98 protein-coding genes, 4 tRNA genes, 9 pseudogenes and 1 CRISPR repeat array (1 of these 112 running past the window's edge) are annotated in these 115343 nt (G+C 65.1%); of the genes and pseudogenes, 14 read left to right on the top strand and 97 right to left on the bottom strand.

The window, feature by feature from the left end; genetic code table 11:
* From galE to NUV99_00425, 27 genes and pseudogenes are all read right to left on the bottom strand, one after another.
* On the bottom strand, positions 1–268 hold the start of the coding sequence (gene galE, locus NUV99_00555) for a UDP-glucose 4-epimerase GalE (protein ID MCR4418640.1). Its footprint begins 728 nt before the window's first position; the window shows 268 of its 996 coding nt (coding positions 1–268); it begins with the start codon at positions 266–268; its stop codon lies off the left edge, out of view.
* Between the two features lie 12 nt (positions 269–280).
* Entirely contained in the window at positions 281–460 is a 180-nt protein-coding gene (locus NUV99_00550) for a sugar phosphate nucleotidyltransferase (GenBank protein MCR4418639.1), read from the bottom strand.
* Positions 461–517: 57 nt separating this feature from the next.
* Positions 518–1714, bottom strand: coding sequence for a D-glycero-beta-D-manno-heptose 1,7-bisphosphate 7-phosphatase (gene gmhB, locus NUV99_00545; GenBank protein ID MCR4418638.1), 1197 nt, complete (start codon positions 1712–1714; stop codon positions 518–520).
* The gene (gene gmhA, locus NUV99_00540; protein MCR4418637.1) at positions 1696–2283 is read right to left on the bottom strand and encodes a D-sedoheptulose 7-phosphate isomerase; all 588 of its coding nucleotides are present in this window, start codon (positions 2281–2283) and stop codon (positions 1696–1698) included. Before gmhA ends, gmhB begins: the two co-directional genes overlap by 19 nt.
* A 16-nt stretch (positions 2284–2299) precedes the next feature.
* Positions 2300–2884, bottom strand: a complete 585-nt coding sequence (locus NUV99_00535) for a class I SAM-dependent methyltransferase (protein MCR4418636.1) — start codon at positions 2882–2884, stop codon at positions 2300–2302.
* A gap of 167 nt (positions 2885–3051) precedes the next feature.
* Positions 3052–4080: a GHMP kinase gene (locus NUV99_00530; GenBank protein ID MCR4418635.1), complete on the bottom strand. Its 1029-nt coding sequence runs from the start codon at positions 4078–4080 to the stop codon at positions 3052–3054.
* Between the two features lie 42 nt (positions 4081–4122).
* Positions 4123–4905, bottom strand: a complete 783-nt coding sequence (locus NUV99_00525) for a WecB/TagA/CpsF family glycosyltransferase (protein ID MCR4418634.1) — start codon at positions 4903–4905, stop codon at positions 4123–4125.
* A 347-nt stretch (positions 4906–5252) separates the two neighbouring features.
* A complete protein-coding gene (locus NUV99_00520; GenBank protein ID MCR4418633.1) occupies positions 5253–6422 on the bottom strand; it encodes a glycosyltransferase family 4 protein in 1170 nt (389 codons plus the stop codon).
* Positions 6415–7698 carry an O-antigen ligase family protein gene (locus NUV99_00515; GenBank protein ID MCR4418632.1) on the bottom strand — a complete coding sequence of 428 codons (1284 nt, stop codon included), beginning with the start codon at positions 7696–7698 and terminating at the stop codon, positions 6415–6417. Before NUV99_00515 ends, NUV99_00520 begins: the two co-directional genes overlap by 8 nt.
* Positions 7699–7975: 277 nt before the next feature.
* Positions 7976–8830 carry a glycosyltransferase gene (locus NUV99_00510; GenBank protein MCR4418631.1) on the bottom strand — a complete coding sequence of 285 codons (855 nt, stop codon included), beginning with the start codon at positions 8828–8830 and terminating at the stop codon, positions 7976–7978.
* A gap of 240 nt (positions 8831–9070) precedes the next feature.
* Positions 9071–10054, bottom strand: coding sequence for a glycosyltransferase (locus tag NUV99_00505; GenBank protein ID MCR4418630.1), 984 nt, complete (start codon positions 10052–10054; stop codon positions 9071–9073).
* Between the two features lie 28 nt (positions 10055–10082).
* Positions 10083–11234: a hypothetical protein gene (locus NUV99_00500; GenBank protein MCR4418629.1), complete on the bottom strand. Its 1152-nt coding sequence runs from the start codon at positions 11232–11234 to the stop codon at positions 10083–10085.
* Positions 11235–11357: 123 nt separating this feature from the next.
* Positions 11358–12446, bottom strand: a complete 1089-nt coding sequence (locus tag NUV99_00495) for a Coenzyme F420 hydrogenase/dehydrogenase, beta subunit C-terminal domain (protein ID MCR4418628.1) — start codon at positions 12444–12446, stop codon at positions 11358–11360.
* 441 nt (positions 12447–12887) lie between these two features.
* Positions 12888–13481, bottom strand: coding sequence for an NAD-dependent epimerase/dehydratase family protein (locus NUV99_00490; GenBank protein MCR4418627.1), 594 nt, complete (start codon positions 13479–13481; stop codon positions 12888–12890).
* Between the two features lie 50 nt (positions 13482–13531).
* The gene (locus NUV99_00485; protein MCR4418626.1) at positions 13532–14860 is read right to left on the bottom strand and encodes a UDP-glucose/GDP-mannose dehydrogenase family protein; all 1329 of its coding nucleotides are present in this window, start codon (positions 14858–14860) and stop codon (positions 13532–13534) included.
* A gap of 231 nt (positions 14861–15091) precedes the next feature.
* Positions 15092–15466, bottom strand: coding sequence for a nucleotidyltransferase domain-containing protein (locus tag NUV99_00480; protein MCR4418625.1), 375 nt, complete (start codon positions 15464–15466; stop codon positions 15092–15094).
* A gap of 270 nt (positions 15467–15736) precedes the next feature.
* Positions 15737–17152, bottom strand: a complete 1416-nt coding sequence (locus tag NUV99_00475; protein MCR4418624.1) for a sugar transferase — start codon at positions 17150–17152, stop codon at positions 15737–15739.
* Positions 17153–17420: 268 nt separating this feature from the next.
* The gene (locus NUV99_00470) at positions 17421–18158 is read right to left on the bottom strand and encodes a hypothetical protein (protein ID MCR4418623.1); all 738 of its coding nucleotides are present in this window, start codon (positions 18156–18158) and stop codon (positions 17421–17423) included.
* A gap of 233 nt (positions 18159–18391) precedes the next feature.
* Positions 18392–18829, bottom strand: coding sequence for a PIN domain-containing protein (locus tag NUV99_00465; GenBank protein ID MCR4418622.1), 438 nt, complete (start codon positions 18827–18829; stop codon positions 18392–18394).
* Positions 18826–19155, bottom strand: a complete 330-nt coding sequence (locus NUV99_00460) for a type II toxin-antitoxin system PrlF family antitoxin (protein MCR4418621.1) — start codon at positions 19153–19155, stop codon at positions 18826–18828. Before NUV99_00460 ends, NUV99_00465 begins: the two co-directional genes overlap by 4 nt.
* Before the next feature lie 485 nt (positions 19156–19640).
* Positions 19641–19910: a type II toxin-antitoxin system RelE/ParE family toxin gene (locus tag NUV99_00455; protein ID MCR4418620.1), complete on the bottom strand. Its 270-nt coding sequence runs from the start codon at positions 19908–19910 to the stop codon at positions 19641–19643.
* Positions 19897–20097, bottom strand: a complete 201-nt coding sequence (locus NUV99_00450) for a hypothetical protein (protein MCR4418619.1) — start codon at positions 20095–20097, stop codon at positions 19897–19899. The genes NUV99_00455 and NUV99_00450 overlap by 14 nt, the downstream gene beginning before the upstream one ends.
* Positions 20098–20165: 68 nt before the next feature.
* Positions 20166–20655 (bottom strand): annotated as a pseudogene (locus NUV99_00445) (sugar transferase).
* 51 nt (positions 20656–20706) lie between these two features.
* Positions 20707–21246: a hypothetical protein gene (locus tag NUV99_00440; GenBank protein MCR4418618.1), complete on the bottom strand. Its 540-nt coding sequence runs from the start codon at positions 21244–21246 to the stop codon at positions 20707–20709.
* Between the two features lies 1 nt (position 21247).
* Positions 21248–22480, bottom strand: coding sequence for an HD domain-containing protein (locus tag NUV99_00435; protein ID MCR4418617.1), 1233 nt, complete (start codon positions 22478–22480; stop codon positions 21248–21250).
* Positions 22481–22675: 195 nt separating this feature from the next.
* The gene (locus tag NUV99_00430) at positions 22676–23059 is read right to left on the bottom strand and encodes a hemolysin XhlA family protein (protein MCR4418616.1); all 384 of its coding nucleotides are present in this window, start codon (positions 23057–23059) and stop codon (positions 22676–22678) included.
* A gap of 64 nt (positions 23060–23123) precedes the next feature.
* Positions 23124–23430, bottom strand: a pseudogene (locus NUV99_00425) (sugar transferase).
* A gap of 840 nt (positions 23431–24270) precedes the next feature.
* On the opposite strand from NUV99_00425, the gene NUV99_00420 reads away from it, so the two are divergent.
* A complete protein-coding gene (locus NUV99_00420; protein ID MCR4418615.1) occupies positions 24271–25905 on the top strand; it encodes a multicopper oxidase in 1635 nt (544 codons plus the stop codon).
* Between the two features lie 214 nt (positions 25906–26119).
* On the opposite strand, the gene NUV99_00415 is transcribed toward NUV99_00420, so the two are convergent.
* Positions 26120–26392 (bottom strand): helix-turn-helix transcriptional regulator, encoded by a 273-nt coding sequence (locus NUV99_00415; GenBank protein ID MCR4418614.1) that lies wholly within the window; start codon positions 26390–26392, stop codon positions 26120–26122.
* Between the two features lie 523 nt (positions 26393–26915).
* On the opposite strand from NUV99_00415, the gene NUV99_00410 reads away from it, so the two are divergent.
* A complete protein-coding gene (locus NUV99_00410; GenBank protein MCR4418613.1) occupies positions 26916–27098 on the top strand; it encodes a helix-turn-helix transcriptional regulator in 183 nt (60 codons plus the stop codon).
* Positions 27099–27630: 532 nt separating this feature from the next.
* Here NUV99_00410 and NUV99_00405 read toward each other — a convergent pair.
* From NUV99_00405 to NUV99_00300, 22 genes are all read right to left on the bottom strand, one after another.
* Positions 27631–27891 (bottom strand): hypothetical protein, encoded by a 261-nt coding sequence (locus NUV99_00405; protein ID MCR4418612.1) that lies wholly within the window; start codon positions 27889–27891, stop codon positions 27631–27633.
* Between the two features lie 1646 nt (positions 27892–29537).
* Positions 29538–35336 carry an AAA family ATPase gene (locus NUV99_00400; GenBank protein MCR4418611.1) on the bottom strand — a complete coding sequence of 1933 codons (5799 nt, stop codon included), beginning with the start codon at positions 35334–35336 and terminating at the stop codon, positions 29538–29540.
* A gap of 445 nt (positions 35337–35781) precedes the next feature.
* Entirely contained in the window at positions 35782–37296 is a 1515-nt protein-coding gene (gene csb2 / locus NUV99_00395) for a type I-U CRISPR-associated protein Csb2 (protein MCR4418610.1), read from the bottom strand.
* A gap of 31 nt (positions 37297–37327) precedes the next feature.
* A CRISPR array of direct repeats spans positions 37328–38596; the repeat unit is 36 nt; unit sequence CTTCAACGGGGCCGCGGCTCGAACCACGGATGCTAC.
* 232 nt (positions 38597–38828) lie between these two features.
* Positions 38829–39839: a type I-U CRISPR-associated RAMP protein Csb1/Cas7u gene (gene cas7u, locus NUV99_00390; protein ID MCR4418609.1), complete on the bottom strand. Its 1011-nt coding sequence runs from the start codon at positions 39837–39839 to the stop codon at positions 38829–38831.
* 17 nt (positions 39840–39856) lie between these two features.
* Positions 39857–42118, bottom strand: coding sequence for a type I-U CRISPR-associated protein Csx17 (gene csx17 / locus NUV99_00385; protein ID MCR4418608.1), 2262 nt, complete (start codon positions 42116–42118; stop codon positions 39857–39859).
* Between the two features lie 5 nt (positions 42119–42123).
* Positions 42124–44565 (bottom strand): CRISPR-associated helicase Cas3', encoded by a 2442-nt coding sequence (cas3, locus tag NUV99_00380; GenBank protein MCR4418607.1) that lies wholly within the window; start codon positions 44563–44565, stop codon positions 42124–42126.
* Positions 44566–44964: 399 nt separating this feature from the next.
* The gene (locus NUV99_00375) at positions 44965–45474 is read right to left on the bottom strand and encodes a hypothetical protein (protein ID MCR4418606.1); all 510 of its coding nucleotides are present in this window, start codon (positions 45472–45474) and stop codon (positions 44965–44967) included.
* Entirely contained in the window at positions 45471–45881 is a 411-nt protein-coding gene (locus NUV99_00370; GenBank protein ID MCR4418605.1) for a nucleotidyltransferase domain-containing protein, read from the bottom strand. Before NUV99_00370 ends, NUV99_00375 begins: the two co-directional genes overlap by 4 nt.
* Before the next feature lie 68 nt (positions 45882–45949).
* Positions 45950–46025 (bottom strand) — tRNA-Val (locus NUV99_00365).
* 1 nt (position 46026) lies between these two features.
* Positions 46027–46101: transfer RNA gene (locus NUV99_00360), tRNA-Glu, on the bottom strand.
* Between the two features lie 5 nt (positions 46102–46106).
* Positions 46107–46181, bottom strand: a tRNA-Ile gene (locus tag NUV99_00355).
* 7 nt (positions 46182–46188) lie between these two features.
* A tRNA-Asn gene (locus NUV99_00350) sits at positions 46189–46263 on the bottom strand.
* A gap of 223 nt (positions 46264–46486) precedes the next feature.
* Positions 46487–47590 (bottom strand): RNA polymerase sigma factor RpoD, encoded by a 1104-nt coding sequence (gene rpoD, locus NUV99_00345; protein MCR4418604.1) that lies wholly within the window; start codon positions 47588–47590, stop codon positions 46487–46489.
* On the bottom strand, positions 47587–49455 hold the full coding sequence (dnaG, locus tag NUV99_00340; protein MCR4418603.1) for a DNA primase: 1869 nt from the start codon (positions 49453–49455) through the stop codon (positions 47587–47589). Before dnaG ends, rpoD begins: the two co-directional genes overlap by 4 nt.
* Before the next feature lie 653 nt (positions 49456–50108).
* Positions 50109–51095: a deoxyguanosinetriphosphate triphosphohydrolase gene (locus NUV99_00335; GenBank protein ID MCR4418602.1), complete on the bottom strand. Its 987-nt coding sequence runs from the start codon at positions 51093–51095 to the stop codon at positions 50109–50111.
* A gap of 185 nt (positions 51096–51280) precedes the next feature.
* The gene (gene ppdK, locus NUV99_00330) at positions 51281–53953 is read right to left on the bottom strand and encodes a pyruvate, phosphate dikinase (GenBank protein ID MCR4418601.1); all 2673 of its coding nucleotides are present in this window, start codon (positions 53951–53953) and stop codon (positions 51281–51283) included.
* Complete coding sequence (locus tag NUV99_00325; protein MCR4418600.1) at positions 53943–54767, bottom strand: kinase/pyrophosphorylase; 825 nt, start codon at positions 54765–54767, stop codon at positions 53943–53945. Before NUV99_00325 ends, ppdK begins: the two co-directional genes overlap by 11 nt.
* A 2-nt stretch (positions 54768–54769) precedes the next feature.
* Complete coding sequence (locus tag NUV99_00320) at positions 54770–55402, bottom strand: helix-turn-helix transcriptional regulator (protein MCR4418599.1); 633 nt, start codon at positions 55400–55402, stop codon at positions 54770–54772.
* Positions 55403–55442: 40 nt separating this feature from the next.
* On the bottom strand, positions 55443–57512 hold the full coding sequence (glyS, locus tag NUV99_00315) for a glycine--tRNA ligase subunit beta (protein ID MCR4418598.1): 2070 nt from the start codon (positions 57510–57512) through the stop codon (positions 55443–55445).
* A gap of 5 nt (positions 57513–57517) precedes the next feature.
* On the bottom strand, positions 57518–58450 hold the full coding sequence (glyQ, locus tag NUV99_00310) for a glycine--tRNA ligase subunit alpha (GenBank protein ID MCR4418597.1): 933 nt from the start codon (positions 58448–58450) through the stop codon (positions 57518–57520).
* Between the two features lie 184 nt (positions 58451–58634).
* On the bottom strand, positions 58635–59108 hold the full coding sequence (locus NUV99_00305) for a putative toxin-antitoxin system toxin component, PIN family (protein ID MCR4418596.1): 474 nt from the start codon (positions 59106–59108) through the stop codon (positions 58635–58637).
* Complete coding sequence (locus NUV99_00300) at positions 59053–59334, bottom strand: type II toxin-antitoxin system Phd/YefM family antitoxin (GenBank protein ID MCR4418595.1); 282 nt, start codon at positions 59332–59334, stop codon at positions 59053–59055. Before NUV99_00300 ends, NUV99_00305 begins: the two co-directional genes overlap by 56 nt.
* 204 nt (positions 59335–59538) lie before the next feature.
* Here NUV99_00300 and NUV99_00295 point away from each other — a divergent pair, with 204 nt between their 5' ends.
* Positions 59539–59706, top strand: coding sequence for a type II toxin-antitoxin system HicB family antitoxin (locus tag NUV99_00295; GenBank protein ID MCR4418594.1), 168 nt, complete (start codon positions 59539–59541; stop codon positions 59704–59706).
* Positions 59707–59825: 119 nt separating this feature from the next.
* On the opposite strand, the gene NUV99_00290 is transcribed toward NUV99_00295, so the two are convergent.
* From NUV99_00290 to NUV99_00260, 7 genes and pseudogenes are all read right to left on the bottom strand, one after another.
* Positions 59826–60218 (bottom strand): DUF4342 domain-containing protein, encoded by a 393-nt coding sequence (locus NUV99_00290; protein MCR4418593.1) that lies wholly within the window; start codon positions 60216–60218, stop codon positions 59826–59828.
* 11 nt (positions 60219–60229) lie between these two features.
* The gene (recO, locus tag NUV99_00285) at positions 60230–60961 is read right to left on the bottom strand and encodes a DNA repair protein RecO (protein MCR4418592.1); all 732 of its coding nucleotides are present in this window, start codon (positions 60959–60961) and stop codon (positions 60230–60232) included.
* Entirely contained in the window at positions 60962–61174 is a 213-nt protein-coding gene (locus NUV99_00280; protein ID MCR4418591.1) for a YqzL family protein, read from the bottom strand.
* Complete coding sequence (gene ybeY / locus NUV99_00275; protein ID MCR4418590.1) at positions 61171–62118, bottom strand: rRNA maturation RNase YbeY; 948 nt, start codon at positions 62116–62118, stop codon at positions 61171–61173. The genes NUV99_00280 and ybeY overlap by 4 nt, the downstream gene beginning before the upstream one ends.
* Positions 62087–64243 carry an HDIG domain-containing protein gene (locus tag NUV99_00270; protein MCR4418589.1) on the bottom strand — a complete coding sequence of 719 codons (2157 nt, stop codon included), beginning with the start codon at positions 64241–64243 and terminating at the stop codon, positions 62087–62089. The genes ybeY and NUV99_00270 overlap by 32 nt, the downstream gene beginning before the upstream one ends.
* Before the next feature lie 13 nt (positions 64244–64256).
* The gene (locus tag NUV99_00265) at positions 64257–65222 is read right to left on the bottom strand and encodes a PhoH family protein (protein ID MCR4418588.1); all 966 of its coding nucleotides are present in this window, start codon (positions 65220–65222) and stop codon (positions 64257–64259) included.
* A 1070-nt stretch (positions 65223–66292) separates the two neighbouring features.
* Positions 66293–67042 (bottom strand): annotated as a pseudogene (locus NUV99_00260) (VWA domain-containing protein).
* A 176-nt stretch (positions 67043–67218) separates the two neighbouring features.
* Here NUV99_00260 and NUV99_00255 point away from each other — a divergent pair.
* Positions 67219–67410: pseudogene (locus NUV99_00255) on the top strand (hypothetical protein).
* A gap of 394 nt (positions 67411–67804) precedes the next feature.
* Here the strand turns inward: NUV99_00255 and NUV99_00250 are convergent.
* Positions 67805–68077 (bottom strand): annotated as a pseudogene (locus NUV99_00250) (VWA domain-containing protein).
* A 53-nt stretch (positions 68078–68130) separates the two neighbouring features.
* On the opposite strand from NUV99_00250, the pseudogene NUV99_00245 reads away from it, so the two are divergent.
* A pseudogene (locus tag NUV99_00245) lies at positions 68131–68278 on the top strand (response regulator).
* A 10-nt stretch (positions 68279–68288) separates the two neighbouring features.
* Here the strand turns inward: NUV99_00245 and NUV99_00240 are convergent.
* From NUV99_00240 to NUV99_00215, 6 genes are all read right to left on the bottom strand, one after another.
* The gene (locus NUV99_00240; GenBank protein ID MCR4418587.1) at positions 68289–70151 is read right to left on the bottom strand and encodes a VWA domain-containing protein; all 1863 of its coding nucleotides are present in this window, start codon (positions 70149–70151) and stop codon (positions 68289–68291) included.
* 411 nt (positions 70152–70562) lie between these two features.
* Entirely contained in the window at positions 70563–71480 is a 918-nt protein-coding gene (locus NUV99_00235) for a DUF58 domain-containing protein (GenBank protein ID MCR4418586.1), read from the bottom strand.
* Positions 71481–71598: 118 nt separating this feature from the next.
* Positions 71599–72558 carry a MoxR family ATPase gene (locus NUV99_00230; protein MCR4418585.1) on the bottom strand — a complete coding sequence of 320 codons (960 nt, stop codon included), beginning with the start codon at positions 72556–72558 and terminating at the stop codon, positions 71599–71601.
* Positions 72559–72726: 168 nt separating this feature from the next.
* Entirely contained in the window at positions 72727–74595 is a 1869-nt protein-coding gene (locus NUV99_00225; GenBank protein MCR4418584.1) for a hypothetical protein, read from the bottom strand.
* Between the two features lie 26 nt (positions 74596–74621).
* Entirely contained in the window at positions 74622–75713 is a 1092-nt protein-coding gene (locus NUV99_00220) for an ABC transporter permease subunit (protein MCR4418583.1), read from the bottom strand.
* On the bottom strand, positions 75710–76633 hold the full coding sequence (locus NUV99_00215) for an ABC transporter ATP-binding protein (protein ID MCR4418582.1): 924 nt from the start codon (positions 76631–76633) through the stop codon (positions 75710–75712). The genes NUV99_00220 and NUV99_00215 overlap by 4 nt, the downstream gene beginning before the upstream one ends.
* Before the next feature lie 1756 nt (positions 76634–78389).
* Between NUV99_00215 and NUV99_00210 the strand changes: the two are divergent.
* Positions 78390–78575, top strand: a pseudogene (locus tag NUV99_00210) (hypothetical protein).
* Between the two features lie 912 nt (positions 78576–79487).
* On the opposite strand, the gene NUV99_00205 reads toward NUV99_00210, so the two are convergent.
* The 6 genes and pseudogenes from NUV99_00205 to NUV99_00180 form a co-directional block, all read right to left on the bottom strand.
* Positions 79488–80336 carry an ABC transporter permease gene (locus NUV99_00205; protein ID MCR4418581.1) on the bottom strand — a complete coding sequence of 283 codons (849 nt, stop codon included), beginning with the start codon at positions 80334–80336 and terminating at the stop codon, positions 79488–79490.
* A pseudogene (locus tag NUV99_00200) lies at positions 80329–81236 on the bottom strand (ABC transporter ATP-binding protein). The gene NUV99_00205 and the pseudogene NUV99_00200 overlap by 8 nt, the downstream one beginning before the upstream one ends.
* Positions 81226–82365 carry a zf-HC2 domain-containing protein gene (locus NUV99_00195; protein ID MCR4418580.1) on the bottom strand — a complete coding sequence of 380 codons (1140 nt, stop codon included), beginning with the start codon at positions 82363–82365 and terminating at the stop codon, positions 81226–81228. Before NUV99_00195 ends, NUV99_00200 begins: the two are co-directional and overlap by 11 nt.
* Positions 82352–82894, bottom strand: coding sequence for a sigma-70 family RNA polymerase sigma factor (locus tag NUV99_00190; GenBank protein ID MCR4418579.1), 543 nt, complete (start codon positions 82892–82894; stop codon positions 82352–82354). The genes NUV99_00195 and NUV99_00190 overlap by 14 nt, the downstream gene beginning before the upstream one ends.
* Before the next feature lie 175 nt (positions 82895–83069).
* On the bottom strand, positions 83070–83276 hold the full coding sequence (locus NUV99_00185) for a hypothetical protein (GenBank protein MCR4418578.1): 207 nt from the start codon (positions 83274–83276) through the stop codon (positions 83070–83072).
* 149 nt (positions 83277–83425) lie between these two features.
* Positions 83426–83821, bottom strand: coding sequence for a nucleotidyltransferase domain-containing protein (locus NUV99_00180; GenBank protein ID MCR4418577.1), 396 nt, complete (start codon positions 83819–83821; stop codon positions 83426–83428).
* A 255-nt stretch (positions 83822–84076) separates the two neighbouring features.
* On the opposite strand from NUV99_00180, the gene NUV99_00175 reads away from it, so the two are divergent.
* Positions 84077–84526, top strand: coding sequence for a GreA/GreB family elongation factor (locus tag NUV99_00175; protein ID MCR4418576.1), 450 nt, complete (start codon positions 84077–84079; stop codon positions 84524–84526).
* Here the strand turns inward: NUV99_00175 and yqfD are convergent.
* The 16 genes from yqfD to NUV99_00095 form a co-directional block, all read right to left on the bottom strand.
* Complete coding sequence (gene yqfD / locus NUV99_00170) at positions 84507–85769, bottom strand: sporulation protein YqfD (protein ID MCR4418575.1); 1263 nt, start codon at positions 85767–85769, stop codon at positions 84507–84509. The genes NUV99_00175 and yqfD overlap by 20 nt on opposite strands.
* 13 nt (positions 85770–85782) lie before the next feature.
* Complete coding sequence (gene yqfC, locus NUV99_00165; GenBank protein MCR4418574.1) at positions 85783–86076, bottom strand: sporulation protein YqfC; 294 nt, start codon at positions 86074–86076, stop codon at positions 85783–85785.
* Positions 86077–86287: 211 nt separating this feature from the next.
* A complete protein-coding gene (gene rpsU / locus NUV99_00160) occupies positions 86288–86464 on the bottom strand; it encodes a 30S ribosomal protein S21 (GenBank protein ID MCR4418573.1) in 177 nt (58 codons plus the stop codon).
* Between the two features lie 322 nt (positions 86465–86786).
* Positions 86787–87128 (bottom strand): histidine triad nucleotide-binding protein, encoded by a 342-nt coding sequence (locus tag NUV99_00155; protein ID MCR4418572.1) that lies wholly within the window; start codon positions 87126–87128, stop codon positions 86787–86789.
* A 111-nt stretch (positions 87129–87239) separates the two neighbouring features.
* Positions 87240–88568 (bottom strand): tRNA (N(6)-L-threonylcarbamoyladenosine(37)-C(2))-methylthiotransferase MtaB, encoded by a 1329-nt coding sequence (mtaB, locus tag NUV99_00150; GenBank protein ID MCR4418571.1) that lies wholly within the window; start codon positions 88566–88568, stop codon positions 87240–87242.
* Entirely contained in the window at positions 88565–89338 is a 774-nt protein-coding gene (locus NUV99_00145; GenBank protein MCR4418570.1) for a 16S rRNA (uracil(1498)-N(3))-methyltransferase, read from the bottom strand. Before NUV99_00145 ends, mtaB begins: the two co-directional genes overlap by 4 nt.
* Before the next feature lie 14 nt (positions 89339–89352).
* Positions 89353–90492, bottom strand: a complete 1140-nt coding sequence (gene dnaJ, locus NUV99_00140) for a molecular chaperone DnaJ (protein MCR4418569.1) — start codon at positions 90490–90492, stop codon at positions 89353–89355.
* A gap of 394 nt (positions 90493–90886) precedes the next feature.
* Positions 90887–92722 carry a molecular chaperone DnaK gene (gene dnaK / locus NUV99_00135; protein MCR4418568.1) on the bottom strand — a complete coding sequence of 612 codons (1836 nt, stop codon included), beginning with the start codon at positions 92720–92722 and terminating at the stop codon, positions 90887–90889.
* Positions 92715–93425, bottom strand: coding sequence for a nucleotide exchange factor GrpE (gene grpE, locus NUV99_00130; GenBank protein MCR4418567.1), 711 nt, complete (start codon positions 93423–93425; stop codon positions 92715–92717). Before grpE ends, dnaK begins: the two co-directional genes overlap by 8 nt.
* A gap of 29 nt (positions 93426–93454) precedes the next feature.
* Positions 93455–94489, bottom strand: a complete 1035-nt coding sequence (gene hrcA, locus NUV99_00125; GenBank protein ID MCR4418566.1) for a heat-inducible transcriptional repressor HrcA — start codon at positions 94487–94489, stop codon at positions 93455–93457.
* Positions 94490–94627: 138 nt separating this feature from the next.
* Positions 94628–95530, bottom strand: a complete 903-nt coding sequence (gene cyoE, locus NUV99_00120; GenBank protein MCR4418565.1) for a heme o synthase — start codon at positions 95528–95530, stop codon at positions 94628–94630.
* 154 nt (positions 95531–95684) lie between these two features.
* Positions 95685–96821 (bottom strand): radical SAM family heme chaperone HemW, encoded by a 1137-nt coding sequence (gene hemW / locus NUV99_00115; GenBank protein ID MCR4418564.1) that lies wholly within the window; start codon positions 96819–96821, stop codon positions 95685–95687.
* 5 nt (positions 96822–96826) lie between these two features.
* Complete coding sequence (gene lepA / locus NUV99_00110; protein ID MCR4418563.1) at positions 96827–98626, bottom strand: translation elongation factor 4; 1800 nt, start codon at positions 98624–98626, stop codon at positions 96827–96829.
* Between the two features lie 342 nt (positions 98627–98968).
* Entirely contained in the window at positions 98969–100531 is a 1563-nt protein-coding gene (gene murJ / locus NUV99_00105; GenBank protein MCR4418562.1) for a murein biosynthesis integral membrane protein MurJ, read from the bottom strand.
* Positions 100532–100575: 44 nt separating this feature from the next.
* Positions 100576–101562, bottom strand: a complete 987-nt coding sequence (locus NUV99_00100; GenBank protein MCR4418561.1) for a stage II sporulation protein P — start codon at positions 101560–101562, stop codon at positions 100576–100578.
* 376 nt (positions 101563–101938) lie between these two features.
* Positions 101939–102268 carry a phage holin family protein gene (locus tag NUV99_00095; GenBank protein MCR4418560.1) on the bottom strand — a complete coding sequence of 110 codons (330 nt, stop codon included), beginning with the start codon at positions 102266–102268 and terminating at the stop codon, positions 101939–101941.
* A 423-nt stretch (positions 102269–102691) separates the two neighbouring features.
* Here NUV99_00095 and NUV99_00090 point away from each other — a divergent pair, with 423 nt between their 5' ends.
* From NUV99_00090 to NUV99_00080, 3 genes are all read left to right on the top strand, one after another.
* A complete protein-coding gene (locus NUV99_00090) occupies positions 102692–104209 on the top strand; it encodes a DUF429 domain-containing protein (GenBank protein ID MCR4418559.1) in 1518 nt (505 codons plus the stop codon).
* Positions 104210–104355: 146 nt separating this feature from the next.
* Positions 104356–104631 (top strand): 30S ribosomal protein S20, encoded by a 276-nt coding sequence (gene rpsT, locus NUV99_00085; protein ID MCR4418558.1) that lies wholly within the window; start codon positions 104356–104358, stop codon positions 104629–104631.
* Between the two features lie 179 nt (positions 104632–104810).
* Positions 104811–105110 carry a hypothetical protein gene (locus NUV99_00080; protein ID MCR4418557.1) on the top strand — a complete coding sequence of 100 codons (300 nt, stop codon included), beginning with the start codon at positions 104811–104813 and terminating at the stop codon, positions 105108–105110.
* Here NUV99_00080 and holA read toward each other — a convergent pair.
* From holA to nadD, 7 genes are all read right to left on the bottom strand, one after another.
* Positions 105107–106153, bottom strand: coding sequence for a DNA polymerase III subunit delta (holA, locus tag NUV99_00075; protein MCR4418556.1), 1047 nt, complete (start codon positions 106151–106153; stop codon positions 105107–105109). The two genes, NUV99_00080 and holA, sit on opposite strands and share 4 nt — an antisense overlap.
* Positions 106150–106818 (bottom strand): GntR family transcriptional regulator, encoded by a 669-nt coding sequence (locus NUV99_00070; protein MCR4418555.1) that lies wholly within the window; start codon positions 106816–106818, stop codon positions 106150–106152. The genes holA and NUV99_00070 overlap by 4 nt, the downstream gene beginning before the upstream one ends.
* Positions 106819–106831: 13 nt before the next feature.
* Positions 106832–107608 (bottom strand): enoyl-CoA hydratase-related protein, encoded by a 777-nt coding sequence (locus tag NUV99_00065; protein MCR4418554.1) that lies wholly within the window; start codon positions 107606–107608, stop codon positions 106832–106834.
* 107 nt (positions 107609–107715) lie between these two features.
* Positions 107716–108318, bottom strand: a complete 603-nt coding sequence (locus NUV99_00060) for a ComEA family DNA-binding protein (protein ID MCR4418553.1) — start codon at positions 108316–108318, stop codon at positions 107716–107718.
* Positions 108319–108328: 10 nt separating this feature from the next.
* Positions 108329–110806 carry a leucine--tRNA ligase gene (gene leuS / locus NUV99_00055; protein MCR4418552.1) on the bottom strand — a complete coding sequence of 826 codons (2478 nt, stop codon included), beginning with the start codon at positions 110804–110806 and terminating at the stop codon, positions 108329–108331.
* Between the two features lie 9 nt (positions 110807–110815).
* Positions 110816–111139, bottom strand: coding sequence for a ribosome silencing factor (rsfS, locus tag NUV99_00050; protein MCR4418551.1), 324 nt, complete (start codon positions 111137–111139; stop codon positions 110816–110818).
* A gap of 68 nt (positions 111140–111207) precedes the next feature.
* Entirely contained in the window at positions 111208–111843 is a 636-nt protein-coding gene (gene nadD / locus NUV99_00045; protein MCR4418550.1) for a nicotinate-nucleotide adenylyltransferase, read from the bottom strand.
* A gap of 205 nt (positions 111844–112048) precedes the next feature.
* Here nadD and NUV99_00040 point away from each other — a divergent pair, with 205 nt between their 5' ends.
* Together NUV99_00040 and NUV99_00035 are read left to right on the top strand one after the other, a co-directional pair.
* On the top strand, positions 112049–112387 hold the full coding sequence (locus NUV99_00040; protein MCR4418549.1) for a helix-turn-helix domain-containing protein: 339 nt from the start codon (positions 112049–112051) through the stop codon (positions 112385–112387).
* On the top strand, positions 112380–112634 hold the full coding sequence (locus tag NUV99_00035) for a type II toxin-antitoxin system RelE/ParE family toxin (GenBank protein MCR4418548.1): 255 nt from the start codon (positions 112380–112382) through the stop codon (positions 112632–112634). Before NUV99_00040 ends, NUV99_00035 begins: the two co-directional genes overlap by 8 nt.
* A 121-nt stretch (positions 112635–112755) precedes the next feature.
* On the opposite strand, the gene NUV99_00030 is transcribed toward NUV99_00035, so the two are convergent.
* The 3 genes and pseudogenes from NUV99_00030 to NUV99_00020 form a co-directional block, all read right to left on the bottom strand.
* Positions 112756–112944 (bottom strand): hypothetical protein, encoded by a 189-nt coding sequence (locus NUV99_00030; GenBank protein MCR4418547.1) that lies wholly within the window; start codon positions 112942–112944, stop codon positions 112756–112758.
* A gap of 3 nt (positions 112945–112947) precedes the next feature.
* Positions 112948–113007 (bottom strand): annotated as a pseudogene (locus NUV99_00025) (hypothetical protein).
* On the bottom strand, positions 112982–113299 hold the full coding sequence (locus tag NUV99_00020) for a TRAP transporter small permease (protein ID MCR4418546.1): 318 nt from the start codon (positions 113297–113299) through the stop codon (positions 112982–112984). Before NUV99_00020 ends, NUV99_00025 begins: the two are co-directional and overlap by 26 nt.
* 464 nt (positions 113300–113763) lie before the next feature.
* Here NUV99_00020 and NUV99_00015 point away from each other — a divergent pair, with 464 nt between their 5' ends.
* Together NUV99_00015 and NUV99_00010 are read left to right on the top strand one after the other, a co-directional pair.
* Positions 113764–114003: an AbrB/MazE/SpoVT family DNA-binding domain-containing protein gene (locus NUV99_00015; GenBank protein ID MCR4418545.1), complete on the top strand. Its 240-nt coding sequence runs from the start codon at positions 113764–113766 to the stop codon at positions 114001–114003.
* A 2-nt stretch (positions 114004–114005) separates the two neighbouring features.
* On the top strand, positions 114006–114428 hold the full coding sequence (locus tag NUV99_00010; protein MCR4418544.1) for a PIN domain-containing protein: 423 nt from the start codon (positions 114006–114008) through the stop codon (positions 114426–114428).
* A 100-nt stretch (positions 114429–114528) separates the two neighbouring features.
* On the opposite strand, the gene NUV99_00005 is transcribed toward NUV99_00010, so the two are convergent.
* Positions 114529–114849, bottom strand: a complete 321-nt coding sequence (locus tag NUV99_00005) for a hypothetical protein (protein MCR4418543.1) — start codon at positions 114847–114849, stop codon at positions 114529–114531.
* Positions 114850–115343: the final 494 nt, after the last annotated feature.

The following is a 115343-nucleotide window of genomic DNA, read 5'->3' as shown; positions in this document are numbered from 1 at the left end:
AGTACAGTGCCGGGTTAGAAACGGACTCGCCCACGAGGCTAAAAGCGGCGAAGTGAAGCACGGCCTCGACCTCCTGCGCCAGCTCCCGCACCAACTCCCGATCGTCGATGTCCCCCCAGACGAACCTCGCACCCGGCAGGAGCCGCGCCACCGCGCGGTGCCCGCGCGAGAGATTGTCGAGCACCGTCACCTCGTAACCTTCCTGGAGGAGCTCCTTCACCGTGTGGCTCCCGATGTAGCCGGCTCCGCCTGTAACCAGAACGCGCATTAAGAAGCCTCCTCAGTGCTTGCAAGTGGCCGGGGGAATGGCAGAGGCTAGCGGGTTGGACAGAGGGGCCACCTGTTCCAACACGCAGGAGATTACGGGCTTATTGCCCACGGGAATGAGCTGCTTGGCCGTGGTGTACGTGAGCGGCCTCAGCCTCGTACCCTTCCCGCCGGCCAGAATTAGGGCTTTCATGAGGTCCCCTCCCCCGTACGCTGCGCCCTACCGCCGCCTCGCAAAAGCAAGCTCAGCCTATTGCCGGCGCAAGGCTTGCCGCACGAAGTCCAAAAGGTTTCCGCCGCTAAAGAGAACCCCTCGAACACCCACTGCGTCAGCGGCCTGAAGATCGCTCTCCTTATCCCCGATCATCAAGCTGCGCGTGGTGTCGATATCCCACTCCGCCAGCGCCTGCTGCAGAAGGCCCGGACCCGGCTTACGGCAGCAGCACGCGCAGCGGTAAGGCCCGATGCCCTCCGTGGGGTGGTGTGGGCAGTAGTAGACGGCGTCCAGGTGGGCGCCCCGCAGCCGCAGCTCTTCGTTTGCCCACTCCGTGAGGCGCAGGAAATCCCCTTCGGTGTAGTAGCCCCGCGCGATGCCGGCCTGATTGGTAACCACTATGACGAGGTAGCCGTGGTCGTTTAACCACTTGACCGCCTCGGGAGCGCCCTCTACCCACTCGAAATCTTCCGGACGGTAGACATAGCCCTTGTCTACGTTCAGCACCCCGTCCCGGTCCAGAAAGACGGCGGGCTTCTTGCGCCAGGCCGGGACTGCTGCCTCCGCTTCGCGCAGGCTCTCCGGGACCCCGATGTCTATGAAGAAGCCGCCGTAGACCCGGCCCGCCAGGCGCCCTGCCTGAGCTAACAAAGGAAAAAGGTCCAGCTCCAGGGAGCAGGGAACCCCGGGCAGCGCCTCGAGAACTTCCCTCCGAAGCGCGTAGACGCCGCCGTTAACCGCCCCCGGGCCGCCGCCCGCCTTCTCGGCGAAGCCCGTTATGCGGTTGCCCTGAACGTAGACCTTGCCGTACCGCCCGGTGTCGGGCAGATAACGGAGCGCTATGGTTGCCGCCGCCGCGGTTGCCTCCAGTAACAGCCCCAGGTCCAGGTAGTTCAGGTCGAAGAGAGTGTCGCCGTTGACCACCAGGAAGGCGTCCTCCAGCCGAGATGCCGCCAGCAACAGGGCACCTCCGGTGCCGGCGGGCCGAGGCTCCACCACATAGTCGATCGCAACGCCGAAGCGGCTCCCGTCACCAAAGTGGTCGATTACTCTCTGGGCCAGGTAGCCCAGGGAGAAAACAAGACGGGTCATCCCGTGGCGCCGCAAGTTCCACACTACGTACTCCAGAAACGGCCTGCCTCCCACGGGCAACAGGGGCTTGGGGGTGCTGCGGGTCAGCTCCCCGAGGCGGGTTCCGGCACCGCCGGCCAGCACTACTGCCTGTCTGAGCACAGGGCTTCCTCGACGAGCTGGCAGATGATGTGCCCGACCAGGATGTGCATTTCCTGGATGCGGGGCGTGCTGGCGGACGGCACGCACAAGCAAAGGTCGCACAGCGGTTTCAACTTTCCCCCGACCGCACCCGTCAGGCCAATCACCTTCATGCCTTTCGCTCTGGCTACTTCCGCGGCGCGCAGGACGTTCGGGCTGTTACCGCTAGTGGAGATGGCTACCAGCACATCACCGGGCTGCCCTAGCGCCGCAACCTGCCGGGCAAAGATCTCTTCGAATCCGTAGTCGTTCCCGAGAGCGGTCAACACCGAAGTGTTCCCGTTAAGGGCCAGCGCCGGAAGGGGCCACCGCTCTTTCAGGAATCGCCCTACCAGCTCGCCAGCGATATGCTGAGCATCGGCAGCCGAACCGCCGTTGCCACAGAAGAGAATTTTGCCGCTACCTGTCACCACTTCGGCTACCACCGCCGCCGCCTCGGCAATAGCGGGTTTCAGACGCTTAAGCCCCTCCGTTACCGCAACGTGTTCGGCCAGGGCCTCTTGAGCCACCGTTATGTCCAATCTAATCATAGAGCGCGCACCCCGCTCAGAGCTGATGTCGGAAGTAACCCAATGTTGTCCCCTTGATCCGCACGATTGGGTAATCTTTTCTCAATTCGTTGAGGTAGTGCCATACGCCAGGCCATGCGGGGGTGTAGTCATGCCACAGAATCACTCCCCTTGGGGAAAGCAACTCAAGAACGCGTTCTGTGTCATTCTTCACATATGAGTAGGAGTGGCTACCATCGATAAACGCAAGATCTACGCTGCGACCATCCAGAGCTCCCCGAAAGTCAAAAGCGGCCGAGTCTCCGAAAAGACGAATCACGTTGCCCACGCCAGGATGGCGCATGAATCGCGGCCTGACCCTGCGTGTGTCGCTGACGTACGTCAGGTCGTCGCGATCTCTCGGTAGCGCGGTTTCAGAAGATCCAAGAGGGAGGTCGAGAGTAAAGACGAGCGCATCCGTTGGCGCGTTAAGGGCCATCTGAAGGGTGGTATTACCGTCGAAGGTGCCGATTTCGAGCAACACCCTTGGCGCCATATATTGAACTAACCCCGCTATCACCAGCAGTTCGTACGGAGCCACATTCCCGTCGCAACATTCGAAGTCGGCGAGCTTAACCTCCACGGCCTCCGGGACCAGCCTTGAGAAATCTTCCTCCGAAACCCGTGCCCGGTCCTCCTGATACCTGCGGTAAAGCTCCCGCGCCCCTAAACGGATAGCTTGGAAGCAGTAGCGAGGCCGTGCCACAGCCCCGCTGGCCGCGATCATGGCTTTCCGGAATTGTTTGCAGGCTAAGCCCACTCCACGGCCCACGTTTGCACCCCCTCCTTGACGAAGCTGAGCTGAACTAGCTGGCCGCCGAGACGTTTTACCGCCTCCTGCACGGCGAATCGACGGCGCGGGTCGCAGAAGAAGAACATAAATCCACCCCCGCCGGCACCGCTGATCTTCCCGCCCAAGGCGCCCGCCTGCCGGGCCTCGTGGTAAACCTCGTCTATCCTGGGGTTGCTGATTCCCTCGGCCATGCGCTTCTTGTTTTCCCAGGCCACGTGCAGCAGTTCCCCGAATTCCCTAAGCCTACCCAGCAGCAGGGCGTTCTTCATTTCGTAGGCCAGTTCTTTAAGCTTGTCCATGGCCTGGACTGCTTCCTCCCTGCCCCGCCGGTAGTTCTCTACCTGCTTCTCGATAATATGGGCGGAAAAGTGCTGGCCCCCCACGTAGGCAAACACCAGACTGTACTCCAGCTCGCAGATGGTTTCCGGCCGCAGCCTCAAGGAGTTCACCACCGTCACCCCATCGTGGAACTCCATAAAACTGAACCCGCCGAAGGCCGCCGCATACTGGTCCTGCTTCCCTCCCTTGATACCCACCTCTACTCTTTCGATGCGGTAGGCCAGCTCGGCGAGCTGATAGTTATCCAGGGGCACGCGCAAGTACTCCGCGATGGCCCGGATCAGGGCCACTGTGATGGCAGAGGAGGACCCCAGGCCGGAACCGGGCGGGGCGTCGTTATGTAGGAAGATCTCCAGGCCCTCGGAGAAGCCGTTGGCCCGGCGGAAGTGGTCCAGTACCCCCTTGGCCAAGTCAAGCTGGCCGTCGTAAACGAAGGGGTCCTCCAGGGCGTAGGAAATACTGGCGTCATAATCCAGGCTCTGCACTTCAAACCGCTTATTCCCGTTGGGCACCAGCGTGGCGCAAGCGTAACGGTTTACGGCGGCACTCAGCACCGCGCCGCCGCGCTCGTCGCAGTACGGCGGCACATCCGTGCCTCCGCCGCCGAAACTGATGCGCAAGGGCGCACGCGCGCGGATGATAGGCACGTCTCTCACCTCCCCGTACGTCTATCCTCGCAGCGAGCACACTCATGCCGCCCCCTGTCTCCGCCTGCCCCGTCTCCGGGTGAGCCATTCCCGTGCTAGTAGCGTTACGAAATACGGATCACGTACCAAGTACCTGTAGGAGAGCCTGCGCGGTTCGCGGAGCAACCTGTACAACCACTCCAGGCCCGCCCTCTGCATCCACGCCGGCGCGCGGCGCACGCGCCCGGCCAGGAAGTCGATCGCCGCGCCAACGGCTATGTTTACCGGGGTCTCGAGCTGTGTCCGGTGCCTCCACAGCCACTTCTCCTGGCGCGGCGCCCCAAAGGCCGCCAGTAGCACGTTGGCGGCTGACTTATTGACCATTGCCACGATCTTTGCACTGGCACCGTCGTCCTCAAGTTCCCGACGGCTAGGCGAATACGTACCTACTATCTGCACACCGGGATACCTCTTCTCGGCCCGCCGCTTGGCGGCCTCGGCCACGCCGGGGCCGGCCCCTAGCAAGAAGAGTCGCAGGCCGAGCTCTGCGGACCTTCGGCACAGCTCCAGGGTCAGGTCGGAACCGGTTACCCTCGCCGGCAACGGGCTGCCCAGGACGCGCGAGGCTACGACGATGGGCATGCCGTCCGCGAGGACCAGGTCCGCAGCCGTAATGATCTCCGATAAGGTTGCGTCGCGACACGCAAGCACTAATACGTCGGTGTTAACGGGCACGACTAGGTGCCAGCCACCACTGCTAACGAAGGCCGCGATTCGCTCCACGCAATCGTCAAGGGTGACCGCGTCGAAGGGAATCCCGTTAATCGAAAAAGAGCGTATGGCCAATGATCCCCACCACCATGGTCTCACGCCCAGGCCGCCGACCAGGCTGCGTAAATGGTTGCCGGGATGGGTATACCCATAACCTTGACCCCTCCCAGCCTCGCCTCCGGGAAGTAACGACGCAGCTCACGGATGGTAAGCGGGTGGACTTCCTCCAGTTCGCCCTTCCGAATGTGCCCTACTCCGACGCGCCCGCAACCCCTCTTGTAGCCATGAACGCGGCGACGGTGTACGCACTCCCCGCCTGGACACCCCTGCCACGGGCAGAATGTCCCCCACCGCCTCGGCAGCGTGGGTGCCACCGCATGTCGCGGGCACGCTCCAGCCGTCACGTGGTCGGCGGCGTCACGTCAGCCGCGCAATCCCTCCCGCGCCGCCTTCTCGAGCTCCGCGATCGTTTCTTCCGCCTCATTGTGGTCGAACTCACGAACCCGCTCATATCCACCTGCCACCAGGCGCTCGCGAAGGCCCGGGTTGCTAAGCACGGTGTAGATCGCTCGGGCCATTTCCGCCTCATCGGTTGGGTCAAAATATGCCGCGGCTTGGCCCGCCACCTCCGGAATCGACGACGTGTTTGATGCCACTACGGGCGTCCCACAGGCCATGGCCTCGAGCAGAGGTAGGCCAAAGCCCTCATACAGGGACGGAAGCACAAAGGCTGCGGCGCCGCGGTACAGAGACACAAGGTCTTCATCAGGGACCGTTCCAACCATATGCACACCTCCTACCACATCCGGGGCAGACTCAGGTGCCCTACCCCACCCACGGCGCCCCACTATTACCAGGTCATACCCATCAACTCCGTATTTGCCCCTGAGGAGCCGGAAGGCATTTATGAGCCGCCGAAGGTTCTTTCGTGGCTCGAGGGTTCCGACGGCGAGAATGTAGCTTCGGCTAATGCCATAGCGCCGAAGAACCCGGGAAATCCCGGTCTGGTCGTCCGGGCGAGCCGCGATGCTAGCGAAGTGAGGCGCGAGGCTTCGATGTATGACGGTAACGCGGTTCTCGTCGATGCCGAAGAGCCGCACGAGATCGTCTTTGGTAGCCCTAGACACCGCTATCGCTTTTCGTAGCTTCCGCGACCTAAGGGCGGCGCTGATGAGGTGGCGGTAGTAGTAGCGCACGCCTGGCGACATCGTCCAGGGGAAGTGCCAAGCTGCAAGGTCGTGAATAGTCGTCGTGAAGGGCGTGGTCTTCAGCAGGGGAATGCCCAATGTAGTGTAGTGTACCAGCACAACGCGGCTGCGACGGATGGCCCAGGGTAACCAAACCTGCTCTGTAAACACGCGGGTGGCGAAGGGACTCACCATGACTGTGTCAAAGCACGGCAATATGTCGCTGAAGTGGCGTACACCCCCCTGGTGCAGGAAAAGTACCAAGGATAAGGAGCTAGGCCTCTCGCTCGCCACGCGGGCGAGGCCCCGCACTAGGTCTATCACATACCGCTCTATACCCGTAACCCTGGGTCCACGCACAAACGTCGCCTCGATACCAATTCGCAACCTTCTCAGCTCACTCACCAAGTGCCCACCTCGCGGTCCCAGAAATTGACTGAGGCCTAGCTCCCGCTCCCCACGTCGCACTGTCGGCGGGTGGCGGTTTACGGTGGCCAACCAGCAGCCTGGGCGAGGGTGGTACAACGAGTCGTACACCAGGTCCCGAGCCGTCAGCCACCTGGCGGTCAGCGCCCGCGCCTCGGCGGCCCACCGGTCTACCGCGCCCGGTCGAAAAGAGCGCAACGGCAGTCCAGAAATAGAGGCTAACGTTGTAGTAATACAATAGGTTGTCGGTCAGCAGGATGATTGCAAACCCAACCGTGATGGCTAGGAGCGCGTGGTTACCGTACCGAGCCATCCTGACGGCGTCCTTGAAGATGAAGAACATGGTCACGCCGAAGAGAAGGATCCCGACGAGACCCGCTTCAAAGAGGATTCGCACGTATTCGCTGTGCGGCACGTACTCCACCCCGACGACTTCGTTAACGTACTGATCCACGCTCCCCGCACCCCACCCGATGAAGGGCGACATGCGCCACCTGTCTACGAGCGCCCGCCACACGACCATCCGCCAGCCCATCGGAACATCCGTGCGTTCAAGCGCCTGAGCCAAGTCTCCTATGGCCAGCTCCGCGAACCGACGCGCTAGCAGGTCTTCGGGAATAACGCGAAGCACCACGAAAGCCAGTGTTAGGCCGCCAAGTACCAGCACCGGGAACCGCCAGCGTGCCTCATGCCGCTCACTCGCCCAGACAATGCCGGCAGCTGCGCAGGCGAGCCATGTAACTCTGCTGCCCGCGAGAATAAGATGGGCGATGATACTCCCTATCAAAGCCAAGTGTACCGCCGGGTGGACGGAACCACGCGAGAACGGTCGACCAAACACGATGGTGACGAGTACGAAGTATAGAAAGAGAGCATAGTTACTTGAGTGATAAAATACCGAGTTTAGGCGCAACCCTTTCTCTAGAACCGCGCCGCCCAACGCTTGCCAATACCCAACACCGAGCGGGATTAACACGGCAACAAGGACCGCCAGGTACGCCCTGCGCACGCCTTGACCCTGAAAGAGTGTGCACGCGGCCACCAGACTGAGCGCAAACGGCGTTATCAGTCGCACTACGGTTCGAAGTCCCCCGCTGGGGTCGGGCGACCAGCAGAGTGTGACCGCGTACCACCCCAAAAAGAGCAGGTAAGGCAGGGCGTAGGGGACGTCCTTCGATAACACCTTAAGGCCCCGGCGCGCCCCAGAAAGCAGAAGGAAGCATGATGCGGCCGCGCCTAGCAGTATGTTTATCATACCCGCCGCGTCGGTCGAAAGGGGTGTGCCAGCGAGCAAACTGCCTCGGCCGCTAGCCAGGCTCAGCATAGGGGCTGCGGACAATACCGCCAACGTAAACCATGCCGGCCGGAAAAATAGCAACGTGACCGCAGTCAGGATACCGACCGCCGCCAGCGCCCCCGCACCTTCTACGGAGGCGGCTAGCCCAACGACGCCCGCTAGCGCGCCCCAGGTGATGGCGGCTGCTACCGGTTCTTCGCGCACGCTCTGGATAACGGAGCCCCTCACAGCACCGTCACCGGCCCTGCATGACACCATCTGCCCAGCCCAAAAACCGACCGGCAAACGTAGCCAATGAAATCCCCGCCTTTCGGAACCGCCCCAGCGCGCAATAGACCGCTACTCCTCCGAGGGGCCGTGCTACAAGGCGTGCCGCCCGCCAAAGAGGGTAGGCGTTTTTGCCAATTACAAAGCCCATCCCACGGGCATAGCGATAGGATCGCCGCGCCAGCTGCGATAACGGAAGGTACTCGAACGGTTCCGGATGGTAGACGGCGATCGTCGGGTCGTACCACAGTTTAAAGCCGAGCTTAATCGCCCGTATCAGGTAGTCAGTCTCCTCACCTGAACCCCAACAAGTCCCGCTCCCTACCCCGAGCCTTTCGTCAAAAGGCCCAACGGCGGAAACCGCCTCCGTACGAAGAAAGATCGTAAAGGACACGCCCGTATACCAAACATTAGAGAGCCCAATCGGACCGGCCGAAGGTGCCCAACGCCCCATGACCGACCTTCCATGTTCGTCTGACGCTCTGCCGCAAAGGCCCGCGGTTCCCTGCTCTAGCTCGAAAAACCCCACCACGCGCTCCAGCAGATCGGGCGGGTACCAGCAGTCATCATCCGGGAAGCCCACGATGTCGCCCGCGATGTGTCCTAGGCCTACGTTACGAGCACGGGAAAGCCCCCTCTCCGCACGCAGATGGTATATAGGCCCTACGCACCCGACGTACGCATCTAAGATGGGTTTCAGGCGCGCGTCCGGATTCTGGTCCACAACGACGAGTTCCCAGTCGCGGTAGCTCTGCCGCACAAGCGAATCCAAAAAGCGCGCGACCTCCCACGTTCTGCAGACTGTTGCTAGTATGAGCGACACCCTCACGGCGACCGTCGCACCCCCACCCCGTCGTCTTGAACACCAGGACCCTCGCCGGAGGCCGCCCTGTGCGCGGAGCTTCCGTGCGGCCCCCATCACTCTGCTCTGTTGACCTGCCGGTCCACAATGCAGCAGCGACGGCGTACTACCAAGGCCGTCGGGCCACCCCAACCAGTGGCACCCCGCCCCACATGCACCGGACTGTAGACGCTGGTGCCTACCAGGGGACCATACCTGGTCTCAGGGTAGCCCTGGAGCCTCTCGCCGACGTAGCCGTGAAACCAACCCAAGTGCACACCCAAGAGCGCGCTTGCACGCCCTCAGCCGCCAAAACCATTGTGGTCCGAGTAGGGCAGCTAGAGCGTACACGGTATGGTGCGCGCGCCACGGGGAGCTAACCGCAGCACGGAAAAGGTAATATCTGCCCAGCCGGAAGTTCCCTAGGTGACAGAGCTGGCGCCCCAGAACGAAGTAGTGGCTGCCCTCAATGCGCTTACGGCCAAGCAAGCGGATTTCGCGGCCGTACTTCGCGAGGATTGCCGCATGCCCGCGCACGACAGCCGCCTCGTCGGTCGAGATCTGCGCTCGGTGCCAGTAATACCTTACCAGGGGAATGGAAACCTTCCTGAAGCGGTACAGCCTTGCAATGCGTATCCAGAGGTCCCAGTCTTGACAGCTTGGCAACGTCTCGTCGAACAGACCGACCCTTTCTAAGCACTCACGCCTGATCACGACCGATGAAGTGGTCCCAACCACGTTGGACCCTAATAGTTGCTTCAATATATTCCCCTCCGGAGCACGGGTACCAACCCGTCTCGCGGGCCCATCGTCGGAAACCCAAACCAGCTCCGTGTACACTGCTCCACAGTCGTGATCTTCGGAGAAGACAGCGAGTTGGTAGGCCAGTTTCTCGGGTAGCCACTCATCGTCGGAGTCCAGGAAAGCTATGAACTCGCCGCGGGCGGCGCGGATGCCCGTATTGCGCGCGGCGGAGCCGCCGAGGTTGTGCTCATGCCGGAGGTAGCGGATGCGCGGGTCGTTGAAGCTCCTGACCACCTCTTCGGTGTTGTCCCTGGAGGCATCGTCCACCACGATGATCTCGAAGTCCTGGTAGGTCTGGTTGAGTACGCTCTTGATCGCCCGGCCCACCAGGTGCGCCCGGTTGTACGTTGGGATGATCACACTTACGGTTGGCGGCTTCCCAGCCGGATAGTTCTGGCCCATTATCTAGCCCCCTAAGCCGTGGCAGCGTCTAAATTGCCAGTTCCGTCTCCAGAAGCCACTGCGGTAGCCGTGTGGCTTCGTACAGTCTGCTGGTCAGAGTAGCCGGATCAGCAGTATTGCGCCTGAAACGCCCCTCGGCGGGGTCATAGCAACGCCTCACCTGCTCCTGTATCCACCACCGGCATTCCCCCACGGGATCCCCTGTTCCCGCTTCCCCGTAAGGCCCGAAGACCGTTAGGACGTACGGGACCTCAAAACCCGTCGGGTTGTAGCCGAATGCGAAGGTATTGCCTTCGAGTTCTGACTTGTACTGCCGCGACTGGGTCCATAGAAGAACGCGACGCAGGGAACGCGAGTTCCAGAAAGGGTGGTGCGGGACCGCTGCCCTCAAGAGGGCTAAACCGTAGAGGCTGAAGGCATGATAGCCCAGGGACATGTCCAAGTACCTAAACAACGTAGGCCGACTGCACGACCCGCTTGCGCGTGAGGCAAAGAGGTAACGAAGATCCTCCACCCGGTCGGGCCATCTTCTAAGGACTGCTCGAATCATGCGCTTTACCCCACTTCCATCTGTAGGGGGCAGTGACCTTACATGCATCCCCAAAAGACCCTTACCGAGGATGTGGAGGTGCCCCTCAACCCTATCCATAAACTTCAGCACGCGAGCCTTGACCTCGGGAGAGCGGGGTCCGGGAAGACGCGCCGCCGTAGCGGCAAACCACACTTGCTGGTTCAGCGTAGAATGCACAGACAGAACCCGCCCGTCGGGCTCTACACTGTGCCACAAACCGTACCGCTCGGAAAACGGGTGTTGTAGGAAGACCTCCTCCGCGACGGCGGCGTACCTATCGTTCTGCAGGACCCGTGTTGCCTCCGCGAGCGCCTCGAAGACCCATGCCTGACCTATGAGCCCGTTCGCCTGATTTGCCTGGTGCTCCCTGAGATTGTAAAACGTAAACCCGTGCGGCCTAGCCTCCCGTGAAACTAAGTACTCCGCCAGCCGCGCTACGACATCTAAGTACTTCTCCTTATTCGTGGCAGAGTAGACCCAGCTGAACAGGATGAGCCAGTGAGCCGAGTTGCGGACGGGCGTTTGAGCAGTCCGCCAGGGTCCATTCGTCCCCGGCTCCACACCGGTAAAGCTTTCGGCAACCCTATAAATGAGCTCACGTAAGGTCACGGCCGACCTTATCGCCTCCCAAGATTGTGAGCTTTTGCGGGCTAGCGTGGGACCCGAACACGCGCCCTACCTACCGATGGAAGCGACCAGTTTCTCCGGCTCTGTCCGAAAAGGCGGCCACGCTCATCTCGCCCTAGAGAGGCGACGGATCGCTTTGCGCATCAGCGTCTTGGTGTCATGCATTAACAGAAGCGTTACTAACCAGGAGTACTTTTCGATTATCTTTATCGGTATCCGCGCGAGCAATGCGGGCGCTTCCGGCCGCGCACAAACGACCGAGTTGAGCAGTAACAATAGGGCGCCAAGGTATGACGCTGCACTAGCCCGCCCCGCAGCGACCTGGCTCTGCGGTACAGCGAAGCCAAGGGCTTTGTGAACTCGGAAGCGCGCCGCTACTGAGTTCTTCTTGTAGGAAACATTTCCTAGGTGAGCCCATGTTGCAAGGTCCTTCGTAACCGCACGTAGGACGATGAACCCCCGGTTCCGCGCATCCAGCAGGAGAGCTTCGGCTTCTGGAGTGCGACACAAGACAAGAGACTCCTTTACCCCCAGCGGGCCCGGGTCGCCCACTGAAAGGTCGGCGTATTCATTAGTAAGGTCCTCACAGAGCGTACACCTTCTGGAAACGAATAGACTATCGGTAAGGCTGAAGAGTGACTTTGGGATGTAGTATTCTTCACCTTTGTGGGTTCTCACCAGAAAGCCGCCGCCGCCTCTGTCCCAGTCCGCGCTGCTCCTCGCACGAAACTCAAGAGAAGCAACCGCGCCCTCACTCACACGCAACTTTCTCAGCCAGAACCTAGTTGCATTAAAGCTGACACGGAAACCGCAGAAGAGCCCGATACACAGTTTGATCCTGTCGCTGATACGGGGGTTCTCCAGGGCTGCCTTCCTTATTCCACGGACTTGGCAGGGCAGGCCTATAACTGCGTATCTGGCCGGTTCTTCGATAACTACCCTGAGGGCGTCGTTCACCGGTATAGGGAGGTACTTTGATTGCGCACAGGCCAAGACCTCGTCGGCGGTTCTGGCAAGCACCAACGCGGGTCTAACCGGTGCGCCCTCTGACATCTTCGCCGCGATCACCGCATCGACTACTCCGCCGTCCAGCAAGTACATGGCGAAGGCGGAGACTACGCCGCCTGAAGCGCCAGCATTTCTGATCTCGGCCTGGGCGGCATGTGCGAGGTAGCACGAGGTGATCGGCCCCAAGGGTGCGGCGCCGTCTACCTGAGAAAAGCGTTCGGCGGATCCTGGCTCCGGTGCAATTCCCGGACAGACGCGAACGCACCGCCCGCAGTGTGTGCATCGGGCGCTATCCACGTAGGGACGATAAGCGCCGGTCGTGGTCCCTAGCATATATACTGCCCCGGTTGGACATATGCCGCTGCACGTACCGCACTCGCAGCAGAGGCCCCGTGCCCATACGTCCCCTATCGTTGGCCCGGCAGATCTGGCCTGCGCCATTTAAGAGAACTCTCCCCACTGAGCCCTTGCAAGGTGCGTAGCCCCTTCGGTCCACCTACGAGCCAGCGCACGAAGGATTCCATACCCGCCTCGAAACCCGTCTTCGGCGAATAACCCAAGAGCCGCTCCGACTTGGCCGTGTCCGCCCAGGTCCGGGGTACATCGCCGGGCTGCTCCGGGAGGTGTTCAACGCTGGCTTTTACCCCGAGCGCCTGCTCCAGGGCCTTGACCATGTCCAGTATAGGTACGGGGCGGCCCGTCCCCATAGAGCGGGATGGGCCGGCCTTGAAGCATCAGCCGGGCAAATTTGTGAATGGCCAGGTCCGGCCGCTGGCGGGGGACGTAAACAGTGAACAGCCGCAGGGCGATGAAGCGGATGCCGTAGGGGTGGCTGTACACGTGGCCCAACAGCTCCCCGGCCACCTTGGTGGCCGCGTAGGGGCTGATGGGGCGCAGGACGTTGTCGTCCTCCCGCCAGGGCAGGTTGGGGTTTACCCCGGACACGCCGGAGGAGGCGAACACGAACTGCCTTACGCCCCAATGCCGCGCCAGCTCCAGGAGGTTCTGGGTCCCGCCCACGTTGACCTCTTGGTGCCCCACCGGGTCCGCAAGGCTAGGCCGCACCCCGGCCTTGGCCGCCAGGTGAACGATCACGTCGTACCCCCCACGTAGGTTGGACCTTAAGGCTGCCAAATCGCGGATGTCCGCACACACCAGCGCATAGTTCGCGTGCTGGAGGTGGGGCTCGACGTCCTTCTCCTTGACGCCAGGGTCGCACAAAGAGCCCCGGCTAAGGCCCGTGATGGCCTTCGACAAATATCTCAACCACGTTAGCAAGCTTCTCCAGGGCTACGTGGGCAGTTCGGGGCCCGCGTACCAACCCCTATGTACTCTAATCCGCAACGAAGAAGTCTCTCCAACGGCAGGCAGTTCCGCCCGTCCACGACTACCCGGGGCGGCTGCATGTAGCTGGCGGCTTCTCCCCAGTCGAAGCGGATAAACTCTGGCCACTCGGTGGCCAATACCACCGCATTGGACCCGGCGATAGCCGCGAGGACAGAAGGCGCGAAGGTAACTTGCGGCGGCAGAACGCTTCTCGCATTTTCCAAGGCCAGTGGGTCGTACACCCGAACTTCGGCCCCTTCGTCCAGGAGCAGGCGGACGATATCGATGGCCGGGGCTTCGCGCACGTCGTCGGTGCCAGGCTTGAATGCCAGGCCAAGGACCGCGACCCGCTTACCCGCCAGATCGCCCAGCCGCTCCCTCAGCTTTCGTATTGGCAGAAGGCGCTGCCGGTTATTGACGCTGATTACCGCCCGAAGTAGCTCAAAGCTATGGCCGTTGGCCGTGGCGAGGAAATCCAAAGCCCGGACGTCCTTGGGGAAGCACGAGCCGCCGTAGCCGATGCCCGCCTGCAGAAAGCTGGGGCCGATGCGTGGGTCGAGGCCAATGGCCCGAGTGACGTCCGCAATGTTCGCGCCCAGCTTCTCGCACAAGTTGGCGATTTCGTTAATGAAACTAATCTTGGTGGCCAGAAAGGCGTTGGCCGCATACTTGATAAGTTCGGCGCTTGTGATATCCGTTATGACCACCGGGGCGTCTATCCCAGTAAAGAGAGAACGTGCCATTTCAATGCTTTCGGGTTCCTCCCCACCTATAACGATTCTGTCAGGATGGAACCAATCATGCACCGCCTGACCTTCCCGCAGGAACTCCGGATTCGACACATAGGAGATCCTCTTATCGCCCCCACTCAAATACTGAGCCACCAGGCGCCGCCCGGTCCCGGGAGGTATGGTGCTCTTCATTACCACCACCCCTGGACCACGAAACTTATCCCTAACCCACTGAACGGCAGCGCGGACCTGCGAAAGGTCGGCCGCCCCATTTGGCTGCGAAGGAGTTCCCACACAGATGACAGCTACCTGCGCGTCCAGAGTGTCTATTTCGTCCGGCGTGGCGAACGAAAGACTGCCTGCTCTGTTCGCCTGCTCCACCAGCTCGGCCAGGCCGGGCTCGTAAAAGGGCACCCTTCCAGCCTGAAACGCAGTCACTTTATGGTGATCAATGTCTATACCGACGACTTTTTTCCCCGTAACGGCCAGAGCCGCGGCCGCTACGGCGCCAACATAACCTAGACCGAGTACAATAACTTCCACCTCTACTCACTGCCCTCCCAAGGCCTAACCCCCTACTGCCCCGTCATGGTTAGCACCGCCAGGCAGGTGCGGGCCACCAGCTTCAGGCCCAGCCACAGGCCCGAGTTGTGCGGTTACGCGAGCTGGCTGCGTCCGGGGCGTGTAGTATCACGGTCACGGCGCCGATGTCTTCAAGGTAACTCAGGTCAGCCCACACCTCGTGACAATACGGGCCGGAGCACGTTTATGAACTTAAGCTTCAGGTCTTCCTTGGTCGGGAGGTTGGGCATATTCCACCACGGGTTGCCTTACGAGAACATCCCACAGGAAGCCGGCGGGGTCCAGCCTATCGAGACTAATTTCCTCCGGCGTATACCCCCTGGCATCGATGGGCGCCATTAGCTTCCCGGCGGCCCTTCCTAAAATGACGGCCCGCTGCCGTAGATCCATACCTTCAAAACTAGGGGAAACGACAATCAGATCTATATCGCTGTCCCCCCGTTCGCTTCCCCTAGCGCACGAACCGAAGAGGTAAACTCTAGAAACTTCGATACCGAGAGAGGATAGGATCCGAAGGTAAGCGCTTATCAGGGTTCCGATTCCAGATGCGCGGTCTGCCTTATCCACTCTATCACCTTCTGCGCTTTCGCAACGTACTCTTTGGCCACCGGACCCGGATATGCGCTCAACGCTTTTGCGATGTCTTCCGGGTATCTTGCCGTTCCGGCCACCGCGTTCCCTACCCCGCTCCCCACCCGGCGTGCCGACGCAACCATTCCGGCTTGCATACTCTGCCGCTGAGGCTTCAGAGGTCATCTTGAGGTACAGCCGTCCCGCCTCCCCCCTGCCTCCAGCCTACCATAAACGGGAAGTACGGGCAACGCGAATGCCGTGCGCTTACTGCCCCGTCATGCCCAGGACGGCCAGGGCGGTACGGGCCACCAGCTTAATATCCAGCCACAGGCTCCAGCGGTCTATGTACTCCAGGTCCATCTTCACCCATTCCTCGAAGCTGGCGTGGTTTCTGGTCGTGGCCTGCCAGATGCACGTGATGCCGGGCTTGACGGAAAGGCGCCGGCGCCAGGCGCCGTCGTACTGCTCCACTTCGTGCGGCAGGGGCGGCCGCGGGCCCACCACGCTCATGTCCCCTTTGAGCACGTTGATGAACTGGGGCAGCTCGTCCAGGCTGGTGCGCCTGAGGACCCGGCCCACGCGGGTGACGCGGGGGTCGTTTTTGATCTTGAACACCGGCCCGTCGGCCTCGTTGGCCGCCAAAAGCTGGGGGAGGAGCTTGTCCGCGTCCTTAACCATGGTGCGGAACTTGTAGAGCTTGAAGCGGCGGCCGTGCAGGCCCACCCGCTCCTGGGCGTAAAAGACCGGGCCGGGGGAGTCGAGCTTGATGGCCAGGGCGATGAGAAGAAAGAGCGGGGAGGTGAGGGCCAGCGCCAGGACGGAGAAGGCCAGGTCGAACAGCCGCTTGGCCGCCAGGGCCAATTCCCTATCCGGGCCGCAGGAGAGGGTGAGCAGGGGCACGCCCTCGAACTCGGCCAGCCGGCCCTTAAAGACCCGGGTGGGCCAGAAGTCCACCGGCAGGCGCACCTGCTTGCCCTCGGCTTCGCACACCTCTATTACCCGGTTGAGCTTGTCCAGGGCGGAGAGCGGCAGGCACACCGCCACTTCGTCCACCACCCGGGAGTGCAGCACCTCTTCCAGGGCTTCCACCGGCCCCAGGCGGGGCAGGCCGTCCACCGCCATTTCCGGGGAGGGGTCGTCGTCCAGGTACCCTACGGCCTCTATGCCCAGCTCCGGGTGCCGCCTTAGCCCCTGCAAAAGCCGCCGGCCCCGGCCGCCGCCCCCCACCAGCAAGAGGTAACGCCGGTTGCGGCCCCGGCGCCGCAGGAAGCTGAAGCCGGCGCGCAGGGCTAGCCGCAGGGCCAGGGTGAGCAAAAGCAGGAAGGAAAGGAAATAGGCCAAGAACAGGCGGCTTACGTCCACCTTGGCCAGCACCAGGAAGGCGGCCAGGCCGGCGCCCAGTAAGAGCCAGGCCCGCAGCACCAAAAGGGCCTCCTCCCGGGCCGCCCACAGCCTCCGGGGGTGGTAAAGCCCGAAGCCGTCCAGCAGCACCACCCAGGCCGCCGGAACGAGCCAGGTTACCCAGAAAAGGTGGGGACCGAGCTGGGCCTGCAGGACGGCCGCCGCCTGCTCCAGGCTGGGGAAGCGGGCGGCCGCGGCCAGGGCGGCGGAAACGAACACCGCGCCCGCCTCCACCACGGCCATGGCGAGGCGCAGCTCGCGCACGCGATGGCGCAGCATGACCGGTTTCTACCTCCTCCCAAGGCGCGCAATGACGGACGACCGGCTGCCGTTACCGGTCGGTTTGGGAATGTTCTTGCTTCGTATCCCCCTTTTTTCTTCTCTCTTCTTTGCCCTGGGTCTCGCTTCCGGGAACCGGGGCAGGAGCGGGAACCATTGCCTCCCTTTGGTATGCACAATTTGCCAGGCGCGCAAGAAATTCCTGCCGGTTTTGGCGGGGGCTGCAAAGTAATTTTGGAGCCGGAACACTTGCGGGCGCCGGTGGGCGCTAGGCCCGGTTTTGGACGACGGCCCGGCACATGACTTCCAGCCCCAGCTCCCGGCACCTCTTCTTGGCCTGCCGGTCGATACTGGCGCTGATTAAAAGCCCCTTGAGGGGGCGGCCCAGTTGGGCCTCGGCAAAGAGCTTCTTGCGGTAGAAGTTTAGTACGTCCCCCGTCTTGACGTGGGACTTGACCTCCACCACCCAGCTCAAATCGTCCGCCAGGTAGAGGTCGAACTCCACTTCCGCCGGCACGCCGTACAGCTCCCCGGCCTCGTCCTGCAGCACCAGACGTTTGGCTTCCCGGAACTTCTGCCCGGAGAAGCGCTCTACCGTCTGGCGCACGATGTCCTCCAGGCCGCGTCCGAGCCTGCCGCTTAAGGCGGAAACTTCCAGGCGCAGGTCCCGCAGATCGGTAATTACCCCCTCCAGGCGACGCTCTAGGGCCTCGAAGCGACGATCTACGGCCTCGAAGCGGCGCTCTACGGCCTCGAAGCGACGATCTACGGCCTCAAAGCGGCGCTCTATGGCCTCAAAGCGACGCTCCATAGCCTCAAAGCGGCGGCGGCTGGCCTCCTCGTGGGCCTCCAATCGCTTCAGAATGGCTGCCAGCTCGTCCTTGGTGGCCAGGGTCTCGGCCATTATACCCATGATTTCGTGCCGGAACTCCGGTCGCCGCCGGAGCAACTCCGGCAGCTTCTGCCGGATTAGCTCCTCGAACTCCTGCGGGTTGGCTGTGCCCACCGCCCTTCACCTCCTTATCTGACCCCTCGGGCGGGCCGGCGACAACGGCTCGCGGCCGCTCTATGCGCAGTATACCACCGCTTCGCGGAGGAAAAAGCCACGCCTATAACGTGACCGCCCCGGCGACCGGGTTGGGTGGGCGGCCTGTTGGGCGTCGCCACCGGCATGAAAAGTGCTCGCGGTCAGACCCGCAGTGCGTAAGTACGCCCCGGCCGGGAAATAGCCGGCCTAATTTAAGGAGGTGTCTCCTGCTGCTGCCCTTCCGGCCCCAGAAGAGTGCGGACGGGCAGCCTGGAAAAGTGTTTCCGATCAAAGGTGCACACCAGAGGCACCCCCCTGGCCACGGCATGCCTGGCCAGGTAGGCATCGATAAAATCAACATTTTGCTCCACATAGTCCTCAAGGGCGGCCAGCACCACTTGCCGCTCCTCCGCCTCGACACCGCTTGCGGTCAGAAAGGCGGACAGAACTTCTCTGATACGCTCCCTGGGAAGGGCGTAAAACGACTCGAGGGTCCACACCAGTTCGGCCACCGTGAGGGGCGATACTAGCAGAAGAAGTTGACCCTCTTCCACCAGGTCCATAATCCTTGCCGCCTTGGCATACAACCGCTCGTCATCCCGCAGCAAGAACCGTAGCACTACATTGGCATCCACCCAAGCCTTCTTCACTTCTCAGTGCCCGCCTGTCGCCGCCGGACCCACGCCTCGCGGGCACCCACTTCCTCCTCTTCAATGCCCGGAAATTGCCTTTCGGTCCGCAGAACCCCCCCTAGGTGCCTAAGGCGGGTGCGTTTACGCAACTCGACCGTTATGCGGCCGTCGTCCGTCACCGCGAAAAGCAAATCGTCCCCGATTTCTGCCCCTACTGCCTTTCTGATGCTTAGAGGTACCTGTACCTGCCCCTTTCCGGTGATACGGGCCGCAGCCCGGATTTCCGCCATGACCGTTCCCCCTTCCTGGCCACTATCATACTCCATAATCGAGCCGGTGGTCAATGACGAAGGTTCTCCCCTATTGCCCCGTCATGCCCAAGACGGCCAGGGCGGTGCGGGCTACGAGCTTGATATCCAGCCACAGGCTCCAGCGGTCTATGTGCGCTGGCGTGGCTCCTGGCCGTGGCCTGCCAGATGCACGGCCTTCCGAGCGCTCTTGCTCGACTATTCTTGCTTCGTATGCCGCCTTTTTCTCCTATTCTGTTCTTCCGGGCGTTCGGGGCGTGTAGTATCACGGCCACGGCGCCGATGCCTTCAAGGTAACTCAGGTCAGCCCACACCTCGTGACAATACGGGCCGTAGTGGTACAGGCGGTAGCGGTAGCCCAAATCGATGCCCTCCGCGTGCTCTAGGAAATAGAAGAGCCCGCGTGCACCGTCTGAGCCATGGCTCCTAGCCGCCTCCGCCGTTCACCCATCTCACGGTAATCTTTATGCATGGGCCGAGCACACCCCCTACTGCCCGGCGATGCTCGAGTTACACCTGCTTTATGGTAGGCTACGATAGGCCTCCCGACGGTGCCGGACATAGTATACCGTTACCTCGCGGGTGTGGGCATTAACCTCGTATATGATGCGGTAGTCGCCGACCCGGAGCCGATAAACGCGCTGTGCGCCGGTCAGTTTAACCGCGCCCGGAGGAAAGGGCGCCGACCGCAACCCCTCAATTGCCGCCAAAACACGTGAAACCAGCGGCGGAGACAACCGCCGCAGATCCTTTTCCGCGGAGGGCTTGAGATAAACGCTATAGTATTCCATCCTCTTTCAGCCGATGTTTGATTTCCTCCAGGGGAACCGAGGCTTCCTCCCGCCGCTCCGCTACTACTGCCAAGTCGTGAAGGTCCTCTAGCAGGCGCCGGTACCGCGCCACCGGAATGATGACCCCCTGCTTTCTACCGGCAGCATCTACTATATACCGTTCTCTTAACCGTTGTGGCCCTTCCAATATGAACTACCTCCCATACGGAATTCAGTTCTATCCTACCACAACAACCCCGGCCAGAGCACGACCTCTTACTGCCCCGTCATGCCCAGGACGGCCAGGGCGGTGCGGGCCACGAGCTTGATATCCAGCCACAGGCTCCAGCGGTCTATGTGTGCTGGCGTGGCTCCTGGCCGTGGCCTGCCAGATGCAGGTGATGCCGGGCTTGACCGACAGCCGCCGGCGCCAGGCGCCGTCGTACTGCTCCACCTCGTGGGGCAGGGGCGGGCGCGGGCCCACCACGCTCATGTCCCCTTTGAGCACGTTGATGAACTGGGGAAGCTCGTCCAGGCTGATGCGCCTGAGGACCCGGCCCACGCGGGTGACGCGGGGGTCGTTTTTAATCTTGAATACCGGCCCGTCGGCCTCGTTGGCGGAGAGCAACTGCGGCAGGAGCTTGTCCGCGTCCTTAACCATGGTGCGGAACTTATAGAGCTTGAAGCGGCGGCCGTGCAGGCCCACCCGCTCCTGGGCGTAGAACACCGGCCCGGGCGTATCGAGCTTGACGGCCAGGGCCAGCACCAGGCGCCTGACCTCCTACGGGCAAAGGGGGAGGGCCGCTTTATCCGGGCTTCATAACAAGCCCTTCTCCTGCAAGGCCTGCCAGGCCGCCCGAACCTCGTCCTCGCTCAAGTGCGGCTTTAGGGCCCGCACCCCCTGCATTACCGTCTCCCAAGCAGGGGCAGAATCCTGCCGCGCCCGCCGGAGCTCTTTGTAAACGTAGTGGGTGGTAGCCAAGCATTCCAGCTCCCGCGCCGACCGGCCACCAAGGAACTCCACCAAGCTATTCACTTGCTTCCTGAGGTCTTCGTCAGCGAAGCTTACGAGGCCCTTGATATCTTCCCGAGCATAGATATGGTAACCGTAACCGTTGGGACCGCCGCGAATGGATACCGCACCTACATCCTCAAGGTAGCTCAGGTCCGCCCAAACCTCCTGGCAGTACGGGCCGTAGTGGTAGAGCCGGTAGCGGTACCCCAAGTCTCGCCCCTTGCCATGCTCCAGGAAGTAAAAGAGCTTCTGCAGTAGAGTGTGGCCCACGGGCAAGCCCCTCTCCGTGCCCGCGCACACTGCCTGGGCTACTGCTCCCAGGCGCCTGAGCCGCTCGCCCATTTCATCCACCTCCTCTTCTTGCCTGCCTCTGTTTCCAGAAGTAATCGCAGAAGCTCTCTACCTCATCCCTGATCGCGGGCTCTGCATAAACACGGCATTTCTCGATTCGCCTCAGATCGCGGACCAGGGAGGATCGATCCTTCAGGGGAACATAGCCGTCCCGGTGACGGACATAGATCGGTGGTCGCTCGTAGGCGTACGGCGCCCTGGTGGCCTCGTCGAAACGGATCTGCTCTTCGCCAAACCGAGCCTTAACCTCCGCCTTGAGCCAGTCGAACCGCTCCAGTTCTACCGGGTCAGGATGATCACTGGTTTCGAAGGCGGCCCGGAAGTGCCGACGCTCAAGGAGACGGCGCGCCGCATCATGATTCCTGTGCGCGTTCAACAAGGACCACACCCGGTGATCATCCCACCCGGCAAAATCTTCTACGTCGCGGGGGTAGGTTCCTCCCTTCAAGGTCGCCGTTAGAAATTCTGCCAGGTGGTAATCTAAAATGCGCCTCGTCTTGTGATAGTACACGTCTAGGAACATGAAGTAACGGGCGAGGAGAAATCCCTCCACGGTGTGGATGCCGCCTTCCTCCAAAACCAGCTCCGGTCCGCCGTCTTCATGGTGCTGCCGCACCATCAGGGTGTTAAGGAGGCGGTGAACGTCAAAGCGACCGTACTGCACCCCCAGGTGGTAGGAGTCCCTGATTAGATAGTCTATGCGGTCGGCACCGAAGTCTCCCGTCAGCAGTTCAGAGACGAAGGCCGCATTCCTATCCTTGGCCGCACCCACGGCAATTTCGGCCACCGTGGTCGCCCCTCCCGGTCCGAGGAAGCCGTCAATGAGGTCGGCTATCTCCGTAGAAGTGATTAGGAGCAAGGTGTAATCTTGGTGCTCCAGACCACCCGGAAAAAGCCCCTCCGCCGCATGGGAGAACGGCGCGTGTCCCAGGTCGTGCAGCAACCCGGCCAACCGGCCCATGCGCCGGTACGCAGCCGCCTCGGCTGGTGACCATCCTAGAACCTTGCCGTATCTGGACAGCAATGTGTCCAGCATCTTGTCCATCACAAAGAGGGTGCCCAGCGAGTGCTCAAAACGAGTATGCATGGCGCTGGGGTAGACTAGGAACGTGGTGCCTAGCTGGTTTACGTTCCGCAGCCGCTGGAAGTAGCGCGTATCGATGATTCGCTGTTCGCAATCGTTCACGGTGATAAAGCCGTAAAGCGGATCACGGTAGTCCTTCACCATTCGAGCCCCCTGTTGACCGGTCAGGCGCGAAATCCCGGGCAGGTGCGGGCCGCCGGTTGTGTATGCGCGAGCAAGGCGAGGCTCCCTTACTGCCCCGTCAGGCTCAACACGGCCAGGGCGGTGCGGGCCACGAGCTTGATATCCAGCCACAGGCTCCAGCGGTCTATGTAGTCGAGGTCTGGCTGGCGGGGTCTACCTGGCCTGGGACAACCAGGCAACTATTGCCACGGCGAGACCTGCTGCGCCGATTACGATCCCGATAAGCCAGTGAATTTCTCCGTGCAACCTGTCTATTTTGTTTTCCAGCTTGCCTATCTTGTCATCCAGCCTAGCACCCATCTGCTCTATCTTGTCATCTATCTTGGCGTCCAACTGCTCTATCTTGGCGTCCACTTTGCCCTCTAACTGCTTTATCTCTCCGCGCAGGCTAGCTTCTATGCTGTCCAGCCGGTGAAGAACGTACTGTATGAAAGGATCAAAGCCCCGGTAGGGACCTCCACCGCCCGGCCCGGGGCTTTCCGCCCCGGCAGCTATCTGCTCCTGCGGCTTCTCGATCTCCTCTCGAGGCATAGCCATCCGGCCTCCCTCCTGGCCTTATCTTACCATAACCGGGAAGTCTGGGCAATGAAACTGTCTGCCCTCACTGCCCTGTCATGCCCAGGACGGCCAGGGCGGTGCGGGCCACGAACTTGATATCCAGCCACAGGCTCCAGCGGTCTATGTGCGCTGGCGTGGTTTCTGGCCGTGGCCTGCCAGATGCAGGTGATGCCGGGCTTGACCGAAAGCCTTCGCCGCCAGGCGCCGTCGTACTGCTCCACTTCGTGGGGAAGGGGCGGGCGCGGGCCCACCACGCTCATGTCCCCTTTGAGCACGTTGATGAACTGGGGAAGCTCGTCCAGGCTGGTGCGCCTGAGGACCCGGCCCACGCGGGTGACGCGGGGGTCGTTTTTAATCTTGAATACCGGGCCGTCGGCCTCGTTGGCGCTTGTAGAGCTTGAAGCGGCGGCCTACTTCCGGGAACCGGGGCAGGAGCGGGAATCATTGCCTCCCTTTGATATGCACAATTTGCCAGGCGCGCAAGAAATTCCTGCCGGTTTTGGCGGGGGCCATGAAAATTAGTTTTGCGGTCCGGCGTCCGGATGGTCCACCCCGGCGTCCGCCCGCCACGTGCCGGTGGTGGCGCCCGGTCTCCGATTCCGTTGGGGGTTAAACAGGAGTGAGGGCGCGCCACGCAGGGGCATTGGGCGCGCCCGTCATGCCGTCCCACAGGCGAGATCCGCGAATGCGCCCTGGCTAATGAGCTGGAGCGAACCGGGCTGGGCCGGTTGCCTTCAGGGCACATAACCGCTTGGCTTCCTCCCCCTAATTCGCCCCGGCTGAGCCGGTTCCGGGGCATCCCCTTCATAACCACAAGAGCGTATGCGAGAAGTCCGGGCACGATGCCCCGGTTACGAGCTCCGTGGCCTGACAGGCTAATCTTCAAAGGGAGCGCCCGCGTATGAGGGCCAGCTCGGTGCAGCTAATCGCCACGGACCGACTTGCCGGAACTTGACGGTATGGCCCGCCCGAGCCATACCACTGCCCCCCAGAATCGATCCTTGGTACGATTCGTTTTGTAATAAGGAAAATCCTGCCTTAAGAAGTCCATCCGATCCGGGCAACGAACTCTGAGAATCGGCAGCCAGTTTAATTTGCGGATTGACACCACCGGTAACGAAAAACCAAGAACGAACGCATCTCTTCTATGCATATCCTAGAGTAGGAGATTCTGGGAGGGATAACATACGATGGCATTGGCAAAATTCGTTGACCCGTTGCCTATTCCCGCCGTGCTTAAGCCCAAGGGCTACCTGGCATGCGCCGCCTATTATGAGGTGCGGATGCGGCAGGTAAAGCAAAAACTTCACCGCGATCTGCCCGAAACCACGGTGTGGGCATATGAAGGCGTCTACCCCGGACCTACCTTTGAGGTGCTGAGGCACGAAAGAGTAAAAGTCAGGTGGGTCAACGACCTGCCGGACGAGCACCTGTTACCGGTTGATCGCACCGTCCACGGCGCGCATCCCCCCAACCCCTTGGTGCGCACCGTGGTGCACCTTCACGGCGGCGAGGTTCCGGCCTACAGCGACGGTCACCCCGAGGCCTGGTTCACCAGGGATTTCCGCGAGGTCGGGCCCCACTTTAGAAGCGTGGTCTATTTTTATCCCAACATCCAGCGGCCGGCCACCCTTTGGTACCACGACCACGCCCTGGGCATTACGCGCTTAAACGTCTATGCCGGCCTGGCCGGCTTTTACCTCATCCGCGACGCGTTTGAGCTGGAACTCAATCTGCCCGGCGGCCGGTTCGAGATCCCCCTGGTCATTCAGGATCGCTCGTTCAATGCGGACGGCTCGCTCTTTTACCCGCGCCAGCCCGACCCGCCGGTGCCCGGGGTGGACCCCTCGATCGTCCCCGAGTTCTTCGGCGATACCATTCTGGTCAACGGCAAGGTGTGGCCCTACCTGGAGGTGGAGCCGCGGAAGTACCGCTTCCGCCTGCTCAACGGCTCTAACAGCCGCTTCTACCTGCTGAGCTTCACCTCCGGCCAGCCCTTCATTCAGATCGGCACGGACGGCGGGCTGCTCGAGGCGCCGGTGCCCGTCGCCGAGCTGACCCTGGCTCCGGGCGAGCGGGCGGACGTGGTGGTCGACTTCTCCGCCTTCGCCGGTGAGACGATCAGGCTGGTCAACGGCGCCGCCGCTCCCTTCCCCGGAGGCGATCCGCCTACGGAGGATACAAGCCAGGTGATGGAGTTCCGGGTGACCCTGCCGCTGTCGGAACCTGATACCAGCACGGTGCCCTCATCCCTGCGGCCGATCGAGCGGTTCTCGCCGGCCGCGGCCGCGCTGACCAGGGACCTCGCCCTGGTGGAAGCGCAAGACCCATTCGGCCGCCTGCTCCTGCTGCTCGACGGGAAGCGTTGGAGCGCGCCCGTGTCCGAGAAGCCCCGGCTGGGCTCCGTAGAGGTCTGGAGGCTGATCAACCTCACCGAGGACGCCCACCCCATCCACCTCCACCTCGTCCAGTTCCAGATCCTCGAGCGGCGGCCCTTCGACGTGGACCGCTACCGCTCCCGGCGGGAACTCGTTTTCACCGGGCCTCCCGTTCCCCCGGACCCCAACGAACGGGGACTGAAGGATACCGTGCGGGCCAACCCGGGGCAGGTCACGAGCATCATCGCCCGGTTCGGCGCCTTTGCCGGCCAATACGTCTGGCACTGTCACATTCTCGAGCACGAGGACCACGAGATGATGCGGCCCTACGAGGTCGTGCCCGTGCCGCTTTGCACCAAGTTCGGCCCCGTGCCTCCCGGGCCAAAGAGGCGGGCAATACTACAACGGCAGTTTCTCAACGAGGCGTGTGATGTTCCCGATCCTTAACAGAGTTAAGACTGTAGGGGCCTTCCCCCAGTCGTGAAAACGCGCGACCTGGAGCAGGTCAACCGCAAAGGGTTCCAGGCTGGGGTTCTGCAAAACAGCCAGCAGAGCCTCCACCTCCTGGACTGCCTCGGCGGAATGCTCGGCCAGCGACTGCCAGCGACCGGGCGTGAAGGTAAGCAATACTTTTAGGCAGCCTCCCTAAGGGGCAGAGAGGTCAACGAAAGCTTAGCTCTAACCGTTTGCCGCAGGCCTGGGCGATTTTAGCCAGGCTCTCCAGACGGGGTACCACCTTGCCGCTTTCCATCCGGGCGATGGCTGATTGCGTGGTCCCAATCCTACGGGCCAACTCTTCCTGGGACAACCCCGCTTCGGCGCGGAGCTTCACCAAGAGGCCGGCCACCTGGTATTCCAGGTCGAATTCGTCCCAGGCCGCCTTAAAATGCGGGTCTTTGAGCTCTTCCCGGAGGGCGTCTCGGTAGTCGAGCACATTGATCACTCCTTTCGCATTCGCCGCTCGTACTCGCTTTTCTTGAGGCCAGGGATAGCTCTCGCCGCGGCGTCTTGCGGCTCTTTTTAACGAAACCGTGAACAGCCACCAACACGTTAGGGGCGGCCTGGAAGAAAAACACCCTGACTTTGACGTTCCCCAGGCCTTCCCTCAATTCCCACAGGCCGGCGTACCCGCTAACATGCCTCACGTGCGGCTCCCCGATCAGGGGCCAGTTGTTGGCGAGGAGGTCAATGCCGCGGTATACCTTAGCGCGCAAGCGGGGGTCCAGGGAAGCCAGAAAATCAACAATGGGCTCGACGTCCATGTAGACCATAACCCTGCCCCTTTCAGATCAAATATAGCACGAACGCTATGAACAGCACAAGAGGGAGAAGAAGGCCGACCCCTTACGGGAAGGAGGTGAGCCCGTGAGCGTGTACACCATTGTGGCAACGCATGGGGGAAACAGAACTGAGCCATCAGGTGGCGCGCGCTGATAAAGCTCCGCCTAGACCTGAATCTGACGCAGGAAGAACTCGCCAAAAGGGCGGGTGTCCCGCAGTCGGTCATAGCCAGGCTGGAGAGCGGGAGGCACCTGCCGTCTCTGCGGTCCGTCCAGAAGATAGCTAGAAAGCTCGGGTTGCACGTTAGGCTCGACCTGGTGCCCAATGCGGCGACCAAGGCGGCTGCCGATACCCTCTAGTACTGAGGGCCGGGAGAAACGGATCATACGGTCCGTAGCAACCGTATGAGCTGCCAGGGAGAGACAACAGAAAATGAAGTCGCCGCCAGTAATCCACCTTATTCACCAACGCTCCCAAAATCTCCTGCTTGGCGAGAACAGCGGAGAGAAATAGGGCCTGGTTGCGGTACCGTTGCCGCTTGTTGCGGTACCCACCCGAGCCCGCGGGCCGTTGACTTTTCTGGTGGGCGATGGTGGATTTGAACCACCGACCCCCAGCAGCGAACGGCTCCGGCAGGCCGTGGAACGCATCCGGCCAGCCGAAAAACAAGGGGGCGAGCTCAGCAAGTGGTAGAGGCGCCTAGACGGGCCGAGGCAGTGTGGCGCAGGCTCGGACCGAACCTTATCAAAAATACTCGCGTGCGCAGGATCATCGTCTGGCCAGGTCGGTCATCCGTAGGGTTAGGAACGGCTATAGGGCTCGACTGCTTTCAGCCCCTCAATATCCCGGTAGTGCACGTCCACCATTACGTCCGTGTCCAGCACGATCATATTAATCCCTGCCCCGGCGTTCGGCTAACTGCCGCAGCTGCCGGGCATAGGCTGTACTATCGCCGATATCGTCCCGGTCCTCCCACATGCCCACCAGACCGGAGGCCAGAAGCTGGCGCGCCGTAAGCGGTGGCTTCGCTTGGCCCGCCTTGACGGGGCGTACCGTCATTTCCACTTTCTCCCCTTTCCTAAAGGGCAGGTCATGGAGATAAATCTCGCCGTCGCGCTCCACCACGGTCTCCAGACGCAGTTCGCGGACCACGATTCTCACCTCGCCGGCAGTTTGCACGGTTCGTCGCTGTCGGACGCCACCTCCATTATACCCTGCCCAGCCTACCGGTACCAACAGAATCAGCCTCACAGCACATAAGGGTTTCTACGGGCAAGGCAGACATATACCTGGGCACTCATTTTTTGGCCACCCCCTGCTTAACCATGTTTCCCTCTCCCTTAGCGGTTGTCTTGCGCCCGGCCAGGACATGCGTCCGTTCGTCGGAGAAGTTTCGCCCTCCTGGATCCGCTCCCGGCCCAAGAGGCAACGAAGTTGTGGCCGGAGCCGAAATCCGGTACCAGTTCTGTGCCGGCCGCCACGCAAGGAGGCTATGAACCTGTGTTTGATAGGAGCACTCTACAACACTTCCCTAACCCGATTGGCCTCCCTGTACAGCGCGGTATAGCTCCCGTAATCAACCGGGTGGTAATGCGCTAACCTGTTCCGAATTGACCGCGCAAGCGCAACCGCTTGTAGCCAAGATCTATGCGCACGCAGCGCAGGACAATTCTTTAGCAGGTGTTCAAGGTGACCCCATTGGCAAGCTAGAGGGCTCTTGCGAACTTCCGTGGCCTCCCGCGGGTCAATGGGCTCTTGCCAACGCGTGACCCAGTCCACGCCATAGAGCCTAGTCAGGTGCTGGCATAGCTCCACCCTCAACTCGTCTATAAGCGGCAAAAGAAGCGCAGCCTGGCCTCGCCATACTCGGTGTCTGATCTCGTCAACCCTCCCTAGGAGAGCTAAAGCTGCACTGTGCAACTCCACACCGTATTCCTGGGTATACCATAGCACACCGTATGCCCACAGCGCCGAATACGAAGGGTCCGGACTGATCGGACGAACATAGTCGGGCTCCTTGCCCTGCCATGCGTCTACAACTAATCCTCGAAGAATCTCCGCTGTCCACCCGCGCCGCTTGGCAAACTCCGAGAGGCGATCAGCCAGGCGGTCCATGCCATCGTAAACGTCGTCCCACAGCCACTCGACAAGCTCCGCGTCACTACCACATAGAGAGGGAAGAAGGTGTTCGCGCCAAAGTACTGCCGTATTGCTGTCCCGGCCATCGTCCGAACCAAGACGGCAGATAAGCCGCGTTTCCAAGGCGGAAGGGATACCCCACCAGTACCGTACTGAGAGGTGTATCCGCCCAGGAAGATCAGCGACAGGTAAAGCCCAGCCGGGCGTGATGAGACATAGGGCGGCTGGTTCCCGCCCGACATCGATAGCGTTCTTGACCTCCTGGGCCCACTGAAGTACGAAATCGAGCCACGGCCGTCGCGCCTCGAATGGCAGTTCGGCAAACCCACCGAGGTAGATTACGTCGGGCAAAGACTCGGCCAAAACAAGGTTGGCAGTAGTCCTCGAGGCGGTTGGGGAAGGCCACTTGACCCCGAGTTTCTCCCCCAGCGCGGAAGCCACCGTCCATCCTCCACGCGCGTCGGGCAGCCATACCTCACCAAAATCTACCTCGCGGCGCCACAGATCGTCCGAGAGTACATGCCATATCTCATCGGGCCCGATCCCGTTTGGGAGCAAGAGCAAGACGCTGCGCCTCTCAGCCAAGTCCCCTGCGACGCGAGAGATAAGCAACCTGGCAGTAGGCACCCGGAATAACAGGGAAGAGAGCCCTGCCTGGGTCATGACTGCCGGAGCATCCCCGCGATAACTGGCTCGACCCGCAGCGAACCGTCTCTGGTAGTTTCGATGGTCCCCATGTACCTTAGATAGAGCAAGGTTGCTTCAACTTCCTCGGTGGCAAGTTGGGCATCTGCGGGACCGATCAACTCGGCAAGGTGCCACGGCTCTGCAAGGTCGACGGGGATCTCCCTCTCTTTCAAGATGAATTCTAGCATCCGAAGAACGTTACGGTGGGCATCAAGGCCCAAGGCTTTCCAAAAGCCCAGAGAGAGGGGAGAACCACTAGTTGCCAGCTCCTGCCTGAGTTCAGACGCATACGGGCGCGGGTCGTCATGGAGGCCACAGCGCCTAAATAGTTCATCCAGGAGATATGGCCAGCCTCCCGTAGCTTGAAGCACCTCCTGACAGACTTCCTCAGAATGGATCTTATCCCGTTGCGCCAGCCGTTGACTGACAGAGCGCAGATTCCAGCGCCTAAGGTAGGTCGCCACATCCACTTGATTTTCCAGAAACAGCCTATCGCTCTTGGGAAGGCCTAGCCACCTCCAAGTGTGCTCCGGGTCCAGAATGAACAAGATGCGCATCCACTGACGTTGCCGCTTCCCGTACTGCTGCGTGAACCGGAGTGCGGCGCCCACGACGCCGGCGAGATCGGCTCCCGCCACTCGTAGCCACACTACCAGGCGTTCGCATTTGTCGTTAGCCCCAAGACACTCCTCCAACCACGCTTCCATTTGATCCCCGCTAACAATACCGGCCGGCATCCCTATCAAAGCCGCTCTAGAGCTGGCGATAAGCTCCTCAGGTACAAACCGCGTGAAAGCCTCATTAAGTCCTGCCAGGCCAAGCGCATCAGATCCGAAGACGATGCCGACACCAAAACGCGGCTGATTGAGGCTAGTCTCCTGCGCGTGAGTGAGAGGGCTGTATTGTCCCTCCTCATTCAATGGGGCATGATAACTGTCGGCATCGAACCTCTTTACATCCGGCTCCTTGTAGGAAAGACTTAGCAGGTTGGTTTCAACATCCTCTATAAGCCGAACGAGATTAGGACTGCGTAACCGGTAATGCCCCTGGCTATCCCGGACCAGCACTCCGAGCCCACACATTTCGTCCAGCAAGCCCCTCAATTGGTCGATATCCGTCCCCTCGAACCCCTGGGGCCACCACTGCCGCGCCAGGTTTAGCAGCTCCAGCGGCGTGTACGTCTGCGAGAAGCCGTCCCTCTTTCCCTGCTGGTCGAGTATCACCGACCAAGCTATCGCCTGGTAGCGGCGGTCAAGGGCAAGGGTCCAATCGAATCTCTCGGCGATACGTTTCCGCACCTCGATATTCCGGTAAATAGCCTCAACATCTCCCCGCGTAATGGGGTAAGGAGGCCCCTCGAGGGAGCGGGTGTTGAGCCGGTTAAGCAGTTCGTAGCAGAAGAGCTGGATAAGGCCGGGATGATAGTTGGTGTATGAAAGTATGCTTAGCACGGCGGAGCTATCGGCAAATCGGTATCCAAGAGCAGCTAACGGCTCTTCAATAAGCTGTTGCGCCGCGCGCGGCTCCAAGGGGCCTACGCACAAGGGCGAGCCAAAATGGGCCAGTGGTTGGTTCCCGCGTCCCTGGAACCGCTGCACATTGTGCAGACCAGCCAACACTATCTTGAGTTGACGCTGAACGCTACCCATCAAGATACGCAGTTCGTCAACAACCTTGAAATTGTTCGCAGCGTCAGCGTCCAGAAAGTTGTCAGCCTCGTCGAGAAGTACAAGCACGCGACGCCGGGGGCTGGCCAGCAATGTCTCCCGCATATGCGCCGCAATCGCCTCGGGCTTGGTAGTGGTAGTCCGCGAAGAAATAAGGCCCAGTGCTTTGAAGATATCACGCAGCTTCACCCAGATCATCTCGGGCTGCTGATCACTTGTGGGCGAGCCGACGAGCTTTATGTCTTCTACCCAGGCAAACTGATCGCGTTCCGGCTGGTGGAACTCACGCTGAACATGTCGGAGAAGCGCCGACTTTCCGAGTTGCCTTCCCCCATACACAATGCAACTGCCTTCGGCGAGCTGAAGCTCTCTAGCCATTTCCCTGCGCCCGAAGAACATTTCCGGCGGCACATCGCCAGCTCTGAAAGGCGTGTACGGATTTACCACCGCAAACGGGAGGGCACAGCGGAAGAACGAAGGCAAGCGTTCTCGCCATTCCCCGGCCAGGAAAGCGAAAAGCACCTCGTCGAGCACAATCATTGCAAGGCCCCGGTCACCGGCCACCTGACGCATAAGCCTTCGGTGCCGCAGGCTCATTCGACCCAAGTAGATGATTATGTTGTTCTTGTTCTGCAGACGCCGATCGCGCATCCACCCGGTGAGAATATCAACGCTGGGGCGCTCCCAGACGCACACCACATCGTACTCGCCCTGCTGCTGGGACCCGAACTGGGGCACAGGCGAGCGACCGCCCGCCGACATCGCGACCCGAGCGTACAGCATATGTTCATCCGTGTCTTGAACGGTGACCGTATCCGCAGCACGCGCACCAATGTTAAACCCCAGGTAGCGGAGAATAGAAGCAATGTGAAGCTGATTATTCGCCGATCTGGGCGTCCCCTGCTTGAGCTTTCGCCACCCTTCTATGGCCGCAAGGGTCTCTTCCCGCACATTTCGTGGTAGCTTGGCGAGCGGGAGTCCTGCCCACGACCTGCCGTGTCTGACCGCCTCCGAAAGGGCAGAGAGTCCCTGCTCTTCCAGGAGTTCCGTCAGACGCGGAAATGCCTCAAGGAAGCGTTCCAATACGTCACGATCTTCGCGCGACTCGGAGAGGCTTTCGGTGATTGACAGGCCTGAATCCATTATTTGCGTGAGTTGGGCAATGAACTCCTCCAGTACGCGTGTATCCCCTCGCTCCAGAGCTCCCCGGACTGCCTCGATAGTTCTGGCCTTTTCGTTTGGGTCACCAGGGTAGGTGGCAAGGCGCTTCTCTAGATCGGCCCACTCTTTCCCTAGTTCCTCCAGCCGAGCCCGGCGTGCCTCGAGTACCGAAGCCCGAATTCCCTCCAGTCGTGCGTGCTCAAGGGGGAAATTCAAGGCAGTTGCGGGGTCAACATTCTGAAGGCGGGCAGAAAGCGCTGTACGTTCCTCTGCAGAGAGAATTCCGTCGACCACGGCCTGCTCTATCTCATCCCTGGTTCTCAAGAGTGCCTCTTCAAGAGCGGCCCGGGCTCCGTTTAGTTCCTCTTCATAGTGTTGGGTAAGCGTCGCCCGTTCTTCTTCATCCTGGACGGCAGGCAAGAGAGTCCCAATGAACCGATAATCCTTCTTCTCCAACCACCGTTCAATGGTCCTTGATAGGCTCGTGTTGCGTCCGATCGACTCTGGAAGAACGTCTGCAATCATACTCTCAAGTGTTGGCTTGCCATCAGCATCAAAATCGATCTCGGGCAATAGCAAGAGCCGCCTCGCCATTGCCCCCTCCAATTCGTCTACGCCAACGGTTAGCCAACTCCATTCCGCAGCGCTGCACGCGATACTAGGTGGCCCTGCAAGACCTAAGTCGGAACAGAGCTGGCCGCAAGAGCGCGCAAGGCAAAGTATGGCCGTGGCAACCTGCTGGGAACCGTCCCCACTAGCGGTTTTCGACACCAACGTCTGTATGATCGGAAGGGAAGCCTGGACGCCGTTACGTAGCGCGGCTACTCGGTGTTTAAGCCACTCTTGCTTTTTCGTGTCACTTTCGTCCTGTCTTCCTACCATTTCACACCAGCGCATGGCCAGTTCGCAGGCCTCACGGGCATTACGGATAACCTGATCCCGTGCGTCTCCAACAATAGGAGACACCCTTCTTCCGATAATCTCGCGATCTATTTCCGCCATACCTTCTTCGAGAAATTTTCGGTCCATCCATTTGCTGACAAGATCACGTGCCTGTGCCAATTGGCCTCTGGCATCGCTCGCGACCCACTGCAAAATCGCCCGTAGCTCACTATCCTTACCCACCATTCTCATCCACACATTCGTGGCCCGAGCAGTCTTGGCCCGACGGCGCGGCGCCTCCTCAAGCCACCTTGTCGCCGCCTCCACTACTGCTTTAATCTGCTGCTCGTATTGCTCCGCCCCCGCCACGCCCTGTAGATCAACGCGTCGAACGGACTTCCCAAGGTGCGCAAAGTCCCTTACGGCCTCTACTAAACTGTTCAGCTCCGAGCAACAACCGGGTGTTCTGAGCCACGCTAACATCCCAGTCGCAGGTGCAATCACTGCGGGACGTAGCGCAGCCGCCAAGGCCAGCACTTCCTCAATATCGCTACTGCCCGGCTGGTGGTGGCGGGCTATCCGCGATAGGTCCCCGACAAAAGATGGATTGTCTATTTCAAGCCAGCGCGCCGCCTGGACTACCTCCACCAGCCACGACGGTACAGGAGGCAGATGACCTCTGGCCTCTAGCGAGCGACACAGCCAGTAAGCACCCGACAAATCATCAACTCGAATCAACTGCAGGAATAGTTCCTCCCAACCAGTGCTCTCGGGCACACTTGGTACTACTGTCTGGGGAAGGGAGATTCCAATTTCAACCTCAGTAGGAAAGGCCACAACCTCCTGGGCAGACACCGTGGCAACCATGTTGGTTTCCGCCAGCGGGGCACCCCCGTAATCGGTTTGTACCTCCACTTCAGGGCTCACCCCAGGGTGCCGTTCTCCATGCGCGTCGTCTGAGACAGATAAGCCTTCCTCTTGCTCAGTGTTGGTTTCATCCGTCTTACACTCAGACTCCGAAAGCGTGCCTTCACTTTCGCCCGCTTCTTCTGGAGACACGGAAACACCCTGCGGTGCAGAACCCAGTGTCTCTTTAATGCGTCTAAACATCTCTTCGACCTGCTGTTCCAATGCTGAGAGTTGCTCCCGCCGCTCTCGCTCCTCGACCAAAGTAGCAGCTGGAAGCATCCGCAACTTGGAGTGCTGCAGTAAGGCATCGCGTAGCCTATCCACTTCCCGGGTCAGTTCGCTCCGCTTTCCAGTCGGTACTTTCTCCCAGGCCCATTCGGCCACCTTGTTCATACCAAAGTAACGCAAAGCGTCACCGCACTCTTCCTGAAGGCGCTTCACTGCAGTCTCGAAGTTGCTGCGAGCCTCTCTTTCTAATGCCTTTTCCGCAGCCAACCTCTGAACAACGTCTAGGAAATCGGAAAGGCTCTCCCATTCCCGTGCCTCCGCAGGCAGAGCCCTCAGCCTCTCGAGAAACTCATCCCAAAGAGATGCATTTGCCCCGGAACCCGCAGCCACATCCTGGGCACTCGCACAATGTGCCGCCTGTCGCTCCGCTTCGCCCCCTGCTTCACTCTCAAGTGAGCGCAAAAGAAGAGCGCAAACAATTGCACGAGCCTCGCCGGGAGCGCACCGAGATTCATCTACAAGGCGTCCGGCAGCCGCTCCAACGGTGTCCCCCAATTCTGGTTGCTCAGTCACACTCTCCGCAAGTTCTCTTATGGCTCCTAACCTATCTGCAACCATGACTGCTGCCATACCGGCCAGATCCGGCACGGCATCCACCCAGGCGTCGATCAGGATTCCAAGTACAACGTCACTATGGTCTACAACCTTTGTGAGCTCTTTTGCCACAAGCGGTATTGGTGCATTTTCTGGGCTTCTAAATCCAGGAATGCCTAACGTACGAACCACCGCTTCAAGGGCCTCACGCCTCGTCCGTCCAATATCCTTACGAGACTCCAGGGTCCGTCTAACGATCGCTTCCTTGGTATCTCTGTCAAGGGCCGCACGAAGCTCCTTCAGCAAAAGCCGGCGCAAATCCTCTACCACCTAAGGAGACCCCCCACTACCTCGCGTTTTGACGGTCTGGTGCGTCACCAGGGCTCGAAAGGGCCATCTACCACCCTACCCTGGCATAGAGACCGCGACCCTAGTATTTATTGATTTCGGCAATAGGAAGCAACTTCCTGCTATAGCGGGCACCGTTCGACGTTCTGCTGACAAGAACCGGCAGGGGGCGCCAATCTGGGCACGATCTTTGCGAACGCGGATGCCCGCACTCTCGGCCACCGGGGCGGTCCGCAGGTCGCCTCCCCCAAGCCGCACTGAGCGCTCCAGCCGTCCCGCCGAAGACACCCCCTTAGCTGGACATGTCGGCGTCCTAACCCTCACCGCCATTCAGGCTGTGAGGGTAGCTGCACCGCGGGGCCGGCCGCACAGTACGGAAAGGCAATAACCAGGCGTTTCACCAAGGTGGTATTTCCACTAAGACGGTCTAGACGGCCACACATGAACCCCGGTATGCGGGCACGAACTGCCCCAGCCCGTAGTGGCAACCGTATCCCAAAGCCAGAGGCCCGGACACGGGTTCCTCGAATTCTAGAGCCAGCCCGTAGACTAGTCCGGACGTGGCCCCGCCCCCGTGAGCCCGGCGCCTCCTAAAGCTCAACCACCGGATCGCCAACCCTGAACCCAGTTCCAAACGGGCCCTCCGACGCACGGACACCAGCCGCGGCAGTTCGGGGTTCAGGCGGCGGCGCTCTTCCCATTCCCTCCGAACCTGATCTTCCGGCCCGTCTATCTGCTCTCCAAATTCATTCAGCTTGGGACGCCCGTTGCGGTACCGCTTCGGGTAACGAGTCAACACATAAGGCGTATGCGAGACAAAGTACCGGCTAGGCCGGAAAAGGGGGACTTCTTCTTTTAGCTCCGGCGCCGACAGAAAGCCGAGCAGGAGCAACTTCAATCTCTGCTCTTCCCTAGCCGCCGCGCCCCAGTAAATCTCCCGCAGGCTTCCCAGCGCCGCGCGTTCCCGGGGGCCCAGACCACCCGGAACGTATACGGTAAGGTGGTCGAGGCGGCCGTCGCCGTCTTCGTCAGCAGGCAGGTAGAAGGCATGCCGGTGCCCTTGAAGCGGGCCGTCCTCATCCCGGCCCGAAAGAAGGGGTGACATTTCCCCCGGATACATCCGGCCGAAGCGCGCCATTACCGCCTGACGCGCCCTCTCGCCGAGGGTCAGGGCCTGCTGAACGGGTGGCAACGGCCGGCGGTCCAGGGCGTAACGGGCGGCAACCGGTGCCTCCCGAGGTTGCCTACCCAGTCGCGCCGGCGCCGTTGCAGGAGCCACCACCAAGGCCTGCCGGGGCCGCACGTAGTCCAGCCAGCGGCTACAGGGAGGGTCGAACCGCTGATCGCGCGAGCGCAGCAGGGAAGTCTCCACCATAAGGGCCTCAAGAAGAGCCCTTGGGTCTGCGGACTGGGCGACGAGCATGCGCACCAGGTCGCCCTCTGCCGGCGCGGCCGTCCCCGGCTGCACCGGGAAGCAGTTCGGCTCCGGGGGAAAGCGATCAAGTCGGACCTGGCACCACGACTCTGCCCGCCCCAGGTAGGTTATCCCCGAAAGCAATTCGGCCAGCAGTCTCTGCAGGTCCCCCTCAACAGCCGCCTCGGGCCACACCAGCCTCACCTCTGCCTCTCTGGAAAGCGCCACGAACGTGTCGAATACCAGCGTGCGATCCCCGGGGCCTTTCTTGAACCAGGGCATGTAGTGGCGCGAGTGGCCCACGCTCGCGGGGGGAAGCCACATCAGAGGGGCTTCTGCCAGCCTTCCCACGAGGTCAGCTACGTCCTCTGCCGGTAGTTCGGGCCGCGTCCGCTTCCAGCTGGCCACCAGGGCGCGCAGTACACGCCAGGGCGAAGGCGGCCACTCGGGCAGGCCTTCGTTTACGTGCCTGCCCCAAGAGGTGGCATGGTAACGTCCGGCCAGGAAACGAAAGGCTATGGCGATCATGCGCCTTCTCCTCCCTCTTACTTCCTACTTCCTTTCAACGGGGCCGCGGTCCGAACCACGGATGCTACACCACCCTTAAGGTTCCAATCCCGAGCATTAAAAAGCTTCAATGGGGCCGCGGTCCGAACCACGGATGCTACTCCGCGTCTTGGCCGCTTCCAGCGTCTCCTTCGTGCTTCAATGGGGCCGCGGTCCGAACCACGGATGCTACGATGATGTCTGGATAAGGAGGTGCGAAACGTTTTACGCTTCAATGGGGCCGCGGTCCGAACCACGGATGCTACAGCGTTCCCCTGCCTGAGATTGTGCTGGCCGCTTTGCTTCAATGGGGCCGCGGTCCGAACCACGGATGCTACTTGGCGGGTGCGGGCGACATCTACGTTTATGTCGGGCTTCAATGGGGCCGCGGTCCGAACCACGGATGCTACACGGACGAAACCGATCAACTCCTCCAGAACGAGGAGATAGCTTCAATGGGGCCGCGGTCCGAACCACGGATGCTACGCGCCGCCAGGGGCGAGGTGACGGATCTTCTCACCGGCTTCAATGGGGCCGCGGTCCGAACCACGGATGCTACGCCGACGCGCCGGGTTTGGGTTTTCCTGCCGCTAAGCTTCAACGGGGCCGCGGCTCGAACCACGGATGCTACGGGGGAGTTTTACAAGCTGTTCCAGACGCCGGGCGTCCTTCAACGGGGCCGCGGCTCGAACCACGGATGCTACCCTGACCCTGCTTCTCCTGCCCGGCAGACCCAACGGCCTTCAACGGGGCCGCGGCTCGAACCACGGATGCTACGCGGGAATTCCCGCCTGCCAGAGCGCCGCCGCCTTGCTTCAACGGGGCCGCGGCTCGAACCACGGATGCTACATGATCGGGTTCGGGTGGAAGGTAGGGTAGGCGTGCTTCAACGGGGCCGCGGCTCGAACCACGGATGCTACTCAATCCCGAAGACCTCCGCAAATTGCTCTCTCACGCTTCAACGGGGCCGCGGCTCGAACCACGGATGCTACGACGGGCATTTCGCCTGTCACCTTACTCCCATCCCGGCTTCAACGGGGCCGCGGCTCGAACCACGGATGCTACCAGGAAGCGAAGGCGAAGGGGCTTAGGGGGCCGTGGCTTCAACGGGGCCGCGGCTCGAACCACGGATGCTACATGGTAAGCTGTCCGGTGCCCTGGAAGTCGCAGGAGCTTCAACGGGGCCGCGGCTCGAACCACGGATGCTACGTTATGGGTAGGAGCCAGAAATAGTGCTGGCTACGGGCTTCAACGGGGCCGCGGCTCGAACCACGGATGCTACTGTGCCCTCGACCGGTCCTTCCGCCGCCTGCGCTTGCCCCCCGTCTTTCGCGAAACTAGGCCCCGCCGGGTCGCCACGGCACCCATCGGGGGCCCCCGGCGGCGAAAGTGCCCGCAGGGCGCGGGTTTGACGTTGCGCGAACCCCTCCCCCTTTTCGCTTCCGCTCCCGGTTCGCCATCCGGCGCTGCGGCTTGCCTCGCACAGCCGCCAGCACCTGGGCGCGGTAGTGGTCTCATTCCTCCTGCTCGTCGTCCTCCGGCTCTAGCTCCTCCTCACCCTCCTGGACGGCACGCCTCAGCCAGTTGGAGGGCGGGACGAACTCCACCTCCGTGACGCGCGGTTCGGCAAAGCCCTCGGCCCGTTCCAGAAGCGCCCGCAGCAAGTCTTCCAAATCAGCCGTCAAGGGAAGGGAAAACCCTTCAGGCATTGCCACCCGCACGCCCTCGCAGCGGAGGTCGCAGGCCGTACGCAGGCGCAGCCCTACCTCCAGGAAGCGGCGGGTCTTCCAGAGGGCCAGGACAATAAGCAGCCTCTCCGCCACCTCTCCCAGGCGGTAGCCCCGCAGGGTGGCCAGGTCGAGGTTGAAATAGGCGGTGATGGACGCAGCCACGTATTCGGTACGGGCGTAAGGCACGTTACCGAAACCCAGATTCGGGTTGGCCGAAGGGTTCACGCGGTCGTGCTTGACCCCGCCGCTCTCCACCGGCCGCACGTCCCGGGCCTCGATGAAGGCCGAGAGCAGCCGGGGCAGGCGCAGACGCCCTCCGGCCAACGTCCTCTTGGCCAGAAACACCCCGTGGAGAAGGGAGTTGGGGTCGTACTTCCAGATGACCCGGGCCAGGGTGTGGAGATCCACCGGCCCCTCCTCCCGAACCTGCAGCTCGGCGCGGAGCCTCTCCAAAAAGTCCTGGTCCTGGCTCTCCAGGATATAGGGAGAGTTAAGGCGGTGGGCTTCCAGGAGGGAGTTGGTGAGCACCCGGCCACCGTACCACACCCTCACGTAAGGCAAGCCCCGCAGCGGTTCGACCAGGTCCTGCGCCCCCTCGTCCCAGCATACCGCCTCCAGACGGTTCGCCATAGACTGCGACGACTCCACCAGGAGCATCTCGGTTCCGTCGGGCAGGGTATAGGTGGCGGGACCCAGCTCCGGGAAACCGGTGGGCTGGAAGCGGTTGCCCTGCAAGGGCTTGAGCTCCGCCTCCACCAAAAGACGCGGCTGGGCAGACAGTCTCTCAAAATCCATCCGCTTGACTACCCTCCTTATACACTGATGCCGGGGCTCCGGAGCCGCGAGCGGTCCTCCGGGGTTCGCAGCACGAGTTCCGCCAGGCCCCGCAGGGCCCGATCGGAAACGGGGATCAGCAGGGCGGCCGCCACGCGGGTTGCCAGCGAGGGTGGGCAGACTGGAAGCGGCACCCGTCCGGGCCGGCGCGAACCGGCGGTGCCCACCAGCGTGTGCCCGCGGGCGCGGAGCCGCCGGGCCGCGATGCGTACCGCCGCCCCGGCATCCCCGGCCCGGAGCCTGGCAAGCAGGGCCAAATCCGGCTCCGCCAGGAGAGGCCACCCGTCGTCTTCCGCGAGACGTTTGTGCGGGCGTGCGGGATGAAAAAGAAGCTTGACCAAGGCGTAGAGCCGGCTGATCTCCGGCGGCACCTCCCTTTCAGGCTCCCCGCCTGCCTGCGCCGGCCACACGCCCCCGGAGGTCCAGTCCAGGAGCAGGAAGGCCCGCACCAGGGTCTCAAGTCGCCGATCGCTGACCTCACCCGCCAGGAACCGCTGCACGTCCGACAGGGGAGCGTCGCAGGCAGCCTCCAGGGCCGCCGCCCCGCCTATCCCGGCCCGTCGCGCCTCCAGCAAGCGGCGCGCGAGCACGGCCGCCATGCCTGACACCGTATTTCCCGCCGCCCACACTAGGGAGGGGCTGTCGACATGCCACTCAAACCGCCCCGTGCGCTTATCGACGCGGACCGGCTCCAGATACATCCGCAGGGGGCCAACCGCCAACTCTTGCCCCCGCCAGGACGCGCGCAGGGAGGCCAGCGCCCGCGCCAGCCGGAACTCCGTGCTGCCGTCCGCGCAGGCCTCCAACCAGCGCCGACCGAGACCCTGAAGCGGGGGGATCCGCTCGCGGGCACCGGGGTTTTGCGCTACTGCCCGCTGGGCACCTGCCAGAGCAGCCAGCACCCCCTGCAAACTCCGGGGGTGGCCGTCACGGCAGAACCGGAACACCGCCTCATCCACCGCGCGTTCTGCCTGCCGCAGGCTTTCCGGCGCCCCGCGCCTGCGGCTCAGCCACCGCAGCCGCTCCAGCCAGGGATCGACCTCTTCCAGCAGGTGCACGTTGGTGCGGGGACTTGCCGACAGATAGCCCAGAGGCGCGGCGATGTAGGCCTTGCCGCTCCGTCTAACAAAGGCGAAGCGCCAGAAACCGGCCAAGCCCCGGTCCACCCCCAGGCCTACCACAGCCCGGGCGAAGTCGGCCCCGGTGGCCGCCGGTCTGGCTCCCACCTGCGCCCGGCCTTCGGCCATGAGGTGGGCTACTTCCGCCAGCAAGGCCGGGCGTTCCCACAGGGGAAGCCACAGCTCGTATCCGCGCGAGCCCTCGGCCTCGCCGGAAGCCAGGGTAGGCCATCCGGCCGCGGAGGAACGCACGGTGAACGGAAATGCGGCCTTGCGCCGGCTTTCCGAACCCAGACGCCTGGCCACCGAGCCCGCCATGAGCAAGGCGCCCTCGACCATGAGCACGTAGTCCCAGGGGTTTACCACCGAGTCGCCCTCAAAACCTTGCGTGGCGTTTGGCCCCCCTACCCCTCCGGGGTGAAACTGCCCTATAGCAGCGCGCACCAGCGGCGGGTTCCCGGCCGCGAAAAGAGAAGCCTCGAGCCAGCGCCGGCTCCGCTCCCGCGGGTTTTCCACCGCGCGCCCGCGCCGGGAAGGGGGCCACCCCCCGGCCGCAAAGGGGACAACGTCGGCCAGTCTCTGCATGAAGTTGCTGGAGAACTCGAGGTTACCGTCGTTGCCCCCGGTGCCCAGGAGAGGAGCGAAGGTCATGCGGTCCTCGGTGAGGGCGCAGACGGCGTCGATCCACGGGACGGCCTCGTCGGGAAGGGCGGAGCGCATTCTCCGCAGCAGTTCGGGCTTCAGCCTGGCGGGCGGCCGGCGGCTCAGGCCCATAGCCGCCAGCACCGCCTCCGCCCGCAGGATGCTCTTCCGGTAGGCGTCCAGACGGGGATGCGTGGAGTTGCGGACCGCATCCAGTGCGGCAGCGGCAGTCCGGTGCCCCCAGAAGCCCGACCCGCCGTTCCACGGCGCCAAAACCGGCGTGGGCCGGTACTCGTCGAGGAAGAACCGCACCAGTTCTTCTACGTCGAGCCAAGTGTGCAGGCAGAAGTAGCCCCCTGACCAGGCACCCCGCGCCTCAGGGTCTTTCTGTTCGGCCACCAGCCGAAACACGCCTAGGGCTTTCAGATAGGCGAGGATGGGTTCCGGCGTGCAGCCGGCCAGCAAAAGGGCACCGCGCACCTGTTCTAACCTCCTCTCGCCGCCCGGAGGCTGGCCCGAGCGTCGGCGGCCCGCAGCAGAGCCTCCAGGTAAGCCAGACGGAACGGCCCCAGGCGGTCTCTCAGCGCCAGACTGCGGGCAAGCCAGGACCGCCCCTGGGGACGGTCGCCAATTTCCACCGGCCACAGCTCCAGCCGCACCTCCGGAAGCGCCAGGCCGTGATCCACTTCGGCGGGCGGGAGCACCTCCCCGTCCTCAATACCCAGTAACACCCGCGACGAGGTTTCCGGGTAGGGCAGGCCGTCCGGCCCGGGGAGGTTGCGAACGGTTAGGCGCACGCGGCCATGGTGGCTAGCTATGAGGTACAGGGCCAGGTCGCCCAGGCTCGCTCCCGGTTCTTCGCCCCGTGCCTGCTGGCCGAGGAGGGCCAGGAGGCTTGCCAGTTCGTGGCGGAAGTGCGGCCGGCGGTGCGGGCCCGGCCGTGCGGTGCGCTCCGCCTTGGCCCAGACCGTGCCGGCATAACGCTCCGGATCGCCGGCCTGGGCCAGCAGGGTTTCCTGGAATACCGGGTGGGCCTTCCCCCAGTCGTGAAAACGCGCGGCCTGGAGCAGGTCAACCGCAAAGGGTTCCAGGCTGGGGTTCTGCAAAACAGCCAGCAGAGCCTCCACCTCCTGGACTACCTCGGCGGAATGCTCGGCCAGCGATTGCCAGCGGCCGGGCGCGAAGGTAAGCACGTCGTCCCCGCCCGCTTCCTCCGGTTCGGATACATCGGGCGGGCAGGGAGCCACCGGCTCAACGCAGGCCGCCCGCCAGCCCATTTCGGGGTCGTAACCGCCGTGCTCGGCGCGGAGCACTACGACCCGACCGGGCCACAACTCGGAGGGGCTTATCCGACGCCAGCTCCGGGCAAGATGGTCCCAGCACCAGGCCTCCCTGCCCGCCTTGGCCAGCCGGGCCCGCAGCTCGCCGATTGGCACCGGGCAGAGCTCATCCGGCACCACCCGCGCCCAGTCTCTCGGGGGCTCCCCTCCCGCCCAGGCACGCCAGCAGACGCGGACCTCCGTTTCCCGGCTGTCGCGGACGAACCGCGACACGTCCACATCGTTCCCGGAGAGGTCCGGAGCGGTGTCAAACAGGTCTATCAGGTCCCGACGGCGCAGGACCTCGTGCTCTTCCCCGGGCAGGTCGGGGTCGGGCAAGGTGGCGGGGGCCACAGAACCGCCCTCCAGGCTTCGAAGGATACCGCGGGCCAGGTGGAGCGCCTCCGGCGCATACGGGGCCGCCTGGCCCATTGGCACGTCGATCCAGTATACGTGGGCGTTGGGGTATTCGGCGTAGCGGTTAACGCGGCCGAAGCGCTGGACCATGCTGGGCCAGGGCGACAGTTCGGTAATTAGGAGCCCAGCCGAGACATCGACACCCGCTTCCAACACCTGGGTGCAAACGGCAATCCGGCCGGGGCCATGAGGGTCTACGGGTGCGAGCAGCCGGGCGGCCCGGGCCCTGCGGTCCGGAGGCCGGAAGCGGGAGTGCAGGAGCACCAATTCGGCCGAGGTTCGGCAGCGCTGGCGGAGGCCCAGATACACCTCCTGTGCGCGGCCTACGGTATTCACGATCACCAGGGTAAGGGTACCCGGCCGGTGCAACCGGGCGGCGCTATCGGCGACCTCCGCCGCATACGCGGAAGCGCCCGGCCCGTAACGCAGGCGCAGCTGCTTGAGCTGCTTTGCTGCGCCGAGGCGGGGCGCAAGCCGGGGGTCCTGATGATCCTCATCGTCTAGCTCCAGCCACTCCTCATCCGGCGGTGCCGCATGATCCACGGTTTCCAGCCAGGCGCGGCTCAGAGTAGCAGACATCCAAGTGGTGGCGGCGGGGCACACGGTGCCGAAGGCTCGACGGAAGGCTTCTAGCTGCGCGCTCGTGGGAACGGCGACGCCCATTAACTGAACCTCATCGAAAATCCAGAGGGCATCGTTATTGAGGAGGCCGAAAGGTATAGGCCAGCGAAACCTGGACAGGACGTACCCCCGGTTAAGAGCCCGGGAAAGCAGGAGGTCCTGCGTGCCTATGAGCACGCACTCCCGCTCGGGATAGAGGTGCCAGTCCTCGTCCCTTTCTCCGCCCATCAAGATGTGTACCCCTATATCGTCCGGCCGAACCCCTCCCTGGTGGGACGACCGGAGCCCCAGGCGCTGGAGGTAATCCTCAACTGCATCCCGGGTCTGCTCCACCAGCACACGCATCGGCAGGCAATACACCAGCCGCCGGGGAGTGGAGTTCCTAACGTTCGGATCGGGGTGGAAACGGCGCCGCCAGATCCAGGCGAGCAGCACGGCCGCGGTTTTTCCGGCCCCGGTAGGGGCCTTCAGCACGCGCGGCCACAGAGGGGCATCGGCAAGCCGACGCTGGTAAGGGTAGGGTTCGTAACCGGTAGCGGTCCGGAAGAATTCGGCAAAAGAAGCCGTCATGTGCCGTCACCACCCCGTTCGACCGACCCGGCACCGCCCTCTTCCGGGCGCAGTTCGACTTTCGATTCTTTGGCGCCGGTCTCACGACATTATTGGAATTATTTCAACGTCTACAGGAAAATTCCTGCGGGACTACCACACGGAACCAGGCGTCACGCCAGGGACACGAAATCCCCCGAGGGTCTTTACCAACGGCGTAGGCGGACCATGCCTCGTAAACTCGATCAGGGGATCTAGCTCGGACGCCGAGGCGCGTCTTCAACCACGGTTGAGACGGGAATGGAAAAGAGCCTTAGAATGGCCATTCGTCCCACATAGTCAATCAGTATTGCTGGTGTGATACATCAACAGCGACAGCCGTAAGGCGCCAAGCCTGCAGGGCGACGCCGGCGGGCCAGACTAGCGCAGAAGCGATTCCCTGATCCTGCCGGCGAAGCGGGACAGATCGCGCTTCAGCAGGGCCGAGGTGCGCGGCAGCTCAAGCAGGAGTTCCTTGATCTTCTCCGGGGAGAGGTTAAAGCCGTATACGTTGCGGAAGACGTGGCGGAAGGCGCGCAGCCGATCCAACCCGGCCGCTGCCTCCGGAGAAAGCAGGGCCGGCCGTACGCCCTGTACCTCCAGGGTCATTTGCTCCAGCAGTTCCCGGTGCCACTGTTCTCCGGCCAAAATAGACTTATCCAGGCGGGTGGCCACCACCTTGAATATGTTTTCCACCGCCACGTAGTAGTCGTGCAGGATGGAGCCTACAATGCGGCAGGCCGCGCTGTCGGAGAGAGCGAACCCTCCCACCTTGGACGCCCTGACCTCCGGGAAGAGTCCAAGGCGCTCCAGTTCCTTTTCCAGCCGTTCCAAATTCTCGGCCTCTTTCTTAATTCGGGCCTCTACCACCAGATACTCCTCGGGAGTCATAGGGGCACTCCTCTCGCGAAGACCTCCGCCCTGAGCGAAGGTGAAGCATCTTCCAGTCCTACCAGGCTTACCTGAAACGGGCTGGCGAGGCGTTCTACTTCTACCAATATATCCCAATAACTCCCCTGATAACCGCATACCAAAAGGTCAATGTCCGAATCCTCCCTGAACCCGCCCCAGGCAAGGGAACCGTACAAGAAGACCTTCTCCGCCCCGTATTTGCTCTTTAGGGTGCGCGCTATCCTCTCGGCGCGCAAGCGGGCCTCACGCACCAGCACCTCCTGCCGCCGCCGGCGCGTATCCTGAAGCCGGCCGCGCAGCCGCAGCCATTCTTCCTCAGTGTCTCGCTCCGGGGCTCTACGTACGGTCGTTGTTGGCTTGGTCGGATCCGCCGCACTGCTCCCCACCAGGCCTCACCTCTTTGGGAAGACTGAAGACAAGCAAGCCTCCCGGTCTTGGGAGGCCCCGATTTTTCTGGTGGGCGATGGTGGATTTGAACCACCGACCCCTTGCTTGTAAGGCAAGTGCTCTCGCCTCTGAGCTAATCGCCCGTGGTGACCCGTGGGGGATTCGAACCCCCGTTCCCGGCTTGAAAGACCGGTGTCTTAACCCCTTGACTAACGGGCCAGGATTGGTGGGCCCACCCGGATTCGAACCAGGAACCGACCGGTTATGAGCCGGCTGCTCTGCCGTTGAGCTATGGGCCCATATAAATGGCTCCTCGGGCAGGATTCGAACCTGCAACCTACCGGTTAACAGCCGGCCGCTCTACCCTTGAGCTACCGAGGAATGCCGTTTCACGCCCCTAATTATAAGGCATATCCGGGCGCGGGTCAATACGAGTCGGGCGCTGACGGATCCCTAGTTTGCCCTAGGCGGTACCGCTTACCAGGCCAAAAATGGGCATAACTCAGGAATCGGCGGAGTCGCCGGGTGGGCCGCACCGCCCGGCCCAAGAAAAAACCGGCGGCGCCCCGCGGCGCCGCTCGCCAGCACGCGACTAGACGGCGAGCTACTCCAGGTAGTCCTTCAGCTTCTTGCTGCGGCTGGGATGGCGCAGCTTGCGCAAGGCCTTGGCCTCGATCTGGCGGATCCTCTCCCGGGTGACGCCGAACTCCTGCCCCACTTCCTCCAGGGTGCGGGAGCGGCCGTCGTCCAGGCCGAAGCGCAGGCGCAATACCTTCTCCTCCCGGGGGCTCAGGGTGTCCAGCACCTCCTCGAGCTGCTCCTTGAGCAGCCGGTGCGAGGCCGCCTCGGCCGGCGCGGGCGCGTCCTCGTCCTCAATGAAGTCGCCCAGGTGGCTGTCTTCTTCTTCCCCGATGGGGGTTTCCAGGGATACCGGCTCTTGGGCGATCTTCATGATTTCCCGCACCCGCTCCACCGGGATATCCATCTCCCGGGCGATTTCCTCGGCAGTGGGGTCCCGGCCCAGTTCCTGCAACAGCTCCCGGGACACCCGGATGAGCTTGTTGATGGTTTCCACCATGTGCACCGGAATGCGTATGGTTCGGGCCTGGTCGGCAATGGCCCGGGTGATCGCCTGCCGGATCCACCAGGTGGCGTAAGTGCTGAATTTGTATCCCTTGCGGTAGTCGAACTTCTCCACCGCCTTGATGAGGCCCAGATTCCCTTCCTGAATGAGGTCCAGGAACAGCATGCCTCGCCCCACGTAGCGCTTGGCAATGCTTACCACCAGCCTCAGGTTGGCCTCGGCCAGGCGCCGCTTGGCCTCCTCGTCGCCCTGCTCGATACGCTTGGCGAGCTCTATCTCCTCTTCGGGAGTCAGCAGGGGTATACGGCCGATTTCCTTGAGGTACATGCGCACGGGATCGTCCAGGCTGACCCCTTCCGGAAGCGCCAGATCGCCTTCCAGGTCTTCCTGAACCGCCTTTTCCAGCTCCTGCATGTCCTTCTCCTCGGGCACGACCTCGATGCCCATGCGCGCCAGCTGGTCGTACACCTGCTCGATCTGCTCCGGGGTAAGCTCTACCCCTTGCAGGGCGTCCATTACCTGCTCGTAAGTCAGGCTCCCCTGCTTCCTGCCTACTTCTATGAGATGCCTTACGGCCTCGCTTTTCACCTGACCGTTTCCCCGGTAGTTGGCTTCGTCTTTCATCGGGTTCCCCCCTTTCGCGGGCGGGTGCCGCCGGCGGCGGAGACTTCTCGCAAGGCGCGCTGCACTTCCGCCAGGCGGCTCAAAATCGAGGCGCCGTCCTCCGGGCCGGCCCCTTTCAACCGGCGTTCCAGCTCTCTGGCCTCTTCCCGGAGCCGCTCTTCCTGCACCACCCGAAGGTTATCCTCTAAAGCGGCAAACGCAGCCCGATCGCGCATCAACAGCTCGTAAATCCAGGCTCCCGCTTCCTCGCCCACCTGTTCTACCAGCGAAACCACGTCCGGTACGCTCGCGGGGTGTTCTTCCAGCCACTCTCTCAGAGCCCGGGCTACCTGCGCCGCCCGGGGATCGGCGAAAAACTCCCAGCCCAAGCTGTCAACTATTCGGGCCCGCGCGGCCTCGTCTTGAAGCATCAGGACCAGCAGTTCCTCTTCCGCCCGCTGACGCCGCGGCTTGGCAGGCCGCAGAGCGTCAGTCTTATTATTCCTGGCTATGGCCTTTTTATCCTGTTTTAGAAGCCCTTTCAGCTCTGCCCAGAGGGCAGCCTCGTCCAGGCCCAGCTCCGCCGCCACCAGGCGAACGTACTCCTGCCGCTCCAGCGGGCTTTCCAGCCGCACCAGGTCGGGCAGCAGTTCCCGCGCCGCCGCCACCCTCTGTTCCGGGTCACTTACCCGGTAGCGGGCCTTGACCTGACCCAGCTTGTAGACCAGCAGCGGTACGGCCTCTTCCTCCCACAGGCGCCGCAGGGCTTCGGGCCCGTGCTGCCGGATGAACTTGTCCGGGTCGTACCCGGCGGGCAGCGTGGCCACCAGCACCCGGCAGCCTGCATCCCGCAACACGTCCAGGCCCCGCCAGGTGGCGCTGCCTCCGGCGGCGTCGGCGTCGAAGCTGATCACCACCCGGTCGGCGACGTTCTTGAGACGCCTGGCCTGTTCGCCGGTGAGGGCAGTTCCCATGGAAGCCACCGCGTAGGTGAGCCCGCATCGGTGGGCGCTCAGCGCGTCCATGTAGCCCTCTACTACCACTACCCTGCCCTGTCGCCGGGCCTCGTGCTGGGCCCAATTCAGGCCGTAGAGCACCTCGCCCTTGCGGAAGACGGGGCTTTCGGCGGTGTTCAGGTACTTGGGCCGCTGCTCCTCCCCGATGGCCCGGCCGCCGAAGCCTACCACCCGGCCCCGGGCGTCGTAGATGGGAAACATCACCCGGTGCCGGAAGCGGTCCGACAGGCGGCCGTCGGGCTGCCTCACCACCAGCCCGGCGCTGACCAGGGTTTCCTCGCCGAAACCCTTGCTCGCGAGATACGGCCCCAGCAGGTCCTGGTCCGGTGCCCAGCCCAGGCCGAAGCGCTCCCAGTCGGCCGGTGCAAGCCCCCTCTGCCGGAGATAGGCCCGGCCGGGCTCTCCCCGCCGGTCCCTGATCAGCAGGTGGTGGTACACGGCCTGCGCCGCCTGATTGGCCCGGTAGAGCTCCTCGTAACGGCCGGCCGGCCGTGCCTCCCCGGCCCGCGCTTCCAGCTGCACCCCGGCCTTTTCCGCCAGGCGTCGCAGCGCCTCGGCAAAACTCAGCCGCTCCAGGCGCATCAGGAAGCTGTATATGTCGCCTCCTGCCCCGCAGCCGAAGCAGTAAAAGAGCTGGCGCTCCGGGCTAACGGTGAAGGATGGCGTTTTTTCCTGGTGAAAAGGGCAAAGACCGACGTAATTCCTGCCCTGTCTTTTTAAATGAACATATTCCCCGATGACGGATACTATGTCAAGCCGCGCTTTGATCTCCGCTATGGCTTCTCCCCGGAAGGAACGTCGCTCCACCCCGTTCACCGGCCCCGGTTTCTTCTTTCGCCATGGCTTGGCCAATTCCTTCCGCAGCCACAAAAATTGCGCGAGCCCGCTTCTATTATGGGCGACTGTCTGCCAATTTATACCTGATGAATGCTTCCGCGCCGGAGCCAGAATAATCCCGGGGGGTGAGGTTGGTGTCGCGTATCCTGGGCTACCTGCTTCTGGCCGTGATCGGCGCCGCCACCGTGGTGGCCCTCTACCGGGGCGTGATCCGGCCGCTCCTGTCCCCGCTCCTCCGCAGCCGGGGCTAGGCCGCAGCCGGCCCGATTGAGCGTATCTCGGACCCAGAAGTCGCGCCCAATCCTGGCCGGTATCCCCGGTTCCCCCGCGTACCGGCCGCTCCGCCGACCGAGCTAGGGCTCAAGCTTCGCGCTCCGGCGGGCTCCCGGCGCAGGCGCCGTCCATGGCGCCGCGCCGCTGCGGCCGTCCGTGGCCTCCGGCCCGCCTCCGCCCTTGCTCTCGCCAAGCTCGGTGCCCGGCACGCCCGAAGCAACGGTGCCGGCCCGCGCGCCTGCGAACGCGCTCCAAGTACGCCGTCACCCGGCCCGCCGCTCCCAGGTATAGACGGCAAATCGCCCGGGCATAATGGTAACGGGAAGAGGTAATACCGGCCCTCCTGTCGGGTATGCGGTCAGTACCCGGATAGCCTGACCAGCGAAGAGAGGGTGCGCCTGCCTCTTCCCTCGTTATTCGGATAGGCGGAAGGGACCGGGAACGAACAGGGCCAGGTAGCGGTTTACGGCGTAGGTGTCGGTCATGCCGGCGATGTAGTCCACCGCCCGGCGGGCGGGGTCGGCCTCGGGGCTGCCCGGACCGGTGGGGATCTGCTCCGGGTGCCGGGTGTAGTGGAAGTAGAGCTGCTGCACCAGACTCTTGGCCTTTCCTTCCTCCGCTTTGGCCCGGGAGCCAACGTATACCCGGGCAAACAGGAATTCGCGCAGCCGGTCCGTGGCCCGCGCCACCTCGGGGCTCATGCGAATCCCTCCCTCCGCGCCCTGCAGGATAACGTCGGTAACCATGGTGTTGATGCGGCTGCGGTGGTCCCGGCCCAGTACGACCAGGCAGTCCTGCGGCAGATCTTGCTCGGTCAGCACCCCGCCCCTCAGGGCGTCGTCTATGTCGTGGTTGATGTAGGCGATGCGATCCGCCAGCCGCACTATCTCTCCTTCCAGGGTCTGGGGCCGTTGATCCCCGGTATGGCAGAGGATGCCGTCCCTCACCTCCCAGGTGAGGTTGAGATCTTCCAGCACCTCCACCACGCGCAGGCTCTGCTCGTTGTGCCGGAAACCAGGCGGATAGACCTGGTTCAGGGCTTCCTCGCCGGCGTGGCCGAAGGGCGTGTGCCCCAGGTCGTGCCCCAGGGCTATGGCTTCGGTCAGGTCCTCGTTGAGCCGCAGGGCCCGGGCGATGGTCCGGGCGATTTGCGCTACTTCTAGGGTATGCGTGAGGCGGGTGCGGAAGTGATCGCCCTCCGGGGCGATGAACACCTGGGTTTTGTGCTTCAGGCGCCTGAAGGCCTTGGAATGGATGATGCGGTCCCGGTCTCGCTGGAATTCCGTGCGGATGGGACAGGGCGCCTCCGGCCGCCGGCGGCCGCGGCTGGCGCCGCTCCTGGCCGCCCGGGGCGAAAGGTGACGGACTTCCCACTCCTCCTGCTGCTCCCGGATGCCCACCGCCTCACCCCCGGTGCTTAACTCGCCGTATCCCCACTGACGCACCCTCAGTTTGCCTTGCCGGCAGTCCCGGTTCTTCGCTGTACCGGCCGTCCCCGGCCGAACCCCGTTTGCAGGTGTTCGGCGTCCGGCAGGCTTCAGGTACTCGCTGAAACCGGAACTGCCGGCAGGAGCCGGGGAATAAGCTACGTCCTCTCACTCTTCAGCAGGGCGCCGTGCTCGTGCCTCAGCGCCGCCTGGGCCGCGGCCAGGCGCGCAATCGGCACCCGGAAGGGCGAGCAGCTCACGTAGTCCAGCCCCAGCAGGTGGCAGAACTCGATGGAGCTGGGTTCGCCCCCGTGCTCGCCGCAGATGCCGATCAACAGGTCCGGCCGGGTGCGGCGGCCCTGCTCTACCGCCATCTGCATCAGCTTGCCCACGCCCTGGCGGTCCAGCACCGCAAACGGGTTGGCGGGCAGGATTTTCTCTTCCAGGTACTTGGGAAGGAACTTGCCCTCGGCATCGTCGCGGCTGAAGCCCAGGGTGGTCTGGGTGAGGTCGTTGGTGCCGAAGGAGAAGAAGGCCGCCTCCCGGGCGATGGCGTCCGCGGTGGCGCAGGCCCGCGGCACCTCGATCATGGTGCCCACGCTGTACTCGAACTCCACCCCGCTCTGGGCCTTGACCTCGGCGGCAATCTCGTCCACCAGCCGGCGCAGCCGGGCCAGCTCCTCCACAAAGCCCACCAGCGGGATCTCCACCTCCGGGTAGACCTTATAGCCCTCCTTGACCAGCTGCACCACCGCGCCGAAGATGGCCCGCACCTGCATGGCGTACACGTCCGGGAAGGTGATGCCCAGCCGGCAGCCGCGGTGACCCAGCATGGGGTTGAATTCGGCCAGGGCCTGCACCTGCTTCAGGAGTCCTTCCTTGGCCCGGATCTCCTCCGGACTGCCGCCGGTGAGCTTCAGCCGCGTGATTTCTATGGCCAGTTCTCCGGCGTTAGGCAGGAACTCGTGCAGGGGCGGGTCGAGCAGGCGGATGGTGACCGGGTAGCCGGCCATGGCCTTGAGAATGCCGTAGAAGTCGCCCTGCTGCATGGGCAAAAGCTTGTCCAGCGCCAGCTTGCGCGCTTCCGGCGTGGCCGCCAGTATCATCTGCTGCACGATGGGCAGGCGGTCCTGGGCCATGAACATGTGCTCCGTCCGGCAGAGGCCCACCCCGGCGGCGCCGAAGGCCCGGGCCCGCGCCGCGTCTTCGGGCGTGTCGGCGTTGGCCCGGACTCCCAGGCGCTTCACCTCGTCCGCCCAGGTCAGGAGGGTGGCGAACTCGTCGCCCAGTTCGGGCTCCACCACCGGCACCTCGCCCAGCATCACCCGGCCGGTGGCGCCGTCGATGGAAATCACGTCGCCCTCCTTCACCACCAGGCCGTCCACCCGGAACTCTTTGGCCTCGTAGTCGATCTTGAGGGCCTCGCAGCCGCACACGCAGGGCTTGCCCATGCCCCGGGCCACCACCGCGGCGTGGCTGGTCATGCCGCCCCGGCTGGTGAGCACGCCCTGGGCGGGCACGATGCCGTGGATGTCGTCCGGCGTGGTCTCGGTGCGCACCAGGATGACCTTGTGGCCCTCCTTCCCCAGCCGCTCGGCCTCGTCGGCGTCGAACACCACCCTGCCGGAGGCCGCTCCCGGCGAGGCGGGAAGCCCGGTGGCGATGGCCTTTACCTCGGCCTTGGGGTCGATGCGGCGGTGCAGCAACTGCGTGAGCTGCTCCGGCTCCACCCGCAGCAGGGCCTCTTCCCTGGTGATGAGGCCTTCCTTCACCATGTCCACGGCAATCTTGACCGCCGCCCGGGCGGTGCGCTTGCCGGTGCGGGTCTGGAGCATGTAGAGCTTGCCTCTTTCCACGGTGAACTCCATGTCCTGCATTTCCCGGTAGTGCTGCTCCAGCCGCCCGCTTATGTCCAGGAACTGCCGGTAGATTTCCGGCATGTCCTTCTCCAGTTCGGCCAGGGGCTTGGGGGTGCGGATGCCGGCCACCACGTCCTCGCCCTGGGCGTTGATCAGGTACTCGCCGTATATCTTCTTTTCCCCGGTGGAGGGGTCGCGGCTGAAGGCCACGCCGGTGCCGGAGTCCGGCCCCAGGTTGCCGAAGACCATGGTCTGCACGTTCACCGCCGTGCCCAGATCGTCGGGAATCTTGTTGAGCCGGCGGTAGACCACGGCCCGCTGGTTGTTCCAAGAGTTGAACACCGCCTCGATGGCCAGCTCCAGCTGCCGGGTGGGGTCCTGGGGGAAGTCGCGGCCGGCCCGGGTGCGGATCAGCTGCTGGTAGGCGGTGATGACCCGGCGCAGCGCCGGCGGGGTAAGCTCGTGGTCGAACTTCACCCCCTCTTCCTCCTTGACCCGCTCCAGCTCCCGCTCGAAGGCGGCGTGCTCCACCCCCATGACCACGTCTCCGAACATCTGCAGGAAGCGGCGGTAGCAGTCCAGGGCAAAGCGCTCGTCGCCGGTGGCCTTTACCAGGCCCTCTACCGTGGCGTCGTTCAGACCCAGGTTGAGGATGGTGTCCATCATGCCGGGCATGGAGACCGGGGCTCCGGAACGCACGGACAGCAGGAGCGGGTTGGCGGGATCGCCGAACTTCTTGCCTGCGGCCGCTTCCACCTCGGCCAGCTTATCCCGCACCTGGTCCATGAGTCCGGGCGGGAGTTCCTGCCCCCGGCGCACGTATTCCCGGCAGGCCTCGGTGGTGATGACCAGCCCCGGGGGTACGGGCAGACCGATCTTGGTCATCTCCGCCAGGTTGGCTCCCTTTCCCCCCAGTAGATCGCGCATGCGGGCGTCGCCTTCGTGGAACAGGTACACGTATTTAGCCGACATGCCTCTGCCCCCTACGATAGATTTCCATGATCCGGCCGGCGGTTTCCTCCACCGCCCGGTTGGTGACGTCGATTACCGGGCAACCCAGGCGCTCCATAAGGCCGTGGGCGTAGTCCAGTTCCCGGCGGATGCGGTCCAGGCTGGCGTAGCCGGCGTCCGCCCCCAGGCCCAGGCTCTTGAGCCGCTCCTGGCGGATTTGATAGAGCTGGTAGGGATCGATGGTGAGGCCCACGATCCGGTGGCGGGGCAAGGCCCACAGCTCCTCGCAGGGGGTGACTTCCGGAACCAGCGGGAGGTTGGCCGCCTTGAGGCGCTTGTGGGCCAGGTACATGCACACCGGAGTTTTTGAAGTGCGGGAAACGCCTATCAACACCACGTCGGCAAAGAGCAGGCCCCGAGGGTCCTTGCCGTCGTCGTAGCGCACGGCGAATTCGATGGCCTCCATTTTGCCGAAGTATTCCTCGTCCAGCCTCCGCAGCAGGCCCGGCTCCAGCCGGGGATTGAGGCCCGCGGCCCGGGCCAGGGCCTCGATGACCGGCCCCAGCACGTCTACCGCCGGGATTCCCCGCTCCTCGGCCAGCTCCACCAGCCGCCGCTTGAGCCTTTCCACCACCAGGGTATAGGCGATGATGCTGGGCCGGGCCCGCGCCGCCTCGGACACCACCGCTTCCAGCTGCCCTTCTTCGGCCACGTAGGGTATGCGCCGGATCTCCACCCGGCCGGAATCGAACTGGCTGGCCGCCGCCCGGGCCACGTACTCGGCCGTTTCTCCCAGGGAATCGGACACCACAAAAACGGTCGGCAACCGTCCCAGGGCTACACCTCCTCTCCCAATTCCACAAAGAGACGGGTGATGCTGGTCTTGGTGATGCGGCCGACCACTTCCAGCCCCAGTTCCTGCCCCTCGGGACCGAGCAGGGGCCTGACCACGGGCAGCGCGTCCACCTCGTGCTCTACCATCTTCTTGGCCGCCGCGCATACGCTTTCTTCGGGCGTGGTGGTAATCAGGTGGGGGCGGCGGGTCATGAGCACGCTGACCGGCAGGCGCTGCACGTCCGAGCCTCCCAGGGTGGCGCGCAGCAGGTCCTTGCGGCTCACCACCCCCTCCAGCAGGCCCCCGGAGCCTACCACGAAAAGCGTGCCCACGTCCTCCAGGAACATGGTCACCGCCGCGTCGTAAACGCTGGTCTCCTCCGTAACCACCACCGGCACGGACTTGATGTCGCCCACGCGGTAGCGCCGGAGCGCGTCCGCCAGCAGGGAGCGGCCGCTGTAGTAATAGCCGACCTTGGGCCGGGCGCCCAGGATTCCCGCCATGGTGAGCACGGCCAGGTCCGGCCGCAGGGCGGCGCGGGTCACCCGGAGTTCGCGGGCGATCTCCTCACTGGTCATGGGCCCGGAGATCCGGACCAGCTCCACGATCTTGGCCTGGCGCTGACTGAGCTGAATGGCCGCTCACCACCCCGTTCCCAAACTCTCAAGCCGCGGGCTAGGGCGCCTGAACCTGGGACAGGTCGGCGATTTGACCCACGCAGGCCACTATTTCCTGCAGCAGCGCCAGCCGGTTGGCCCGCAGGTCCGGCTCCTCGGCCATGACCAGCACCTGGTCGAAGAAGGCAGCCAGCGGCTTCTCCAGGCGGGAAAGGGCGGTCAGCGCCGACCGGTAGTCCTCGGCGGAAAGATGCCGGGCCACCTCTTCCCGGACCCGCTCCAGGGCGGCAAAGAGCCCGGCCTCCGCCGGCTGGCGGAAGAGCTCCGGCCTCACCTGCCCGCCGATACCGTTCTTGGAAAGGTTGCGCGCCCGGGTGTAGGTGGTGACGAGAGCCTCCAGGGCCGGCTGGCCGACCAGTTCCTGCAGGGCCTGCGCCCGGCGCGCCGCCCCGGCCGGCCAGTCCCAGCCCGCTCCCAGCACGGCGTTGACCACATCATAGCGTATGCCCCGCTCTTCCAGGATATTCGCCAGCCGCTGCCGGCAAAAGCCCGTGAGCCCGGCCTCCACCTCGTCCAGCGGGTGCTCGGCCCGGCCCGCCGCCTGGTACTGGCCGTAGGCCTGGAGGACCAGCTCCCGCCAGGAAAGCCTCAGCCCCCGGTCCACCAGCAGCAGGCAGAGGCCGTAGGCCTGCCGGCGCAGCCCGTAGGGGTCCTGCGAGCCGGTAGGGGTGATGCCCAGGCTCCAGTACCCTACCAGGGTGTCCAGCCGGTCGGCCAGGCTGAGCAGCAGCCCCACGGGGCTTTCCGGCAGGCGGTCGCCGGCAAAGCGCGGCAGGTGGTGCTCCCTTATGGCGGCGGCCACCGCCGCGGGCTCGCCCTGGCGCTCGGCGTAGTGACCGCCCATGGTGCCGGCCAGTTCGGGGAACTCGTACACCAGGTTGGTGGTGAGGTCGGCCTTGGCCAGGTAGGCGGCCCGCACCGCCGCCCGGCGCAGGTCCTCCTCCAGCCCCAGCCGTTCGGCCAGCCACCCCGCCAGGTACTGCAGCCGCAGGGTCTTGTCGTACATGCTGCCCAGCTTTTCCTGGAAGATTATCTCCTTGAGCCGCTCGGTACGCGCGGCCAGCGGCGTCTTCAAGTCTTCATTGTAAAAGAAGGTGGCGTCCACCAGGCGGGCCTGCAGCACCCGCTCGTAGCCCGCCCGCACCGCCTCCTCTCCCTTGGTGCCGCCGTCGCGCACCCCCACGAAGTGGGGCAGGAGCCGGCCGTCCGGCCCCCGCACGGGGAAGAAGCGCTGGTGCTCGGCCATGACCGTGGTGAGCACTTCTTCGGGCAGTTCCAGGTGCTGCCGGTCAAAGGAGCCCAGGACGGCGGTGGGGTGCTCGACCAGGTGGGTCACTTCCTCCAGCAGCCGCTCCGAGAGCATGGCGGTCCCGTTCACCGCGGCCGCCGCTTCCTGCACGCCCCGCGCCACCCGCCCGCGCCGCTCCTCCTGGTCCACGATTACCCCGGCGCCGGACAGCACTTCCCGGTAGCGGGCCGCCTCGGGGATTTCCACCGGGCCCGGGCAAAGAAACCGGTGTCCCCGAGAGCACCGACCGCTGGCCACCCCGGCCAGGGAGAAAGAAACCGCGTCCTCTCCGTAAAGGGCCACCAGCCAGCGGATGGGACGGATGAACCTCAGGCTCTGCCCGCCCCAGCGCATGGTCTTGGGGAAGTGAAGCTCGGCGAGCAACCGGGGCAGAACCTCGGCCAGCACTTCCGCGGCCGGGCGCCCCGCCACCCGCCTGACGGCGTAGACGTAGCCCTCGCGGACGACCAGCTCCGCCACTTCCACCCCCTGGGAGCGGGCGAAGCCCAGCGCCGCCCTGGTGGGCGCTCCCGAGGCGTCGAACGCCACCGCCGCCGAAGGCCCCCGCACCTGCTGTACCAGGTCTTCCTGCCGCTCGGCCAGGCCCTCCACCAGGGCGGCCAGGCGCCGGGGCGCCACGTAACCCCGGATCCGCTCGAAGCGGAGCCGTTCCTCGGCGAGACGGGTCTCCAGCGCCCGCACCAGCTCCGTCCGGGCCTCTTCCATGCTGCCGGCGGGCATCTCCTCCGTGCCTATCTCCAAGAGAAAGTCGCGACTCAACCCCGTTACCTCCCCGCCCGGGCTGCGGACTCGCCGGTGGTCTCCAGCCCCAGCCTCTGCCTTTCCGCCGGGTCCTTCAGCAGCGGATAGCCCAGCCGCCGCCGCTGCTCCAGATACGCCTCGGCGCACAGCCGGGCCAGGTGCCTCACCCGGGCCATGAAGCCGGTGCGCTGGCTGACGCTGAAGGCACCCCGGGCGTCCAAGAGGTTAAAGGTGTGCGAGCACTTGAGCACGTAGTCGTAGGCCGGCTGCACCAGCCCGCGCCGAATGACCCGGCGCGCCTCCTTCTCGTAGAGCTCGAAAAGCTCCAGCAGCAGGGGTACGTCTGCCTCTTGAAAGTTGTAGTAGGAGTAGTCTACTTCTGACTGGTGGTGCACGTCGCCGTAGGTGATGCCCGGCGCCCACTCGATGTCGAAAACGCTCTCCTTGCCCTGCAGGTACATGGCCAGCCGCTCCAGCCCGTAGGTGATCTCGGTGGAGACCGGCTGGCAGTCGAAGCCGCCGCACTGCTGGAAGTAGGTGAACTGGGTGATCTCCATCCCGTCCAGCCACACTTCCCAGCCCAGGCCCCAGGCTCCCAGGGTGGGCGATTCCCAGTTGTCTTCCACGAAGCGCACGTCGTGGGCGGTAAGATCCAGGCCCAGGTGGGACAGGCTGGCCAGGTAGAGTTCCTGGACGTCGTCCGGGGAAGGCTTGAGGATCACCTGGTACTGGTAGTAGTGCTGCAGGCGGTTGGGATTCTCGCCGTAGCGGCCGTCGGTGGGCCGGCGGGAGGGCTCCACGTAGCCTACCCGCCAGGGCTCCGGTCCCAGCACCCGCAGGAAGGTGGCCGGGTGCATGGTTCCCGCTCCTTTTTCCAGGTCGTAGGGCTGCTGGATCACGCAGCCCTGTTGGCTCCAGTAGGCGTTGAGCGCCGCGATAAGGTCCTGAAAGTACACGCTGTCCCCCTCCACGGCGCTATAGTAGCACTTGCCGGCGGATGGGTCAAGATTCGGCCCGGCCGGACGTTTCCCCAGTTTGCCCTGGGCGCTCCCCAAAACTTGCGTTCGGCCTGCGGCACCTTCGAGCTGAGAGCCCCGGCTGGCCTCAGCAAGGCCGTGGTGTTTGTTGCTACCCTGCTTGCTACCGGGGGAAAGTTCTTCTGAGCTGCGACAAGAACTCGGCCGGCCGCACTATGTCTACACCGCGATAATGCCTCAGCTCTAGCAAGTGCTCGTCGCCGCTCACAACATACGCCGCCCTGGCCTCCAGAGCCGCGGCCAAAAACTTTTCGTCTTCGGGGTCGGCGCATGCCCCACTAACGTCGAGGCCGCCGGACACCAGCGTGGCGAAACGCCTCAGGCCCACAAGGTATTTTTCTGCCGCCTCCCTGTCTGCCTGCTCGTAATAGCGCCTTATTTTGTCCCTCCGAAGAACCTCGGCAGCCTCAGCCAGAATGGCCGGGGAAACGACCAGCTCGAACTCCTTGCGGCGCCAGGCCGTAATCAGAAGGCCCGGCGGCCCGGAGGGGCTGATCAGGCCGGACACCAAAACGTTGGTATCAAACACCGCCCTGAGTTTGCCCGCACTTCCTGACCTCTCGGACCGCCTCGGCAACGTCGCGCGTAACCTCCTCCGGGTCAACCTGCCGGTTGGCCTCCCATACTTTCTCGACTAGCTTGAAAAACTCCTCGCGTTCCCGTTCCCACTTCTCATATTCGCTGACCGGAACGATGGCGGCCATCGGTCTGCCGCGCCGAGCAATGATGAACTCCTTGCCGGTGTAGTAGGCTTCTTCGATAATCTGCCCCAGCCGGTCTCTAACTTCGATGGGGCTAAGCACTTCTTTCAACTCCTAGCCCTCCCTTTCTTGGGTAGTAGACCAACTAAGTATATATTAGCATAATGGGGAACTTGGGTAAACCGTACAAGGTGACGGGCCGTTCGCGTGTTGCCCCCGGGTCTGACTTAGTCTAGTCTCTAGAAGTGAGGTTGCCCATGGACGCGAGAGGGTGAGTACGGTTAGGGTCCGAGGAGGTTAGGTAAGGTGCCCGGCTGCGTGGCCACGGGGAGGACGCCTGAGGAGGCCAGACAGCGCATGGAGGAAGCCATAGCTATGCACGTCCGGGGCCTTATAGAGGACGGCCTGCCGGTGCCGGAGCCCGGCGCGGTCGCGGAATACGTGCAGGTGCTGGAGCAGGGGGAGAGTTACTAGGCCGCCGGCGGACACCGGGGGCCCTTTCATGGAAAAACTCCTAGAGAAAAAGAAATTGCCCTCCTGTTGCTGGAGGGCCTAAGCAACCAAAGTACCCAAGACCGCGGGCTCGCGAGGCGCTAGTCGGAGCGGGGCGGGCGCTCCACTTCCAGCCGGTAGTCGTTGGCCAGGGCCGCTACCGCTCCCAGGGCGCCGGCCACGGCCAGGGGGGCGCTGAAGAGCATGGCGGCCAGCCCGGCCATACCCACCGTGGCCGGAAACTCCAGCACCGTCTCGTCGCCCTTTTTGAGCTTCACCCGGGTGAGGTTCCCGTGAGACAGCCAGCCCCGGGCCCTCTCCAGCATCTCCCGGCCGCAGGCTTCAAGCCGGACCGACAGGCGGCCCTGCTTCTCCTCCAGGTCGACCAGAGCGGCCACCAGGTCGCCGTTATGGGCGTCCAGGGCCTGCTTGGCCTCCCGGTAGCTCACGCCCAGACGACTGCGGAGCACCTCGATCTTCTCGAGCTCCTCCATGACGTCACCCCCTAATTCAATCCCTCCAGAAAGGCCACGGACTTCAAAGGCCGATCCAAATGCCGCTCAAGCCAGTAGCGCAGCACCAGGGACATCTCGCTCCAGGTCTGGGGCTCAAGCTCCAGGCGTCCCACGGCCTGGGGACGGGCCCGGAACAGAAACTGCAGCGCGCCCAGGGTGCGCCGATCCACTTCCGGACCCGGCACGCCGGACCCGCACCGCTCGCAGAACACGCCCTCCGATCCTATCCGCAGCCGGGACCCCTCCGGCCGCCGACCGCAGGAGCGGCAGGTCGTGAGTTCCGGGAGACAGCCCAACAGGCCGAGCAGGCGGAGCTCGAAGAACCGGGCCGCGGCTTCGGGCCGCCGGGCTTCCAGGAGGGCCAGGGCGGCCAGGAACAGCGCGTAGGCGTCGCGGCTTTCCGTCCCCTCCGGTGTTGTGGCCATCACCAGTTCCGCCAGGTAGTTGGCGTGCGCCCAGCGCAGAAGCTCCGCGTGCAGGCGGGGATAGGCTTCCTCCAGTTCGCTCTGAATGACCGTGTCCAGAGCCCGGCCGGCGTAGAGCAGGAAACGCGCCCGGGTGAGGGGCTGTACTCCACCCCGCAGCCGGCTCTTGGGCCGGCGTACGCCCTTGGCCAGAGCCCTGACCCGGCCGCGATGGGGAGAAAACAGAACCAGAAGCGCGTCGGCCTCTCGGTAAGGGGCGCTGTGCAGAACTACGGCCGAAGTCTTGTAGAGGCCCATTCACTCCTCCCGTCCCATCTCCAGGCCTCCGACCGCCTCTACTCCGGTGCTCTCACCGCGGTCCGTCTTCTCCAGCTCCTTGTATAGAAGGTAGAAGTTGACCTGACCCGTAGCGACGAAAAGCTTCCACGCGGCCTCCCGGCAATTCACCAGCGCCACCCTTTCCCCGGAAGATACCCCACTGCTAGCGTAGCCGCAAAACCCGGTCTTCATACCGGCTCCCCGGTGGTATGGTGCCGGCCGAAGGGAAGGGGAAGGAGTTCTTCCAGTGAGTACACCACCGGCTCGCCCTCGCGGTCGTTCTGCACGATCACCGCCTGGCGGGGACCGAATTCGGCCAGGGCCTGCCGGCAGGCCCCGCAGGGAACGGGAGCCTCGCGGCCGACGGCCACCACCGCTACCGCCGCCACTCCCACCTCTCCGGCCAGAACCGCCTGGGCCAGGGCGCTGCGCTCGGCACAGAGGCTGAGGCCGTAAGAGGCGTTCTCCAGGTTGCAGCCCCGGTAGACGGCGCCCGTGCGACCCAGCACCGCCGCGCCGACGCTGTATCCCGAATAGGGGGCGTAGGCGTACCTGCGGGCCTCCCAGGCGGCCTCCAGCAGCGGCGCGGCCTCAATGCCCTGGGCGGCCAGAAAGGCCCGGGCTTCTTCGCCCCGGCGGCCGGCCGATCCGGATCTCCTGCCCCGCCTGCGTGCCGATCCCAGCCCGGAAAGCACCTCCCGCTCCTTGGCCCGCATCAGCAGCGCCCCCTGCTCCCGGTCGTGGTCGTAGCCCGCCAGGTGGAGGATACCGTGGACCAGCAGCCAGGCGGCCTCCTCTTCCAGCGGCCGGCCCTGCTCGTCCGCCTGCCTCCTGGCGGTGGAAAGCGAGACCGCCACGTCGCCCAGGTAGAGGCCCTCCGCCCTGCCCTCCGGCCAGGGGTCCTCCCTGCCCCGCTCCTCCAGGGCGAAGGCCAGCACGTCCGTGGCTTCGTCGATTCCCCGGTAGGAGCGGTTCATCTCTTTTATCCGCCCGTCGTCTACCAGCGCCACCCCCACCTGCGCTTCCGCCGGCAGACCCAGCGCTTCCAGCGCCCGCTCCCCGGCGCGGGCCAGCCACCGCTCCAACTCCCGACCCACGGCGATTTCATCCTGTTGATTGCTTACGTAAAGCGGCATCGCGGGGCTTTCTCCTTTCCATCTCTTTCAGCACGGATTCGGGGTACTCGATGCGGGAATGGAAGATCCCGCTCAGAGCCCGGGTGAAAGCCTGGGCGATCAAATCCAGCTCCTGGAAGGTAAGCGGGCACTCGTCCAGCTGGCCGTCCTCCAGTTTCTCCTTAATCACCTTGCGCACCAGTCCCTCCAGCCGATTGGGCGAGGGCTTCTGCAGGCTGCGGGCGCCGGCCTCCACGCTGTCGGCCAGCATGATGATGGCCGCTTCCTTGCTGCGCGGCTTGGGCGAGTCGTAGCGGAACGCCTGCTCGCCCGGCGGGTCCTGGCGGCCGTTCTGGGTCGCCTTGTGATAGAAGTAGGTCACCAGGCTGGAGCCGTGGTGCTGGGCGATTACCTCGGTTATGGCCGCCGGGAGCCTCGCCTCCCGCGCCATTTCCAATCCGTCCTTGATGTGGGCGGTAATTATCAGGGTGCTGAGGTGAGGAGTGAGCTTGTCGTGAGGGTTTTCGTTGCCGAATTGATTCTCGATGAAGAAGTAAGGCCGGCGCAGCTTGCCGATATCGTGATAGTAGCCGGCCACGCGGGCCAGGAGGGCATCGGCGCCCAAGGCGTCGGCCGCTACCTCCGCCAGGTTGGCCACCATAAGACTGTGGTGATAAGTCCCCGGCGCCTCCAGCAGGAGACGCCGCAAGAGCGGCTGGTTGGGATTGGCCAGCTCCAGGAGCTTCACCGGAGTGGTGAGGCCGAAGGCGCCCTCGAAGAAGGGCAGGGAGCCGATGGTGAGAACCGTTGACAGCACGCCGTTGGCCAGGCCCAGCAGGGAACCGATGGCCACCGCCGAACCGGAATCGCCCCGTAGCAGGCCCAGGGCGCAAACGGTCACCAGGTTGGCCAGGATGATGTAGAGGCTGGCCTTGACCAGGTCCGTGCGCTGGCTGAGGTGGGCAACGGCGTAAATGCCGGTAAGGCCCCCCACCACCGCCACGGCCGCCGGAGCCAGGCTGGCGCCGTTCAAGAGCCCCACCATAAGGCTCAGCATGAGGGTGCAGAACACGGCCAGCCAGCTGTCGAGCAGCAGGGCAATGAGCATGGAGCTGGCGGCAGTGGGGATCATGTATCCCACCAGGGACGCGGTCTGGGGATCGCCTCCCAGGTCGATGGCCATAATGCCCCGGCCCAGGCCCACGCCCATGACCAGCAGGATTCCCAGCAGAACCAGACGCGCCTCATGGCGGAAGATCTCCCGCTGGTACGCCCAAAGGTAGAGGGCCAGCAAGACGTACAGCACCCCTACCAGCAGCAGTATGCCGAAGAAGGAAGAGAAGGCAGAAGGTGATCGCAAGAGACCGAGATGCTGCAGGGCTTCAATTTGTCGCTCGGTTACCAGCTCTCCCTTGCCCACGATCTTCTCGCCCGACCGGACCGTCACCTTGACCGGGACCACCCGGGCCTGGGCCTCCTCTATCCTGAGCCGGGTACCCTCCAGGTCGTAGGCCAGGGTGGGGCGCAGTTCCAGCCGCGCCAGGAGGGCCCGGGCCAGGGGTTTCAGCTCCGGCGCCACCTCCAGTTCTCCGGCCTGCTGCACGAGCACCGAGCGAATGGCGTTGAGCCCCTGCTCGTTAACCCCGAGACCCAGGGTCAGGCGCAGGAGTTCCTTGAGCTTCTCTCCCAGAGCCCGGCGGTCCGCCTCCGAAGCCCTCAGTGCCGCCCGGGCCTCTGCCGCGGTAAGCTGGTCGGCCAGGAGCTGCTGCACCCGGAGCGTTCCCTGCTCCGACCCTTGGGCCCGCTCGATTTCGTCCAGCATCTGGTCCAGGTCCTGTTCCATGATCCGGAGAGCCTGGGTGTCAAGCCGGTACAGGGGCGCAACCTGGCGGGCCGCCTCCTCCCGGGCCTGGGCGGTCAGCACCTGGCTCTCGTAGGTCAGGGTCTGGCGGGCCAAGAAGTCCTGGGGGCTGGGCTGGCCCACTTCCAGGCTCTGGTCCGGCGGCAGAGTGTGCCAGCCCACCAGCAGGGAGGAAATGACAAAAAAGACCAGACCCCAAATAAGACATCTGACCGTAAGGCTGGCGGACAGGCGCTGCCAGGCCGTCCGCAGGTATTTGGGCCCGTTGCCGAGCCACTTAATCAAGTCTTTCCCCTCCCTAGCTCGGGGAGCGCTGCGCGTAGGCGTCGATGATCTTCTGTACCAGGCGGTGCCGCACCACGTCCGCCGCCGTGAGGTAGACGAAGGCGATGCCCTCCACCTCCCGCAGGATGTCCTGGGCTTCTACCAGCCCGGAAGGACGTCCCGGGGGCAGATCGATCTGGGTGATGTCGCCGGTGATGACCGCCTTCGATCCCACGCCCAGACGGGTGAGGAACATCTTCATCTGTTCGCCGGTAGTATTCTGCGCCTCGTCCAGGATGATAAAGGCGTCGTCCAGCGTACGGCCCCGCATGTAGGCCAGAGGGGCTATCTCTATGAGGTTGCGTTCCATATATCTCTGGGCGGTGTCCGGGCTCAGGAGGTCGAAGAGGGCGTCGTAGAGGGGGCGCAGGTAAGGGTTTACCTTTTCCTGTAGGTCCCCGGGCAGGAAACCCAGCTTCTCTCCCGCCTCTACCGCCGGCCGGGCCAGGACTATCCGCTCCACCCGGCGGTCCCGCAGCGCCGCCACCGCCATGGTCACCGCCAGGTAGGTCTTGCCCGTTCCGGCCGGGCCGATGGCAAATACCACGTCGTGGGACCTGATGGCCTCCAGGTAGCGATACTGGCCCAGGGTCTTGGGCCGCACCGCCCTGCCCCGGGCGGTAACGTACACCGGTTGGCCCAAAATTTCTGCCAACTCCTCCGGCGCCTCGAGCTCTTCAGCGACGGTCAGCGCGGAATCGATGGTGGCCGGATTGATGATCGTCCCCTGCCGGGCCAGGGCCGACAGGTGCTGCAGCACCCGCTCGGTGCGGGCCACCGCTTCGGGTTCCCCGGTAATGGTCACCTCGTTGCCCCGGGCCACGATCTTGGCCGGGCACCGCTCCGCCAGGTAGCGCAGGTTGGCGTCCTGGCTGCCGAAAAGCAACACCGCTTCCCCGTTACTCCCCACCGTTAAGCGCCGCGTGGCTTGAGCAGCCAAAGCTTAGCCAATACCCCCCGTCTCCTTAGGTTCAGCACCATTATACACCCGCACCCGGGCCTCTGCAACCGAAAGCCCCTGTCCTCGGCCGTCCTGGCCGCATGTCCGAGACGCTGTCGGGCGGCATCGGCCGGGATTGCCGGTATTCGTATTTAGGCTTTATCCCGCCTCCGCCGGGCCAGCACCGCCGAGACGGCATGGCCGGGAGCATCTTCGGCGGCACCGGTCCCCGCCCCGGTTCGGCCAGACGGCCCGGTGGCGGGTTTGGACGGAGCCGCGGGCCGGGGCCGCTCCCTCGCGGGGAGGTCGCCGGCCAGAGAAGGCTTTCCCGCAGCGGCGGGGCCCTGGCCCTGGGCGCGCACCCGGGACCGCATTCGCTCCACCGCCAGCCGGGGCTGCCGCGTCCAGGCCGGGACCGGGCCGGTTTCCCTCGACCCGACCCGCCGGGCAAAGAGGGTACCGCAAGCCCGGCCGACCGCCCGCCGGGCCAGCTCCAGTTCCTCCCGGCCCAGCGTCAGGCGGCGGCCGGCTACGTCCAGGACCCAGACCAGGCAGGCCAGGGCCAGCAGCAGGAGGGAAAGGTCGCGCCGCGCCCGGACCGGTGCCAGATTGGGGGCAAAGGCCGCCGCCGGGTCGGTGAGGATTTCCCCACCCCCGGCCCGGGCCAGCGCCGCCAGGGCATCCGGGTCCGGACCCGTCCGGCGGTACTCCTCCGGATAGGACACCACCACCCCGGTCTGGGCCAGCACCCCCGGCTCCTGCGCGCCGGTCACGGTCACGGTATAGGCCCCCGGCTGCACCTCCACCAGCGCCGCGTACCGGCCGGGACCGGCCGGAGCCAGGTGGATTCTACGGCTGCTACCTTCCGGCCCGGTTACCACCGCCTCCAGGCGCCGCACCTCCTGCCAGCGGCCGGGATCGTCCACCTCGATCCGCAGGGCCGCCTCGCCGGAGGCGGCCTCGGTCACTTCGGCCTGCACCCGGAGGGGACTCGCGTCCACCGCCGGCAGGATCCAGGACAGAACCCGGCCCCACAGCCGGGGGAAGGCCTGACTGTTGGCCCAAGTGGTGCTCCAGCGGCCGCCGGCGTCCGGGGTCCAGGCCACGGCCCGGCCCAGGCCGTACTGCCAGGCGGCCAGCACCGGGTCGCCCCGGTGGGAAACCAGCACCGTCCGGGCCAAATCCTTGGGAGAAACGGTGATGTATCCCTCCAGGGGCGGCACCTCCCCGAGCCCCTGGACGAGCTCGCTCGCGGCCGCCACCCGCGGGTAGAATTCCTCGTTGACGGCGTAGGCCCGGGTGGCCATTACCGTCTCCTTAGTGAAGATGGAGGGAATGCTGGCCGCGTCGGCGGTGGCGTAGAAGCGGCCGCGGCCCAGTTCGGCCAGGGCCTGGAGCATCCCGGCATCGGCTCCCGCGCCCACGGCCACCGTGGACAGGGTGATGCCGTCCGCCCTCATCGCCGCCATCAGGTCCAGATAAGGGCCGCCGCTGGCGGAGATCCCGTCCGTCAGAAGGATGACGTGCTTAACCTGCACCTTGGCCCGGCGCAGGGCTTCGAAAGCTCCGGCCAGGGCCGGGTAGATCTCCGTGCCCCCGTCGGCGTAGAGCCGGCCTATCTGTTCCTTGAGGCTTGCCTTCTCCGTTACCGGCGCCAGAGGCACCAGCCACCAGGGCTGGCTGTCAAAGGCCAGCACCCCGGCCTGGTCCCGGTCGGTCAGCATTTCCACCGCCCGGGCCGCGGCCTCCTTGGCCAGGCCGATCTTCTCCCCGCCCCCGGCCACCTCGGCCATGCTGCCTGATTTGTCAATGACCAGCATCAGGCCCAGGGACGGCATCTCGCCCCGGCCGGAAATCTGCATCTGGACCGGCAGGGCGCGCTCCACCGGCGTACCGGCGTAGCCGCCGGGGCCGAAGGAATCGGGGCCGCCCACCATCACCAGGCCCCCGCCGCCGTCCCGGACGTAAGTTTCTATCGCCGCCATGGTTCTCTCGCCCAGGGCGTAGGCGGGCACGTTGACCAGGAACACGGCCTGGTACCCCGCCAGCCCCAGCGCGTCCTGCGGAACGCCGTCCGCCCCCACCACCTGGATTTCCACTTCTCCGGTAGCCTCCAGGGCCGCTACCAGCGGTCTGGCCTCACCCGGGTTCGGGGCCACCACCAGCACCCGGGGCGGGCCGACTACCTGCTGCACGGCCCCCAGTTCGTTATTGGCAGCGAAGGCATCCTGCCCGGGAGGCGCGGCCAGGGAAACCCGGTAACGGCGCAGCCCCGCCGGACCGACGGCCACTGGGAAGGCAAGATTGTTTTCCCCGGGCTCCAGGCGCACCTCCCAGGAGCCGACCGGCTCGCCGTCCCGCGAGAGATAGAGGGTGACGCTGCCGGCCTGCCGGGAGGAAAGGCACACCTGTACCGTAGTGGTTTCCCCGGTACGGGCTCGGGCCGGGAGGGTAAAGGCTTCCAGGCGGATGTCATCCCGGCCCTCGCGGCCTACCGGCACCACGTCCACTCTGATGCCCTGCCGGTTCAGTTCCCGGGCCACCTGAGGGGCGTCGCCTCCCGTATCCCGCCCGTCGGTGAGGAGAATCACCCGCCGGCGCGCCTCGAGGGGCAGGAGGGCCCGGGCGAGCTCCATGGCCTCGCCCAGGGAGGTGGCGGCGGCGCCGGGATCGGTCTGGACCCGGCGGAAGGAAGGCCCGGTTCCCACCGGTTCTTCCACCAGGGCCTGACGGCCGAAGGCCACCACCCCGGCCAGGGCATCCCTGGGCTTGGTTTCCAGGGCCTGCCGGACCCATTCCTCCGCCGAACTGCGCTCGGAGCCGACGCTGGCCGAGGCATCCAGGGCAAAAATCACCGCCTGGCGGTCCACGGTGGTTACCAGGTGCGGTCCGCTCAAGACGGCCAGAAGCAAGGTGACCAGGAGCAGGCGTAACCCCAGGCGCCACCTTTCCCGCCGCAGGCTTTCCGGCCCGGCCCGGCGGGCGGCTGCCAGCCAGGGCTGCCGCAGGTGATATACGGCCAGGGCCACCAGGGGCCAGGCCAGCCACCACCAGGGATGGTTAAAGCTAACGCCCACGGCCGGCCACCCCCCATTCCACCAGGCTGAGGGCCAGGACGGCGGCCGCCAGGGGAACGGCCAGAGGCCAGGAACGCGGCCCGGGCCCCCGAGAAGTAGCCCCGGCAGTCTTCCCTTCTCCCCCGGTTTCCGGGGGAGGCCGCACGGCCAGGTCTGCCTCCTGCGGGTCGTAGCCGTTGACCGCCACCAGCCGGGAAGCGCGCGTTTCCCCCTCGCCCGGCCCTGTCAGCTTCTGCTCCACCCGGTATATCCCGGGTTCGCCGGCCACCCAAGGGACGGGCGGGAAGGGAGGAGCTAACACCTGCCCGGCCCCGGCCGGTTCCCGTTGCGGTGCCTCCTGCCGCACGGCCACGGTTTCGGCCTGGGGCAGGGGGACAACCGTCACCTCTTCTCCCGGCGCCACCGCCGCCGGCAGGCCCAGGTCGGGGGGCCGGAGCCAGCTTATTAGGTTGTGCACCAGAACCGGGAAGGCGGGCCGCAGGGGCAGGTCGGACAGGGCCAGGTCGAATCCCAGCACCGCTACCGGCCGGCCGCCGACCAGACCGTGGGCGGCCAGGACCTTGCCGCCGGCGGTGATATCCACCGTCCACGTACTGTCCACCTGCAGTTCCTTCGCGGTCGCCACCTGTACCCGCATCAGGTCCACGTGCTGCATTACAGGGGTAGCTTCTGCCTGGAGGGACGCCGGCCGGAACTCTTCCCCCACCCTGAGCCCCGGCATAATTTCGCCCGCCGGCGGGTTTACCAGCAGGACGGCTCCGGGTGGCAGGGGACCGGCCGGGCCGTCAATGACGGTCAGCTCGTAGCCGTAGGGACTCCTTAAGAGGGATGGGTACTGCGCCGGGGACACCCGGTAGACCGCCAGGCCGGGGGCCAGCTCCAGGGCCCGCTCCAGGAAAAGATTGCCCCGGCCGACCAGCAGGACCCTGGCCTCCCTGGTCTCTTCCGGCACGGCCCAGGCCACATCATCCAGGGCCAGGGCATTGGCCCCAGGGGTCTCCACCACCAGGCGGGCGGTCACCCAGGGCGCGGGCGCCACCTCCGGCCAGAGCAGGTGGGTGCTCTCCCCCGGTTCCAGGCGCCAGGTCTGTGGCGGGAGGGGCTGCGGCCCGGCCTCCGGCTCCACCCTGCCTTCCGCCCGCGCCGGCCCGTGGTTCACCACCGCCACCTGCACGGCGAGTTTGTTCCCCACCGGCCGCAGGGTGATGCCCGCCAGGGCCACGTTGCCCCCCTGGCCCCCGACCGGGATGAACTCGACCTCGCCGGGAATTTCCGCGGCGTAGCCGCCGTCGCCCACCAGCACCAGGCGGGCTTGGCCCTGGCCCTCGGCCAGGGCGCGGGCCAGGGAAAAGGCAGGGGCGACATTTCCCCGGAAGGGTGTGGGTTTAAGTTCGCGCAGGGCCTGCTCCACCTTTCCCAGATCCCCGGCCTGCTGCACCACCACCTGCGGCTGCCGGGCAAAGGTGATCAGGGTCAGGGTGGCCCCCCGGTCCAGACCCCGGGCCAGGGAAAGCACCTCGTCTTTGGCCCGCTCGAAGCGGCCGGGGGCTACGTCCGTGGCCTGCATGCTGGCCGAGGCGTCCAGGAGGACGATCAGGCTGGGCGAGGGCCGGCCCAGATAGGCTACCGGCCCGGCAGCTCCCAGGGCCAGGAGGGCGGCGGCCGCGAGTTGCAGCCAGAGCAGCCACTGCTTTTCCAGCCTCTGCCATGGGCGGCTGGCGGAAAGGTTCACCTGGGCCGGACGCCAGAGAAGGGTGCTGGGCACCACCCGCTCCCGGCGCCGGGGCCGGAGGAAGTACATGGCCAGAATGGCCGGAACGCTTAGGCCCAGCCACAGGGCCTGGGGATACAGTAAGTCCAGAACCCCTCACCTGCCTAAAATGGAGGTCGGAGGCAGGAGGTCAGAGGTCAGATATTTGACCTTTCGCTGGAATTTCCCTATACGCCTCTGCTTTTGCTTCGCTTCTCTTTCCGTTTTCTGGGGCGGGCACGGGATTGCTCCCGCGACTGCGAGCCGGTGGACCGGCGTAACACGCACGCCTCGCGCTCCGGCGGACTTCCGGCGGAGGCGCCGTCCGTGGCCTCCGGCCCGCCTCCGGGCTCGCCCTCGCCAAGGTCGGTACCCGGCGAGGTGCCAATGTACTGCCCTGAAAATAGGCCGAGTAGTGCTATTCTCATCCTCTGGTGGTGCCACCTGGGTGGCATGGGCGTCTCAGGGGAGACCCGGTGCCGCCCAAGGCCGAGCCTAGTGCCAGACGATATTCTAGGTGCCCGGCCTGATTACCCCCGCCCGGGGCAGGACGGACAGCATGGTGTCCTCCAGGCTCGTGCCGCTGTCCAGCTCCACGTACCGCGCGCCCCACCGGCCGCAGCAGGCGCGCACCTCCCCCAGGTGCTCCGTCAGACGCTGCCGATAGGCAGCCAGAGCAGCCGGTGTCAGCGATACCTGCATCTTTTCCCCGGTTTCCGCGTCCACCAGGGTCCACTCTCCTTCCCCCTGGGGCTCCCTTTCCCCGGGAGCCAGGACGTGGAGCACGGTAACTTCCCGGGCCCAGGCCGCGGCCCGCCGCAGGAAATCCTCCAGCCCTGACAGGTCCCAAAGGTCAGATATGAGGTAAAGGCTGTGTATCCTGGCCCGAGTGGGACCCACCGCCTCCAGGGCCCCGGCCGGGTCTGCCCTGCCTCCCGGGCGGCATTGCTCCAGGAAGCGCCGCAACCGGGCTAGGCCCTGGCGGCCGCCGGCGGGCGGGAAGAACGCCCCGGCCCGGCTTCCGGATGGGGGGGTGATCACCGCCGCCACGGAGCCGTGGCCGGCCTGGGCGCAAACGCCCAGCCCCAGGGCCAAGCCCAAGGCGTATCGACCCTTATGGGCCACCTCGCCCCAATCCATGGAGGCGCTTAGGTCCAGCACCAGCAGGCTGGTATCCCGCCGGTCGTCGAGGAACTCCCGCACGTACAGCCGCCGCAGGCGGGCATAGGCCTTCCAGTCTATGCGGCGGGGCTCGTCGCCCGGCGTGTATTCCCGGTAGTCGGCGAACTCCACCCCCCCTCCCTTGAGGCGCGAGCGCCACCTGCCGCTGGCCTGGCCGAAAACCGGGCGCCGGTGGACCAGCCGGTAGTTCTCCAGCCGGGCCAGGAGGGCAGGGTCGGGCCAGTTCATAGCCGTTACCGGGATGGGCAAAACGACCACCTCTCAGGGCCTATGGGGTGTATGGCCTGGCGCCCGCGCCTAAGTCCGGCCCCCGGCCGAGCTCTAAAGGTACTCGCCGGGACCAGCAAGGGCGGCGATAACTCAAGATTCATGGCGCCGTGACCGCCAGAACCTCGGCGATAAGTTCGTCCCCGGTAACCCCGGCGGCGGCCGCCTCGTAGCCCAGGAACAGGCGGTGGCGTAAGGCCGGCAGGGCCACCCGGCGGACGTCGTCGTAGCCGGCCTGGGAGCGGCCGGCCCGCAGGGCTTCGGCCCTGGCCCCCAGGATCAGGGCCTGCAGGCCGCGCGGGCTGGCACCGTAGCGCACCAGGTGCCTGACCCGCTCCGGGGCCTCGGGCCGGTCCGGGTGGGTGGCCAGCACCAGGCGCACGGCGTAATCCATCACGTCCTCCACTACGATTACCCGGCGCACCAGTTCCTGCCAGTACCGGATTTCCCCTGGCTTAACCACCGTCTCCGGTTCCGGGACCTCGGCGCCGGTGGTGCGGTCCGCAATGAGGGCCAACTCGTCGGCCGAGGGGAAGGGCACGTGGATCTTGAAAAGGAACCGGTCCAGTTGGGCCTCCGGCAGGGGATAGGTACCCTCCATTTCCAGGGGGTTCTGGGTGGCCAGGACGAAAAACGGCTCCGGCAGGGGGTAGGTGGTCCCGGCCACGGTAACGGTACGCTCCTGCATGGCTTCCAGCAGGGCGCTCTGGGTCTTGGGCGTGGCCCGGTTGATCTCGTCGGCCAGCACCAGGTGGGCGAAGATGGGGCCCGGGGAGAAGCGAAAGCCCCCCTGCCCGCCCCGCTCTTCATACACCTCGGTTCCGGTGATGTCCGCGGGCATCAGGTCCGGGGTGAACTGCAGCCGGCGAAAGGTGAGGCCGGTCACCCCGGCCACCGTGCGCACCAGGGCCGTCTTGCCCAGCCCCGGCACCCCTTCCAGGAGTACGTGCCCGCCGGCCAGCAGGGCCAGGATTACCTGGTGCACCACCTCTTCCTGGCCCACGATGACCCGCCCGATGGCTTGCTCCACCTGGTCCAGGCGGGCGGAAACCGCGGCCAGGGCCTCCTTTACCTCCCCGGCGCTGCCGGCTACCACAGAATGGTTATCGCTCACGCAGTCAGGCCCTCCTTATCCGGCGCGTCCCCAGGTTGCCTTGTAACCGGAACGCCGCATGGGGAAACCACCCCGGATGCCGCCGGCAGGTAATACCCTGAATAAAGCGGACGGTCAAGGCGCACCCTCCGGTTGGCCCGGCTCCAGGGAGGTAAAATACTTCCACACCAGGTCTTCCAGGGCCGGCGGCAGAGGGGCCTGCACCAGGGACTCCTGGGCCTCCCGGCGGTAACGGGGATAGACCTCGGTATAGGGGCGAACCTCGCCTAGGGTTAGCGGGGAGTCCTCCAGGGTCACCTCGCTCCCGGCCTCTCCTTCTCTGATCTCGCCGGAAACCCGCACCTGCTCGCCGGTACCGCCGAGCAGGGAAGGGGCATAGACCATCTGGAGACCGCCGCCGCCGGTACCGGCCCCGTGGCCGCCGCTGCCCGGGCCGCCCGTACCCTTTCCGCCCCCGTCCCCCTCGCCGCTACCGCCGGCGCTGCCCTCACCGTTCCCGCCGCCGGACCCGGAACCGCCACTGCTCCCGGTATTGCCCGCGGTACCGCTGCCGGCCGCACCGCCTGCGGCGCCGCCGCTTCCGGAACCGCCGGTGCTTCCCTGGCCGGCGCCGTTACCCTGCCCGCCGGGATTCCCGCCGGCAGTAGCGCCGGCAGCCGCCGGGCTGCCCCCCGCTCCCGCCATGCCTGCAGGATTGCCGGCGGCCCCGGCGGCCGCGGCCACGGCCATGGCGTTCCCCCCTCCGGACAGGGCCCGGGCCATGGCCCCCAGGGTAGCCGCTCCCCGGGCCAGCACGTCGGTGGCTTTCGCCTGCACGGCCAGGGAGGAGAGAGAGGCGGAAAGAACCTCCATGGCCTGCCCGGCCGCCCCCTCTTCGGCTCCGGGAGCACCGGTAGGCATCAAACTCCGGGCCGCCTCTCGCAAGGCGCGCCGCAGGCCGAGGTCCCCTGTCGCCTCGGCCTGCCGCAACAGGGCCATGGCCGCCTCCTCCCGGGCTTCTTTACCGCCTGTCTGGAGGCCGTCGGCCAGAGCCTGCGCCGCTTCCTCCAGGCGCCGGGCGTCGCCCCGGCTCAGGGCCTCTCCCAGTTCCCGCCAGCCCTCACCCGGTATATCTCGCAGGGCCGCCGCCAGGTACGGCAGGTCCTCCCCGGCTCGAGGCCCGGCTCGCGTGCTGGCTTCCTCCAGAATCGCGGCCGCGGCTTTGAGCGCGGCTGCCGCTTCCTCCCGGGTCGCGGACCGGCGCAGCTCTTCCACCAGGGAGCGCAGTTCTTCCTTTTCTACGGGGGTCAGCAATTCCTTTTCTCCCACCCGGAGCTTCTCTGCCTGCGCGACTACCGCCCCTGCCCGGCGCGCGGCCTCGGCCAGGGCTTCCCGGGCCTCGCGGCGCCCCAGCCAGGCGGAGGAAAGCGGGTTGGGTAGAAAGGCCAGCAGGATAAGGACGGTCCCCAGCACGACCACCGAGCACCAGGGACGCCAGGAAGGCAACACCGGATAGGAATTCTCCGGCTCCAGGGCCGCGCAGGCTTCCAGGCCCTCGGCCACCGCTACTTCGGCCCAGGGATCGCGGAAGGGCCGGTTCAGAAGGCGGAAGGCGGTAACGGCCCGGCCGCCCGCCCCCAGGCCGTCGGCAATCCGAACCACATCCAGGGCATCCGGCCGCCTGCCGATACGCCAGCCGGTTACCAGCCCCGCCGCTACCAGACCGGCCAGGCCGGCCCAGGCCACCGGATCAGACAGGGCGGCAAGATAGAGGAAAACCAGCAGGGCCCCCGCTGCGGCCAGGCCCCAGAAGAGGCTCAAGCGCACGGTTTCCAGGGCAAAACGGGCCTTTACCCGGCGCGTCAGGGGTCCCAGAGCCGCGGCCAGGCGGGTCTCCGGCCACCCCTGGGGACGGCGCCGGCGCGGCGAGGAGATAGAGGGCTTAGGCCTGGGTTTGCTCCCGCCCCTGCAATTTCCTGCCTTCGTTGGGAGGTTATGCCTCACGGGGTACCCCTTCCTCACCGTTTTCTCTACCCTGGGGCCTGTTTGCTTCTAACCAGCGCCCTGCGCCTGACCCGCCAGGCCGTCCAGGGCTTAACCGGCGTGATGCCCAGCACGGCCACGGCCAGGCAGAGGGCGGTAAGGGCCGCCTGGGACAAAGCAAATCTGGCCCAGGGAGGCCAGGCGGCCAGGCCGGCAATCTGCGGCGCCCCGGGAACCGCGGGATACGGGCCCGGATAGCCGTAAGCATACCCTATCTTGTAAGCGTACTCCACCGCATAGGCCCCGCCCTGGATTTGCCGCAGGAGTTCGTTCAGAAGCGAGCCCAACAGGGGAACGCCGCCCACCTCCCCCAAGCCTCCGGCGGGCAGCACGCCGCCCAAGGCAGTCAGAGGGCTAAGGTAGACGTACCAGGGTGCGCCCAAAGAACGGTAGGGCTCCAGGGGCGAAACCGCCCCCACCCGGGCCTGAGCGGTAGAGGCGGCGATAACAGCCATAACCAGGGTAACGAACAGGAGGAAGAAGACCGCCACCACGGCGCTGATGGTGGCGGCCTGGGTACGCCGGAGCATGGCCGAAAGGGCCAGGCCCAGGGCGCCGTAGCCCAGGGCGGTGAGCAGGGCCACCAGCAGGGCCAGGCCTAGGTTCGCCAGGGGCACGCCGCCGTAGAGGAAGACCAGGGCCATAACCGGCAGGGCGGCTACCGCCAGGTAAACGAAATAAATCGTCGAGGCCAGCCACTTGCCCAGGACAATGCCGGTCGGCGAGGCATTGGTGACCAGCAGGAGGTCGTAGGTCCGCCGCTCCTTTTCCCCGCTGATGGCCGAGGCCGAGGTGGCCGGGGCGATGAAGGCCAGCAGCGTCACCAGGCCCAGCACGAAGAAGCTGTAGAGGTTGAGCCCCACCTGGGGATAGACAAAGCCGGCATGGTCCAGAGTAAGCCACAGGTAGCCGGTGATCCCGGCGGCCAGTACCCCCAGGTAAACCGTTAGCAAGAACGCCGGGCGCCAGCCCCGGGTGCGGCCCCGCATCTCCTTGCCCACCATCGGTGAGACGCCGTTAACCAGGCCCCGGCCGAAGGACCGCCACCCGGCCGGCCAGCGCCGCCACAGGTTTTTCATGCCCTCGCCTCCCGCACCAGTCGAACAAAGGTATCCTCCAGGCTGCTCTCCGTCTCGGCGAAATGCACCACCCGGACCCCGGCGGCCACAATCTCTGCCAGCAGGGCGGCCACTTCCTCCGGCCCGCCGCTCAGGCGGAACTCCACCTGCTCCTCGCCGGCCCGGATTATCTCCGCTCCCGGCCACCCGGCCAAAACTTTTTGCGCCGGCGCCGCCGGCCCGTGACAGCGCAAAATGATGTTCCGCACCTGGGCCCCGGCCAGCATCTCCGCCAGGGTCCCCTGGCGCACCACCCGGCCGTCCACCACCATGCCGATGTGGGTGCAGAGGTCGGCCAGCTCCGAGAGGATGTGGCTGCTGATGACAATGGTCTTGCCCAGGCGGCAGAGTTCCTTGAGGATCTCGCGCATCTCCACCCGGGCCAGGGGGTCCAGGCCGCTGGCAGGCTCGTCCAAGAGCAGCACCTCCGGGTCGTGGATCAGGGCCCGGGCCAGGCACAGGCGCTGCTGCATGCCCCGGGAGAGGGTGTCCACGAATTCTTCCTTCTTGACCGCCAGATCCACCAGCTCCAGCAGCTCGTCCCGCAGCCGGGCCACGGCCGGGCCGCGCAGGCCGTAGGCGGCGGCGTAAAACTCCAGGTACTCCCCCACCCGCAGGTCGTTATATACGCCGAAGAAGTCCGGCATGTAGCCCACCGCCCGGCGCAGCTCCCGGGGGTGGCGCACCACGTCCCAGCCGGCCACCTCGGCCGTCCCGGCCTCGGGCAGAAGCAGCCCGGCCAGGATGCGCAGGGTGGTGGTCTTGCCGGCGCCGTTCTGGCCGATCAGGCCGTAGACCGACCGGGGAGGAACTTCCAGGTCCAGGCCCCGCAGGGCCTGCACCCGGCCGTAGCGCTTCACCAGTCCCCGCGTGGTGATCATTACTTTACCACCCCCCGGTAGCCGACCCGCGGCGGCAGGAAGTAGAACTGGCGGCCGCTGTTCTCCTCAAAGCCGTTCACCCGCAACTGCACCTCGCCCCCGGCCGTGGCGTAGCTACCGGGCAGGGTAAAGCGTTCCCGGCCGGCCAGCTGTTCCCACGCCCCGCTAACCGGATTATAGATCTCCAGCGCCCCCGGCTCCACCGGCGCCGGGTTGGACGACGGCGGCCAGCTCGACCCTTGGGGGACTCCGGGCGGCGCCTGCTTCGGGTAATAGGGCAGGTGCACGGTTATTTCCTCTACCTCGGCTCCCGCCGCCAACTGGGGCCGGAAGGCAAAGGTGACGGAGCCGCCGTCCAGGCCCTGGAGGTTATTCCAACCGAACATGCTCTTGACGTAGGCCTGCACCACTTCTGGACTCACCAGGCCCTCCGGCAGGTTAAAGGGGCCGGAGGAAGGGACCAATTGCGGCCGCAGCACCACCATGGTAAGGTAGTGGGGGTCGGCGCGCAGGCCCTTCACGCCCACCGGGGCCGCCGGGTCCCGGCTCCAGGCCACCACGGCCAGAGGCCAGCCCATCATTTCCATCATGGGGCCCCGCTGCTGCTGGTTCCTCCAGTTGTCGAGCATGGTGGCCCGGCGGTGCTCTTCCACGGTGAGAGGCCGGGACGGGCCCTGGTAGGAGTCGGGCGGGGACGCCGCAGGTATGGCTCCCGGTTGCGCCTGCTGGGTCTGCCCGGCCCCCATCCGGGCAGCCGAAGCCGCCCCGGCCGGCGCCGCGGCGGTCCCGCCGGGCCAAAGAAAAATCCGCCAGCTTTCCGGGTACGGCGGTCCGTAGCTGGGCTGGTTGGGGTTGGGCGGCGGAGTGATCTCCAGCTCCACCGCACCTTCTTCTCCCGGCGCCAGTTCGCCCAGGACGGCGTAGTCCCGGCCGAAGAGCAGGGTGACGTGATCCAGGTGCAGGCGGCTGCCGTTTACTACCCGGGCTTTAACCCGCGCCCCTTCCGCCCGCAGTTCGGCCGTAAGTCCGGCCAGTTCCGGCCCGGCCTCCTGGCGAAAGGCCAGGCTGCGCATGGCCCACTGGGAGGCCCGGCTAAAGGTGATTTCCAGATCGCCGCCCCGGATGAGGCTGTAGGGCGGGTTCTGCTCCTGGCTCCCGGGCAGCGCCCCGTCATAGCCGCCCAACTGCACCTGCACCGGGTGGCCGGGGTCGGCCAGAACGGCGGTGAACCGGGGCTGCGTAGGGGCAAAAAAGCCCAAGCCGGTGTAGACCTGCGGCCGGGCGCCGGGGCCCACTTGCACGGTCTGCACGGCGTTGATCAGCACATTCCGGCCGGCCTGCAGCATGTACAGGTAGACGGCTCCGGCAAAGGCCACGGCCAGGGCCGGAACCGCGATCCAGGCATACTCCGGCCGCCGGCGCCGGCGCAGGAGGAAATACGTGGCCGGCCCGGCCAGGGCCAGGAAAACCAGGAGGTAAACCCCGGCTACCCGCCAGTCCGGAAAGGCGTCCTCCGGCAAGTGCCCGGTGTACCCCGCCAGGTTGGCCGGCAGGAAGGCGCCCGGCGGCGGCCCCCAGACCTGGGAAGGATCGGAGGCGGGGACCAGCAGCCGCTTCCACAGGGCCTGGCCCAGATCACCGGCGTCCCAGGGCGGGCCGTTGGGGTCAAAGGCCAGGACTGTGACTTCACCCAGTCCTAATTTGATCTTTCGCGCCAGGGGGGCCGGGTTAGGGCCCCAGTCGCTGCCCGCCCCGGCCAGCCGCGCCACCACGGCCGCCCCCGGCGGCGGTGGGGCCACGCCCAGCCAGGCGGCCGCGGCCTGCCAGTCGCGGCGGGTCACGAGGCCCTGGCCCTCGACCTCCGCCGTTCCTTCCGGCAAGGCCTCCAGGGATGCGGCCAGGGCCAGGCCCCCGGCCAGGACCAGGTGGCCGCCCTGCTCCACCCACTCCGCCAGGGCCTGGCGCTGCCGCCGGCTCAGGTTTGCGGCCTCACCGCCGGCCACCAGGATGGTGCGGAAGGCGTCCAGATCTTCCCCGGCCTCCGGGAAAAGCCCGGCGGTGAGCGGAATGATCAGGGGCACCCGGGGCACCCCGTCGGGCGCCAAGATACGCGTCTTTTCCAGGGCCGGGGGGATCGGTCCCAGGACCCCCACCGCCTGGGGGAGCGGCCCGCCGCTCAGCAGGCCGGCCCCGGGGAGCGAGGTTTCATGGCCGGCCAGAACCTCCTCGCCCGAGCGAAAGCGGAAGAGCATTTTGTCCGGGGACTCCAGCCGGAACCAGAGGACGACCTCCTTCCGGCTTCCGGCCGGGAGGCTCACCCGCTCCCCGTAGACCGACGCGGGCCGGTAGCGGGCCGGCCCGGGCTTGGTGCCCGGGGGCGAGCCCGGCGGGGGCGGCGGCACTTCTTTATAGTAGCTCACCACTTCCGCTACTCCCGCCAGATCCCGGGAGGTCCTGTTCTCCAGGGTAACCACCGCGGGCGTGGTTTGGCCGGGCATGGCCTTGCCGTCCCAGCCCACCTGTACCGCCAACCCAACCCCTTCAGCGACCGTAGCTTCCTGGCCCCAGGCCGGCCCGGCCACCGGGCCCAGCAGGAGCAGCACCAGCAGTATGGCGACGACTCCGCTCCGGGCATCGCGGCCGCGCACCCGGAAGCCTCCTTTCCCCCGGGCCATTCCAGACACCATCGCTTCCCCTGCCTCCCAAAAGATTTTGTGCCCGCCGGGCGGGGCCCCACCCCATTCCGATACCGGCGGTCTATATTTCGCCACGCCGGGGGCCATCCCTTCCCGGCTTCCCCGTATTAAGACGCCGACTCGGTGCCAGTGCGTTCCAGGTGGTCGCCCCGAATCGACTAAATGTCCCGAGCCTGAAAACGCCGCACCGCCAGGTACAGGGTCACGGCCAGGTAGCCGCCGGCGTAGACGACCATCCAGACGCTGGGAACCGAGGCGACGCCAAAAGGCCCCATGGCTCCCAGGCCCTGCCACAGGTTTTCCGTGTTCTCCAGGAGGCTGAAGGCGGCCCGGCGGTAGAGGGCATCAACCGGCAGGAGAAGGCTGGCAAGAATCCCCAGATTAACCAGCGCCGCCGCCCCGCTTTGGCCGGCCTGGGCCAGCAGCGCCCCTACCTGCTCCACCATGCCGGCGACCAGGCTTAGCCCGTAGAGGAGGAAAACCACCGCCCCGGCCCCCATGGCGGAAAAGGCGGTGCTGGCCAGGAAGGTCAGGCTCAAGAGCACCAGGGGCTGGAGGATAAACAAGGCCAGGGCCTCCCCGATGCCGGCCAGGAGCACCCCGCCCTGCCAGGCCACCACGGCCCACAACCCGAGGAAGAACAGGGCGGCATATAAGCCCAGGAACGCGGCGTATCCGCAATACTTGCCCAGGAGAACAGTCATGCGGGATACGGGTCTGGCCAGGAGGGCGTAGGCCGTACCGCCCTCGATTTCGCCGGCGATCGCGCCCACGCTCACCAGCACGGAAAGGAGGCTGGTAAGGAAGGTGGCCAGATAAAGGGCCATGGTGAAGAGCTGCACGGATCCCAGAAGGTCAAAGGGGCCCTGATCCTGGGTAAGATAATGAAGCGCGAGGCCGAAAAGGAAGAGATAGGCGAGGGTAAGGAGGAGGACGGCCACCAGAATGCGCTTGTGCAGGATCTCCAGCAAGCCCAGGCGCGCGAGGAGGCAGAGCTGTCTAGCCATGGTCCTCGCCTCCGGCCACCAGATCCAGAAAGACGTCCTCCAGCGAATTGCTGCGGGGCCGCAGGGCGTACAGGGCCAGACCCCGCTCCACCACGGCCCGGGCCAGGCGGGGAAGGTCCTCCCGTTCTGCGACTCGGGCGATGATACTTGTGCCCTCCCGGCGCAAATCCCGAACCAGGGGGCGCAGGGCGGCCAGCAGGCCCTCGTCCACCCGGTCGATCTCGATCTCGACCTCCAGGGCGGTTTGCAGCAGGGACTGGAGTTCGCCGGCGGCCACCAGGCGGCCGTCCTTCAGGATGCCCACGCGGCTGCAGACCCGCTCCACCTCGCCCAGCAGATGGCTGTTCAGGAAAACGGTGACCCCGGCTTCTTTCAGGTCCTAAGGCGGCGCACCTCCTGACGGCCGACGGGGTCCAGGGCCGAAGTGGGCTCGTCCAGGAAGAGCAACCTGGGGCGGCCCAGGAGGGCCGCGGCCAGACCCAGGCGCTGCTGCATGCCCTTGCTGAAGGTGCCCACCTTTTTCCGCTCCAACCCGGACAGGCGCACCAGCTCCAGCACCCTGGGAACGGCCTCCTTGATTTCCGCCGGTGCCAGGCCGGCGAGGCCCCCGTGAACGGCGAGGAGTTCCCTTACCGTGAGCCAGTCGGGGTAGCGGAAATTCTCGGGGAGGAAACCTATCTGCCGGCGGGCCGCCGGGTCACGCGGAGGCCGGCCGAAAAGGCAGGCCTGCCCCGACGTGGGCGACAAGAGCCCCACCAGGACCTTGACAAAAGTGCTCTTGCCCGCGCCGTTGGGCCCCAGAAGACCGAACACCTCGCCCTCACCCACGCTAAGAGTAATATCCCGGCAGCCGCCGCCGCCGGGATATACCTTGGTAAGACCGTGGGTCTCAACGACCATAAGCCGCCTCCAGTTGCCGGGCAAGGGCAAAGGCTTCTTCCTTGCTCAGCTCAGAGTCGCCTGCCAGGACCGTCCAGATCCCGTGGCGATACCAGAGCATGATCGTCGGGCCGTAGTACTCTCCTTCCGGCATCTCCCCGGAGGTCTTGCGGTCGGCCGGCCTCTCCCGGCCCGGCACGAAGATCCCGGGCGCCCCGTCCAGGGCAATCTCCTCGGCGCGGCCGCCGAAATCAGGCACCGGCAGGGTGCGGGTCCAGTCCTCTATCCCTTCCAGAGCCCGCTTGAGATCGCGAGGCAGGATGGGCAGAGCCAGGAGCGCTTGGCGCACCGCCGCCATGTCTACGCCCGGAGGCACTTCCAGCGTCGGTGCCGGCGAGCGGCTGAGGTTTAGCTCCTTGCCGGTCTTCTCGTCTCTGTAACAGGCATACAGGGCGGGCGGCATGGTGAGCTTGAAGGTGCGGCCGTCAAGCTCGGCCGGCATCAGGACGCCGCTGCCCAGCCCGGCCAGGAAGGCGTTGATGCCCTCCACGTCCGGCGTGATCATAACCAGCGTGCCGGAGTCGGTGCCGGTCTTCTGCAAGGTATAGCCGCCCAGGGCTCCGGGCAGTTGCCCTTCGCCCAACTCGGGACCGGCGGGCAGCGACCGGGTCTGGACCCGGCCGAAATTGTCGACGCTCAGATCTCCTGCGGCGCGAAGGGCCTCGTTCAATTCGGCCACGTCGGCCGGATCAAAGTGTAGAAGCTGGACCCTTTCCACCCGGAAGATGCTTAAGAACTGCGAGGCCAGGCTGCGGGCGGGCGCGTAGCCGAAAAAGAGGGCTACTACCGCCGCGGCGGCAATCCACTGGTAATGGCGGCGCATCCAGGACACAACTCCTTTCCCGGTTTTGGGGGCGTCGGCACGGGGCGACTTTGGCCAAGCCGGCGGTTGCGGCACCGGCAGGTTCAGGGCGGCCAAATGGTAGGGAGAAAGGAGACGGCCAACCTGTTCTCTGGCCGCGGCCAAGCCGGCCAGAACCTCCCGGCAGCGCGGGCAGGCCGCAAGGTGCGCGCCTACTTCCCTGCTCTCCCGCGGGGAAAGCTGCCCGTCCAGGTAGGCCAGGAGCCGGCCCTCGTCAAAACAGATCATCCCCGTCGCCTCCTTTCTCTTGGCGGTAGCGGGCGAGAAAACTCTTCTGGGCGCGGGCGAGAATGGTGCCCACCGAGCCCGGCTCTACGCCCAGTACTTCGCCGATCTCGCGGTAGGTAAAGCCCGCATGGCGCAGGAGGAGGGCCAGGCGCTCGCGCGGCCTGAGGCCTTCCAGAATCCGCCGCACCCGCTGAACCGCGGCCCGGCGCAGGGCCGCCTCCTCCAGGGGGACAACCTCGGGGCAATGTTGCCTTACCCATTGCTCCTCGCGCCGGCGCCGCCGTTTCTCGCCCCGCAAGGCATTCAGGGCCAGGCGACCTCCCACCAGGTAGAGCCAGCCCAGGAGGTTCTCTTCCCGCGGCGGGGGCGTGGCGTAGAGCTTGAGAAAAGCTTCCTGAGCGAGTTCCTCGGCCGCCGCCCGCTCGCCCACCAGGAACGTGAGGTGGCGCACTACCTGGGAATAGTAGCGGCGGTACAGCTCCTCGAACTCCTGCGTCCGCCTCACCGTTTCCGGCCTGCCTTCGCCCAACCGTCCTCGCCCCTTCCACTGGTATAACACCGCCGGGCAGGGTTCTTGTGACACTGGTCTGACCCCTCCGAAGCTCCGCGTCGCTGCCTTACCATAAGGCGCCGACCACTACGAGGACGTATAAGCTTTGCGTTGGAGGGAGAAGCGGTCTTGTCGGGTAACGCCTACGCTCGCCCTACTCCGGTAGGAACCAGTGAATGTACCCGCAGCGGGCGCAGATCAGACAGGTGGCCGAGGGGTTGGTCCAGTCGAGGTTAAAGAAAGTGGCCACCGCCGTATTCAACTGGGCCTCGCGGCGCCAGAACTTGTCGTGCCCGCACACGTGGCAGGCCAGGTTCTTTCCCAGGACTTGTGCCGGTTCCGGCTCCCTTTTACCAAACAATAGCCTGTCGCCTCCTCGGCTTCTCTAAGCTTCTCTAGGCTTCTTCTGCGCTCTCCTCCAACTTCTTCTCTACGATCTCCATGAACTTAGTCAGAAGCTGCGGTCCGTAGCGGAGGAAGCGGACTCATTACCCCCTCCCCCTTCAGGTCTTACTGTCTTGCCAGGCGCCGGCGCCACCGCCACAAGTCGAAGAGGTATTCCTGCCAGTCTTCCGCTTCGCGGGAAACCTCGAGCATGTACTCCAGATGGAAACGCTCATCCCTCTTGATAAGGGGGATGCCCTGAAGGGCTTCCCAGGCTAGGGTCGCCGGGCAATCGTTAAGGTCGACCAGGTCCACCTCGGTGCCTAAGGCCTTCTCCAAACCTTCCCACACACGTTCTCGCTGTCTCCTGCTCGGTCTTGGCTCCCAGTACACCGCTATGTCCACATCAGAGTCCGACCTCGCCCTGGCCGTGGCCCTCGAGCCAAATAGGAAGGCCATCTTTACCTGCTCCACCGGCTCCAGTATGCTCTTGGCCAGTCCCACTACCGATTGCTTGGACATGCTTGATCATCCTTACGCCTTCATCTTAACACGGCGCCAAAACGGCAGCAAGCCACGGGACTGCACGCCTCCATCCAGCCCTCGGCCGTCCTAAAAAATTCATCTGCCTCCATTAAATAGGCAGATCTGACCACCGTTGACAACGGCTGTAATCTGTGGTACGATGCTGGCAACCGGGTGTCTCGTTGGGCGACGAGGCGCCCCTTTGCTTTATTGACCGCCTTTCCATTTAATGGCTCGCGGGGGGAGCAGGAAATGGCACGGAAGCTCAAGGGGTCACCGACCCTGTTCGAAAGCCTGGTAAAGCATCTGGCAGAGGTGGAGGAGCAGAAGGCAAAACTGCTTGAAACCTACTTTCAGGAGTCCTCGAGGGAGCGCGAGGAGCTGAAACGGCTCGTCGAGCTATACATCCGGCAGGTCGAGGCCCTGGTAAGGGAAATGGGCAAAGAAGGCACGGGGGGTGATGCCCTGCCCTTTGTGACCATCGGCAGCGAGGTCGAAGTAGAGGATCTGTCGACGCAGGAGGTTCACCGCTTTCGCCTGGTGGCTCCTTTCTCGGGCGACGTAAGGGGTGGTGACATCTCCTATATATCGCCGGTAGGAAAGGCCCTGCTGCTGAGGCGGTTGGGCGACGAAGTGACGGTTCACGCGCCGGGGGGAGTCTTCCGCTACCGGGTGAGGTCCATCAGGTGGCGGGGCAACTAACCGCATGCTGTTGACCCGGCACCCGCGCAGCGGGGAACGAACGGGCGGAGGGGGTACCGGAATCCCCGGCCAGGGGATAGAGTCGACCGATGTCTTCTGTGGTCTCTGCCAGTCCCTGCACCACCACCGTACGGCCCACGGCCTGCGCCGGTTCCAGCTTGACATTCAGCACCCGCGCCGAGGCCGGCACGCGTTCGGCCAGGAGCCGGCGCGCCTCGGATCGCGCCAGTTCTTCCGCTTCCCTGGCGGTACGGTATGTCTCCTCCCGCCGCAACTCGTGATAGCTTACCCGCGAGAGGGAAAAAGGCAGCCGGTAGTTCCCCAGAGCTACGGGCCCGGTACCGGCCTTCTCCACGCGGCAAAGCGGGTAGGGCGGCGCCTGCGGACCCCACAGGCGTACTTCTCGGCCCGCCAGCCCCAACCGGTAAGACACGCTGACGCGGCCGGTGGCCACCTCCCTTGTCTCCACCAGGGGAACCGCCGCCCGAACCCGGTACCAAACCCGGGCCTGAACCCGGCCTTCGGCGCGTACCACCGACCCTCCCGAAGGAGTGCGGATAATTCCGGATATGAGTACCTGGCCGGGCCGAACCACGTCGCCGGGCCGGACCCGGGGCTCACCGCACACCACCAGCACCTCCTCTACCAGTCCGGCTTTGGCGGCCACAATGTGGGCCGCTTCGGCCGAAGAAGGAGGAAGAACCCTTTCCACCACCTCTATCGTGGCCCGAACGCCCTCAAGGCGCACGCCCACGTAGGCCGCCTGGGGCAGCCGGCGGGCAAGCTGGTGGGCCAGGTGCTGCGTGTCCACGGCCGCCCTCCAGGCGCCCGGCCGCAGGCCCAGCGCCCGGGCCTCGGCCAAGACCGTCTCCTCGCGGTTATAGCGTACCGGTTCGGGAAACCGCACCCGGACCTCCCAGATCAGCGATCCGGCCAGGTAGAGGGCCAGAACGAAAAAGAGCAGGCCGGCCGCAAAACCCGGCCGGCGCCGGAGGCGGCCCAGAAGAAAGGGCAGGCCGCGCTTGCCCGTGATCCGGACGCGGCACCGGGCCTGCCGGGCCAGGTGGCGCAAGAGGAAAAAATGCGCCGCCCGCGCCTTAAGGTGCAGCTGGTCCGTGCCCGTGCGCCGCACATCCCAGAGGGCCACGCCCCTGGATAGGGCCAGGTTCAGCAACCGCTCCGGGTTGGACCCCGTGACCCGTACCGTTATGTAGCCGCCCAAGAAGGCCTGCCAGCTGCGCAAGCGCCCCACCTCCTCAGGAGAAGAAACTCACCGTGCGCACCTGCCCCTCAAGAATGATCTCTTCCGGCAGGACCAGGCGCAGGGTGAGCCGCTCTCCCTCTACTTCCACCGCCCCCTCCTTGGCCGCGATCCGCACGCGCTGCGGGGTAAACTCTATGAGGCCCCGGTGGTTTTCCACGGTGACCTGTACGGTTCCGACCAGCGTCACCTTGGGCAGGTCGATCAGCACGTCCCGCGGCAGATCCAGCACCCCGGCCAACCGATTACGCCACCTCCGGCCGAAGCCGGAATTCTCTCTTCCGGCCAAAGCTCTCCCCTCCCGAACCCACTATGAAGGTTATGCGCCGGCCCTGGCGACAATTACCAGCAGCCGGAAGCCCGCACCGCCGGGGCCGGGTCGGGGAGCAAGAAAAAGATAAGGTCCGGCGTTTACACCGGACCGTTTTGGCACCGCCACTCTCACCGCGGCCGGCTGCAGGTAGATTGACGATTGAGGGGAGGACCTTACGCTCTGCGGCTTACCGGCCCCGCCGTCTGCGGGCGGCTGCCGACTTTTTCTTCCTTTTCACGCTCGGCGGCAGGTAGTGTTCGCGCTTGCGGACTTCGGCCAGAACCCCGTCCTTTTGCAGGGTTCGCTTAAAGCGCTTGAGGGCGCTGTCCAGGGTTTCGCCTTTACCTACGCGTACCTCGATCAGAAGCTTCCCTCCCCCCTTACCCCGGCTTACGCCAGCCACGGCCTGTGTACCAGGCTTCTTGCCTCCAAGATTATACCCCAGGAACGAAGTATCGTCAATTACCGCCGTCCCGGGGCTGTCCACATCGCTCTCTGGCAGAAGGGTAGAGGCGGGCGCTAGGCCTCTGGACGGCCGAAGCCGCGCCGGCGCCATGAACGGGTTCTTGCGCGGGCGGCCCGCCGGAGGCCGCAGCTCGATCCCTAGTTTAGTCGGCGAAGCGACCGGTACTAGGGGGAACCAGGGCTGCCAGGACAAGGATATACAGTTACCGCCCCGGTGCTGCCTACCCGATTCCGCCCAGGGGACGGCCGCCCACCAGGTGGTAATGGGCGTGCTCCACCTCCTGGCCCCCGTCGGGCCCGAAATTGGCCACCACCCGGAAGCCGGTCTCGGCCACGCCTTCCCGGCGCGCCAGTTCCGCCGCCACTTCCTGGATTCGGACCAGCCAGTCCCGGTCGGCCTCCGTCACCTCGGTCAGGCGCCTCACGTGCTTGCGCGGCACTATGAGGATGTGCACCGGCGCCACCGGGTGTATGTCCCGGAAGGCAACCACCAGGTCGTCCTGGTAGACCTTTTCCGAAGGTATCTCTCCGGCAACGATCCGGCAGAATATGCAGTCGGCCACTTTCTTCCCTCCGTTTGTCAACTTCTGGGCGCCCGGGAGCCGTCCCCCGGCGGAGGCGGCTGCCGCTCCCACCCTCATTTTACCTGCCGCCCGTTCCCGGAGGCAAGCGGCCTAGAGCGCCGGTTCGCCCTCCAGTTCCTCCCCCCGGCGGCGGACGATGCGCACCGGGACGAGCTCGCCGATCCGCTCCCGCCCGCCGGGAAGGCGCACCCGGATGTAGTTCTCGCTGTGGCCCTCTACCCGGCCCGGACGATCCCCGGCCTCCCTTTCCACCAGTACGGTAAGCGCCCCGCCAACGAACCGCTCGGCATAGGCACAGGCGAGCCGGTGCCCCAGGGCCCGCAGCCGCCGGCTGCGCTCCGCCTTGACCTCGGCCGGCACTTGACCGGGCAACTCGGCCGCCGGAGTGCCCCGCCGGGGAGAATAGGCGAATACGTGCAGCCGGCTGAAGCCCACGTCCTCCACCAGGGCCAGCGTGCGCCCGAAGGCCGCCTCTTCCTCCCCGGGGAAACCCACGATGACGTCGGTGGTAACCGCCCCGTCCGGCCGGCCCCGGCGGAGCCGCTCCACCAGGGCGCGGTAATCCTCCGGAGTGTAGCCCCGGCCCATGCGGCGCAGGACGGCCCCGTCGCCGCTCTGCAGGGGAATGTGCCAGTGGGGGCAGATCTTCTCCTCGGCCGCGACCACGCCCACCAGTTCCGGGCCGAAATACTGCGGCTCCACCGAGCTTAACCGCAGCCGGCCCAGCCCGGGCACGCGCACCAGTTCCCGCAGGAGGGCGGCCAGGGAGGTGCCCAGGTCCCGGCCGTAGGCCCCCAGGTTTACCCCGGTCAGCACTATCTCCCGGAAGCCCGCGCGCACCAGGCGTTTCACTTCCTCCCGGGCCGCCTCGGGGGACCGGCTCCGCGCCGGGCCGCGGGCCCGCGGGACCAGGCAGTAGGTGCAGGCGTGGTCGCACCCTTCCTGCACCCGCACCAGGGCCCGGGCCCGTTCCGCGCCCTCTACCGGCAGCTCCTCGAAGCTCTCCCCTTCTTCCCAGGGCCGGACCAGGCACAGGGGTTCCCGGCTGGCTCTGGCCCTCTCCACCGCCTCCACCAGGTCCCGGCGGCCCTTGCTGCCCACTACCACCCGCACTCCGGGAATGGCCAGCACTTCCTCGGGCGCCACCTGGGCGTAGCAGCCGCTCACCACCACCGTGGCCTCGGGGTTCTGCCGCACCGCCCGGCGGATCGCCTGCCGGCACTTGCGGTCGCCGAGGTGGGTCACGGTGCAGGTGTGGACGACGTACACTTCTGCCGGTTCCTCAAAGGGCACCACCCGGTAGCCGTGCCGCCGGAACTGCTCCCGGAAGGCTTCAACCTCGCTCTGGTTCACCTTGCAGCCCAGAGTGGCAAAGGCTACCCGGGGCCGCTCGTCTCCACTTTTCCGGAGGTCTCTCATGAGGGAAGCTCCTCCCGCACCGCGCCCAGGTCTCCCCATTCGTACAGCACCAGGGCCACGGCCACCAGCGCCGCAGTTTCGCAGCGCAGGATCCTCGGGCCCAGGGTAACGGTGATCGCGCCCCGGGAAACGGCCGCGTTCACCTCTCCCGGCTCCCAGCCTCCCTCCGGGCCTACCAGAAGGGCCACGCGCCGCGGGCCCTCGCCGTTCGTACCGGCCAGGGCCTCCCGCAGACTCGTCTTTCGCTCCCCCTCCCAGGGCATGAGCACCCTGGTACCCGGGACCAGCCTTTCCAGCGCCTCTTCCAGGTCCACGATTTCCTCCACTACCGGGGCCACGCTCCGGCCGCATTGCTCGGCCGCCGCGGCCGCCACCGCCTGCCAGTGGCGGCGCCGTTCCGCCCGGCGCTCGGGGGAAAGCCGCGCCACGCTGCGGCGGGCAACCACCGGTGCCACCCGGCGCACTCCCAGCTCGGTAGCTTTCTGGATTACCAGGTCGATCTTATCCCCCTTGGAAAGCGCCGGAAGAAGCGTGACTTCTACCGGCGGCTCGGGTAGCGGTTCGCGTTCGGCCACCACCCGGGCCCTCGCCTCTCCTGCCCCCACCGTTACCAGTCGCGCCAGGTACTCCCTGCCGCGACCGTCCGAGGCGCTCAGGAGGTCGCCGGGCCTCAGCCGCAGCGCCCGGATTAGGTGCCGGTAGGCCGAACCCCGGATACAAATTATCCCCCCGGCCTGGAAGGCCTCGGGGGGAAGCACCACCCGCCGCATGTACCCTCTCCACCCTACACGAAGGCGTCCTTTACCCGTTCGAAGAAGCCCTTATCCTTACCCTGGTGCTTCTGCTCCTCCAGACGGGCAAACTCGCGCAACAGTTCCCTTTGCCGGTCGGTGAGGTGGGTGGGGGTCTCCACCCGCACTATGACGTGCAGGTCACCCCGGCCGTGGCCGTGAAGCCTGGGAATGCCCTGCCCGCGCAGCCGAAAAGCCGTGCCGGTCTGGGTCCCCTCGGGTAAGCGCAGCTTGGCCCTGCCTTCCAGGGTGGGCACCTCGATCTCGTCTCCCAGGGCGGCCTGCACCACCGAAACCGGCATCTCCAGGAGGAGATGGTGGCCGTCCCGCCGGAAGAGCGGGTGCGGCCGCACGTGAATGGCCACGTAAAGGTCTCCCGGCGGCCCGCCCCTCGTGCCCGGCTCGCCCTCCCCGGGCATGCGCAGCCGCCAGCCGGTATCCACGCCCGCCGGTATGCGCACGTGCAGCTTGCGCGTCCGCCGGACCCGCCCCCTACCCCGGCAGGCGGAGCAGGGGTTGGCAATTATCTTGCCCGTGCCCCGGCACTGGCTGCAGGGCCGGATGGTCTCAAAGCGGCCGAAGGCCGTGGCCTGGGCGAAACGCACCTGCCCGGTGCCGTGGCAGGCGGGACAGGTCAGGGGCCGGGTGCCGGGTTCCGCCCCGCTGCCCTGACAGGTGGTACAGACCTCCTCCCGTGATACCTCTACCTCTTTCTCGCACCCGAAGGCGGCTTCCTCGAACTCGATGTCGAGGTCCAGCTGCAGATCCGCACCCTTTTGCGGTCCTGCCTGCCGGCTGCGCCCTCCCAGGCCGCCGCCGAAGAACATGTCGAAGAGATCGCCCAGGCCGCCGAACTCCCGTCCCAGATCGCCGAAGTCGCCGAAGCCCTCGAACCCTCCGCCGGCCGCCTCGCCCAGGTGACCGAACTGGTCGTAGCGGGCCCGTTTCTCCGGGTCGCTGAGGACTTCGTAGGCCTCGTGAATCTCCTTGAACTTCTCTTCCGCTTCCTTGTTGCCCGGATTCACGTCCGGGTGGTACTGGCGCGCCAGGCGCCGGTAGGCCTTCTTTATCTCTTCCTGGGAAGCGTTACGGTCCACCCCCAGGATCTCGTAATAGTCCTTTTTGGCGGCCAAGGGCTTTCACCTTCCGTACGCGTTCCTGACCTCTGACGGATCGCGCCTTGCCTTGGCGGGTGTGGCTCCCGCTCGTACCGGGACTGAGTTATCCCCAATTTGTCTCGGGGGAGTGCTGGTTTGCCCCTCGTACCGGTCGCTTAGCCGACCGAACTAGGGTTCGACCTTCGCGCTTCGGCCGGCTCCCCGCGCAAGAACCCGTCCATGGCGCCGGCGCGGCTCCGGCCATCCTTGGCCTCCGACCGGCCTCCGCGCTCGCTCTCACCTAGTTCGGTACCCGGCACGCTTTAGGTACTCGGGCAAAACCAGCACTCCCCTCGAAAAAGTGGGGATCCGTCAGCGTACCGGGAGCCACGCCCGCCGCCAGCGCCGACACCCACCTGACGCTTTGCCGCTACTTATTATCATCCATGACGCGGTAGTCGGCGTCAACCACGTTGTCCCGCTTGCCGCCGCCACCCTCGGTTCCGGTGGCCTGCTGCTGCCGGGCCTGGCCGGCCTGCTGCTGGTACACCTTGGAAGTCAGGGCGAACAGGGCCTCGGACAGGGCTTCGGACTTGCGCCGGATCTCCTCCACGTCCTTGCCCGCCAGGGCGTCCTGGAGTTCCTTCCTGGCCTTCTCCACCTTCTCCCGGTCGGCCGCGTCGGCCTTGTCGCCCAGGTCCTTCAGGGTGCGCTCGGCCTGGTAGACCATGGAGTCTGCCTGGTTGCGGAGCTCGGCCTCCTCCTTGCGCTTCTTGTCCTGCTCGGCGTAGGTTTCGGCGTCCCTGACCATGCGCTGAATCTCGGCCTCGCTGAGACCGCCGGAAGACCTGATGGTTATGGCCTGCTCCTTGCCCGTGGCCAGATCACGGGCGGAAACGTGCACGATGCCGTTGGCGTCGATGTCGAACTTGACCTCGATCTGCGGGACCCCCCTGGGTGCGGGCGGGATGCCGGTAAGCTGGAACCGGCCCAGGCTCTTGTTGTCCGCGGCCATGGGCCGCTCGCCCTGCAGCACGTGGATCTCCACCGTGGTCTGGTTATCGGCGGCGGTGGTGAAGATCTGGCTCTTGGAAGTGGGAATGGTGGTATTGCGTTCGATGATCCTGGTGAAGACCCCGCCCAGGGTCTCGATGCCCAGGGAGAGCGGCGTCACGTCAAGGAGGAGGATGTCCTTGACCTCGCCAGCCAGCACTCCGGCCTGGATGGCCGCGCCCAGGGCCACGCACTCGTCAGGGTTGATGCCCTTGTGCGGCTCCTTGCCGGTTATGCGCCGTACCGTCTCCTGTACCAGGGGTATGCGGGTGGAGCCGCCCACCAGGATCACCTTGTCGATCTTGTCCGGGGTGAGACCGGCGTCGCTCATGGCCTGCTGCATGGGCCCCACGGTCTTCTCCACCAGGTCCCGGATCAGTTCCTCCAGCTTGGCCCGGGTGAGGGTTACGTCCAGGTGCAGCGGACCCGACGGCCCTACGGAGATGAACGGCAGGTTGATGTTGGTGGAGCTCATGGTAGAGAGCTCGCACTTGGCCTTCTCGGCCGCCTCCTTGAGCCGCTGCATGGCCATACGGTCCGACCTGAGGTCCACGCCGTACTGCTTCTTGAACTCGTCCGCCAGCCAGTTCATGATGCGCTCGTCGAAGTCGTCCCCGCCCAGGCGGTTGTTACCCGCCGTGGCCTTGACCTCGAACACGCCCTCGCCCAGCTCCAGGATGGACACGTCGAAGGTGCCGCCGCCCAGGTCGTATACCAGGATGGTCTGATCCTCGCCCTTGTCCAGACCGTAGGCCAGGGCTGCGGCCGTGGGCTCGTTGATGATGCGCAGCACCTCCAACCCGGCGATCCGCCCGGCGTCCTTGGTGGCCTGGCGCTGGCTGTCGGTGAAATAGGCGGGCACGGTGATGACCGCCTGGGTGACTTTCTCCCCCAGGTAGGACTCGGCATCGGCCTTGAGTTTCTGCAGGATCATGGCCGAGATTTCCTGCGGCGTGTACTCCTTGTCGTCGATCTTTACCCTGTGATCCGTGCCCATGTGCCTCTTTATGGACATCACCGTGCGCTCGGGGTTGGTAATGGCCTGGCGCTTGGCCACCTGACCGACCAGACGCTCTCCTTCTTTGGTGAAGGCCACCACCGAGGGGGTAGTGCGCCCCCCTTCGACATTAGGAATGACCACCGCTTCGCCGCCTTCCAGTACGGCGACGCAGGAGTTGGTAGTGCCCAAATCGATGCCGATAACCTTACCCATCGCTCTCACCCTCCTCAGGCCTAAGGGGTATCACCTTTTCCTCCTTCTCCGGCTTCCTGGCCACCCTTACCAGGGCCGGACGCAGCACCCGACCGCGAAAGAAGTAGCCTTTCTGCAGCTCGTCTACCACGGTATTGTCCTCGTAGTCCTCACTCTCCACCGTAGCTACCGCGTGGTGCTTGGTCGGGTCAAATCCCTGACCGACGCTGTTCATAGGAGTAGCCCCTTGCTTGAAGAGCAACTCCCCCAGCTGCCGGCAAACCATGCCCACTCCGGTGCGCAGGCTCTCCAAGCTGGCGCCGTCCTGACCGGCGGCGGCTACCGCCCGTTCCAGATTATCTACGACCGGCAGCAGCTGGCGCAAAAACTCCTCCAGTGCCCGTTCCCCCGCCTCTTCCTGCTCCCGCAGTACTCGCCTGCGGTAATTGGCAAAGTCCGCCTGCAGGCGCTGCAGGTGCTGCACGTAGTCCTCGATTTCCCGGGTCTTGGCCGCCAGTTCTTCCTCCAGGGTCTCTAGCCTTTCCCGCAGCTGAGGCGCTTCTTCGGCCGCCGGCTCGGCGGCGGGCTCTTCCCCCGGCTCTTCCGGTGCGGCCAGGCTCCCGGGCCCCGGCACGTCTTGCGCCCGGGTTTCCGGTTCCTGGTTTGGCTCCGGCCCCGGGCGCGGGCAGGCTCCGTTTTCCCTCTCCCTATCCTCGGCAGTCATTTACGCTCTCACCCCGTTTCGGCCCGGCTTCAGCGGTAGAAACGGGCCATGATTTCGGAAAGCAGCGAGCTGATATATTCAACCATGGCCACCGCGCGGGCGTATTCCATTCGGGTGGGGCCCAAAAGCCCGATGGCCCCCACCACCTCGTCTCCTACCCGGTAGGTGGCGGTAACCAGGCTGCAGTAAGGCATGTTGAAGGCCTTGTTCTCTCCACCGATGCGCACCGCCAGTTCGGCCTCCGTCTCCTGCAGCAGCAGCTGCCGCAGGAGAGGCTCGGTCTCCAGGAGGTTCAGTACTCCCTTAACCTTCTCCAGGTCCCGCCGGAACTCCGGTTGGTTGAGGATGTTCAGCGTGCCGCCCAGGTAGATGCGCTCTGCCCGGCTCCCGGAGACCGCATCCTCCACCGCCTCCAGCACCGTCCTCACCACGCGGCGGTAGGATGCCAGTTCAGCCTGCATTTCCTGCAGGGCGACGCGGCGCAGGATATCCAGGGTAGAGCCCCGGAGGTGACGGGTCAGCACCCGGCTGATCACCGTCAGGTCCCCGGGAGTGATCTCCTCGGGCAGATCCAGAAACCGGTGCTGGATGGTGCCCACGTTGGTCACCACCAGGAGCAGCGCCCTCCTGGGCGCCAGGGACAGCAGTTCCACGTGCAGGATCACGCTCTTGGCCCACTGGGGCCCCAGGGCCAGACCGGTAAGGTTGGTCATGGCCGAAAGCACCTCGCTGGTGCGGGCAATCAGCTCTTCCACCGCCTCCAGCTTGGTGATCAGGCTCTGGGCAATGAACTCCTGCTCCTCGGGAGTGAGCGGCTGCTTCTCCATGAGGTAATCCACGTAGTAGCGGTAACCCAGGTCGCTGGGGATGCGACCGGCCGAGGTATGCGGCTGCTCCAGGAAGCCCATTTCCTCAAGGTCGGCCATCTCGTTACGGATGGTAGCCGGGCTCACGCCCAGATTGTACTTGCGGGCCAGGGTGCGGGAGCCCACCGGCTCGGCGGTGGCGATGTACTCCTGGACTACTACCTCGAGTATTCTCCTCTTCCGCGTGTCCAGGTACATAGGCTTCTCCCCCTGTTAGCACTCTCGATGCCAGAGTGCTAAGCCTAACTTCAAAATATCACCCCCGGCCCTCATTTGTCAAGGCACCCCGGCTTTCCGTCGCCTCCGCCGTTGGCTTGGGGCGGCCCGCTTCACGTCTCAACGGAGCCAGACATCCAGCATCATCCCCAGGAAGAGCACGGCCAAATAAGGGCTGGAGAACTTGAACAGGACCCAGGCTTTTTCCCGCCGGGGACGGCGGTAAACGTGCAGGCTCAAGGCCAGGGCCGCCACACCCAGGCCCGCCGCCACCGCCGGGTACACCGCACCCCACCGGCCCACCCAAACGATCACCAGGGACAGGGCCACCATGAGCACCACGCTGAGAAGTATCCAGCGCAGGGCCCGCTCCGGTGCGGTAACCACCGGAAGCATGGGGATGCGGGCGCGGGCGTAATCTTCCCGGTGAAAGAGGGCCAGGCTCCAGATATGGTTGGGGATCCACAGGATCACCAGCGCGGCCACCAGGACCGGCAGCAGCTCCAGCCTTCCGGCCACCGCCGCCCAGCCGAAGAGGGCCGGCATGCCGCCGCTGATGCCGCCCAGGACGATGTTCCACGGGCTGCGGCGCTTGAGCCACAGGCTGTAGACCCCCACGTAACCCAGCATGCCCGCCCAGAGCAGCCACCAGGCCCAGAGGTTAAGGTTCCAGGCCAGAACCAGGGACAGGCCGAAGAGGAACATCCCCCAGTAAAGGGCCCGCCGGGCGGGGTGAATACGGCCGGAAGGGACCGGACGGTAGCGGGTCCGGGACATTACGGCGTCCAGGTCCCGGTCGAAGTAGCAACTGGCGGCGTTGGCCCCGGCGCAGGCCAGGGTTACGGCCGCCAGGGCCAGCAGCAGCACCCCGGCCGATACCGGGTAGTGAGCCCCGGCCAGCACCATCGTGCCCAAAGCGGTAAAACTCAGCAGAGCCACCGAGCGCGGCTTGGTCACCTCCACGTAGGCTACGAGCGAGGGCCAGTACCATCCAGCGGTCAGGGCCCGGGCGGTTTCCTTCATGCGTTTCTCCTCCCCGTCAAGTTGTCTCGTGGCCGAGTCATCTCCGGCTCGGAGCCCGCCGCAACGCGAAGCTCGAACCCTAGTTCGGTCGCCTAAGCGACCGCTACCAGGGGGAACCAGGGCTGCCGCCAGGGCCGGCCGGGCACCGGGCACTTTACACGAACTCCCGGAAGACCAGGTTGCCCAAGAGGCGGCCGCGAGGAGTAAGGCGGTAATAGCCCGCCCCTTCCTCTATCAAGCCCAGGCGGCCCAGGTACTTCAGCCGCGGACCGAAGACTTCCGTCACCTCCCGGCCGAAGCGCCTCCGGAAGGCCCCGGCCTCCACGCCCCGCGTCAGGCGCAGCCCCAGCATCATGGTTTCGGCCATGGCCGCCTCCGGCTCCAGCTCTTCCTGCTCGGCCACCGGCAGCCGGCCCGAGTTCACCCTTTCCAGGTATTCCTCCAAAGCCGGCAGGTTGATCCAGCGCCGCTCCTCCATGAAGGAGGCCGCAGCCGCCCCTACCCCCAGGTAGGGCCTCCGCAGCCAGTAGGCCAGGTTGTGACGGCAGGCATGCCCGGGCAGGGCAAAATTGGAAAGCTCGTACTGCTCGAACCCGGCCTTCTCCAGCCTTTCCTCCGCGTATTCGTACATGGCCGCCCGTTCCTCTTCCTCCGGCAGGACGAGTTCCCCTTCCGCCGCCGCCCGGCCCCAGGGGGTTTGCGGGTCCAGCTGGAGTTCGTAGCAGGACAGGTGGGTGGGGGCGAGCTCCAGGGCGGCCTCCAGGTCCTGCCGCCAGTCGTCCGGGCTTTGGCCGGGAAAGCCGAAGATGAGGTCAAGATTGAGGTTGTCGAACCCCGCCCGGCGCGCCTCGGCTGCGGACCGCAGGATGTCCTCCCGGTGGTAGGGCCGGCCGGCAAGGCGCAGGAAGCGCGGGTCAAAGGACTGTACTCCCAAGGACAGCCGGTTGACGCCGATCTCCCGCAGGGTCTCGAGGAGTTCCGGGGTGAGCGTCCCGGGATTGGCCTCCACGGAAAACTCGACCCGGGGAGAAAGGCGAAAACAGCACCGCAGGGCCGCCCCCAGCTGCCGCCACAGGGATACCGGCAGCAGGCTGGGTGTGCCCCCGCCCACGTAAACCGTGGTGATTTCCGGGGCCGGGTTCAGGCGCCGGGCCCAGAGCTCCAGCTCCCGGGCCAGGCCGGCTACGTAGGCGGCCGTCTCCTCCGGCCCCCGGCCCGGGTAGGAAACGAAGTCGCAGTACGGGCACTTCCGGAGGCAGAAAGGGACGTGCAGGTACAGCGACAGATCCATGCCGGCTATTCCTCCAGCCGCAGGACGGCCATGAAGGCCTCCTGCGGGATCTCTACGCTGCCTATCTGCTTCATACGCTTCTTGCCTTCTTTTTGCTTCTCCAGAAGTTTCTTCTTGCGGGTGACGTCCCCGCCGTAGCACTTGGCCAGCACGTCCTTGCGCAGGGGCTTCACCGTCTCCCGGGCGATGATCTTCCTGCCCACCGCCGCCTGTACCGGCACCTCGAAAAGCTGGCGGGGGATCAGTTCCTTGAGCCTGACCGTGAGCTCCCGCCCCTTCTGGTAGGCCCGTTCCCGGTGCACGATGCAGGAAAGGGCGTCCACCATTTCCCCGTTTATGAGGATGTCCAGCCGCACCAGGTCCGCCTCCTGGTAGCCGTCGAACTCGTAATCCAGCGAGGCGTAGCCCCGGCTGCGGGCCTTCAGCTGGCCGAAGAAGTCGTAAATGATTTCCGCCAGGGGCAGGCGGTAGGTGAGCATCACCCGGTCGCCGCTCAGGTAGTCCATGCCTAGGAACTGGCCCCGGCGCTCCTGTGCCAGTTCCATTACCGGCCCCACGTGCGCCGAGGGCACCAGGACGGTGGCCTTGACCACCGGCTCCTCCATGCGGTCGATCTTCTCCGGCGGCGGCAGGCGGCTGGGATTGTCGACGGTCAGGACCTCGCCGTCGGTCTTCACCACCCGGTAGGCCACGCTGGGCGCGGAACTCACCAGCTCCAGCCCGTACTCCCGTTCCAGCCGCTCCTGCACGATTTCCATGTGCAGCAGGCCCAGAAAACCGCAGCGAAAGCCGAAACCCAGGGCCTGGGAGGTCTCCGGCTCGTAAACCAGGGCGGCGTCGTTGAGCTTTAGCTTGGCCAGGGCGTCCCGGAGATTCTCGTAGGCCCGGTTGTCGGTGGGGTAGAGCCCGCAGAAGACCATGGGCTTTACCGGCCGGTACCCGGGAAGGGGCTCGTCCGCCGGCCGGTCCGCACCGGTGATGGTATCCCCTACCCGGGTGTCCTCGATCTGGCGGATGCCGGCGGTGAGGTAGCCCACCTGACCGGCCGAGAGTTCCTCCACCGGCCGGCGCTGGGGCGTGAAGATGCCCACCTCGTCCACCTCGAATTCCAGGCCGCTGGACATCAGGCGGATGCGATCGCCGGCGCGCACCCGGCCGTCCATCACCCGGATGTAGGGAACCGCCCCCCGGTAATTATCAAAGAGGGAATCGAAGATGAGGGCCCGCAACGGCGCTTCGGCCCGTCCCCCCGGCGGCGGAATGCGGCGCACCACCGCCTCCAGCACCTCCTGCGTTCCCCAGCCCATCTTGGCGGAAACCAGGATGGCCTCCGAGGCGTCCAGCCCCACCGTTTCCTCTATCTCCCGCTTCGCCCGCTCCACGTCCGCACTGGGCAAATCGATCTTGTTGATCACCGGGATGATCTCCAGATTCTGGTCGATGGCCAGGTAGGCGTTGGCCAGGGTCTGGGCCTGCACGCCCTGGGTGGCGTCCACCACCAGAAGCGCGCCCTCGCAGGCCGCGAGACTCCGGGACACCTCGTAGCTGAAATCCACGTGGCCGGGGGTATCGATGAGATTGAGGTAATAGGTGTGGCCGTCCGAAGCCCTGTACTCCAGCCGCACCGCCTTCATCTTGATGGTAATGCCCCGCTCCCGCTCCAGATCCATCTGGTCCAGGATCTGCTCGGTCATCTCGCGCGGCTCGATCGCTCCGGTAAACTCCAGCAGGCGGTCCGCCAGGGTGGACTTACCGTGATCGATGTGGGCGATGATGCAGAAATTACGAATGAAGCGCGGATCCAAGCCTCCGTCCCCCTCGTTTTCCGTGGACCATTATAACATTGGCCCCGGGGGGCAACAAGGAGGCCGGTCTTTGGCATCTCCCCGGGCTATCGTGCCGGCGGTCCTGGTTCCCCCTCGTACCGGTCGCTTCGCCGACCGAACTAGGGCTCGTGCTTCGGGCTCCGGCGGGCTCCCCGCTTAGGCGCCATCCATGGCGCCGGCGCGGCTTCGGCCTTCCGTGGCCTCCGGCCCGCCTCCACGCTCGCCCTCGCCGAGTTCGGTGCCCGGCGAGGCTTTAGGTACTCGGAGAAACCAGGACCGCCGACCCTGAGGCAGCCCAACCGCCGGATCGCCAAGGCGTCTCTAGGGCTGGCGGCCCAGGCGGCGCTTCACTACCTCCCAGACCTGGCCCACTTCCTCCATGCGCATCGCCACCGCGGCCAGCACGAATACCAGCAGGGCCAGGCCTATAGCCGCACCCACCTGCTGTGCCTGACCCAGCTTGCCCGCGAGCAGGGCGTACGGCTCCAGGTGCCCGGCGACCACCCAGGCGCCCAGCACCGCCACCGTGCCGGCCAGGAGGCTCTTGAGCCCCGAGGTGGCCAGGGCCCGCCCGCCTATTCGGCCCAAGCGTCGCCGCAAGAGGAGCAGAAGCAGCACGAAGTTGAACCCGCCGGCCAGGGAGTAGGCCAGGGCGAGGCCGCCGTGACCGAGGGGTCCCACCAGGCTCACGTTCAGCCAGATATTGAGGCCGATGGCCGCCACCCCGGCCACCATGGGGGTGGTGGTGTCCTGAAGGGCGTAGAAGGAGCGGTTCAGCACCTGGATGCACCCGTAGGCCACGATGCCCAGGGAGTAGAAGAGCAGGGCCTGGGCGGTGGCCAGGGTATCCTCCGGGGTGAACTTCCCCTGCTCGAAGAGCAGGCGCACTATGGGTACCCGCAGGGCGATCAGGCCCAGGCTGGCCGGGACCAGGAGGAAGACCAGGGAGCGCAGGCCCAGGGAGAGGGTGCGGCGGTAGTCGTCGTACCGGCCCTGGGCCGCCTGGATGGTAAGGTTGGGGAAGCTGGCCACCGCCAGGGCCACGCCCAGCGTGCCGATGGGGAGCTGCATCAGCCGCTGGGCGGTGCGCAGCGCGGCCACCAGTCCTTCGGCCAGGTGGGAGGCCAGGTTCTGGTTCACGAACAGGTTGAGCTGGGTGACGGACAGGCTTATCAGGACCGGCACCATCAAACGCCAGATCTTCCGTACCCCGGGATGGCCGAGGTTAAGGCTGAAATGGTAGCGCACCCCGTAGCGCAACAGAGGCGGCACCTGCACGGCAAATCCCGCCACCGCGCCCACTACCACTCCCAGAGAAAAAGCGGTAATGCCCAGATAGGGGGAGAGGAACCAGCCCACCAGGATAATCCCCAGGTTGTAGAGCACCGCGGAAAGGGCGGTGGCGGTGAAATACCGGTACGAATAGAGCACGCCCATGGCCACGCCGCTTAAGGCCATGAAGAAAGCCTGGGCAAACATGATGCGGGTGAGCTTTACCGTCAGCCGCATGGTTTCGGCGTCAAAGCCCGGCACCAGAAGCCGCACCAGCTGCGGGGTGTAGATCAGCCCCAGACCGATGCCCACCAGCATCATGAGAATGACGAAGTTGAAGACGGTGCTGGCCACCTTCCAGGCCTCCTCTTCCCGGTCGGTGGCCAAATATCCCGCAAATACGGGTATGAAGGCCGAGCTCAGGGCTCCCCCCACCAGCAGCAGGTAGAGAAAATCGGGGATGGAAAAGGCCGCCTGATAGGCATCGGTAAGGTTGTTCTGCCCGAAGCGGGCATAGAGAAGGACCTCGCGCACGTAGCCCAATAGGCGAGAGGCGACCATGGCGGCCGTCAACAGTCCCGCGGCGCCCGCCGTTCCCTGGCTACCTCTCACCCAGACCCGTCTCCCTTGCTCCGATCACGCCCCTAATTATACCATCAGATTACTTCTTTTAATACCCGGGCGAGCAGTCCGGCCGCCGCCTCCACCTGCTCCAGAGTATTGTGCTGGTTGCCGATCTCCACCAGCAGGGCCTGCGGGTGCAGGTGCTGGTTGTAGCGCCCGCTCTGAACCCTCACCCCCCGGCAGAGGCCCGGATAGAGCTGCTCCATCCTGGTCTCCACCCGGCGGGCGAAGGCCAGGTTTTCTTCCCAGGTGGGATGGGACAAGCGCAGGTTGGAGCCCACCACCAGGAGCACCTGCGCCACCTCCCGCCCCTCTATCGTCGCGGTCACCGGACGATCGCCGGCGTCCCGGTGCACGTCGATGACTGCCGCCAGATTCGGGTAGGCGGCCAGAGCCGCCTTGACGGTGACCTCAGAGCGGGCGTAGGCGCCGGTAAGCTCGGGGTAATCGTGGATGGCCGGAGAAAGCACCACCCGCACCCCTTCTCTCTCCAGGGCCGACGCCAGGGCGGCCGCCGCCCGGGTCACCCCGCCCGAAGTCCCCGGAGAAACCCTGGCCACCCCGTAGTCAGGCAGGTAGCTTTCCGCGTTATGGGTAGTATAGATGAACAGCTCTACCTCCTCGGCTTGTCCGGTAGGAGGAAGCACCGGATTCACCGGCTCCAGGGGTATACCGGGGCGGGGCGAGACCTCTTCTTCTTCCTCCTCCTCCGGGTTATAGCGCCCCGCGGCCGGCAGGGCCTCTCCCCGGCCGGTAGAAAGCGCGGGCATCTGCACCTGAAGCCACCCCTGCGGGGTCCTCAGGTCCACGCCGCTCCAACCGGAAGACCAGGAGGCGAGCACGGGCTCCGAACCCGGGAGCGGGAGCACCGAGGTCAAAATGCGTTTGCCCCAGCTAACCGGGAGATCCGTGCGCGGCCAGGAAAGGCGGGGAACGCCGAAGAGAAGTAGGGACCCGATCAGCAGTAGCAGGGCCGCCGCGAAGAGGCGACGGCGGCGCAAGACCAGGTAGAGGCGCACTCTTGTCCCCCCGTTTCTCCTACCCCAGTCTATGCGCCGCCTGCCGGTTATAGTACCGTCAGGTGGGCCTCGGCCCGGTTGCCCCACTGTCCCCGGCAGTCCTGGTTTCCCCTTGTACCGGTCGCTTAGCCGACCGAACTAGGGCTCGACCTTCGGGCTCCGGCGGGCTACCGGCGGAGGCGCCGTCCGTGGCGCCCCGCCGCTGCGGCCGTCCGTGGCCTCCGGCCCGCCTCCACCCTCGCCCTCGCCGAGTTCGGTGCCCGGCACGCTTTAGGTACCCGGAGAAACCAGGACTGCCGGGGCAAAAAGCACGAGTCATAAGGAATGCGGCCCGGTTAAGGGCCGCGTCCTGCGTTTCATCCGCCTCCACCTGCGACTAGCGTAGAGCGGTGGGTACAAAGGTATCCACGACGCCGATCACCAGGGCTGCGAGCAGCGCGCCGAGAATGTTCACCGACAAGTAGGCCGGCACTATGAACTGGGCCACGTAGATGACCACGGCGGCGGTGATGAACCCCACGAGGCCCCGGCTGCGGGGGGAAATCTTAGGCCCCAGCACGGTCTCCACCAGGTATCCCAGAGCGGCGATCACCACCGCCGCTATGAGCGCTCCGGTGAAGCCCGCCACCCGTATCCCGGGCAGGAACCACCCGATAAGCAGCAGGACCAGCGCCGACACCAGGAAGCGGATTACTACCGCCAGCACTTTGCCCACAGGCTACACCTCCTTCCCGCTATTAGCTTGACCGGCAAGGGACGGAATTATACCATCAACTGGGAGCCTCGAACGACCGGCAGTACCGTGCTCAACAGCCAAAACCGGCGGCCGTTCAGCGTTACTCCACCCGGCGGTCCGGGTTCCCCCTTGTACCGGTCGCTTTGCCGACCGAACTAGGGCTCGGGCTTCGCCCTCCGGCGGGCACGCCGCTTAGGCGCCGTCCGTGGCGCCGGCGCGGCTTCGGCCATCCTTGGCCTCCGGCCCGCCTCCGCCCTCGCCGAGTTCGGTGCCCGGCACGCTTTAGGTGCTCGGGGGAACCAGGACCGCCGGGTGGAGCCGGAGGAATCACCGTTCGGGCCAGGGTTGCCGCACGCCGTGCACAGGCGTATTATTCAGGCCGAGAGGTAGACCATGCTGCGGCACTCTTTCATCTTCATCCCCGGCATAGGCCGGCACACGGAAAACCGGCTCTGGCAGCGCCGGATCCTCACCTGGAACGATCTGCGGTCCGGGCTGGGCGCGGCAGGGCTCAACCGCCGCCAGCAGGCGGCGGCCCGGGAATACCTTTCGCGGGCGGAAGAGGCGTTGGCCCGGCAGCAGGCGGCGTTCTTCGCCCGCCACCTGCCCCGCCGGGAACACTGGCGCGCCTACGCCGAGTTTAGGGCCCGGACGGTGTTCCTTGACCTGGAGACCACCGGTCTGTCGCCCTACTACGACCGGGTAACGGTGATCGGCTGCTGCGACGCCGGCGGAGCCCGGGCCTTCGTCAGGGGAGCGGATCTGGAGGCTGCGGCCGACTACCTGCGGGGCTTCGCAATCCTGGTGACCTTTAACGGCACCCTCTTCGACCTGAGCTTCCTGCGCCGGGAGTTCCCGGGAATACTCCTTCCCCCCATTCACCTCGACCTGCGCTACCTGCTGAAAGGTCTGGGCCTGGGCGGGCCGCTCAAACGCATCGAGGCCAGGCTCGGCATTTCCCGGCCGGAGACGGTACGGGATATAGACGGCCACCAGGCGGTGGTGCTGTGGCGGCGTTTCCAGGACGGGGACCGGGATGCCCTTGACCGGCTGCTGCTCTACAACCGCTGCGATACGGTCAACCTGGCCCGGCTCATGGACCTGGTCTATGCCCTCAAGGCCCGCGAGGCCGGCTTTTCGCCCGACCCGGCTTTCTCTTCCGGCCCGGCCCCCGACGCCCTCCCGTACCTGCCCGATGCCTTCGGGCGGCCGCTGCCCGGAGAACCCGGTCCGGCCGCAGCCTGTGCCTCCGGCCGGCACCCCCTGCTGGTTCCCGGGCTGATCCGGCAAATCGAGGCCCGCGGGCGGGTTCCGGCGGCGGTAGGGATAGACCTGGCGGCCACCGAAGCCCGGGAGACGGGCTTCTGCCTGCTGAGAGGCGAGGAGGCCGACCTCGCGCGGGCCGCGACCGACGAGGAAATAATGCGACTGGTCCGGGCCGCCGGGGCCGAACTGGTGTCCATCGATGCTCCCCTGAGCCTGCCGGCCGGGCGCTGCTGCACCAGCGACTCCTGCCCGTGCCGCGTTCACGGTCTCACCCGTGAATGCGAGCGGGTCCTCGTCCGCCGGGGCATCAGAGTGTATCCCTGCCTGATCGAAAAGATGCGCGGGCTCACCCTCCGGGGCATGCGCCTGGCCGAGCGGCTGCGCCGGGAAGGAAAGGAGGTCATCGAGTGCTACCCGGGAGCCGCCCAGGACATCCTGGGCTGGCCGCGCAAGCGGGCGGACCTGGAGGGACTACACCGGGCGCTGGTAGACGCCGGGGTGCGCCTGCCGGCCCGAGGCCGGCGGCCGAGCCACCACCAATTGGACGCGCTCACCGCCGCCCTGGTGGGCTACTTCTACCTGGCCGGCCGCTACGAGGCCCTGGGAAACGCCGGGGAAGGATACCTGATCGTTCCCCTGCCCTGACGACCCCGGCCCGGCCGGGGGAATTCCCGTTCCCGCCGGCCGCCTCGCCGGCCGAGGTAAACTCTGGACAAGTCGGCGGCGGGTGGTGTTGCCAGAAGGGTTCCGGGATGCTAAAATGGTAGGGCGAATAGGAGGTGACACCGCACTTGGCCAAGAAGAACAAGTCGGCGCTCAAGCGGGCCGCGCAGGCGGAACGCCGGGCCCTTCGCAACCGGGCGGTAAAGTCCCGGACCCGGACCGCCATCCGGCGCTTCCGTGAAGCCATGGAGCAGAACGACCGGCAACTGCTGTCGGAACGGCTGCGCGAGGCGGTTCGGGTCATCGATAGGGCGGTTACCCGGGGCGTGCTGCACAAGAATACGGCCGCGCGCCGCAAGTCGCTGTTATACAGGCTTTTTAACAAGAAAACCGCTCAAACCTAGTCCGCCCAAAGCCCGCGGCGCCGGGGCCACAGGTCGTGGGTCTTCTGCCGCAAGGAGGCGAGCAAACGTCCTTGCGGCTTTGCATTTCTTGGGTAGACGGCGACCGGTTTTTTTGTTTCTCGCCACCACATACTATAACCGGAGTTCAGACCTCTATACCGGGAAGGGGGTTGAGCCGCTTGGCACCCAAGGCGGGCTCGGTGAAGACGCAGGCCGAGATCAATCGCGAGCAGCAGCGCGAGCAGGCCCGGCAGCAGCGCAATCGCCAGGCCTGGGAAACCGCCGCCGATCTCGGCCCGGGATCGGCCAAAACCCCGGCCGAAAGCCGGCGGGAAGAGCAGTACAACGCCCAAGTCACTCAGGAGCGGCAGCGCCGCAACCAACAGGCCTGGCAGAACGCTGCCAAGGACGAGCCCGGATCCTCCAAAACCCAGGCGGAAATCCAGCGGGAACAGCAGATGGCCCGCCAGGACCGCTAGCCGCGGTGGCCTGCTAGCCCCCTAGCAGGCCTACATAGAAACCAGATTGCCTCTTCCAGCACCGCCCGGGGATCCCGACCGGTGCTTTTCAGCCTCACGTCCACGGCCAGGAGTTCCTCCAGGGCTTCTTCCAGCCGGTCCGTATCGAAGCGCTGCATCTGCCGGAGGAGCCTTTCCGCCACAAAACCCGGTAACCCCAGCTGCCGGCCGACCTCGGCCGAAGACCTGCCCTCCGCCACCAGCAGCCGCGCCCACAGCAACAGCCGTACCTGCCGGGTCAGAAGGTAGGAAAGCCGCAGGGGTGCCTCGCCTCCGTCCAGCAGCCGCCGCAGCAGGACCAGGGCGCGGGCGGCATCTCCCTCACCCGCCGCGTCCACCAGGTTGAAGATGGTGCCCTGAGGAGTGGCCGAGACCACTTCGCGCACGGCGGCCAGGTCGACCTCATTGGCCTCGCCCGCATAGAGGCAGGCCTTGGCCACCGATCCCAGCAGGAAGCTCAGATCCCCTTCGGCAACCGATACCAGATAGGCCAGGGCATCCGGCCGCAGGCTCTTGCCGTAGGCAGAGGCTTCCTCCCGGGCCCAGCGCCGCATTTCCCCGGCTTCCAGCGCCTCAAAGGCCACCGTGCGGCCGGCGGCGGCAGCGGCCCGGTAGAGCCGCCCGGCCGTATCTACTTCCGCTCCGGCCACCAGCACCAGGCAGCCGGCCGGTGCGGGCCGGGCGAGGTAATTCAGGTAGGCCTCCTCGTCTTCGCGCCTGGATCTCCCGGTGAGCAGCTCCTCGTCCCGCACCACCAAAAGCCGCCAGGGAGCGCCCACCGGAAAGGTGGAGATCCAGCCCAACAGTTCCGCTACCGGCCGCTGCCCGCCTTCGGCAAAGAGGCAATTGAAGGCCCGCACCTCCTCGGGCAGGCAGCCGGCCAGGCGCTCCAGCACCAAGCGAACAAGGTAACGCTCGGGACCGTAGAAAAGGTAAAAAGGCTCCGGCCGGCCCTCGCGGGCCCGGGCCAGAACCTTCCCCGGAGTAAGCCCCTGAGACTTCAAATCTCTCCGGCCTCCTCGGCCGCCCCTGCGGCCAGACCCCTCAGTTTCTCCTTGCCCCCCTTATCCCCCACCACCAGCAGTACGTCGCCCGGCTGCAGGGTAACCTCTTCCCCGGGAGAGTCGAAAAGCACCCCCCGCCGCCGCACCGCGGTCACGGTCACCCCGGTGAGGGCGCGGATGTTGGCCGACTGCACGCTCTGCCCCACCAGGGGCGAACCGCTGCCCACCTTGATCTCCTCGGTGTTGTACAGCATCTGCTTCAAGAGGGCTTCCTTATAGTGCACGATTTCGCGGGTCAGGTGCTCGATTTCCGCGTTCAGGCGGTTGCGCTGCTCCAGCAGTTCGTCCAGGCGCTTCTCCATCTTCTCCAGAGCGGAGAATTCCTCGAAGTCCTCCACGAACTTCTGGGCCGCCCGCCGCGAGAGCACGATGATCCCGCTGCCGGCCACCGTTTCCACCACTTCCCGGGCCTGCAGCAGGGCCACGGCCTTGCGGATGGTTTCCGGGGAAACGCTGTACTGGCCGGCCAGGACCGAACGGCCGTAGATGCGCTCGCCCTCGCGGTAGCGGCCGCGGGCGATGTCCGCCGCCAGCATCAGGGCGATTTCCTCGTAGCGGGCCAGCTCGCCTTCGCGGCGGCCTCCCGCGCCTTTCTGGTTCAGCAATCCCTTTCCACCTCTATCGACCCCGGAAAACCGGAGCCCGTTTCTCCAGGAAGGCCTTTACTCCTTCCTTGGCGTCCTCGGTTTCGAAAAGTCCCCCAAAAGCGGCGGCCTCCAGGGCCAGTCCTTCTCGGAGGGAAGTCTGGAGTCCACGGTTGATGCACTGCTTGGCCACGCGCACGCCTATGGGCGCACGGCTCAGGATCTTGCGCGCCAGGTTGCGGGCTTCCTCCACCGCCTGGCCCCGGGGTGCCACCCGGTTCACCAGGCCTATCCGGTAGGCTTCCTGGGCGGAAACGGGATCCCCGGTGAAGATCAGTTCCTTGGCCAGGCCGGCACCGATCAGCCGGGGCAGCCGCTGGGTGCCCCCGTAACCGGGCATTACCCCCAGGTTGACTTCGGGCTGTCCGAAAACGGCGTTCTCCGCCGCCACCCGCAGATCGCAGACCAGGGCCAGCTCGCAGCCTCCGCCCAGGGCGGCACCGTTCACCGCGGCAATGGAGACCACCGGCAGCTCCTCTATCTTGTCGAACACCCCCTGGCCCCGCCGGGAAAAATCCGCGCCGGAAACCCCGTCCAGGCTGGGAAACTGGGTCACGTCCGCCCCGGCCACGAAGGCCCGCTCCCCGGCTCCGGTGATGATGACCGCGCCCACGTCCCGGCGCCGGTAGAGCTCGTCCAGCGCCGCCTCCAGCTCATCGAATACCTGAGCGGAAAGGGCGTTGACCGGCGGGTTGTTGACGGTCACCAGGGCAATAGCCTCTGCCACTTCCAGGGTCACTTTTTCGCCCAAGGAAAACCCCTCCTTTTACTGTCTCATCTTCACTTTTCCCTGCCGGCAGTGCCGGTTCCTCCGGACAGGACTGCCGGCGAAAGGTGAGGATCCATCGCTTCCTTTTCTCAATATACCGTTATCAGCTCCTTGATCTGGGCGTAGCGCCCCTCGCCTATCCCGGAGACGTTCTTTATGTCTTCAACCGTACGAAAAGGCCCGTGCTCCTCCCGGTAGGCCACTATCCGCTGGGCCAGCGTGGGCCCTATGCCGGGAAGGGCCTCCAGCTCCTGGGCGCTGGCAACGTTGATGTTGATGGGCCCGCCCGCCCCACCCGCGCCGGGTGCGAACGCCGCCGGGCCTCCGGCCGCAGCCGGGGACTCTCCCTGCCGGGGAACCGTGATCTTCTGCCCGTCCGCCAGCGGAGCGGCCAGGTTAAGGGCGTGGACGTCCGCTTCGGGAAGGGGACCGGCCTGTTGCACCGCCTCCATGACTCTGGCCCCTTCGGCCAGCTCGTACACCCCGGGACGGGCCACCGCCCCGGCCACGTGCACCCGGACCGCCTTGGGCTCTTGTTCCGAAGTGGTTTCGGTCGCGGAAACCGTTTCCGCCGCCGGAACCAGGACCGGGGGCGGCTCGCTCCGCAGGCGCCCGTACTTGACCCCGGCGGCAAAGGCCAGGGCACCGGCCAGAAGCGCCAGCACCACCAGTAGGCGACGATCCCAAACCACGGTTGTTTCCCTACCGCACCACCAGGTTTATGAGTTTATCCGGAACCCACACCACTTTGAGGACCTGCTTACCCGCCAGCCACTGCTGCACCTTGCCCTGCGCCAGGGCGAACTCGCGGGCCTTTTCCCCGTCCAGGCCGGCGGGCAGGCGCAGGCGGTCCCGGACCTTGCCGTTGATCTGCACCACCACTTCCACCTCTTCCGCCACCAGCGCCCGGGGGTCGTACTCCGGCCAGGGCTGGCGGTGCACGCTTTGAACGTGGCCCAGCCGGTGCCACAGTTCCTCGGCCAGGTGGGGGGCGAAGGGAGCCAGCAGAAGCACCAGGGTTTCGGCCGCCACACGGAGCAGGGCCGGGTCCTGTTCTGCCGGCGCCACGTCGTCCCGGTAACGGTAAAGCCCGTTGACCAGCTCCATGACGGCGCTGATGGCGGTGTTGAAGTTGAACCGTTCCTCGATGTCCTCCGTTACCCGCTTGACCGTCCCGTGCACCAGCCGCCACAGCTCCCGATCGGCAGGGTTTTCTGGGGCCGCAGCTCTGCCGGCGGGACCCAGGGCCGGAAGCAAGGAGTTTACCAGCCGCCACACCCGGTTGAGGAAGCGGTGGCAGCCCTCCACCCCCGCGTCGCTCCATTCCAGGTCCCTTTCCGGCGGCGCAGCAAAAAGGATAAAGAGACGGGCGGTATCGGCGCCGTACCGGGCGATAATATCCTCCGGGCTGACCACGTTGCCCTTGGACTTGGACATCTTGCTGCCGTCTTTCAGTACCATCCCCTGGGTGAGAAGATTGGTAAAGGGCTCGTCCACTCCCACCAGGCCCAGGTCGTAAAGCACCTTGGTAAAGAAGCGGGCGTACATCAGGTGCAGGATGGCGTGCTCCACCCCTCCGATGTACTGATCCACCGGCATCCAGTAGTTGACCTTATCGGGCAGGAAGGCCCGGGTACGGCTGTTGGGGCTGGCGTAGCGCAGGAAGTACCAGGAGGAGCACACGAAAGTATCCATGGTATCGCTTTCCCGCCGTGCCCGGCCTCCGCACTGCGGGCAGGTGGTATCCAGGAACTCGCGGCAGGTGGTCAGCGGCGACTCCCCCGTAGGCTTGAACTGCACCTCATGGGGGAGCAGCACCGGCAGGTCCTCCTCGGGAACCGGCACGATGCCGCAGCGGTCGCAGTAGATAATGGGAATGGGAGCCCCCCAGTAGCGCTGGCGGGAGATGAGCCAGTCCCGCAACCGGTAGTTGACCGTGCGGCAGCCCAGGCCGGATTGCTCCAGGTAGTCGGCCAGACGCTCGATCCCCTCCCGGTTGGGCAGGCCGCTGAAGGGACCCGAGTTAACCATGACGCCGTCACCCTCGTAGGCCTGGGCCAGCCCGCCTTCCTCCGGGCCGCCCTCGGCGGGCCTGATGACCGGCTTTACCGGCAGGCCGTAGGCCCGGGCGAACTCGAAGTCCCGCTGGTCGTGGGCCGGCACACCCATCACCGCACCGGTGCCGTACTCGGGAAGCACGTAGTTGGCCACCCAAATGGGCACGGCCTCACCGGTAAGGGGATGGCGGGCGCAGGCGCCGGTAAACAGCCCCTCCTTGACCAGGTCGGCCGCGGTGCGGTCCACGGCGCTCATCTGCCGCACCCGCCAGGCAAAGTCCCGTACCGCTTGTTCCTCCGGCCTCCCGGCCACCAGCTTCTCCACCAGGGGGTGCTCCGGGGCCAGAACCAGGTAGGTAACGCCGTAGAGGGTATCCGGCCGGGTGGTGAAAACCGTCAGATCCTCGCCCTCGGGGCCGGTAAACTTTACCTCCACCCCGTAGCTCTTGCCGATCCAGTTCTCCTGCATCACCTTTACCTTTTCCGGCCAGCCGGGAAGCCGGTCCAGCCCCTCGAGCAGCCGTTCGGCATAGGCGGTGATGCGGAAGAACCACTGCTCCAGATCGCGCTTCTCTACCGGGGTCTCACAGCGTTCGCACCGCCCGCCCACCACCTGCTCGTTGGCCAGCACGGTCTGACAGGAGGGACACCAGTTGACCGCCGCCTTCCTGCGGTAGGCCAGGCCGTGCTTGTACAGTTGGAGAAACAGCCACTGCGTCCAGCGGTAGTACTCCGGCAGACAGGTGGTGATCTCCCGCTCCCAGTCGTAACTGAAGCCCAGGGCCTTGAGCTGGCGCCGCATGTTCTCGATGTTGTTCTGCGTCCACACCGCCGGATGAATGCCGTGCTGGATGGCGGCGTTCTCCGCCGGAAGTCCGAAGGCGTCCCAGCCCATGGGGTGGAGCACGTTATACCCCCGCATCACCTTGTAGCGGGCCACCACGTCGCCGATGGAATAGTTGCGGACGTGACCCATATGCAGGTTGCCCGAGGGGTAGGGAAACATCTCCAGGAGGTAGTACTTGGGCCGTTCTCCGCCTTCCTCCACCCGGTAGAGATCCTGCTCCTCCCAAGCCTTCTGCCACTTGTTCTCCAGGCGCCGGAAATCGTAACGGTCTTCCATGGTCTCCTCCTAAACGGTTCGCACCTCGGCGTCGCCCCAGAGTCTCTCCAGGTCGTAAAAGCGCCGCTCTTCCTCGCGAAAGATGTGCACCACGACCGCCCCGTAGTCCAAAAGAATCCACAGGGCGGAGTTATAACCCTCGGTGTGAAGCAGCGTGTAGCCGGCCTCCCGCATTTTTTCCGTGACCCGATCGGCTATGGCCCGGGTCTGCGTGGTAGAGGTGCCGCTGGCCAGAACGAAGTAGTCCGCCACCAGGGATACACGGCGCAAGTCTAAGGCCAGCACGTCCCTGGCCTTGCGGTCCAGCGCCGCATTCATGGCCACCCGGGCCATTTCCCAGGCTGCCTCCTCACCCACCATCCTCCCCTGGTCTGCAGGAGGAACGGCCCTGTGCGGGGGCATCAGCGGCCGGCCGCCTCCTTTTCTTCCCGCCCTCGGTACAACCCGTGGTCGAAAATGTATTGCTCCACCGCCTCCGGAACCAGGTATTTTATGGACCGACCCGAGCGCACCCTCTGGCGCACGTCGGTAGACGAAATGGCCAGGGCCGGCACCTCCAGCAGGTGGATGCGCAGGCGCTGCTCCGGCGACAGTTTGCCCAGCACCTGCCCCAGACTCTGGAGGTGGTATCCGGGGCGGGTGGCGGCAATAAACTGGCACCGGGCCAGTAGCTCGTCTACCCGGTGCCAGGCCAGGATCTCCTGTATGGCGTCCGCGCCGGTAATAAAATAAAACTCGGCATCTCCGCCGTATTGATGCTGGAATTCCCTCACCGTATCCACGGTGTAGGAATAACCCGGCCGGTCGATCTCCACCCGGGAAACCCTGAACCAGGGATTGCTGGCCACGGCCAGCACCACCATCTGGTGGCGGTGGTGGGCAGGGGTCAACGCCTGACCCGCCTTGTGCGGCGGGGACCCCGAGGGCACAAAAATTACGGCCTCCAGGCCAAAGTCCGTACGGGCCGCCTCGGCCGTTACCAGGTGGCCGTAATGGATGGGATCGAAGGTTCCGCCCATGATGCCCAGCCTAGACACTTTCCCGCGCCCTGGCACCTCCCCTTGGGGTTTCCCACCTGGCTATTATATACCCTACTGGAAAACCCCGCAAGGTCCGAAGCGACCGCTCGCCAAAGCAGACGTGCAACTCGCCGGGGACCGAACCTGCGAGGACGACGCGATTGTCTACTATATTGCAGATTTGAGCGCTCTGTGCTAACCTGTTGCTAGAGGTGATGTCTCCGTGGAGATTCTCACGCTGGAAGAGGCAGCCAAGATGCTCAAGATCAGCGAGTATACCTTAAGAAGATACGCCAGAAGAGGAGCGGTACCCGCCCGCAAAATTGGCGGCCAGTGGCGTTTCTCTAAAGAAGAACTCCTGGACTGGTTCCGCTTCAGCGCTTCAGAGGCCGGAAACCCGCTTGCGGGCAGCGGACGCCGTGGAGCGGACTATGATGAGCCTCTAACCCCTGAGGAAGCTACGGCAAGCGAAACAGCCTGGCAGGCCTACCTGGCCGGCCTGGACAAGGGTGAGTCTCTGGAGAAAGTCAGAGGGGAACTCCTGGAGGCTGAACGTGACTGAGTGGCAGGTAATCATCCTTCAACCGGCCCGGCGCTACCTAGAGCGGCTGCCCCGAAAGGAGCAAAAGCGGATATTGAATGCTCTCCAGAAGCTCCAGGAAGACCCCCGGCAGGTACTGGTTAAGCCTCTCAAGGGTCGGCCGGAATGGAGCCTCCGGGTAGGAGGTCGGAGGGTGCTGATTATGGTGGACAAGAAACAAAAGCGGTTGGTTATCACCACTATAGGGCCAAGGGGAGACGTTTACTGAGTAAGTGGATTATGCCCGTGAAGGCGCAAATCCAAGCGTAGGGAAATCCGGCGGGCCCGGCCCAATCCAGTTCTGGCGGACCGGGCCGGGCCCATAAAGACGTGGGAGGATGGTGGCGGCTCTAGTGGTGCACGGTCCGCAACAGAGATTCTACCTCTGCGGGCAACGGAATCCGAGGCGACCGGGTGGTACAAACATCGGACAATACCAAGCCCACCATACGCTCTATTTCCGCCGATCCCAGAGCCTTTTCTTCGATGACCATTTCCGCCCGCGCCGGCACCAAAAGGTCGCTGGTTTCGCAGCGCACCATCTCCAAACTCTCGCCCAGCAAACCGCCGATAACGTCAAACTCCGTAGGCGGGTGGGCGATTCGGGACTGCGCTCCCAAAGAAACCGCCGGGTGCCTTCAGGGTGTAATACAGGGCTACGGCCACGTATACTATCGATAAGGCGTAACCCAACAAAACGACGCCCTTCCTGGTACTTCCCCGAAGCCGATCTACGAGGAGTTCGATGTTTATGTGGCCGTCGGCCTGCAGGCAGTAACCGGTACCGATAAAGGCGACCGTCAGCAAGAGGTACTGGGAAATGGGCAGGGACCACGGGGTGGGACGGTGGAAGGCCGACCGAGCCACCACCTCCAGGAAGCCCAAACAGCCCATCACCAGTATCAGCTAACCGGCAGCAACGCCCAGCCAAGCGTTAAGTCGACGCAAGGTGTTCCCCCCTTCAATAAAGAGCCGCCCGGGACGGGAAACCGGCCCGGGACGGCTAGGGCTGACCGGCTGAAAGCCTTACTTGACCGAGCGCAGAGCGTTGATCAATTCCTGACCCAGTTCACCGGAGTACTGGGCTCCGGCTCGCCCGCCTGGCAACCCCAAATCGGGAGCGAAGAAGAGCGATTCCGAACCCTCTGACGGCCCTAGCATCCTGCAGCCACCCAAGAGCGAACCCGGGCGATTTTCATGACCGTCCCGTGAAAGCAGGCTGCCTCAACAGCGCCTGAACCTAGATACTGAAGAACAAGTGTATCGCAAGACATCCTCGGCCACCACAAGGCGTGAGACTAGACTGCTTGACAATCAGGAGAAACATCCTATAGAATTTCAACGAGGAGGTTGCCTCTATGACCTCGCAAAGGATCAGCAAGAGTACCGTAAGTCAACGCTATCAAACCGTGATTCCCGCGGCCATCCGGGAGCAATACCATATCCGCGAAGGAAGCCGCCTGGCCTGGATTCCCAAGGGAGACAAGATCGAGGTAGTTCCCCTCCCGGAGGCTCACCAGGACTTTAGGGGAAGTGGCCGGGGGAAACGCCTCCTGCAGGCCCTGTTGTCTTACCGGGCCGGGGAGCGGGAGCAATAAGCATGGACACTAACGGGTCCGCAAGTTACGTACTGGATACCAGCGCCCTACTGGCCTACTATCAAGACGAGGAGGGGGCGGAAGAGGTAGGGCGAATCCTGGCGGAGGCGGCTCGCGGCGAGGCCATTGTGTATCTGTCCTTCATGACCATTTTCGAAATCGCCTATCTTGCCATCGCCACCGAAGGGGCCGAGGAGGCGGTTAAGCTCATCCTCCAGATCCGGGAGTTAGACTTACAGGAAGCATGGCCTGACGAGACGCTGCTGTGGCAGGCAGCGGCACTAAAGGCCCGAGGAGGAATGAGTGTCGCCGATGCCTTTATCGCCGGCCTGGCCGCCGCCACAGGCGCTACCCTTGTTCACCGCGACCCAGAATTCGGCCGTCTTCCGCCCGAAATAAGACAGCTTACGCTGGCAAAGTCCTGATCAACCTTATGATCCCAGGTAATGGCAAGAAAATGCCCTGCCCCCGAACCGATGGCCGGGGGACCGGTTTCGCTACCGGCCCCCGGCGAAAAGAAGCCCCTTACTCTTTCTCCCACCTTCCCACTTCTTCGGCAAAGAGAATATGGGCCCCTTCCTTCACCATTTCCCCCCACTCCCGCAGGATCTCCTGGAACACCTCGGAGGCGGTGTCCTTCTCCCAGCCCGCCGGGTCGGCGATCTCAACCACCGCCACGTACCGGTAGGGGATGGAACCGGTCTTGGAGTCCACCACCTTGTTGAGGGTTACGCTCCGGCAGGAGGGAAAGGCGGCAAAGGCCGGCCCCTTCTTGTTACGGAAGTAGGCTTCGTACTGCTCTTCGGTAACCTCATCCTTGAGGTTATACAGAACTATCTCCTTCATGATACGAACCTCCTATCTCAATGATTTAGCTTTCAACTCCTCCAAACTCCCGCGCTCATAGAATCTTGGGGTCTTGCTGGGGAATTTGGGGGCTTTTTGGTTTTGCCGGCCCAGCAGGAGCAGGCGCGGCTGTGGATATGTGGGCAGCACCCCCATCGAATAGGGCGTGCCAGTTTGAAAATGGTTTGGCTCGTTGGTACCGGCAGCAGTCTGTTCTCTCACCCGTGGCGCTGCCAAGCGGTTGTGGATCCCTGTGGGCAACTCAGGATTAAAGCTCCGAATTAAACTGCCACCACCATGGGGTTGGCCCCAGAGTCCATAACCGCGTCATACCCACAGCCGCCCTGGGAAACCTGCCGGGTTAACCTTCATCGTTTCCCCCTTTCAGGTGTGGATTAATACTTGGTCCAGTTTTGGGTGGCACCCTCACCTTTTTGGCCCTCGGCTACCCTATCATGTCTCCCGGGGTCTAGGCCCCATCATTCCTTCGTTCG

The organism is Clostridia bacterium, assembly GCA_024653205.1.
In the GTDB taxonomy this organism is placed as follows: Bacteria; Bacillota; DSM-521; order Neomoorellales; family SLTJ01; genus JANLFO01.
This window is presented reverse-complemented; position numbering and strand designations above follow the sequence as displayed.

Excerpts from the sequence above, each read along its gene's own strand:
- NUV99_00010 (MCR4418544.1), top strand. The coding sequence starts at position 114,006 with ATGGACACTAACGGGTCCGCAAGTTACGTACTGGATACCAGCGCCCTA.
- NUV99_00005 (MCR4418543.1), bottom strand. The coding sequence starts at position 114,849 with ATGAAGGAGATAGTTCTGTATAACCTCAAGGATGAGGTTACCGAAGAG.
- NUV99_00205 (MCR4418581.1), bottom strand. The coding sequence starts at position 80,336 with ATGGCTAGACAGCTCTGCCTCCTCGCGCGCCTGGGCTTGCTGGAGATC.
- cas3 (MCR4418607.1), bottom strand. The coding sequence starts at position 44,565 with ATGACGGCTTCTTTTGCCGAATTCTTCCGGACCGCTACCGGTTACGAA.
- NUV99_00175 (MCR4418576.1), top strand. The coding sequence starts at position 84,077 with ATGGCACGGAAGCTCAAGGGGTCACCGACCCTGTTCGAAAGCCTGGTA.
- cas7u (MCR4418609.1), bottom strand. The coding sequence starts at position 39,839 with ATGGATTTTGAGAGACTGTCTGCCCAGCCGCGTCTTTTGGTGGAGGCG.
- NUV99_00215 (MCR4418582.1), bottom strand. The coding sequence starts at position 76,633 with ATGATCACCACGCGGGGACTGGTGAAGCGCTACGGCCGGGTGCAGGCC.
- NUV99_00455 (MCR4418620.1), bottom strand. The coding sequence starts at position 19,910 with ATGGAATACTATAGCGTTTATCTCAAGCCCTCCGCGGAAAAGGATCTG.
- NUV99_00420 (MCR4418615.1), top strand. The coding sequence starts at position 24,271 with ATGGCATTGGCAAAATTCGTTGACCCGTTGCCTATTCCCGCCGTGCTT.
- recO (MCR4418592.1), bottom strand. The coding sequence starts at position 60,961 with ATGGGCCTCTACAAGACTTCGGCCGTAGTTCTGCACAGCGCCCCTTAC.
- NUV99_00475 (MCR4418624.1), bottom strand. The coding sequence starts at position 17,152 with ATGCTGCGCCATCGCGTGCGCGAGCTGCGCCTCGCCATGGCCGTGGTG.
- NUV99_00145 (MCR4418570.1), bottom strand. The coding sequence starts at position 89,338 with ATGCGGCGGGTGGTGCTTCCCCCCGAGGCCTTCCAGGCCGGGGGGATA.
- rsfS (MCR4418551.1), bottom strand. The coding sequence starts at position 111,139 with ATGGCCCGGGTGGCCATGAATGCGGCGCTGGACCGCAAGGCCAGGGAC.
- ppdK (MCR4418601.1), bottom strand. The coding sequence starts at position 53,953 with ATGTCGGCTAAATACGTGTACCTGTTCCACGAAGGCGACGCCCGCATG.
- grpE (MCR4418567.1), bottom strand. The coding sequence starts at position 93,425 with ATGACTGCCGAGGATAGGGAGAGGGAAAACGGAGCCTGCCCGCGCCCG.
- NUV99_00280 (MCR4418591.1), bottom strand. The coding sequence starts at position 61,174 with ATGAAGACCGGGTTTTGCGGCTACGCTAGCAGTGGGGTATCTTCCGGG.
- NUV99_00015 (MCR4418545.1), top strand. The coding sequence starts at position 113,764 with ATGACCTCGCAAAGGATCAGCAAGAGTACCGTAAGTCAACGCTATCAA.
- ybeY (MCR4418590.1), bottom strand. The coding sequence starts at position 62,118 with ATGCCGCTTTACGTAAGCAATCAACAGGATGAAATCGCCGTGGGTCGG.
- cyoE (MCR4418565.1), bottom strand. The coding sequence starts at position 95,530 with ATGAAGGAAACCGCCCGGGCCCTGACCGCTGGATGGTACTGGCCCTCG.
- hrcA (MCR4418566.1), bottom strand. The coding sequence starts at position 94,489 with ATGTACCTGGACACGCGGAAGAGGAGAATACTCGAGGTAGTAGTCCAG.
- NUV99_00290 (MCR4418593.1), bottom strand. The coding sequence starts at position 60,218 with ATGGAGGAGCTCGAGAAGATCGAGGTGCTCCGCAGTCGTCTGGGCGTG.
- NUV99_00195 (MCR4418580.1), bottom strand. The coding sequence starts at position 82,365 with ATGATCTGTTTTGACGAGGGCCGGCTCCTGGCCTACCTGGACGGGCAG.
- dnaK (MCR4418568.1), bottom strand. The coding sequence starts at position 92,722 with ATGGGTAAGGTTATCGGCATCGATTTGGGCACTACCAACTCCTGCGTC.
- csb2 (MCR4418610.1), bottom strand. The coding sequence starts at position 37,296 with ATGATCGCCATAGCCTTTCGTTTCCTGGCCGGACGTTACCATGCCACC.
- NUV99_00220 (MCR4418583.1), bottom strand. The coding sequence starts at position 75,713 with ATGAAAAACCTGTGGCGGCGCTGGCCGGCCGGGTGGCGGTCCTTCGGC.
- gmhA (MCR4418637.1), bottom strand. The coding sequence starts at position 2,283 with ATGATTAGATTGGACATAACGGTGGCTCAAGAGGCCCTGGCCGAACAC.
- leuS (MCR4418552.1), bottom strand. The coding sequence starts at position 110,806 with ATGGAAGACCGTTACGATTTCCGGCGCCTGGAGAACAAGTGGCAGAAG.
- NUV99_00180 (MCR4418577.1), bottom strand. The coding sequence starts at position 83,821 with ATGTCCAAGCAATCGGTAGTGGGACTGGCCAAGAGCATACTGGAGCCG.
- NUV99_00375 (MCR4418606.1), bottom strand. The coding sequence starts at position 45,474 with ATGACTCCCGAGGAGTATCTGGTGGTAGAGGCCCGAATTAAGAAAGAG.
- NUV99_00440 (MCR4418618.1), bottom strand. The coding sequence starts at position 21,246 with ATGGGCGAGCGGCTCAGGCGCCTGGGAGCAGTAGCCCAGGCAGTGTGC.
- hemW (MCR4418564.1), bottom strand. The coding sequence starts at position 96,821 with ATGGATCTGTCGCTGTACCTGCACGTCCCTTTCTGCCTCCGGAAGTGC.
- NUV99_00020 (MCR4418546.1), bottom strand. The coding sequence starts at position 113,299 with ATGGGCTGTTTGGGCTTCCTGGAGGTGGTGGCTCGGTCGGCCTTCCAC.
- NUV99_00515 (MCR4418632.1), bottom strand. The coding sequence starts at position 7,698 with ATGATAAACATACTGCTAGGCGCGGCCGCATCATGCTTCCTTCTGCTT.
- mtaB (MCR4418571.1), bottom strand. The coding sequence starts at position 88,568 with ATGAGAGACCTCCGGAAAAGTGGAGACGAGCGGCCCCGGGTAGCCTTT.
- NUV99_00090 (MCR4418559.1), top strand. The coding sequence starts at position 102,692 with ATGCTGCGGCACTCTTTCATCTTCATCCCCGGCATAGGCCGGCACACG.
- NUV99_00430 (MCR4418616.1), bottom strand. The coding sequence starts at position 23,059 with ATGGCTATGCCTCGAGAGGAGATCGAGAAGCCGCAGGAGCAGATAGCT.
- rpoD (MCR4418604.1), bottom strand. The coding sequence starts at position 47,590 with ATGAAAGACGAAGCCAACTACCGGGGAAACGGTCAGGTGAAAAGCGAG.
- NUV99_00505 (MCR4418630.1), bottom strand. The coding sequence starts at position 10,054 with ATGGGCCAGAACTATCCGGCTGGGAAGCCGCCAACCGTAAGTGTGATC.
- NUV99_00550 (MCR4418639.1), bottom strand. The coding sequence starts at position 460 with ATGAAAGCCCTAATTCTGGCCGGCGGGAAGGGTACGAGGCTGAGGCCG.